95 protein-coding genes, 1 tRNA gene and 1 pseudogene (1 of these 97 running past the window's edge) are annotated in these 115343 nt (G+C 76.1%); 46 read left to right on the forward strand and 51 right to left on the reverse strand.

What is annotated here, in order from left to right; all coding sequences use genetic code 11:
* A partial coding sequence (locus JIG38_RS13205) for an FHA domain-containing protein (protein WP_233404981.1) occupies positions 1–548 on the forward strand: 548 nt, incomplete at its 5' end.
* Between the two features lie 334 nt (positions 549–882).
* On the opposite strand, the gene JIG38_RS13210 is transcribed toward JIG38_RS13205, so the two are convergent.
* A complete protein-coding gene (locus JIG38_RS13210) occupies positions 883–3177 on the reverse strand; it encodes a sodium-translocating pyrophosphatase (protein ID WP_199424290.1) in 2295 nt (764 codons plus the stop codon).
* A 269-nt stretch (positions 3178–3446) separates the two neighbouring features.
* On the opposite strand from JIG38_RS13210, the gene JIG38_RS13215 reads away from it, so the two are divergent.
* From JIG38_RS13215 to JIG38_RS13250, 8 genes are all read left to right on the forward strand, one after another.
* On the forward strand, positions 3447–3995 hold the full coding sequence (locus JIG38_RS13215) for a sigma-70 family RNA polymerase sigma factor (RefSeq protein ID WP_199424291.1): 549 nt from the start codon (positions 3447–3449) through the stop codon (positions 3993–3995).
* A complete protein-coding gene (locus tag JIG38_RS13220; RefSeq protein WP_199424292.1) occupies positions 3992–5290 on the forward strand; it encodes a hypothetical protein in 1299 nt (432 codons plus the stop codon). The genes JIG38_RS13215 and JIG38_RS13220 overlap by 4 nt, the downstream gene beginning before the upstream one ends.
* A gap of 82 nt (positions 5291–5372) precedes the next feature.
* Entirely contained in the window at positions 5373–6077 is a 705-nt protein-coding gene (locus tag JIG38_RS13225; protein WP_199424293.1) for an HAD family hydrolase, read from the forward strand.
* Positions 6078–6133: 56 nt separating this feature from the next.
* On the forward strand, positions 6134–7030 hold the full coding sequence (locus JIG38_RS13230; RefSeq protein ID WP_199424294.1) for an SDR family oxidoreductase: 897 nt from the start codon (positions 6134–6136) through the stop codon (positions 7028–7030).
* A 97-nt stretch (positions 7031–7127) separates the two neighbouring features.
* Positions 7128–7679, forward strand: a complete 552-nt coding sequence (locus JIG38_RS13235) for a sigma-70 family RNA polymerase sigma factor (protein ID WP_307844912.1) — start codon at positions 7128–7130, stop codon at positions 7677–7679.
* Positions 7676–9061, forward strand: a complete 1386-nt coding sequence (locus JIG38_RS13240; protein WP_199424295.1) for a hypothetical protein — start codon at positions 7676–7678, stop codon at positions 9059–9061. Before JIG38_RS13235 ends, JIG38_RS13240 begins: the two co-directional genes overlap by 4 nt.
* Before the next feature lie 120 nt (positions 9062–9181).
* Positions 9182–9709, forward strand: a complete 528-nt coding sequence (locus JIG38_RS13245) for a SigE family RNA polymerase sigma factor (protein WP_199424296.1) — start codon at positions 9182–9184, stop codon at positions 9707–9709.
* Positions 9706–10998, forward strand: coding sequence for a hypothetical protein (locus JIG38_RS13250; protein WP_199424297.1), 1293 nt, complete (start codon positions 9706–9708; stop codon positions 10996–10998). The genes JIG38_RS13245 and JIG38_RS13250 overlap by 4 nt, the downstream gene beginning before the upstream one ends.
* Before the next feature lie 146 nt (positions 10999–11144).
* On the opposite strand, the gene JIG38_RS13255 is transcribed toward JIG38_RS13250, so the two are convergent.
* Positions 11145–11480, reverse strand: a complete 336-nt coding sequence (locus JIG38_RS13255) for an STAS domain-containing protein (protein WP_199424388.1) — start codon at positions 11478–11480, stop codon at positions 11145–11147.
* Between the two features lie 237 nt (positions 11481–11717).
* Here JIG38_RS13255 and sftH point away from each other — a divergent pair, with 237 nt between their 5' ends.
* Positions 11718–14141 (forward strand): DEAD/DEAH box helicase, encoded by a 2424-nt coding sequence (sftH, locus tag JIG38_RS13260; RefSeq protein ID WP_307844914.1) that lies wholly within the window; start codon positions 11718–11720, stop codon positions 14139–14141.
* Positions 14142–14174: 33 nt separating this feature from the next.
* On the opposite strand, the pseudogene JIG38_RS13265 reads toward sftH, so the two are convergent.
* The 7 genes and pseudogenes from JIG38_RS13265 to JIG38_RS13295 all read right to left on the reverse strand — a co-directional run.
* A pseudogene (locus tag JIG38_RS13265) lies at positions 14175–14558 on the reverse strand (Rv3654c family TadE-like protein); the annotation flags it as partial.
* Positions 14543–14860 carry a TadE family type IV pilus minor pilin gene (locus tag JIG38_RS13270; RefSeq protein ID WP_199424299.1) on the reverse strand — a complete coding sequence of 106 codons (318 nt, stop codon included), beginning with the start codon at positions 14858–14860 and terminating at the stop codon, positions 14543–14545. The gene JIG38_RS13270 and the pseudogene JIG38_RS13265, both read right to left, overlap by 16 nt.
* Before the next feature lie 53 nt (positions 14861–14913).
* Positions 14914–15204: a DUF4244 domain-containing protein gene (locus JIG38_RS21065; protein WP_307844915.1), complete on the reverse strand. Its 291-nt coding sequence runs from the start codon at positions 15202–15204 to the stop codon at positions 14914–14916.
* Between the two features lie 321 nt (positions 15205–15525).
* A complete protein-coding gene (locus JIG38_RS13280; RefSeq protein WP_233404982.1) occupies positions 15526–15921 on the reverse strand; it encodes a type II secretion system F family protein in 396 nt (131 codons plus the stop codon).
* 125 nt (positions 15922–16046) lie between these two features.
* Complete coding sequence (locus JIG38_RS13285) at positions 16047–16529, reverse strand: type II secretion protein F (RefSeq protein ID WP_199424302.1); 483 nt, start codon at positions 16527–16529, stop codon at positions 16047–16049.
* Positions 16530–16824: 295 nt separating this feature from the next.
* Complete coding sequence (locus JIG38_RS13290) at positions 16825–18150, reverse strand: TadA family conjugal transfer-associated ATPase (protein ID WP_443592159.1); 1326 nt, start codon at positions 18148–18150, stop codon at positions 16825–16827.
* The gene (locus tag JIG38_RS13295) at positions 18137–18958 is read right to left on the reverse strand and encodes a P-loop NTPase (protein ID WP_199424303.1); all 822 of its coding nucleotides are present in this window, start codon (positions 18956–18958) and stop codon (positions 18137–18139) included. Before JIG38_RS13295 ends, JIG38_RS13290 begins: the two co-directional genes overlap by 14 nt.
* A 194-nt stretch (positions 18959–19152) precedes the next feature.
* Here JIG38_RS13295 and JIG38_RS13300 point away from each other — a divergent pair, with 194 nt between their 5' ends.
* Positions 19153–19941 (forward strand): HAD family hydrolase, encoded by a 789-nt coding sequence (locus JIG38_RS13300; RefSeq protein ID WP_199424304.1) that lies wholly within the window; start codon positions 19153–19155, stop codon positions 19939–19941.
* A 288-nt stretch (positions 19942–20229) separates the two neighbouring features.
* Here the strand turns inward: JIG38_RS13300 and JIG38_RS13305 are convergent, their stop codons facing one another.
* Positions 20230–21081 (reverse strand): Fic family protein, encoded by an 852-nt coding sequence (locus JIG38_RS13305; RefSeq protein ID WP_199424305.1) that lies wholly within the window; start codon positions 21079–21081, stop codon positions 20230–20232.
* Between the two features lie 50 nt (positions 21082–21131).
* On the opposite strand from JIG38_RS13305, the gene JIG38_RS13310 reads away from it, so the two are divergent.
* Positions 21132–22535, forward strand: coding sequence for an NAD-dependent malic enzyme (locus JIG38_RS13310; RefSeq protein WP_199424306.1), 1404 nt, complete (start codon positions 21132–21134; stop codon positions 22533–22535).
* A 23-nt stretch (positions 22536–22558) separates the two neighbouring features.
* Here JIG38_RS13310 and JIG38_RS13315 read toward each other — a convergent pair whose 3' ends face one another.
* Both JIG38_RS13315 and JIG38_RS13320 read right to left on the reverse strand, forming a co-directional pair.
* Positions 22559–23908: an NADH:flavin oxidoreductase/NADH oxidase gene (locus JIG38_RS13315; protein WP_233404983.1), complete on the reverse strand. Its 1350-nt coding sequence runs from the start codon at positions 23906–23908 to the stop codon at positions 22559–22561.
* Positions 23908–25305, reverse strand: a complete 1398-nt coding sequence (locus tag JIG38_RS13320) for an OFA family MFS transporter (protein WP_199424307.1) — start codon at positions 25303–25305, stop codon at positions 23908–23910. Before JIG38_RS13320 ends, JIG38_RS13315 begins: the two co-directional genes overlap by 1 nt.
* A gap of 261 nt (positions 25306–25566) precedes the next feature.
* Here JIG38_RS13320 and JIG38_RS13325 point away from each other — a divergent pair, with 261 nt between their 5' ends.
* The gene (locus JIG38_RS13325) at positions 25567–26898 is read left to right on the forward strand and encodes a hypothetical protein (RefSeq protein WP_199424308.1); all 1332 of its coding nucleotides are present in this window, start codon (positions 25567–25569) and stop codon (positions 26896–26898) included.
* A 147-nt stretch (positions 26899–27045) separates the two neighbouring features.
* Positions 27046–29055 carry an acetate--CoA ligase gene (gene acs, locus JIG38_RS13330; RefSeq protein ID WP_199424309.1) on the forward strand — a complete coding sequence of 670 codons (2010 nt, stop codon included), beginning with the start codon at positions 27046–27048 and terminating at the stop codon, positions 29053–29055.
* A 92-nt stretch (positions 29056–29147) separates the two neighbouring features.
* Here acs and JIG38_RS13335 read toward each other — a convergent pair whose 3' ends face one another.
* Positions 29148–29597, reverse strand: coding sequence for a GNAT family N-acetyltransferase (locus tag JIG38_RS13335; protein WP_199424310.1), 450 nt, complete (start codon positions 29595–29597; stop codon positions 29148–29150).
* 48 nt (positions 29598–29645) lie between these two features.
* Positions 29646–30824, reverse strand: coding sequence for an FG-GAP repeat domain-containing protein (locus tag JIG38_RS13340; protein WP_199424311.1), 1179 nt, complete (start codon positions 30822–30824; stop codon positions 29646–29648).
* 125 nt (positions 30825–30949) lie between these two features.
* Here JIG38_RS13340 and mshD point away from each other — a divergent pair, with 125 nt between their 5' ends.
* From mshD to JIG38_RS13355, 3 genes are all read left to right on the forward strand, one after another.
* Complete coding sequence (mshD, locus tag JIG38_RS13345; protein WP_199424312.1) at positions 30950–31873, forward strand: mycothiol synthase; 924 nt, start codon at positions 30950–30952, stop codon at positions 31871–31873.
* A gap of 99 nt (positions 31874–31972) precedes the next feature.
* On the forward strand, positions 31973–34528 hold the full coding sequence (locus JIG38_RS13350; RefSeq protein ID WP_233404984.1) for an RNA degradosome polyphosphate kinase: 2556 nt from the start codon (positions 31973–31975) through the stop codon (positions 34526–34528).
* A complete protein-coding gene (locus JIG38_RS13355) occupies positions 34525–35511 on the forward strand; it encodes an NUDIX hydrolase (RefSeq protein ID WP_307844917.1) in 987 nt (328 codons plus the stop codon). The genes JIG38_RS13350 and JIG38_RS13355 overlap by 4 nt, the downstream gene beginning before the upstream one ends.
* 62 nt (positions 35512–35573) lie before the next feature.
* Here JIG38_RS13355 and JIG38_RS13360 read toward each other — a convergent pair whose 3' ends face one another.
* From JIG38_RS13360 to msrB, 4 genes are all read right to left on the reverse strand, one after another.
* On the reverse strand, positions 35574–36575 hold the full coding sequence (locus tag JIG38_RS13360; RefSeq protein WP_199424313.1) for an inorganic phosphate transporter: 1002 nt from the start codon (positions 36573–36575) through the stop codon (positions 35574–35576).
* 6 nt (positions 36576–36581) lie between these two features.
* Complete coding sequence (locus JIG38_RS13365; protein WP_307844918.1) at positions 36582–37196, reverse strand: DUF47 domain-containing protein; 615 nt, start codon at positions 37194–37196, stop codon at positions 36582–36584.
* Positions 37197–37539: 343 nt separating this feature from the next.
* The gene (locus JIG38_RS13370; protein WP_199424393.1) at positions 37540–38139 is read right to left on the reverse strand and encodes a hypothetical protein; all 600 of its coding nucleotides are present in this window, start codon (positions 38137–38139) and stop codon (positions 37540–37542) included.
* 32 nt (positions 38140–38171) lie between these two features.
* Complete coding sequence (msrB, locus tag JIG38_RS13375; RefSeq protein ID WP_199424315.1) at positions 38172–38582, reverse strand: peptide-methionine (R)-S-oxide reductase MsrB; 411 nt, start codon at positions 38580–38582, stop codon at positions 38172–38174.
* Between the two features lie 196 nt (positions 38583–38778).
* Here msrB and JIG38_RS13380 point away from each other — a divergent pair, with 196 nt between their 5' ends.
* The 3 genes from JIG38_RS13380 to JIG38_RS13390 all read left to right on the forward strand — a co-directional run bounded on the left by JIG38_RS13380 (position 38779) and on the right by JIG38_RS13390 (position 41674).
* Positions 38779–40074, forward strand: a complete 1296-nt coding sequence (locus tag JIG38_RS13380; protein WP_199424316.1) for a hypothetical protein — start codon at positions 38779–38781, stop codon at positions 40072–40074.
* A gap of 218 nt (positions 40075–40292) precedes the next feature.
* Positions 40293–40871, forward strand: coding sequence for an ECF RNA polymerase sigma factor SigK (sigK, locus tag JIG38_RS13385; RefSeq protein ID WP_307844919.1), 579 nt, complete (start codon positions 40293–40295; stop codon positions 40869–40871).
* Entirely contained in the window at positions 40868–41674 is an 807-nt protein-coding gene (locus JIG38_RS13390) for an anti-sigma factor (protein ID WP_199424318.1), read from the forward strand. The genes sigK and JIG38_RS13390 overlap by 4 nt, the downstream gene beginning before the upstream one ends.
* Positions 41675–41687: 13 nt before the next feature.
* On the opposite strand, the gene JIG38_RS13395 is transcribed toward JIG38_RS13390, so the two are convergent.
* On the reverse strand, positions 41688–43517 hold the full coding sequence (locus tag JIG38_RS13395) for an HNH endonuclease (protein WP_307844932.1): 1830 nt from the start codon (positions 43515–43517) through the stop codon (positions 41688–41690).
* Between the two features lie 208 nt (positions 43518–43725).
* Here JIG38_RS13395 and JIG38_RS13400 point away from each other — a divergent pair, with 208 nt between their 5' ends.
* Positions 43726–43914, forward strand: a complete 189-nt coding sequence (locus tag JIG38_RS13400; protein ID WP_199424320.1) for a helix-hairpin-helix domain-containing protein — start codon at positions 43726–43728, stop codon at positions 43912–43914.
* 23 nt (positions 43915–43937) lie between these two features.
* Here JIG38_RS13400 and JIG38_RS13405 read toward each other — a convergent pair whose 3' ends face one another.
* Positions 43938–45248: an FAD-binding oxidoreductase gene (locus JIG38_RS13405; protein ID WP_199424321.1), complete on the reverse strand. Its 1311-nt coding sequence runs from the start codon at positions 45246–45248 to the stop codon at positions 43938–43940.
* A 195-nt stretch (positions 45249–45443) separates the two neighbouring features.
* Between JIG38_RS13405 and JIG38_RS13410 the strand changes: the two genes are divergently transcribed.
* Positions 45444–46661 carry an MFS transporter gene (locus JIG38_RS13410; protein ID WP_199424322.1) on the forward strand — a complete coding sequence of 406 codons (1218 nt, stop codon included), beginning with the start codon at positions 45444–45446 and terminating at the stop codon, positions 46659–46661.
* Between the two features lie 124 nt (positions 46662–46785).
* Here the strand turns inward: JIG38_RS13410 and JIG38_RS13415 are convergent, their stop codons facing one another.
* The gene (locus JIG38_RS13415) at positions 46786–47301 is read right to left on the reverse strand and encodes a 1-acyl-sn-glycerol-3-phosphate acyltransferase (protein WP_307844922.1); all 516 of its coding nucleotides are present in this window, start codon (positions 47299–47301) and stop codon (positions 46786–46788) included.
* A gap of 109 nt (positions 47302–47410) precedes the next feature.
* Positions 47411–48991 (reverse strand): DEAD/DEAH box helicase, encoded by a 1581-nt coding sequence (locus JIG38_RS13420; protein WP_372419896.1) that lies wholly within the window; start codon positions 48989–48991, stop codon positions 47411–47413.
* Between the two features lie 267 nt (positions 48992–49258).
* Between JIG38_RS13420 and JIG38_RS13425 the strand changes: the two genes are divergently transcribed.
* The 8 genes from JIG38_RS13425 to JIG38_RS13460 all read left to right on the forward strand — a co-directional run bounded on the left by JIG38_RS13425 (position 49259) and on the right by JIG38_RS13460 (position 62262).
* Positions 49259–52585, forward strand: a complete 3327-nt coding sequence (locus tag JIG38_RS13425) for an EAL domain-containing protein (protein ID WP_199424325.1) — start codon at positions 49259–49261, stop codon at positions 52583–52585.
* A gap of 56 nt (positions 52586–52641) precedes the next feature.
* Positions 52642–53616 carry an epimerase gene (locus JIG38_RS13430; protein WP_199424326.1) on the forward strand — a complete coding sequence of 325 codons (975 nt, stop codon included), beginning with the start codon at positions 52642–52644 and terminating at the stop codon, positions 53614–53616.
* Positions 53617–53728: 112 nt separating this feature from the next.
* Complete coding sequence (locus tag JIG38_RS13435; protein WP_199424327.1) at positions 53729–57088, forward strand: EAL domain-containing protein; 3360 nt, start codon at positions 53729–53731, stop codon at positions 57086–57088.
* A 226-nt stretch (positions 57089–57314) separates the two neighbouring features.
* Positions 57315–59321 (forward strand): putative bifunctional diguanylate cyclase/phosphodiesterase, encoded by a 2007-nt coding sequence (locus JIG38_RS13440; RefSeq protein ID WP_233404986.1) that lies wholly within the window; start codon positions 57315–57317, stop codon positions 59319–59321.
* Between the two features lie 49 nt (positions 59322–59370).
* Entirely contained in the window at positions 59371–60018 is a 648-nt protein-coding gene (locus JIG38_RS13445) for a M73 family metallopeptidase (protein ID WP_199424328.1), read from the forward strand.
* 13 nt (positions 60019–60031) lie between these two features.
* Positions 60032–60673, forward strand: a complete 642-nt coding sequence (locus tag JIG38_RS13450; RefSeq protein WP_199424329.1) for a signal peptidase I — start codon at positions 60032–60034, stop codon at positions 60671–60673.
* Positions 60654–61472: a LamG-like jellyroll fold domain-containing protein gene (locus JIG38_RS13455; protein WP_199424330.1), complete on the forward strand. Its 819-nt coding sequence runs from the start codon at positions 60654–60656 to the stop codon at positions 61470–61472. Before JIG38_RS13450 ends, JIG38_RS13455 begins: the two co-directional genes overlap by 20 nt.
* Before the next feature lie 64 nt (positions 61473–61536).
* A complete protein-coding gene (locus JIG38_RS13460) occupies positions 61537–62262 on the forward strand; it encodes a M50 family metallopeptidase (protein WP_199424331.1) in 726 nt (241 codons plus the stop codon).
* Here JIG38_RS13460 and JIG38_RS13465 read toward each other — a convergent pair.
* Positions 62251–62796, reverse strand: a complete 546-nt coding sequence (locus JIG38_RS13465; protein ID WP_199424332.1) for a DUF1697 domain-containing protein — start codon at positions 62794–62796, stop codon at positions 62251–62253. The two genes, JIG38_RS13460 and JIG38_RS13465, sit on opposite strands and share 12 nt — an antisense overlap.
* 106 nt (positions 62797–62902) lie before the next feature.
* On the opposite strand from JIG38_RS13465, the gene JIG38_RS13470 reads away from it, so the two are divergent.
* Entirely contained in the window at positions 62903–63427 is a 525-nt protein-coding gene (locus tag JIG38_RS13470) for a flavodoxin family protein (protein WP_199424333.1), read from the forward strand.
* Positions 63428–63517: 90 nt separating this feature from the next.
* Here JIG38_RS13470 and JIG38_RS13475 read toward each other — a convergent pair whose 3' ends face one another.
* The 3 genes from JIG38_RS13475 to JIG38_RS13485 form a co-directional block, all read right to left on the reverse strand.
* A complete protein-coding gene (locus JIG38_RS13475) occupies positions 63518–64468 on the reverse strand; it encodes a 5'-3' exonuclease (protein WP_199424334.1) in 951 nt (316 codons plus the stop codon).
* A 55-nt stretch (positions 64469–64523) separates the two neighbouring features.
* Positions 64524–64952, reverse strand: coding sequence for a PLD nuclease N-terminal domain-containing protein (locus JIG38_RS13480; RefSeq protein ID WP_199424335.1), 429 nt, complete (start codon positions 64950–64952; stop codon positions 64524–64526).
* A 137-nt stretch (positions 64953–65089) separates the two neighbouring features.
* Positions 65090–65944, reverse strand: coding sequence for an alpha/beta fold hydrolase (locus JIG38_RS13485; protein WP_199424336.1), 855 nt, complete (start codon positions 65942–65944; stop codon positions 65090–65092).
* A gap of 101 nt (positions 65945–66045) precedes the next feature.
* Between JIG38_RS13485 and JIG38_RS13490 the strand changes: the two genes are divergently transcribed.
* Positions 66046–66510, forward strand: coding sequence for a MarR family winged helix-turn-helix transcriptional regulator (locus JIG38_RS13490; RefSeq protein WP_199424337.1), 465 nt, complete (start codon positions 66046–66048; stop codon positions 66508–66510).
* 12 nt (positions 66511–66522) lie between these two features.
* Here JIG38_RS13490 and JIG38_RS13495 read toward each other — a convergent pair whose 3' ends face one another.
* Positions 66523–68028 carry an AAA family ATPase gene (locus JIG38_RS13495; RefSeq protein WP_199424338.1) on the reverse strand — a complete coding sequence of 502 codons (1506 nt, stop codon included), beginning with the start codon at positions 68026–68028 and terminating at the stop codon, positions 66523–66525.
* Between the two features lie 138 nt (positions 68029–68166).
* Here JIG38_RS13495 and JIG38_RS13500 point away from each other — a divergent pair, with 138 nt between their 5' ends.
* The gene (locus JIG38_RS13500; RefSeq protein ID WP_199424339.1) at positions 68167–68547 is read left to right on the forward strand and encodes a glyoxalase superfamily protein; all 381 of its coding nucleotides are present in this window, start codon (positions 68167–68169) and stop codon (positions 68545–68547) included.
* Positions 68548–68577: 30 nt separating this feature from the next.
* Here JIG38_RS13500 and JIG38_RS13505 read toward each other — a convergent pair whose 3' ends face one another.
* The gene (locus JIG38_RS13505) at positions 68578–69138 is read right to left on the reverse strand and encodes a nucleotidyltransferase family protein (RefSeq protein WP_199424340.1); all 561 of its coding nucleotides are present in this window, start codon (positions 69136–69138) and stop codon (positions 68578–68580) included.
* A gap of 58 nt (positions 69139–69196) precedes the next feature.
* Here JIG38_RS13505 and JIG38_RS13510 point away from each other — a divergent pair, with 58 nt between their 5' ends.
* Together JIG38_RS13510 and JIG38_RS13515 are read left to right on the forward strand one after the other, a co-directional pair.
* Positions 69197–69961: an endonuclease/exonuclease/phosphatase family protein gene (locus JIG38_RS13510; RefSeq protein ID WP_199424341.1), complete on the forward strand. Its 765-nt coding sequence runs from the start codon at positions 69197–69199 to the stop codon at positions 69959–69961.
* 133 nt (positions 69962–70094) lie between these two features.
* A complete protein-coding gene (locus JIG38_RS13515; RefSeq protein ID WP_199424342.1) occupies positions 70095–70493 on the forward strand; it encodes a DoxX family protein in 399 nt (132 codons plus the stop codon).
* Positions 70494–70973: 480 nt separating this feature from the next.
* On the opposite strand, the gene JIG38_RS21070 is transcribed toward JIG38_RS13515, so the two are convergent.
* Positions 70974–73136 carry an ATP-dependent metallopeptidase FtsH/Yme1/Tma family protein gene (locus JIG38_RS21070; RefSeq protein ID WP_199424343.1) on the reverse strand — a complete coding sequence of 721 codons (2163 nt, stop codon included), beginning with the start codon at positions 73134–73136 and terminating at the stop codon, positions 70974–70976.
* 182 nt (positions 73137–73318) lie between these two features.
* On the opposite strand from JIG38_RS21070, the gene JIG38_RS13525 reads away from it, so the two are divergent.
* The 3 genes from JIG38_RS13525 (at position 73319) to JIG38_RS13535 (ending at position 75130) form a co-directional block, all read left to right on the forward strand.
* Complete coding sequence (locus JIG38_RS13525) at positions 73319–73516, forward strand: hypothetical protein (protein ID WP_199424344.1); 198 nt, start codon at positions 73319–73321, stop codon at positions 73514–73516.
* 112 nt (positions 73517–73628) lie between these two features.
* The gene (locus JIG38_RS13530) at positions 73629–74396 is read left to right on the forward strand and encodes a phosphatase PAP2 family protein (RefSeq protein WP_307844925.1); all 768 of its coding nucleotides are present in this window, start codon (positions 73629–73631) and stop codon (positions 74394–74396) included.
* Positions 74393–75130, forward strand: coding sequence for a phosphatase PAP2 family protein (locus JIG38_RS13535; protein WP_199424345.1), 738 nt, complete (start codon positions 74393–74395; stop codon positions 75128–75130). Before JIG38_RS13530 ends, JIG38_RS13535 begins: the two co-directional genes overlap by 4 nt.
* Positions 75131–75139: 9 nt before the next feature.
* Here JIG38_RS13535 and JIG38_RS13540 read toward each other — a convergent pair whose 3' ends face one another.
* A complete protein-coding gene (locus JIG38_RS13540; RefSeq protein WP_199424346.1) occupies positions 75140–75904 on the reverse strand; it encodes a DUF1206 domain-containing protein in 765 nt (254 codons plus the stop codon).
* A 326-nt stretch (positions 75905–76230) separates the two neighbouring features.
* Between JIG38_RS13540 and JIG38_RS13545 the strand changes: the two genes are divergently transcribed.
* Complete coding sequence (locus JIG38_RS13545; RefSeq protein ID WP_199424347.1) at positions 76231–77076, forward strand: hypothetical protein; 846 nt, start codon at positions 76231–76233, stop codon at positions 77074–77076.
* Positions 77077–77131: 55 nt separating this feature from the next.
* Here the strand turns inward: JIG38_RS13545 and JIG38_RS21075 are convergent, their stop codons facing one another.
* Positions 77132–79060 carry a PAS domain S-box protein gene (locus JIG38_RS21075; RefSeq protein ID WP_199424348.1) on the reverse strand — a complete coding sequence of 643 codons (1929 nt, stop codon included), beginning with the start codon at positions 79058–79060 and terminating at the stop codon, positions 77132–77134.
* Positions 79061–79085: 25 nt separating this feature from the next.
* Positions 79086–79841: a response regulator gene (locus JIG38_RS13555; protein WP_307844927.1), complete on the reverse strand. Its 756-nt coding sequence runs from the start codon at positions 79839–79841 to the stop codon at positions 79086–79088.
* A gap of 113 nt (positions 79842–79954) precedes the next feature.
* On the opposite strand from JIG38_RS13555, the gene JIG38_RS13560 reads away from it, so the two are divergent.
* Positions 79955–80887 (forward strand): DUF6910 family protein, encoded by a 933-nt coding sequence (locus JIG38_RS13560; protein ID WP_199424349.1) that lies wholly within the window; start codon positions 79955–79957, stop codon positions 80885–80887.
* Positions 80888–80974: 87 nt separating this feature from the next.
* Here the strand turns inward: JIG38_RS13560 and JIG38_RS13565 are convergent, their stop codons facing one another.
* The 5 genes from JIG38_RS13565 to JIG38_RS13585 all read right to left on the reverse strand — a co-directional run bounded on the left by JIG38_RS13565 (position 80975) and on the right by JIG38_RS13585 (position 86396).
* Positions 80975–81910, reverse strand: a complete 936-nt coding sequence (locus tag JIG38_RS13565) for a glycoside hydrolase family protein (protein ID WP_199424350.1) — start codon at positions 81908–81910, stop codon at positions 80975–80977.
* A gap of 4 nt (positions 81911–81914) precedes the next feature.
* Positions 81915–82877 carry a carbohydrate ABC transporter permease gene (locus JIG38_RS13570; protein ID WP_372419893.1) on the reverse strand — a complete coding sequence of 321 codons (963 nt, stop codon included), beginning with the start codon at positions 82875–82877 and terminating at the stop codon, positions 81915–81917.
* A gap of 2 nt (positions 82878–82879) precedes the next feature.
* Positions 82880–83845, reverse strand: a complete 966-nt coding sequence (locus JIG38_RS13575; protein ID WP_233404987.1) for a carbohydrate ABC transporter permease — start codon at positions 83843–83845, stop codon at positions 82880–82882.
* A 108-nt stretch (positions 83846–83953) separates the two neighbouring features.
* Positions 83954–85249 carry a sugar ABC transporter substrate-binding protein gene (locus tag JIG38_RS13580; protein WP_199424351.1) on the reverse strand — a complete coding sequence of 432 codons (1296 nt, stop codon included), beginning with the start codon at positions 85247–85249 and terminating at the stop codon, positions 83954–83956.
* An 82-nt stretch (positions 85250–85331) separates the two neighbouring features.
* Entirely contained in the window at positions 85332–86396 is a 1065-nt protein-coding gene (locus tag JIG38_RS13585; RefSeq protein WP_307844928.1) for a LacI family DNA-binding transcriptional regulator, read from the reverse strand.
* Between the two features lie 274 nt (positions 86397–86670).
* Between JIG38_RS13585 and JIG38_RS13590 the strand changes: the two genes are divergently transcribed.
* Entirely contained in the window at positions 86671–87774 is a 1104-nt protein-coding gene (locus JIG38_RS13590; protein WP_199424352.1) for a DNA glycosylase AlkZ-like family protein, read from the forward strand.
* A 167-nt stretch (positions 87775–87941) separates the two neighbouring features.
* The gene (gene deoC, locus JIG38_RS13595) at positions 87942–88628 is read left to right on the forward strand and encodes a deoxyribose-phosphate aldolase (RefSeq protein WP_199424353.1); all 687 of its coding nucleotides are present in this window, start codon (positions 87942–87944) and stop codon (positions 88626–88628) included.
* On the opposite strand, the gene JIG38_RS13600 is transcribed toward deoC, so the two are convergent.
* Positions 88622–88885 (reverse strand): hypothetical protein, encoded by a 264-nt coding sequence (locus JIG38_RS13600; RefSeq protein WP_199424354.1) that lies wholly within the window; start codon positions 88883–88885, stop codon positions 88622–88624. The two genes, deoC and JIG38_RS13600, sit on opposite strands and share 7 nt — an antisense overlap.
* Positions 88882–90546, reverse strand: a complete 1665-nt coding sequence (locus tag JIG38_RS13605) for a glycosyltransferase family 2 protein (RefSeq protein WP_307844929.1) — start codon at positions 90544–90546, stop codon at positions 88882–88884. Before JIG38_RS13605 ends, JIG38_RS13600 begins: the two co-directional genes overlap by 4 nt.
* 292 nt (positions 90547–90838) lie before the next feature.
* On the opposite strand from JIG38_RS13605, the gene JIG38_RS13610 reads away from it, so the two are divergent.
* Complete coding sequence (locus JIG38_RS13610; protein WP_199424355.1) at positions 90839–92017, forward strand: FG-GAP-like repeat-containing protein; 1179 nt, start codon at positions 90839–90841, stop codon at positions 92015–92017.
* An 89-nt stretch (positions 92018–92106) separates the two neighbouring features.
* On the forward strand, positions 92107–93267 hold the full coding sequence (locus JIG38_RS13615; RefSeq protein ID WP_199424356.1) for a hypothetical protein: 1161 nt from the start codon (positions 92107–92109) through the stop codon (positions 93265–93267).
* An 18-nt stretch (positions 93268–93285) separates the two neighbouring features.
* Here the strand turns inward: JIG38_RS13615 and JIG38_RS13620 are convergent, their stop codons facing one another.
* From JIG38_RS13620 to JIG38_RS13635, 4 genes are read right to left on the reverse strand one after another with little or no spacing between them, the layout of a single operon-like run.
* Complete coding sequence (locus tag JIG38_RS13620) at positions 93286–93591, reverse strand: transcriptional regulator (protein ID WP_199424357.1); 306 nt, start codon at positions 93589–93591, stop codon at positions 93286–93288.
* Positions 93591–94211, reverse strand: coding sequence for a hypothetical protein (locus JIG38_RS13625; protein ID WP_199424358.1), 621 nt, complete (start codon positions 94209–94211; stop codon positions 93591–93593). Before JIG38_RS13625 ends, JIG38_RS13620 begins: the two co-directional genes overlap by 1 nt.
* A gap of 57 nt (positions 94212–94268) precedes the next feature.
* Positions 94269–95069 (reverse strand): SRPBCC family protein, encoded by an 801-nt coding sequence (locus JIG38_RS13630; protein ID WP_199424359.1) that lies wholly within the window; start codon positions 95067–95069, stop codon positions 94269–94271.
* Positions 95066–95644: an ArsR/SmtB family transcription factor gene (locus JIG38_RS13635; RefSeq protein ID WP_199424360.1), complete on the reverse strand. Its 579-nt coding sequence runs from the start codon at positions 95642–95644 to the stop codon at positions 95066–95068. Before JIG38_RS13635 ends, JIG38_RS13630 begins: the two co-directional genes overlap by 4 nt.
* A 422-nt stretch (positions 95645–96066) precedes the next feature.
* Here JIG38_RS13635 and JIG38_RS13640 point away from each other — a divergent pair, with 422 nt between their 5' ends.
* Positions 96067–97539, forward strand: coding sequence for a DUF726 domain-containing protein (locus JIG38_RS13640; RefSeq protein WP_199424361.1), 1473 nt, complete (start codon positions 96067–96069; stop codon positions 97537–97539).
* Between the two features lie 81 nt (positions 97540–97620).
* Here JIG38_RS13640 and JIG38_RS13645 read toward each other — a convergent pair whose 3' ends face one another.
* Together JIG38_RS13645 and JIG38_RS13650 are read right to left on the reverse strand one after the other, a co-directional pair.
* Positions 97621–98580 (reverse strand): DMT family transporter, encoded by a 960-nt coding sequence (locus tag JIG38_RS13645; RefSeq protein WP_199424362.1) that lies wholly within the window; start codon positions 98578–98580, stop codon positions 97621–97623.
* Positions 98581–98617: 37 nt separating this feature from the next.
* Positions 98618–98690 (reverse strand) — tRNA-Lys (locus JIG38_RS13650).
* Between the two features lie 295 nt (positions 98691–98985).
* On the opposite strand from JIG38_RS13650, the gene JIG38_RS13655 reads away from it, so the two are divergent.
* The gene (locus tag JIG38_RS13655) at positions 98986–99573 is read left to right on the forward strand and encodes a CGNR zinc finger domain-containing protein (protein ID WP_199424363.1); all 588 of its coding nucleotides are present in this window, start codon (positions 98986–98988) and stop codon (positions 99571–99573) included.
* Here JIG38_RS13655 and JIG38_RS13660 read toward each other — a convergent pair.
* From JIG38_RS13660 to JIG38_RS13685, 6 genes are all read right to left on the reverse strand, one after another.
* Positions 99570–100559 (reverse strand): ADP-ribosylglycohydrolase family protein, encoded by a 990-nt coding sequence (locus tag JIG38_RS13660; protein ID WP_199424364.1) that lies wholly within the window; start codon positions 100557–100559, stop codon positions 99570–99572. The genes JIG38_RS13655 and JIG38_RS13660 overlap by 4 nt on opposite strands.
* Before the next feature lie 295 nt (positions 100560–100854).
* Positions 100855–102591 (reverse strand): hypothetical protein, encoded by a 1737-nt coding sequence (locus JIG38_RS13665; RefSeq protein ID WP_199424365.1) that lies wholly within the window; start codon positions 102589–102591, stop codon positions 100855–100857.
* A 1-nt stretch (position 102592) separates the two neighbouring features.
* Positions 102593–106759, reverse strand: a complete 4167-nt coding sequence (locus tag JIG38_RS13670; RefSeq protein ID WP_199424366.1) for a hypothetical protein — start codon at positions 106757–106759, stop codon at positions 102593–102595.
* Positions 106756–109584: a hypothetical protein gene (locus JIG38_RS13675; protein ID WP_199424367.1), complete on the reverse strand. Its 2829-nt coding sequence runs from the start codon at positions 109582–109584 to the stop codon at positions 106756–106758. Before JIG38_RS13675 ends, JIG38_RS13670 begins: the two co-directional genes overlap by 4 nt.
* A complete protein-coding gene (locus tag JIG38_RS13680; protein ID WP_199424368.1) occupies positions 109581–113021 on the reverse strand; it encodes a DUF6603 domain-containing protein in 3441 nt (1146 codons plus the stop codon). The genes JIG38_RS13675 and JIG38_RS13680 overlap by 4 nt, the downstream gene beginning before the upstream one ends.
* On the reverse strand, positions 113018–115343 hold the 3' portion of the coding sequence (locus JIG38_RS13685; RefSeq protein WP_199424369.1) for a hypothetical protein. The gene runs 548 nt beyond the window's last position; 2326 of the gene's 2874 nt are visible here — the last part of the coding sequence; its start codon lies off the right edge, out of view — the gene reads right to left on this strand; the stop codon is at positions 113018–113020. Before JIG38_RS13685 ends, JIG38_RS13680 begins: the two co-directional genes overlap by 4 nt.

Below are 115343 nucleotides of genomic sequence, written 5' to 3' on the forward strand. Positions count from 1 at the left end.
GTGCGGCCGCGCCGGGTGCGGCGACCGCACCGGGCGCGGGAGCCGCGCCGACGGGCGACGGCGGGCCGGCCACGCCGGGCGCGGGCGGGCTCGACCTGGGCTCGGGGGTGGCGCCGATCGCCCCGCCCGTGCCCCTCGAGTGGGTCGCCGAGGTGTGGGTGGACCCCGACTGGTACGCCGCGCAGGACCAGGCCGACCAGCCGTGCCCGTCGCCCGGCCTGCCGACGACGGTGCCGCTCACGGTGCGCTCGCTGCTCGTCGGTCGGGTGTCGCGCAGCCGCAACATCCACCCGGAGATCGACTGCGGGACGGACTCGGCGGTGAGCCGGCGCCAGGCGCAGCTCACCACGGACGGCACGCGGTGGTTCGTCGAGGACCTGCAGTCCTCGAACGGCACCTACGTCGGTCCGGCGAGCGGGCCGCTGCCGACCGTGCCGCTCGTCGCGGGCCAGCGCCGCGAGCTCGCCGAGGACGATCGCGTCTACGTCGGTGCCTGGACCCGCCTCGTCGTCCGTCGCGCCACCGACGAGGAGCGCGCCGCCGGCTGACCACCGCGTGAAGGCTTCGGCTCGCCATGTGCGCCGAACCCTTCACGCGGGCGCCCGGCCCGCAGACGGTGGACTTCGTCACGCCTGGCGACACGAAGTCTCCCGGCCTCGAGCCCCTCACCCGCTCGGGCAGGGGCCGCCGCCCCGCGACGCGCCTCCGCCGATGCCGTGAAGGGTTCGGCACGCATGGCGAGCCGAACCCTTCACGTCGCCCGGGGCGGCGGCCCCCACCGCGCCCCGACGCGGGGGGGGCGTGCGACCTGTCGGGTCGCACGCTCTCGGCGCTGTGTGGGACATCCCGCGTCGGGCGGCGCTGCGCCCGACGCCACCCGCGTCAGACCAGGTGCGCCTCGTGCTCGAGCTTGCCCTCGCGGTCGACGGCGGCCGCCCGGAACCGCGACGCGATGACCGCGCCGAAGGCGATGAGCGCCGCGACCGTGGCGATGCCGAGCCGCAGGACGTGGTTGGCGTCCTCGCCGAGGCTGACCTGCACGACCGCCGGCGCGATGAGCAGCGCGACCAGGTTCATCACCTTGATCAGCGGGTTGATCGCCGGGCCGGCGGTGTCCTTGAACGGGTCGCCCACGGTGTCGCCGATGACGACGGCGGCGTGCGCGTCGGAGTTCTTGCCGCCGTACCGGCCGTCCTCGACGATCTTCTTCGCGTTGTCCCACGCGCCGCCCGAGTTCGCGAGGAACACGGCCATGAGGACGCCCGCGGCGATGGCCCCCGCGAGGAAGCCCGCGAGCGGGCCGACGCCCAGGCCGAAGCCGACGGCGATCGGCGCGAACGCGGCGAGCAGACCCGGCGTCGCGAGCTCGCGCAGCGAGTCCCGGGTGCAGATGTCGACGACCTTGCCGTACTCGGGCCGGACCTCGCCCGTCATGATGCCGGGCATCTCACGGAACTGGCGGCGCACCTCGAAGACGATCGCGCCGGCGGCACGCGTCACCGCGTCGATCGCGAGACCCGAGAAGAGGAACACGGTCGCCGCGCCGAGGATGACGCCGACCAGCGTGATCGGCGAGATGACCTCGTAGGAGATCATCGCGACCGCCGTGCCGGAGCGGTCGAGCGCGCTGCCGATCTCGGCGAGCGCCTGGCGCACCGCGTCGGTGTACGACCCGAACAGTGCCGTCGCCGCGAGCACGGCGGTCGCGATCGCGATGCCCTTGGTGATCGCCTTGGTGGTGTTGCCGACCGCGTCGAGGTCCGTGAGGATCTGCGCGCCCTCGGCGTTCACGTCGCCCGACATCTCGGCGATGCCCTGCGCGTTGTCGCTCACCGGGCCGAACGTGTCCATCGCGACGATGACGCCGACCGTCGTCAGCAGGCCGCAGCCCGCGAGCGCGATGAGGAACAGCGAGAGCGTGATCGAGCCGCCCGAGATGAGGAACACGCCGCAGATCGCGGCGGCGATGATGCCCGCGGTGTAGACGGCCGACTCGAACCCGACGCCGATGCCCGAGAGCACCACGGTCGCCGCGCCCGTGAGCGACGTGCGTGCCACGTGGAGCGTCGGCTTCGACGTCGTGCCCGTGAAGTAGCCCGTGAGCCACAGGATGACGCCCGCGAGCACGATGCCGATGGCGACCGCGAGGGTCGCGACGACGCGGGGGTCGCCGGTGTGCGTCGCGAGCTCCTCGCCCACGCCCGAGAGCTCGGCGAACGAGGACGGCAGGTACACGAACGCGGCGACGGCGGCGAGCACCGCGCCGATGAGCGCCGAGGTGTAGAAGCCGCGGTAGATCGCGGCCAGGCCGCTCTCGGAGCCGCGGACCTTGGTGATGTAGACGCCGAGCGCCGCCGTGAGGGCGCCGATCGCCGTGACGATGAGCGGGAAGACGAGGCCCTGCTCGCCGAACGCGACCTTGCCGAGGATGAGCGCCGCGACGAGGGTCACCGCGTAGGACTCGAACAGGTCGGCCGCCATGCCCGCGCAGTCGCCGACGTTGTCGCCGACGTTGTCGGCGATGGTCGCCGCGTTGCGCGGGTCGTCCTCGGGGATGTTCTGCTCGACCTTGCCGACGAGGTCCGCGCCGACGTCGGCCGCCTTGGTGAAGATGCCGCCGCCGACGCGCATGAACATCGCCAGCAGCGCGGCGCCGAAGCCGAAGCCCTCGAGCACCGCGGGCGCCTGCTCGCGGTAGATGAGGACGACCGACGCGGCGCCGAGCAGGCCCAGGCCGACGACGGACATGCCGACGACGCCGCCCGTGCGGAACGCGATCCGCGAGCCCTCGACGCGACCGTTCGGCTGGATCGCCGCCGCCGCGACGCGCAGGTTCGCGCGCGTCGCGAGCCACATGCCCAGGTAGCCGATGGCCGCGGAGAAGCCCGCGCCGAGCAGGAAGAAGATCGACCGGCCGACCTTGATGCCCGTGTCGCCGGGCAGCAGGAACAGCAGGGCGAAGACCAGCACCGCGAACAGCACCAGGGTGCGGAACATGCGGTTGAGGTACGCGGACGCGCCCTCCTGCACCGCGAGGGCGATCTCCTGCATCTTGACCGTGCCCTCGCCGGCCGCGAGCACCTGTCGGCGCAGGACCAGGGCGAAGACGAGCGAGACGACCGCGATGGCGGCGATCACGCCCACGATGGTGAGGCTCGAGGTTCCGAGCGAGGGCATCCGTCCTCCTGGTACGTCGGGGGCCGGACGGCGACGTTGCCGGCGGCCGCGCAGCCCCCCTGAGCCGCGACTGGCGCAGTCTACGGGTGGTCCGCCGACGCGCGAACCGCGGGAGCACGACCGCGCGGCGACCGTCCGCCGAACCCGGCGCGTCGCGCCCCCCAACGTTCACGCGCCGCCGCTCGTCATGATGGGCAGGAGGACCATCGCCGTCCGCCGACCGGCGGCAGCGGTCGGCGCACGGCCCGACGAGGGGAGGCGCGACCCGGATGGCCGCGTGGGAGCAGGCGCTCGACGAGCTGGTGCGCACGCGGGGCTCCGCGCTCGTCGGCTACGCCTACCTGTTGTGCGGCGACCGGCGCGAGGCCGAGGACCTCGTCCAGGACGCCCTGGTCAAGACGTTCTCGCGGGGCCGCGGCGGGCTCGAGACGCGCAGCCTCGAGGGGTACGTCCGGAGCGCCGTGCTCACGACCTACGTCGACGGCTTCCGCCGGCGGCGCCGCTGGGCCGCGGTGCGTCACCTGCTCGTGACGGACGACGTCGGCCCGTCCCCCGACGCGGGCGTCGCGGCGCGGGCGGACGTCGCCGCCGCCCTCGCCGCGCTGTCGCCGCGCGAGCGCGCGTGCGTCGTCCTGCGCTACTTCGAGGACATGACCGTCCCGGCGATCGCCGACGCCCTCGTCGTGAGCGAGGGCGCCGTCAAGCGCTACCTGTCCGACGCCGTGCGCCGCATGGAGGGCCTGCTCGGCCCCCTGCCCGCCGCGTCGCCCACCGAGGGCGAGCAGATCACCCTGACCACCCCGAGGAGGACCCGATGAGCATCGATCTCGAGCGGTCGCTGCACGACCTGGCGCGCTCCGTCCACGACGACGACCTGGCCACGCGCATGAGCGGGCAGGTGCACCACATGGTGGTGCGCATCCGTCGGCGGCGGGCCGCCCGGCACGCCGCGACCGGCGTGGTCGGCGTCGGCGCCGCGACGGCGGTGGTGGTCGGCGGGCTCCAGCTCGCCGGAGGGGGCCGGTCCGGGACCGCGCAGGTGGTCTGGTCGGCGGACGCCTGGGGCTGCGCGGAGGCTCCCGACGTGCCGGCGGTCGCCGACGGCGGGGTCCCGGCCGCGCTGCTGGTCGACCACCCCGTGGCGGCCGCCACCGGCTCGAGCCTCGACGTCCACGTCACGGTCGGCACCGAGCTGCCGGCGCCGGACGACCCGGCGGGCCAGGTGATCGGCCTGACGGAGGCCCCCGTCGCGCTCCTCGTGCGCGACGACGTCGTGGTCGCGCAGGGCCAGGTCGTCACGACCGCCGAGTCCTTCCCGCCCCAGCACACCGTGGCCCTGGCGCTCGACGGCTGCCTCGCGCCGCACGACGCGCTGCCCACCGGCAGCTACACCCTCGTCGTCCGCCAGGTCGCCGACCTGGGGGCGGGCCCCGTCACGCTCGAGAGCCGGACCGCGCTCGAGGTCACCGCGACCGAGGCCGAGGCCCGCGCCCTCCAGGCCGCCGTCCCGACGTCGGCGCCGACCGCCGCGCCCTCCCCCGCGCCGACCGAGCCGCAGAGCGGGGCCGGCGGCACCGGTACCGGGACCGGCCGGGTCGCGACGCAGGCCGACCTCGAGGCGCTCCTCGCGCAGGCCCCGCAGGGCACCTTCCCCGCGTGCGCCTCCGCGGTGACGAGCCAGGCCGAGCCGCCGCTGTCGCTCGACCTGGTGCTCGAGGACCGGCCGTACGCGCCGGGCGAGGCCGTCACCGGGACGGTCGGGCTGCGCGCGAACGGCGGTCGCACCGTGCTCGCCAACGCGCCCTCGCACGGCGCGCTGCTCGTGCTCACGCAGGCGGGCGCCGTCGTCGGGCGCGAGTACCGCGACACCGAGGACGTGACGCTCCTCGAGGCGACCGGCGAGCCGGTCCCCGTCGACCTCACCGGGTCGATGACCCTGTGCGGCGTCCCGGCGTCCGAGACGGGCGCGGGCGGGCTGCCGCCGGGCCGGTACGACGCCTACGCCGTCATGGAGGTCATGCTCAAGGAGATCCAGGGGCCGGGCGGCACCGCGGAGGCCACGAGCGAGTCGATGGTCGTCATGAGCGCGCCGGTGGCCGTGACGATCGAGTAGCCCCCGCGCGGCGGCGGCACGCGCAGCGGGCCCAGGGGGCGCTCGCCGCGCGCTGCCGCCGCCGCCGGGTTAGGACTGTCGGGTGACCACCGACCGTCCGACCCCGCCCGGCGCAGCGCTGCTCGACATCGACGGGACCCTCGTCGACTCGAACTACTTCCACGTCCACGCGTGGGTGCAGGCGTTCGCCGCGGTCGACCGGCCCGCCGACGCGTGGCGCGTCCACCGCTGCATCGGCATGGGCTCGGACCTGCTGGTCGCGGAGCTCCTCGGCGACGACGACGCCGACGCGCTGGGCGAGCGCGTGCGCGCGCTGCATGCGGAGCGCTACGCCGAGCTCACCCCGCTGCTGCGCCCGTTCGACGGCGCCCGGGAGCTGGTGCTCGCGCTCGCCGAGCGCGGCGCGGCGACCGTCCTGGCGACCTCGGCCTCCCCCGACGAGCTCGGGCACCTGCGCGCCACGCTCGAGCTCGACGACGTCGTCACGGGGATCACGTCCGCGCAGGACGTCGACGACGCGAAGCCCGAGCCCGACCTCGTCGAGGCCGCGCTGCGCACCGCCGGCGTCGGGCCCGAGCGCGCCGTCATGGTGGGCGACGCGGTCTGGGACGTGCAGGCGGCGTCGCGCGCGGGCGTCGTGTGCGTCGGCCTCCGGAGCGGCGGGACCTCGCGCGCCGAGCTGCGCTCCGCGGGAGCGGTGGCGGTGCACGACGACGCTGCGGACCTGCTCGCGCACCTCGACGAGAGCCCGCTCGCGCTCGCCTGGGGCGCACCGGCCCCGTCCTGACCGGACCGTCCTACGACCACCTGCCGCACGACCACGGACCGAACCGAGGAGGACCCATGGCCGACCAGCACACGCCCCAGGACCCGACCGACCAGTACCGCGACCCCGACGACCAGACGGCCCAGAAGATCGACCACCCGGGCGAGACGTCCGACATGGAGCAGCAGCCCGACCACGGCGAGGAGTCGTACGTCGGCTCGGGCAAGCTCGAGGGCAGGCGCGCCGTCATCACGGGCGGCGACTCGGGCATCGGCCGGGCGGTCGCGATCGCGTTCGCGCGCGAGGGCGCCGACGTCGTCCTGTCCTACCTGCCCGAGGAGCAGGAGGACGCCGAGGTGACGGCCGGCCACGTGCGCGACGCGGGCCGGACCGCGGTGCTCGTGCCCGGCGACATCCGCAGCGAGGAGCACTGCCAGGAGATCGTCGACCGCGCGGTCGCCGAGCTCGGCGGCATCGACGTGCTGGTCAACAACGCGGCGTACCAGATGGCGCAGGAGGACGGGATCTTCGGCATCACGACCGAGCAGCTCGACCGCGTCATGAAGACGAACATCTACGCGATGTTCTGGCTCACCAAGGCCGCGCTCGCGCACATGGGCGCCGGGTCGACGATCATCAACACGGCGTCGATCCAGGGCTACCAGCCCAGCCCGCAGCTGCTCGACTACGCGACGACCAAGGCCGGCATCCTCAACTTCACCAAGGGACTCGCGCAGCAGCTCGCCGAGAAGGGCATCCGGGTCAACGCGGTCGCGCCCGGTCCGATCTGGACGCCGCTCATCCCCGCGACGATGGACGCCGAGAAGGTCGAGCAGTTCGGCGCGGACACCCCGCTGGGCCGCGCGGGCCAGCCGGCCGAGCTCGCGCCCGCGTACGTCTTCCTCGCGAGCCAGGAGTCGAGCTACATCTCGGGCGAGCGCATCGGCGTCACGGGCGGCAAGCCCCTCCCCTGACCCCACCCGCACCCGCACCCCCGCGTGCAACGGTTCCGGCGGGGCCGGTCGTCCTAGGGGGTGAAGGCCCGCTCGGGGCCGGGTGGAGGCTGGGGACGTGGACGGACGGCGCAGGCGCGAGGCCGACGAGGCGATGGCGACGCTCGCCCGCGAGCGCGGCAAGGCCCTCGTCGGCTACGCGTACCTGCTGACGGGGCACCTCGGCGACGCCGAGGACCTCGTCCAGGACGCCCTGGTGCGCACCTTCGTCCGCGCGACGCACGTCGAGCCGCGCGCCGCCGAGTCCTACGTGCGGCGCGCGATCCTCACGACCTACATCGACGGCTACCGGCGACGGCGCCGGTGGGACGGCGTGCGGCACCTCCTTGCCGGCGCCGAGCGCGACGACGCGCTCGAGGACGTCTCCGGCGCGCGCCTGGACGTCCGGACGGCGCTCCTCGCGCTCCCGCCCCAGCAGCGCGCGTGCGTCGTCCTGCGGTTCTACGACGACCTCACGGTGCCCGAGATCGCGACCCGTCTGGGCCTCGGCGACGGGACCGTCAAGCGGTACCTCAGCCTCGCGGTCCACCGCATGGAGGGCCTCCTCGGACCGCTGTCCCCCGCACCTACCACCGAGACCTTGCTCGTCACGGACGGAGACCCCTCATGACCACCGACCTCGAGCGCGCCCTCGGCGGGCTCGCGAGCGCCGCGGAGTCGGCGGCCCGGCCCGTCCCCGTCGACCGCGTCCTCACGCGGCTGCACCGGCGCCGCGCGGCCCGGACCGCGGTGACGACGGCGGCGGGGGTGACGACCGCGGGCGCCGTCGCCCTGGGCGGGGCCACGCTCGCGCAGACCCAGCGCACCGCGCCGCCGGTCACGTCGCCGTCGCCGACGACGTCGCCCGAGGCACCCGCGTGGAGCGCGGTCGCGGCGTCCGGCGCCTTCGCGTGCGGCGCGCCGGTGCCCGCGGTCGACGATCCCGCCGGCGACGCCGACCTGCACCTGGAGACGACGGCGAGCGCGGCACCGACCGCTCCGGGCGCGGCGCCCGCCTGGGGCCCTCGCTCCCTGGACGGCGTCACGATCGCGCCCGGGGAGGCGCTGCTCCTCGACACCGTGCTCGTCAACGGCACGGGCACCGACGTCGGCGCGGCCGTGCCCCGCAAGCCCCGCGTCACGGCGTGGCTGGTGCAGGACGGCGTCGTCGTCGGGGAGCTGAGCGAGACGATCACGGCCGAGGACGGCCCGGCGTGGGTGCCGCTCGACGTGCCGGCCGGCGCCTCGGCGCCGGTGCCCAGCGGCCAGATGACGCCCTTCGCGTGCGACGGCGAGTCCGGCGCGGCGCTGCCGGCCGGCCCGTACGACCTCTACCTCGCGCTGCCGGTCGCCCCGCCGACGGCGGCCGACGACCCCGGTCAGGTCGAGTCGACCTCGACGGTGGTGGGCGGGCCCTACGCCGTGACGGTCGCCGGGCCCGCGGCGCCCGAGGCGCCCGAGACCGAGGAGCCCGCCCAGGGGCCGCCCGCGCTCGACGAGCTCGTCCTCACGCACGCGGGCCTCGGGCCGCTCGCGATCGGCAGCGAGGTGCCCTACGTCCCGTCGCCGACGGACCTCGTCCGGTTCGACGCCGCGGCCTGCGCGGGCACCGACCTGCCCGAGCGCTGGGTCGCCGCGTACCCCGACGGCATCATGGCGAACGGCGCGCCCTCCGCGCCCTTCACGGTCTCGCCCTTCGAGGGTCGCCTCACCCGGATCGACGTGCTGACGCCCGGCCCCCGGACCAGCGGCGGCATCGGCGTGGGCTCGGCGCTCGACGAGCTGCGGGCGGCGCACCCCGAGATGACCCTGCTGCGGGCAGCCGCCGAGACCGGCGAGGCCGTGGACGCATGGGGCGTCGAGGTCGACGGGCGCACGCTCGCGGTCGAGGTGGCGTCGAACGCCGGGACGGGCGGATGGGCGGCCGACCAGGCCGACCGCGTCGTCGCCCTGACGCTCGTGTCGGGCATCCCCTACGCGTCGCCCGCCTGGGGCGGCGACACCTGCGGCTGAGAAGGAGCAGGCTGGCGTACAACGTCCCGCCCCGGTCCGGCGTCATTCATCAGTACACCTGCGGTGGACCCGCCGGACCGACCAGGACCGGCGCGGGGTGCGACGGACGGGAGCAGGCCGATGGCAGGCCAGGACGACGTCGTCGGGACGCTGATCTCGACGCGAGGCAGGGCGCTCACCGGGTACGCGTACCTGCTGTGCGGCAACGTGGAGGACGCCGAGGACCTCGTCCAGGACGCCCTCGTCAAGACCTTCGCGCGGCGGCGCGCGGGGCTGCGGATCGAGTCGGCCGAGGGGTACGTCCGGCGCGCCATCCTCACGCTGTACCTCGACGGCTGGCGCCGCCGCGGCCGGTGGGCGGGGCGCCGGCACCTCGTGGTGGAGCCGCCCAGCGCGGCCGGGCCCGAGGACAGGACGGCCGCGCACGTCGACGTCGTCGCGGCCCTGCGCCGCCTGCCGCCCCAGCAGCGCGCGTGCGTGGTGCTGCGCTTCTACGAGGACCTCACCGTCGCGGAGATCGCCGAGCAGCTCGGGGTCTCCGACGGCTCCGTCAAGCGCTACCTCAGCATGGGCGTCCACCGCATGCAGGCCCTGCTCGGGCCCGTCGCGAACGCCGACGCCGACCTCGAGATCGTCCAGGAGGCATGACCATGATCGACCTGACGCAGGCGCTCGGCTCGGCGGCGCACGCCGCGACCGCGACGCGCCCCACGATGGCCGCGGGCCCGGTGCTCCAGCGCATCCACCGCCGACGGGCCGTCCGGATCGCCACCGAGAGCACGGTGGGCGTCGCGGCGGCAGGCGCCGTCGCGTTCGCGGGCGTCCAGCTCGCCGGACGTGACGAGCCGGTGCCGCCGGCCACGCCGACACCGTCGCAGACCCCCACGCCGAGCCCGACGGCGACGTCGGCGCCGCTCGTCACGACCGCGGACCCGCTCGGCTGCGGGCTGCCGGTGCCCGACCTCGAGGACCCGGCCGGCGACGGCGACGTGCACCTCGACCTCCAGCCGGGCACGTTCACGCTCGTCGACGGCTCGCCCGTCGACCTCGCGCTCAGCCTGGTCAACGGCTCGGCGGTCGACGCCGGGCCCACCGGCCCGGGCCCGCGCGTGCTGCTCGCGCGCGACGGCGTCGTCGTCGGCGGGCTGACCGCGGCGACGACCGTCGCGGCGGGGCAGCCCCTCGACGCCGGCGCCGTGGTCACCGCGAGCGGGTCGTGGACCGCCGCCGCGTGCGACGGGGGCGACCTCGGCGCCGCCGGGCTGGCACCCGGCGCCTACGACCTCTACGGCGCGTGGGCGCTGGGCGGCGACGCGGCGGCCGACGGCGGGGCCGTGGAGGGCATCGTGGTCGGGGGGCCCTGGGCCGTGACGGTCGAGGCCGCGGCCGACCCGCACCCGGCGCTCGCGGACCTCGTCGTCTCGACGTCGGGGCTGGGGCCGCTCACCATCGGGCTCCCGCCGGAGACCAACCCGGGCGCCGCGATGATCACCTGGGACCCGGACTACTGCGCCGAGATCGTCGAGCCGGGCGCCGAGGCCGGCCGGTGGGTCGAGACGGGCTACGAGGACGACCCGGACCGCGGCGAGATCGGCTCCCCGTTCAGCGTCGCCGTGGACGACGCCGGACGGATCGGCTGGATCGACGTGCGCTCCCCCGGGCCGCGTACCGTCGAGGGCGTGGGCGTCGGGACGACCCTGGACGCGCTGCAGGCGGCGTACCCCGCGCTCTCCGGGCCGTTCGACGGGCCGGTCAGCCGGGTGTGGTGGGTCGAGGACGCCGCGGGCATCCTCGTCTTCGAGACGCAGGGCGACGAGGACGGGCTCCAGCCCGCCGGGACGCCCGAGTCGGTGATCCTCCTGCGCGTCCTGCTCCCGGGGGCAGACCCCCAGTTCGCCACCGCCAACAGCGACTTCGTGGCCGGCGGCTGCATGTAACCCCGCCCCTACTCCTCGCCGAGATGACGACTTCGCCCGCGTGTCGACCGGACACGCGGGCGGAAGTCGTCATCTCGGGGAGGGGGCGGGGATGACGACGGGGACCGCCCCTCGGGCGGTCCCCGTCGTCGATCGAGCGTTTCGGGTCAGCCCTGGAGGGCCTCGTCGAGGGACGAGTGGATGGTGAAGACCTGGGTGAGCGCGGTGATGCGGAAGACCTTGAGGATCTTCTCCTGGTCGATGACGAGCTGGAGGTCGCCGCCGACGGTGCGCACCTTCTTGAGGGCGCCGACGAGGACGCCGAGACCCGTGGAGTCCATGAACCGCACGCCGGTGAGGTTCACCAGGATGTCGGTGTGCTCCGAGTCGATGAGGGACGCGAGCTCCTCGCGCAGCACCGGGGCCGTGTACACGTCGATCTCTCCCGTGACGTCGACCACGGTCCGGTCGCCGCTCGCGCGACTCGTGACGGACACGTCCACACCGGTCTCCTCATCGTTCGAGTGACTGCTCTGACTGACCGACCCATCCTGGTCCAGGCGGGCCCGGAGCGCCATTGAACCAAACACCCGCCTGGGCGGGGCGCCGGGCCGGGGCGACCTGCGGACATGATCGCACCCCTCGGGGTCCGGCGGGTGAGGCGCGGCCGGACGGTGCGGTCGCCGGGAGCGACGCGTCCGCCGGGGTGGCGCGTCGGTGGCGGGTGGCACGATCGCCGGGTGGACGGGTCGAGCGGTGGTGAGGCGCTGCTCGACGTGCTGCTCGCGGGTGGCCGCCGCGCGGACCGGGTGACCCACGTCGAGCGCCTCCCGGCGCGTTCCGGGGTCCGCGCGGACTGGCCCGCGTGGTCCGACGCCGACGTCGTGGGCGGCTACCGCGCGCTCGGTGTCGAGCGTCCGTGGACGCACCAGGTCACGGCCGCCGACGCCGCGTGGGCGGGCCGGCACACGGTGCTCGCGACGTCGACCGGCTCGGGCAAGTCCCTCGCGTTCTGGCTGCCCGCGCTGACCCGCGTGCGCGACCCCCGCCCCGCCCCGGGGGACGCCGCCCGCCAGGCCGCGGCGTTCCCGGGCGCCGGCCGACGGCGCGGGACGGTCCTCTACCTGTGCCCGACCAAGGCGCTCGCCGCGGACCAGCTCTCGGGCCTCGAGCGCCTGCTGCGTGCGGCCGGCTCGCCGGACCTGCGCGTCGCGACGTGCGACGGCGACACGGACGTCACCGCGCGGCGCTGGGTGCAGGACCACGCCGACGTCGTGCTCACGAACCCTGACTTCCTGCACTTCTCGCTGCTGCCCCGGCACGGCCGCTGGTCGCGCCTGCTGCGCGGGCTGCAGTACGTCGTCGTCGACGAGAGCCACGCGTTCCGCGGCGTGTTCGGGGCGCACGTGGCCGCCGTGCTGCGGCGCGTGCGAAGGCTCGCCGCCCACCACGGCGCGAGCCCGACGTTCGTCCTCGCGTCGGCGACGACGTCGGACCCGGCGCAGAGCGCGGCACGCCTGCTGGGCGTGGACCCGGACGACGTCGTCGCGGTGACCGACGACACCTCCCCGCGCGGCACCAAGACGATCGCGCTCTGGCAGCCGCCCGAGATGGCGGGCCTCGACCCGGCGCTCGGCGCACCCGAGGGCGAGGACGCGCCGCACCAGGACGCGCCGACCCAGCCCGCGCACCGCACCGCGACGGCCGAGATGGCCGACCTGCTCGCCGACCTCGTGGTCGCCGGGGCGCGCACGCTCGCGTTCACGCGGTCGCGCCGCGCGGCCGAGTCGGTCGCGACGTCGACGCAGCGCCACCTCGAGCTGGTCCGGCGGGGGCTCGGCGCCTCGGTCGCCGCCTACCGGGGCGGCTACCTGCCGGAGGAGCGCCGCGAGCTCGAGGAGGGCATCCGGACCGGCGCGCTGCGCGCGCTCGCGACGACGAACGCGCTCGAGCTCGGCGTCGACATCTCGGGGCTCGACGCGGTGCTCATCGCGGGCTGGCCGGGCACGCGCGTCTCGCTGTGGCAGCAGGCCGGCCGCGCGGGACGCGCGGGCGCCGACGGGCTCGTCGTGCTCATCGCGCGCGAGGACCCGCTCGACACCTACCTCGTGCACCACCCCGAGGCGATCTTCGACCGGCCCGTCGAGGCCACGGTCTTCGACCCGACCAACCCGTACGTGCTCGCGCCGCACCTGTGCGCGGCGGCCGCCGAGCTGCCGCTGCGGGCGGAGGACGTCGCGCTCTTCGGGCCCGGCACGGCCGAGCTGCTCGACGTGCTCGTCGAGCGGGGCGCCCTGCGCCGGCGCAGCTCGGGCTGGTACTGGACGCACCCCGAGTCCGCCGCGTGGCTCACCGACCTGCGCGGCTCGGGCGGCGAGCCCGTGCGCGTGGTCGAGGAGGCGACCGGGCGCCTCCTCGGCACGGTCGACGCCGGTTCGGCCGACGCGACGGTCCACCCGGGCGCGGTCTACGTGCACCAGGGGGTGACGTTCGTCGTCGAGGACCTCGACCTCGAGACGTCGGTCGCCGTCGTCCGGCCGAAGCAGGTCGACTACGGCACCTGGTCGCGGTGGCTCACGTCCATCGAGATCCGCGGCGTGCGCGAGGAACGCACCGCCGGGCCCGTGCGGTGGGGGTTCGGGCCCGTCGACGTGACGACGCAGGTGGTGAGCTACCAGAAGAAGCACCTGCCGGACCTCGTCCCGATCGGGGGCGACGTGCTCGACCTGCCCGCGCGCACGCTGACGACGACGGCGGTGTGGTGGACGGCGCCCGCGTCGCTGCTCGCCGAGGCGCAGCTCGACGACGGCGACGTGCCCGGGGCCCTGCACGCCGCCGAGCACGCCTCGATCGGCCTGCTGCCGCTCCTCGCGACGTGCGACCGGTGGGACCTGGGGGGCGTGTCGACCGCGCTGCACGTCGACACCGAGGTCGCGACCGTGTTCGTCTACGACGGGTACCCCGGCGGCGCGGGGTTCGCCGAGCGCGGCTACCACCTCGGCGCCGCGTGGCTCCGGGCCACGCGCGACGCGATCGTCGGGTGCGGCTGCACCACCGGGTGCCCCGCGTGCGTCCAGTCGCCCAAGTGCGGCAACGGCAACAACCCCCTCGAGAAGGCGGGCGCCATCCGCCTGCTCGACGCCGTCCTCGCGCACGAGGGCTAGGCCGCCGTCGCGCGCGTGCCGGGGCCCGGCCCGCGCGACCGCGGAGACCGGGCCGAGCGGGGCGGGCAGGGTGACCTCCACGTCGACGACGCCGTCCCCCACGGTGCAGCCGGCCAGCGCCGCACCGTGCCGCGCCGCCACCTCCGCGGCGCGGCCGCAGGCGTCCGTGCCCTCCGTCCGGTCGACGACGCCCGGCGGCAGGGACACCGCGGCGGCGGCCGCGAGCGCCGCGAGGTCGGCCGCGGTCTGCGCCGTCCAGCGCGCCCGCTGCGCCGACGCGGTGACGCCGAGCGCGCCGCAGAGGAGGACCACGACCGCGACGAGCCCGACGACGAGCACGCTGCCGGAGCCCGTGTCACCACCCGGGCGGGCCCCGCGCCGGTCCCACCGCACCGCCGGGCTCACGGCTCGGCCCACGCGGTCGCGCTCGCGGCGACGTCGATCCCGCCGCCGGTGAACCAGGCACCGGGCCCCGAGGCGGTGACGGTCACCTCGACCCAGGGGTCCGCCCGCGACACGGTGACGTCGACCGCGGCCCCGGCGACCCGACGGGCCACGTCGGCGACGGCCGCGTCGTCCTCCCCGATCGCCGCCAGGCGAGCGCCGGCCCGGGCCGCGTCGGCGCACCGCAGCTGGAGCGAGGCGGCGGACGCCGTCACGACGAGCACCGCGAGGACCAGCACGACCGCCGGGAGCGCGAGCGCCAGCTCGGCGGTCACGGCGCCGGCGTCGTCGCCCGCCCACCGGCGCGCCCGCGGCCCGGGCCGGGCGCTCACACCTGGAGGGCGCCGCGGACGATGCCGAGCAGCAGGCCCCGGACCTCGTCGCTGCGCAGGATGAGGAGCAGGAGCCCGGCGAACCCGGCGGCGGCGACGGTCGCGATCGCGTACTCGGCGGTCGCCATCCCCGCGTCCGCGCCGCCCGCCGCGAGCCGCGCCCGCAGGGCCGCCGCCCGACCGGCGGGCGCCCGCACCGCCCGGGGCCGGCGCGTCTCGCGCTGCGCGGACGCGGCCGCCCCGGGCCCGGACCGCGCCTCTGCGGCCGCGGGAGCGGCCGCCGACACGGGTCGCGGATCCTGCGTCAGTCGCGAACCTGGCGCCGGTCGCGGGTCCGGCACCGGTCGCCTGTCCGCCGCGGGCGCGACGTGCTCCGGGTGCGTCGACCGCGTCGGCGGGGGCACGAGCCGGAGACCGGCGACCGCGGTCGTCCTGAGTGGCAGGGGCATGGGAGTTCCTCTCGTCGGGCCCGCCAGCGGGCCGGGTGGGGCGTCGGGCGACGCCGTGCGCCGAGCCTCGGCGGGCTGCGGGCGGTCCGGTCGGAGCGACCCCGCGGACCGTGGACGGCGCGTGGCCACGCCGGGCTGTGGACGACGAGCCGGCGCGCCTCATCCGGAGAGCCCTCCGCCCGCCATCGACACGAGCACGGGCGCGACGCCGACGAGGACGAACGCCGGCAGGTGGCACAGCCCGAGCGGCACGACGAGCCGGACGCCGAGCCGCGACGCCGCCTCGAGCGCCCGCGCGTGCCGGTCCCGGCGGACGGCGTCGGCCGCCGCCCGGAGCGCGGGGCCGGGTGCCGAGCCGTCCTCCCACCCGGGTCGGAGCGCCCGCGCCACCGGGCCACCGTCGGGCCACGCCTCGTCCCACGTCGACCCGAGCCGGAGGGCCGTGCCCGCACGGGCGAGCGCCCGGCCCGACGACGGCGGGACGGCCGCGCCGACCGCGATCAGCGCCGCGGGCAGGCTCGCGCCGGCGGCGCACGCGGCGGACAGGAGGTCCATCACGGTCGCATCGACTGCCGGTGGCCCGCCCTGCGACCGGCCGTGCGGACGGGCACGCGAGCGCGCGCCCGCCGGCGCGGCGCCCGTCGGGGCGGCGTCACCCGCGAGACGCGCGAGCCGGCGCATCATCCGTCGACCTCGCCGCGCGCCTCGGTCACGCACCGCGCGGTCCAGCGGTGGCCCACGAGGAGCAGCAGGCCCCCGGCCACCAGCAGCGTGGACCCCGCGCCCCCGTCGAGCAGCACTGCCACCGGGTCCGCGCCCAGTGCGACGCCGAGGCCGAGCCCGAGGACCGGGAGCCCGCCGAGGAGGCGCGCCGTCGCCACGGGGCCGGCGAGCGCGGCACGTCGCTGGCCGGCGGCCTCGGCGTCGCGCGCCAGGCTGGTCGCGACCTGGTCGAGGACGGTCGCCGGGGCGACCCCGAGCGTCGTCGTGAGCTCCGCCGCCGCGAGCACGGTCGCGAGGGCGCCCGACTGGCCCGGCCACCGGGCGAGCAGCGCGCCGCGCTGCGGCACGCCCAGCGGTGCCCGCACGCCCGCGCGCCGCCACGCCTCCTCGGGGACGGCGCCGCCGCGCAGCGCCGCGGCGACGGCCGTGAGGGTCGCCACGAGGTCGGCCAGCTCGTCCGTCTCGCGCCGACGGCCGGCCGGACGCAGGCGGGTCGTCGTGATGCCCGGGCCGCGCGTACGCCGGGCCGTCGAACCGGCTCCGCTTTCCGACGCGGTCTGCGGCCCGGCCCGCATCGCGGACCGACGCCCCGCCCGCCGTCCGGTTCGAGGCGTGGTGTGCGGAGCGGCGAGCCGCGCGATCCGCGTCATGCCGGCCGCCCGGGCGCGCACGCCCGCAGAGCCCCCTCCGGCCGCTCGGGCGCGCACGCCCACCGCGCCCCGCCCCGCCGCCCGGTCATGCCGTCCACCGGTCCGCGCCGACGCCGGTCGGCGGCCCGCACAGCGCGGCGAGCCGGGACCAGCCGGTGCCGCGCGTGACCGCGCCGTCCGCGCCGACCCGGGCCGCCGTCACGACGCGCACCCCCGGGGCACCCCACGCGCCGTCGGCGACGCCACGCGCCGCCGTGGCCCGGCCCGGCTCGGCGACGTCCACGCTCGCGTCGCCCGCGACGAGGACCCCGATCTCCGCGACGCGCCGCACGCCCGCGTCGCGCCGCAGGTGCACCACCGCGTGGACCGCCCCGGCCGCCTGGACGGCGACGGCCTCCGGGCTCATGCCCGCGAGCGCGCCGAGGGCGGCGAGGCGCCCCGGGACGTCGTGCGGCGCGTTCGCGTGGAGGGTCGCCCACCCGCCCTCGTGGCCCGTGTTGAGGGCGGTGAGCACCTCGCGGACCTCCGCCCCGCGCGCCTCGCCGAGCACGATCCGGTCCGGTCGCATCCGCAGTGCGTGCCGCACGAGCGCCGGGAGGTCCACCTCGCCCGCACCCTCGACGTTGGGTCGCCGGGTGGCGAGCCGGACGACGTGCGGGTGGTCGGGGGCCAGCTCCCCCACCTCCTCGATGACGACGACGCGCTCGGTGGGCGGCACGAGCGCGAGGAGCGCGGCCAGGAGCGTCGTCTTGCCCGTGCCGGTCGCGCCCGTGACGAGGACGTTCGCTCGCCGCGCGACGAGGCCGCGCAGCACGGGCTCGATCCCTGCCGCCACCGCGCCTGTCGCGACGAGCCGGCGCAGCGGGAACGCCGTCGGGCGCAGCACCCGCAGGGACAGCAGCGGGCCGTCCGGGGCGACGGGCGGCAGGACGGCGTGCAGCCGCGTCCCGTCCGGCAGCCGGGCGTCGGCGACGGGCGCCGCGTCGTCCAGCCGCTGGCCGCCCGCTGCGGCGAGCCGGACGGCGAGCGCACGCACCTGGGCCCTTCCGCCGAGGTCGACGTCCGACCGCTCGAGGCCCCGGCCCCGGTCCACCCACACCGGCCCCGGGCCGTTGACGAGCACGTCGGTGACGCCGGGCTCCTCCAGGAGATGCTGGAGCGGGCCGGCCCCCTCGACCTCCGCCCGGACGGCGCGCGCGAGCAAGGCGAGGTCCTCGCGGCCGAGCACGCCGCCACGGTCGCGCACGACGGCGGCGACCGCGTCCGGGCCCGTCCCCGCGCCGCCGTCGGCCGCGCGGCGGCGCACCTCGTCGAGCACCGCGCGCGCCGGGTCGAGAGCGGCGTCGCCCGGGTCCCCGGCACCGGCCACCCGCCGGGCCCCGGCGCGCCGCCCGTCCTCAGACCCGCGCACCGTCCCACCCCCACGCCGCCTCGCCCCGGGCGCCGACCCCCGCGGACGCCGTACCTCCCGGGTGCACCCCCGCCGCGCGCGTCACGCGGGCGACCGCCCGCGCCAGCGCGGAGCGCCGGCCGACCACCGGGCCGAACCCGCGGTCGCACGCCTCCGCGACGCCCCGGTCGGTCGGCAGCACGCCGGCGAGCGGCAGGCCGAGCACGCCCGCGGCCTCGGCCGGCGCGACGCGCGGCGCTCGCCGGCCCCGGAGGACCAGGGCGGCCGACCGGCTGTCGTCCGGGTCGCCCGCGCCCGCCGCCCAGGCCGCGGGCGGGAGCACTGCGAGCGCAGCGAGCGCCGCGGCGACCCCGCGCACGTCCTGTCCCGTGACGACGAGGACGCTCGGGGCGCCCGCGAGCACGACCTCACCCACGTCGCCGTCGAGCGCGGTGACCGGGGCGTCCACCACCACGGTCGTGCAGCGCTCCCGCAGCGCGGGCCAGACGGCCTCCAGCGCATCGCCCGGCGGCCCACCGCCCCGGCGGTCCCCGCCCAGCACCTCGACGCCGCGCCACACGGGCAGCACCCCGTCGAGGTCCGCGGGTGCGATCGACCCGCGCAGCCCGTCGAGGTCGCGCCACCGCGCGCCCGGCCGGCCCTCCACGCCCAGGAGCACCTCGATCCCCGCCCCGTGAGCGGCGACGTCGACGAGCGCCGTGCCGGCGCCCGCGCGCGCCGCCTCGGCGGCGACCAGCGCGGCGAGCGTCGAGGTCCCGACCCCGCCGCACGCGCCCGCGACCACCACGACCCGCTGCTGCGCCCGCACGGCACCACCTCCGCGCCCGAGGCTCCCCGGTGCCCGCACCCGCGTCACGGAGGGACCGTCGGGCCTGGGGACGGAGCGCCGGCGGCCCGCGCCTGTGGACGGCCGGACGGCCCGCCGCACACCTCACGCCGCACGCGGCCGCGGCTCGCTACCCTCGCAGGGGCCGGACGCCGACGCGGGAGGAGCGAGCGAGCATGGGGGGCGCCGCGTTCTTCGACCTCGACAAGACGATCATCGCGACGTCCTCGGCGACCGCGTTCTCCCGGCCCTTCTACGCCGGCGGCCTCATCACGCGCCGCGACGTGCTCCGCACGGCCTACGCGCAGTTCCTCTTCCTCCTCGGGCGCGCCGACGCCGACCAGACGGAGCGGCTGCGCGCCCACCTGTCCGCCATGGTCGCGGGCTGGGACGTCGCCCAGGTGTCCTCGATCGTCTCCGAGACCCTCCACCTGCACATCGAGCCCACGGTGTACGCGGAGGCCGTCGCGCTCATCGACGAGCACCACGCCGCGGGACGCGACGTGGTCGTCGTGTCCGCGTCGGGCGCCGAGGTGGTCGAGCCGATCGCCGCCCTGCTCGGCGCGGACCGCGTCGTCGCGACCCGGATGGAGGTCGTGGACGGGCGCTACACGGGCGGCATCGCGTTCTACGCCTACGGCCCGAACAAGGCGGCTGCGGTGCGCCGCCTCGCCGAGGAGCACGGCTACGACCTCGCCGCGAGCTACGCCTACTCCGACTCGGTCACGGACGTGCCGATGCTCGAGGCCGTCGGCAACGCCGCCGTCGTCAACCCCGACCGGTCGCTGCGCCGCCTCGCCGTCGAGCGCGGCTGGGACGTGCTGACCTTCGCGCGCCCGGTCGCGCTGCGCCCCACCTTCCCGCCGCCGCGGCGCAGCGTCCCGGTCGCGCTCCTCGCCGCGCTCGCCACCGCCGTCGTCGTCCTCGCCGTCCGACGCGCGCGACGCCGACGCCGACGCCCATGATGCGAGACGGCCCGGGCCCGCCCCGCGGGGGCGACGGGACGATCCGGGACAAGTGACCCACGTCCCTTCCCCTTCCCGAGATCGGGGCGTACAAAGGAATCACAACAGCACAGCGGGACGTGAGAACCCACGCTCGACCTGTCCTCGAGTGGACCTGCTGACCGGGCTTGCCCCGTTGCGGCAGCGCTGCAAGCGCCTGATACCTCACGGCCCGCCGCTGTCGACGACGGCGTCCTCCACGTGGGGACGCCGTCGCTGTGCGTGCCGACGACGGCGCCGCACCCGCCCTCAGGGGGCAGGCGCGAGCCGCCCGGCGAGCACGGCGTCCGCCACGCGCGTGCCCTCCGCCGCACCGACCTGCACCGCGGCGGCGACGTGCCGCAGCCAGGCCCCCACTCCGGCGGGCCCGCCCGCGGCGTACCCCGCCGCCGTCGACAGGTGCACCGCGGGCCGCGCCGCCCATGCCGCCTCGGGCACGACCACCCCGACGGGGTCGACGCCGCCCGCCGTGAGCAGGTGCCGCAGCACGCCGCGCGCGACCGCGCCGTTCCCGGCCGCGAACGGCCGCAGCGTCATGAGCTCGCCGTGCACGACGGCGGCCAGCACGAGCCCGGGGACGACGGGCGGCAGCGGTCTGGCCACGAGGTCCCCGAGGAGCGCGAGCCGGTCCGCGAGCTCCGCGCCGACGGGGGCGTCGGCGAGACCGCGGAGATCCTGGGGCTGCCCGTCGCGCCGCGGCACCCCCGCAGCCGCGTCCGGACCGCCGCGCCCGACGGCGTGCAGCCGCGCGAGGAGCTGCCCGAGCGGTACCCGGTCGGCCCGCGTGGCACCCGGGGCGGCCATGAGCCGCTCGACCTCGGCCTGCACGCCGAGCGCGCCGCGGAGCGCGGCGCCGTCCGGCCCGGCGGGGGGCGCGGCGGCACCCCGGGCGACGTCGCGCACGACGTCGAGCGGCACGCGCAGCCCGTCCGCCCCGAGGCCCGCGTGCGCGCAGCGGACGCCCGCCTCGGTGCGCGCGACGGCCCACTGCCGCCGCAGCGCCCGGTGCCAGCGGAGCTCCTCGCACGCGGCGCGCGCCGCGGCGACCGCCTCCGGGACGCCGTCGAGAGCGGCGAGCGGTTCGAGGGGATGGTCCGGCACGCCGCCAGCGTAGGCGGGCCCGGGCCCCCGCCGGGTGCCACGATGGCCGGGTGACCTCAGCGCCGAGCGTGTCCTCCTCCATCACCGTCCGTCTGCAGGTCCAGGCACGGCCCACGGCCGTGAGCGAGCTCACGACGTCGATCGAGCACTCGGGCGGCATCGTCACCGCGCTCGACGTCACCGCCTCGGGCCACGAGCGGATCAGCGTCGACGTCACGTGCGCGACGCGCGGCGAGGACCACGCCGCCGACATCGTCGAGGCGCTGCGCGCGCTGCACGGCGTCGTCGTCGAGCGCGTCAGCGACCGGACCTTCCTCATGCACCTCGGCGGCAAGCTGTCGATCGAGTCGAAGGTGCCGATCCGCAACCGCGACGACCTGTCGATGGTCTACACGCCCGGCGTCGCGCGTGTGTGCGAGGCGATCGCCGCGCGCCCCGAGGACGCGCGCAACCTCACCATCAAGCGCAACACCATCGCCGTCGTCACCGACGGCACCGCGGTGCTCGGGCTGGGCGACATCGGCCCGCTCGCCGCCCTCCCGGTCATGGAGGGCAAGGCCGCGCTGTTCAAGCGGTTCGGCGACATCGACGCGTTCCCCATCGCGCTCGACACGACCGACGTCGACCAGATCGTCGAGACCGTGTGCGCGATCGCGCCCGTCTTCGCCGGGATCAACCTCGAGGACATCTCGGCACCCCGGTGCTTCGAGGTCGAGCGCCGCCTGCGCGAGCGCCTCGACATCCCCGTGTTCCACGACGACCAGCACGGCACCGCGATCGTCGCGCTCGCCGCGCTGACCAACGCGCTCCAGGTCGTCGGCAAGGACATCGGCACCGTGCGGATCGTGATGTCGGGCGCCGGGGCGGCCGGCACCGCCGTCCTCAAGCTGCTCCTCGCGGCCGGCGCGCGCGACGTCGTCGTGTGCGACATCGAGGGCGTCGTCCACACGGCCCGCCCGGCCCTGCACCCGTCGCTGCTCTGGACCGCGCAGCACACCAACCCGCGCGGCGCGACCGGCACGCTCCGCGAGGCGCTCGCGGGCGCGGACGTCTTCATCGGCCTCTCGGCGCCCGACATCCTCACGGGCGACGACATCGCGACGATGGCCCCCGGCTCGATCGTGTTCGCCATGGCCAACCCGCGCCCCGAGGTCGACCCCGACGACGCCGCGCAGCACGCCGCGATCGTCGGCACGGGTCGGTCGGACTTCGCGAACCAGATCAACAACGTGCTCGCGTTCCCCGGCGTGTTCCGCGGGCTGCTCGACGCGCAGTCCCACAAGGTCACCGACGCGCTGCTGCTCGCGGCCGCGCGCGCCCTGGCCTCGGTGGTGAGCGCGGACGAGCTCAACCCGACCTACATCATCCCGAGCGTCTTCAACCCGGAGGTGACCACGCGCGTCGCCGCGGCGGTGCAGGAGGCCGTCCGCGGCCCCCGCCCCGTGACCCCCTGACCCCTCGCGGACTGGAGCGAAGGTCAGCGCCAGGTCGCGCGGTCGAGCTGGGGCTGCCAGCGCGCGGGGGCGTCGGGGGCGGTCGAGGCCGGCACGCCCAGGCGGTGGGCGGCGCGCAGCGGCCACATCGGGTCGCGCAGCGCCTCGCGGCCGAGCATCACGGCGTCGGCCGCCCCGTCGACGACGAGCCCCTCGGCCTGCTCGGCCGACGTGAGGAGCCCGACGGCGGCGACCGGCACCTTCGCGACCTCGCGGACCAGGCGCGCGTGCGGCACCTGGTACCCGGGCCCGACGGGGATCTCGGCGGGCGCATTCCCGCCGGTCGACACGTCGACGAGGTCGACCCCGAGCTCGCGCAGCACGGTCGCGACCTGGGCCACGTCCGCCACGTCGAGGCCGCCCTCCACCCAGTCGGTCGCCGAGACCCGGACGAACAGCGGGCGGTCCTCGGGCCACACGGCGCGCACCGCCTCGACCACCTCGGTCAGCAGGCGCGCGCGGTTCTCGAGCGGGCCGCCGTACTCGTCCGTGCGCTCGTTCGACAGCGGCGAGAGGAACTGGTGCAGCAGGTAGCCGTGCGCGGCGTGCACCTCGACGACGTCGAACCCGGCCCGGAGCGCGCGCTCGGCCGCGGCGGCGAACGCGGCCGGGACCTCGGCGATCTCCTCGGCCGTGAGCGCGCGCGGGGCGTCGTAGCCGGGGAACGCCGACGCCGAGGGCCCGACCGTGCCCCAGCCGCCGTCGTCGGCGGGGACCGTGCCGCGGCGGCCCTGCGCGTCGAACGGGCTGTACGTCGACGCCTTGCGGCCCGCGTGCGCGAGCTGGACGCCCGCGCGGGCGCCGCGCTCCTGGACGAAGCGCACGATCCGGGCCCACGCGTCGGTCTGCGCGTCGTTCCACAGGCCCGTGTCCTGCGGCGTGATGCGCCCCTCGGGCACGACGGCGGTCGCCTCGGCGAGCACGAGGCCGAAGCCGCCCACGGCGCGTGTGCCCAGGTGGACCAGGTGCCAGTCGTCGGGGACGCCGTCCGTCGCGGAGTACTGGCACATGGGCGCCAGCCACACACGGTTGCGGAACGTGGTGCCGCGCAGGGTCAGGGGCTCGAAGAGTCGGCTCGTGGTGCTCACGGTGGGCGGCAACGACGGCGCGCCCCGTCGGCATTCCGACGGGGCGCGCACGGCCGCGGCCGGGGGGGGGGTGGGGGAGCCGCCGGGGGCCGGCGGCGGGGTCACGGTCATGACGATGCCGTAGGAGAGCAGGGACCCGACGACGCCCCACAGCCCGAGGGCCATGAGCCGCACGGGGGCAGGCTGCGTCGCGGGGACGGCGACGACAGCCGCGTCGGGGGCGGTGGGCGCCAGGGTGGTGGCCATCAGGACTCCTTCGCGCCCGCGCCGGCGAGGGCACGGGTCTGGTCGGCGGGTGCGGCGGTGGGGGCGGTGCCGGCGTCGGCCGGCTCGTGGTGCTTGGTGTCGACGGGGCGCACGAGCATGTTCGCGACGAACCCGAGCACGAGCAGGCACGCCATGACGACCATCGACGGGATGTAGAGCGTGGCGCCCTCGAGGCCCGCCTCGCGCCGGCCGTCGACGATCGAGTTGACGATGAGCGGCCCGGCGACGCCCGCCGCGGACCACGCGGTGAGCAGGCGGCCGTGGATGGCGCCGACCTCGAGCTTGCCGAACAGGTCCTTGAGGTAGGCGGGGACCGTCGCGAAGCCGCCGCCGTAGAACGAGACGATGACGAACGTCAGGGTCACGAAGAGCGCCGTCGCCGCGTCGCCCGCCAGGGCGAGCACCGCGTAGAGCGTCGCGCCGACGCCCAGGTACATGACGTAGGTGCGGCGGCGGCCGATCGCGTCGGACAGGCTGGACCAGCCGAGGCGCCCGGACATGTTCGCGAGGGCGAGGAGGCCGACGAAGCCGGTCGCGGTCGCCTCGGTGACCGTGTCGGGGAAGAAGTCCATGATCATGGGCTTGGCGTCCTCGAGGATGCCGATGCCGGCCGTGACGTTGACGAACAGGACCACCCACAGCAGGTAGAACTGCGGCGTCCGGACGGCGTTGCGCACGCGCACGTCGCCGTTGGTCCGCATGACGTCCGTGGTGGCCTTCGGCGTCCAGCCGGCGGGGGCCCAGCCCGGCGCGGGGAGCCGGATGACCGACGCGCCCGCGAGCATGAGCACCGCGTAGACCGCGGCGAGCGTGAGGAGCGTCGGCACCAGCGCGTCGACCGGCTCCACCGCGTACGCGTCGAGCAGGCGCTGCGTCAGGGGCGCCGCGACGAGCGCGCCGCCGCCGAAGCCCATGATGGCGAGACCGGTCGCGAGGCCCGGGCGGTCCGGGAACCACTTGATGAGCGTCGAGACGGGCGAGATGTAGCCGATGCCCAGGCCCATGCCGCCGATGACGCCGTAGCCCAGGTAGACGAGCCAGAGCTGGCCGAGCTGCACGCCGAGCGCGGCGACGAGGAAGCCCGTGACCCAGAACGTCGCGGCGAGGACCATGGCCTTGCGCGGGCCGTTGCGCTCCATCCACACCCCGCCGAACGCGGCGGAGAGGCCGAGCATGACGATCGCGATCGAGAAGATCACCGCGATCGGGGTGCCCACGCCCGTCTCCGGGAAGAAGCGCTCGATGAGCGGCTCCTTGATCACCGAGAAGGCGTAGACCTGGCCGATGGACAGGTGGACGGCCAGGGCGGCCGGGGGGACGAGCCACCGGTTGAACCTGGGCGGGGCGACGGTGCGCGAGCGGTCGAGCAGGTTCATCGGGGGAGCCTTCCCAGGACGGCCTCGGTGACGGTGGGAATCCATGGTCCCGACTGCGACCGGCCCGCGGAGGGGACCTAGGTCACCGGACCGAGGTCCCGCACGACCGCCCCGCAGGCGTGTGCACCGAGGTGCGCGCACGCGAGGCCACGAGCCCGCGCGGCACGCCGTGAGCACCCCGCGCGCCGCGCAGGGCCCGGCGCTACGTTGAGGCCAGATCCCACGGTCCGGGACAGACGCCAGCACCGACAGGAGCCGACCATGTCCTCGCCCCGCACCCCCGACGAGACGCCGGGTCGCGACGAGAGCCGGGCCGACACGCCCCGGGCCGACGAGGCCCGACCCACCGACGAGGCCCGACCCACCGACGAGGCCCCATCCGCCGACGAGGCCCGGCCCGCCGACACGGCCCGCCCCACGGACGCGGGCACGTCCCCGGACGCGCCTGCCGCGGACCAGCGGGCCGCCGGGACGACGTCGCCCGGCACGGGCACGACCGACCCGGACCGCACGCCCGACCCGGACCGCACGCCCGAGCAGGGCGACCTCAGCCTGTCCGGTCGTCCTATCGACGACGGCCCCGTCATCGGCACGATCAGGCCCGGCGGTCCACCGTCGACACCCCCCGCGACCGAGCCCCGCCCCGCCGGCCCGACCTCGGGCCCGCCGGCGGGCGCGCCCGACCGCGGCGCGGCCGACGTCGGGCCCGGCCAGCACGCCGCCGCCCGGCCCTACCCTCCGGTGGTCCCCGACCGCGGCGCCGACGCGCCGACGACGACGGCACCGACGACGACGGCGACGGGCACCGGCGTCACGCCGGCCCCGTCGAGCGCGGCCCCCGTCGCGCCCGACGTCACCGCCCCCGGCACGACGGCGACCACCGCGCCCGCCGCCACCGGACCCGCCACCCCGTCCGCGGCCCCGCCCGCCGCCGCGGCGGCCCCCGCCGCCCTCGCCGCGGGTGCCGCGGTGCCGAGCCGGCGCGAGCGCCGCGAGCGCGACGAGTCCACGGGCCGCGTCGCGCACGAGGACCTGCCCGAGCGGCCGCGCAAGCCCGGCGCCGGGCGCCACCTGCTGGGCGCGCTGCTCGGCCTCCTGCTCACGCCCGTCGCGCTGCTCCTCGTCGGCATCGGCACCTCGCGCCTCAGCGACGTCGCGGGCAGCGGCAACGCCGGCGGGGACGTGCTCGGCCTCACCCTGCTCGTCCTCGGCGCCGTCCTGCTCGCCGTCATCGCGCTGCTCGGCGCGTGGTCGCCGCTCGTCCCGATCACGGGCGGCGTGGTGTGGGGGCTCGCTCTCGGGACCGCCTACCTCGTGGTGCCGGACCTCATGCAGGACACGGTCGACGTCGTGCTCGGCGACCGCGTGCTGCCCGCCGTGGTCGAGCAGGTGACCGAGAGCGCGATGAGCGGCCTGCTCGTCGTCGTCGGGGCGCTGCTCGTCGCGGCCGGCGCCGCGGCCGGACGCGCCCGCCGCGCCGGACGCCGGTGGGCCGAGGGCGTCGCCCTGGCCGAGGCCGCGCGCGCCGAGGCGGTCCGGGCCGACGCGGCGCGCGCCGAGGCCCGCGCCACGGGCACCCGCCCGGCGGTCTGACCGACCCGGCACTCCCGGCGCGGTCCCTGCGCGCCCCGGCCCGCTCCGCGAGACCCCCCGGGCGGCCGCGACACGGGTGCGTCTACGATCCGAAACGGCACCGGCCTACCCGGTGGTCGCACCACTGCTGCTGCGTCCGGAGGAAATGTGACCCACGAGACCTCGACCCCGCTGGAGAACCTGCTGGCCGAGAGCCGCAGCTTCCCGCCGAGCCCCGAGTTCGCAGCGCAGGCCAACGCGCGCGCCGAGATGTACGCGTGGGCGGCGTCGGACCGCCTCGGTTTCTGGGCCGAGCAGGCGCGCAGCCTGCTGACGTGGGAGACCGACTTCAGCGAGGTCCTCGACTGGTCGGGTGCGCCCGTGGCGCGCTGGTTCGCCGACGGCCGTCTCAACGCCTGCTACAACGCCGTCGACCGTCACGTGGAGGCCGGGAACGGCGACCGCGTCGCGATCCACTTCGAGGGCGAGCCGGGCGACACCCGCACGCTGACCTACGCCGAGCTCCAGACCGAGGTCTCGCGGGCGGCGAACGCGCTCACCGCGCTGGGCGTCGGCACCGGCGACCGCGTCGCGATCTACCTGCCGATGGTCCCGGAGGCCGCGATCGCGATGCTCGCGTGCGCGCGGATCGGCGCGATCCACTCGGTCGTCTTCGGCGGGTTCTCGGCCGAGGCGCTGCGCTCACGCATCGCGGACGCCGAGGCCGTCCTCGTCATCACGGCCGACGGCGGCTTCCGCCGGGGCAACGCGACGGCGCTCAAGCCCGCCGTCGACGAGGCCGTCGGCCCGGCCGCGGACGGCTCGGCGTCGTCGATCCGGCACGTGCTCGTCGTCCGGCGCACCGGGCAGGACGTCGCCTGGACCGAGGGCCGCGACGTGTGGTGGCACGAGGCGCTCGAGGCGGCGAGCGACCAGCACACGGCCGTCGCCGTCGAGGCCGAGCACCCGCTGTTCATCCTCTACACGTCCGGCACCACCGGGAAGCCCAAGGGCATCTTCCACACGACGGGCGGCTACCTCACGCAGGTCGCGTACACGCACCTCAACGTCTTCGACCTCAAGCCCGAGTCCGACGTCTACTGGTGCACGGCCGACGTCGGCTGGGTGACCGGCCACAGCTACATCGTCTACGGGCCGATGATCAACGGCGCGACGCAGGTGATGTACGAGGGCACTCCCGACACCCCGCACCAGGGCCGGTGGTGGGAGATCGTCGCGAAGTACGGCGTGACCATCCTCTACACCGCGCCGACGGCGATCCGCACGTGCATGAAGTGGGGCGAGGACATCCCCACGAGGCACGACCTGTCGTCGCTGCGCCTGCTCGGCAGCGTGGGCGAGCCCATCAACCCCGAAGCCTGGATGTGGTATCGCCGCGTCATCGGCGGCGACCGCACCCCGGTGGTCGACACGTGGTGGCAGACCGAGACGGGCGGGATCATGATCTCCCCGCTCCCCGGCGTCACCGCGGCCAAGCCCGGCTCGGCCCAGACGCCGCTGCCGGGCATCAGCGCCGACGTCGTCGACGAGGAGGCGCACCCGGTGCCGAACGGGTCGGGCGGCTACCTCGTGCTCACGGAGCCGTGGCCCGCGATGCTGCGCGGCATCTGGGGCGACCCCCAGCGGTTCGCCGACACCTACTGGTCGCGCTTCGCGGGCATCTACTTCGCGGGCGACGGCGCCAAGAAGGACGACGACGGCGACATCTGGCTCCTCGGGCGCGTCGACGACGTCATGAACGTCTCGGGTCACCGCCTCAGCACGACGGAGATCGAGTCCGCGCTGGTCTCGCACCCCATGGTCGCCGAGGCAGCGGTGGTGGGCGCGAGCGACGAGACCACCGGCCAGGCGGTCGTCGCGTTCGTCATCCTGCGCGCCGAGCACCTGGCGAAGGTCGACGAGCCGGGCGAGGGCGCCGACGTCGCGCAGACGCTGCGCGCGCACGTGGCCAAGGAGATCGGGCCGATCGCGAAGCCGCGCACGATCCTCGTCGTCACCGAGCTGCCCAAGACGCGGTCCGGCAAGATCATGCGCCGCCTGCTGCGCGACGTCGCCGAGCACCGTCAGGTGGGCGACGTCACGACGCTCGCGGACTCGTCGGTGATGGACCTCATCAGCAAGGGCCTCGACAAGCCCGCCGCGAGCAGCGAGGACTGACCGCCAGGGAGCCGCCCGGTTCGTGAAGGGTTGGTCGCGCGTGCCGCGACCAACCCTTCACCACTCCCGCGCGGCCGCTCGGCTGCCGCCGGTCAGGCACCCGAGCGGCGCATCGGGACGTGCGGGATGCCGTCCTCGTCGAAGCCCGGGCCGTCGACCTCGAAGCCGAACCGGGCGTACCAGCCCGCCAGGTGCGCCTGCGCGTCGAGCACGACGGGCGCGGACGGGTCGAGCTCGGCGCAGCGGTCGAGCCCACGACGCATGAGCTCGGACGCGACGCCGCGGGAGCGCACCACCGGGGCGGTCGCGATGCGGCCCAGGCGGAGCGCGCCGTCGTCGTCGTGCAGGACGCGCAGCGTGGCGACGACGTCCCCGTCCTCCTGCGCCCACAGCAGCTCGGCGCCCGGCTCGACGTCGCGCCCGTCGAGGTCCGCGTACGCCGCCTCCTGCTCGACCACGAACACCTCGACGCGCAGGCGCAGGATCGCGTAGAGCGTCAGGGCGTCGAGGTCGCGGGCCGGGGCACGGTGGTACGTCAGCACCCGCCGACGGTAGCCGCCGCGTCCGCCGCGCCGCGGCCGCCGTCCGCGTCAGACGGGCTGCGCGTGCCCCACCGTCGCGCGGTTGACCCAGTGGTTCCACCCGCCGCCGCTGAGGACGCCGATGACGACCGGCGCCTCGGACGCGGCGCCCGTGGCGTCGGTGCGGTGCCACCACAGGAGGGACCCGCCGTCGGGCTGGGCGTGCTGGGTGACGAGGTCGTCGCGCCCGTCGCCGTCGACGTCGGCGGCGTACTGGCGCGAGAGGAAGTAGTCCCAGCCGCCCGCGTAGAGGCCGGTGAGCTTCTGGGCGGTGCCCGCGAACGCGCCGCCGACGGACGGCCGCACGAGCATCTCCAGGCCACCGCCCCGCTGGACGCGGCTGCTCACGAGGTCCTCGCGCCCGTCGCCGTCGACGTCGGCGAGCAGCTCGCGCCCGAAGGTGAAGGACCACCCCTCGGTGGGCGGTCCGCCCGCGACCGGGCCGGCAGCCGCGAACCCCGTGCCGGTGCTGAGGTGGACGACGTGCCGCACGCCGTCGTCGCCCGCGAACGTGAAGCCGCCGTCCGTGCTCACGAGGTCGGCCCGCGCGTCGCCGTCGACGTCGCCCAGGGCGTACCTGATCTGGAAGAACGGCTGGCGCCACGGCCGGGCCGGGTCCTGCAGCTGCGCCCACAGGACCGGGTCGGCGAACCCCGTGCCCGTGCTCCGGTGCACCCACACGTTCGCCTGGAGGTCGCCGGGCGCGAGCGGGTTGAGGTGGACGCTCACGACGTCGTCGAGGCCGTCGCCGTCGACGTCGCCGACGAGCTGGCGCGAGTGCTCCCACGACCAGCCGCCCGTGCGCAGGTCCTCCCACACGTGGGGCGTGGGGTCGGGCCCGCCGCCGACGACCCACAGGAGCAGTCCGCCGTCGGGCTGCCGGTGCGAGATCAGCCAGTCCGGGCTGCCGTCGTCGACGCCCGAGACGTCGCCGAAGTCGCCGGCCTCCGTGCGGGAGGAGCCCCAGTCCCACCCGCCGGCCACGAGCGACGTGACGAGCTGGGGCCGGCCGAACGCGGGGTCGCCCGACGCGAGCGGCACCTCCCACAGGTTCACCCCGCCGTACGGCAGCCAGTGGGTGATGTCGAGGGCGGGGGCGCCGTCGTCGTCGACGGCGGCTGCCGGGGAGCCCGTGAGTGCGGTGCCCGCGAGCACCGCGAGGACGACGAGACCGGTATGAGGTCGCATGGCACACCCCCGCGCCCGGGGGGCTGTCCCCCGTGACCGTTTCACCGTAGCCACCCCGCACGCCCTCCGGGGAGGGTTCGCGTCATGGTCATCCGTCCGGCCGCACGGGGTGGTGGGATGGGCCCATGACCCGCGAGCTGCCGCCCGTCCGGACCGTCGGGCCCGGGACCGACCTGACGCCGGACGAGGCCGCCGCCGTGCGCGCGCTGGCCGCCGCCGCGCACGAGCACGACGGCGTCGAGGCGCTCGGCGAGCAGACGCTGCTCGACCTGCGCGGTGGCGCCCCGGTGCGCCACCTGCTGCTCGCACCCCCGCCGCACGCGGCGCCGTCCCACGGACGCCCCGCGCCGCTGCTCGGCTACGCGGCCGTGCGTCACGCGGACGACGGTGCCGCCGAGAGCGCCGAGCTCGTCGTCGACCCCGCGCACCGGCGCCGCGGCGCCGGCACCGCGCTCCTGGCGGCCGTGCGGGCCGCGGGCGACCCGCCCGTGTGGGCGCACGGGAACCTGCCGGGCGCCCGGGCGCTCGCGGCGCGCGCCGGGAGGGCCGTCGTCCGTGAGCTGTGGCAGATGGCCGTCCCGCTCCCGGCGCCCGGGGCCGCGTCCGGGACCGCGCCCGAGGGCGTCGTCGTGCGGCCGTTCGTCGTCGGGCAGGACGAGGAGGCGTGGCTGCGCGTCAACGCGCGCGCCTTCGCCGAGCACCCGGAGCAGGGCCGGATGACGCTCGCGGACCTCCGGGCCCGCGAGGCGGAGCCGTGGTTCGACCCGGGAGACCTCCTGCTCGCCGAGCAGGACGGGCGGCTGGTGGCGTCGGTCTGGATGAAGGTCGAGCCGGGGTGCAGCGCGGGCGAGCTGTACGTGCTCGGCGTCGACCCGGACGCGCAGGGCCGCGGGATCGGGCGCCTGCTCACCGCGCGCGTGCTCGAGCACCTCGCGGACCGCGGCCTGCGCGAGGCGGTCCTCTACGTCTCCGCCGACGACGCCGTCGCCGTGCGCACGTACGAGCGCGCCGGCTTCACCGTCGCCCGGGCGGACGTGCAGTACCGCTGACGAGCAGTACCGGCGGACGTCCAGTCGCGCCGAGCCCACCACGATCACGGGCGTGGCCTCGTCTCCCGCAGTTCACCTGGTGGTGCGACGATGGCGGCCATGACGACCGATGCGCGCACGGACGCCGTGACGGACCTCGCCGAGCAGGACGACGCGACCACCCCCGAGCTCGACCACGCGGCGGAGACCGCGGAGCCCGAGGGCGGGCCCGACGTCGACGTCGACGACGAGTCGGGCGACGTCGACCTCGACGCGTCGGGCGACGTCGACGACGCTGCGGACGACGACGCACCCGAGGCCGAGCCGGCGCCCGCGCCGGAACCCGCCACCGTGCGCACGGAGCGCGCCGAGCGTGCCGCCGACCGCGCCGAGCGCGCGCGGGAGAAGGCCGTGGCGCGCCTGGACCGCGAGGCCGCGGCGCTCGTCGAGACGCCGATCGAGCCGCCGCCCACGATCGCGACGCCCGAGCTCGCCGAGCCGGCGTCGCCCGGCGCGGACGACCTCGCCGCCGACGGCGGCCCGGCCGCGGAGCCGCTGCCCGAGGACCGCTTCGGCGACCGCGAGCTCTCCTGGCTCGCGTTCAACCAGCGCGTCCTCGAGCTCGCCGAGGACGAGTCGCTGCCGCTGCTCGAGCGCGTGCGCTACCTCGCGATCTTCGCCTCGAACCTCGACGAGTTCTTCATGGTCCGGGTCGCCGGCCTCAAGCGCCGCATCGCGACGGGCATGGCCGTGACGGCGGCGTCGGGCCTGTCCCCGCGGCAGGTGCTCGAGGCCATCGACGCCCGCGCGCAGGAGCTCATGGAGCGGCACTCCGACGTCTTCGCGCGCCAGGTGCAGCCCGCGCTCGACGCCGAGGGCATCGCGCTCGTGCACTGGGACGAGCTGGCCGCGGACGAGCAGGAGCGGCTGCACAAGTTCTTCCGCAAGCAGATCTTCCCGGTCCTCACGCCGCTCGCCGTGGACCCCGCGCACCCGTTCCCGTACATCTCGGGGCTCTCGCTCAACCTCGCCGTCGTCGTGGTCAACCCGACGACCGGCAAGGAGCACTTCGCGCGCGTCAAGGTGCCCCCGCTGCTGCCGCGCTTCATCGCGGTCGACGCGCGCGGCCGGCCGAGCGCGCCGAGCACGCAGACGGCCGACCCCGAGAAGGGCCCGACGTCGTTCGTCCCGCTCGAGGACGTCATCGCCCAGCACCTCGACTCGCTCTTCCCGGGCATGGAGGTCGTCGAGCACCACACCTTCCGCGTCACGCGCAACGAGGACGTGGAGGTCGAGGAGGACGACGCCGAGAACATCCTCCAGGCCATGGAGAAGGAGCTGCTGCGGCGCCGGTTCGGCCCGCCGGTGCGGCTCGAGGTCGCCGAGGACATCGCACCGCGCGTGCGCCAGCTCCTCGTGCGCGAGCTCGGCGTCGACCCGTCGGAGGTCTACGAGCTGCCCGCACCGCTCGACCTCACGGGCCTCAACCTCATCGCCGACCTCGACCGCGCGGACCTGCACTTCCCGCGCTTCGTCGGCGGCACGCACCGCCACCTCGCCGAGGTCGAGAGCGCCAAGCCGACCGACATCTTCGCCGCGATCCGGGCGCGCGACATCCTGCTGCACCACCCGTACGACTCGTTCGCGACGTCGGTCCAGGCCTTCCTCGCCCAGGCGGCCGCGGACCCCAAGGTGCTCGCGATCAAGCAGACGCTCTACCGCACGTCCGGCGACTCCCCCATCGTCGACTCCCTCATCGACGCGGCCGAGGCGGGCAAGCAGGTGCTGGCCCTCGTCGAGATCAAGGCGCGCTTCGACGAGCAGGCCAACATCTCGTGGGCCCGCAAGCTCGAGCAGTCGGGCGTGCACGTCGTCTACGGGATCGTCGGCCTCAAGACCCACTGCAAGCTCTCGCTCGTCGTGCGCCAGGAGAGCGACGGCCTGCGTCGCTACTGCCACGTGGGCACGGGCAACTACAACCCCAAGACGGCGCGCCTCTACGAGGACCTCGGTGTGCTCACGGCGGACCCGGAGGTGGGGCAGGACCTCACGCGCCTGTTCAACCAGCTCTCGGGCTACGCGCCCAAGGCGAAGTTCCAGCGCCTGCTCGTCGCGCCGCGGTCCGTGCGGTCCGGCCTCGTCGAGCGGATCGAGCGCGAGCGCGAGGCCCACCTCGAGGGCCGCCCCGCGTGGATCCGGTTCAAGGTCAACTCGGTGGTCGACGAGGCCACGATCGATGCGCTCTACCGCGCGTCCCAGGCCGGTGTGCCGATCGACCTCGTCGTGCGCGGCATCTGCGCCGTGCGCCCCGGCGTGCCGGACCTGAGCGAGACGATCCGCGTCCGGTCGATCCTCGGCCGGTTCCTCGAGCACGCGCGCGTCTTCGCGTTCGCGAACGGCGGCGAGGAGCCCGAGGTCTTCATCGGCTCGGCCGACCTCATGCACCGCAACCTCGACCGGCGCGTCGAGACGCTGGTCCGCCTCGCCGACCCCGCGCACGTCGCGGAGCTGCTCGAGCTCCTCGACCTCTCCATGGCGCCGACGACGGCGTCCTGGCACCTGCGCCCGGACGGCACCTGGGACCGCCGGCACCTCGGCCCCGACGGCGAGCCGCTGCGCGACCTCCAGGAGCTCCTCATCACCCGCCAGCGCCGCCGGCCGGCGCGCGACCGGTGACCCTCGCGATCGACGGGCGCGCCGCCGCCCCCCTGGGGACGATCCACGCGGCCGGCGCCGTCGTGTGGCGCGAGCGCCAGGGCCGCATCGAGGTCGCGCTCGTCCACCGACCCCGCTACCGCGACTGGTCCTGGCCGAAGGGCAAGCTCGACGACGGCGAGGCGGTCCCCGCGGCCGCCGTGCGCGAGGTCGCGGAGGAGATCGGCGAGCACGTGGTCCTCGGCGTGCCGCTGCCGGCGCTGGACTACCGCACCGACGGGCGCCCCAAGCACGTCCGCTACTGGGCGGCGCGGGTCGCGACCGCTGAGGACGGCCCCGCGCTGGCCGCACGGCCGCACGTCCCGCCGGCCGACCTCGCCGAGATCGACGACGTCGTCTGGGTGAGCGCGCCGACGGCGGCCGACCTGCTCACGCGCGAGGCCGACCGCGGGCCCCTGCGCGCGGTCGTCGACCTCTGGCAGCGCGAGCGCCTGCACACGCACGCCCTCGCGGTCGTGCGTCACGCGCAGGCGGTCAAGCGCGGCGACTGGAAGGCCGAGGACGCCACGCGTCCGCTGACCACGACCGGGGTCGACCAGGCCGACGCGCTCGTCCCCGTGCTCGCCGCCTTCGGGGTCCGGCGGGTCGTCACGAGCCCGTGGGCCCGGTGCCTCGAGACCGTCGCGCCCTACGTCGACGCCGCCGGCCCCGCGCTCGAGCAGCACGACGGCCTGAGCCAGGGAGCGCACGACAAGGATCCCGGGCCGGCGCGTGAGCTGGCGCGGGCGGTCCTGCGCGCCCCGGACGCCACCGCCGTGTGCACGCACCGGCCGGTGCTGCCGACGGTGCTCGACGTGGTCGGCGGCGCCGCGCGCAAGTGGACCGTCGGCGAGCTGCCGCACCACGACCCGTGGCTGCGCCCGGGCGAGCTGCTCGTCGCGCACGTGACGCGCGGCCGGCACGTCGTCGCGATCGAGCGCCACCGGCCGCCGGTCGACGGCTGACCGCGTCGCGGCGGCGTCGTCCCAGAGGGCGCGCCGCCCGGCGGCGTCACCGCCCCGCGGCGTCAGCCGATGAGCGCGTTGAGCACGAAGAACATGAGGGCCGCGACCGCGGCGGCGGCCGGGATCGTGAGGACCCAGGCGACCGCGATGTTGCCCGCGACGCCCCAGCGCACCGCCGAGAGGCGCTTGGTGGCGCCGACGCCCATGATCGCGGACGTGATGGTCTGCGTCGTCGAGATGGGCGCCTGGAAGACGAACGCCGTCACGTAGAGGACGGAGGCGGCGACCGACTCCGCGACGAAGCCCCGCGCCGGGTCGAGCTCGATGACGCGCCGCCCGAGGGTGCGCATGATGCGCCAGCCACCCGCGTACGTGCCCGCGCTGATGGCGAGCGCCGCGGAGATCTTCACCCACAGCGGGATCTCGTGCGTGTCCTGGAACCCGCCCGCCACGAGCGCGAGCACGATGACGCCCATCGTCTTCTGCGCGTCCTGGAGCCCGTGCCCGAGCGCCATCGCCGCGGCGGAGGCCGTCTGGGCGATCCGGAACCGGCGCGTCACCTTGTGCGGGTTCGCGTTCTTGAAGACCCAGAGCAGCGCGAGCATGAGGAGGAACGCGAGGCTGAACCCGACGAGCGGGGACAGGATCATCGGGATGAGGACCTTGTCGAGGATGACCTCCCAGTGGACCGTGATCCCCGAGGCGAGGCCGACGCCCGTGAGCGCCCCGATGAGGGCGTGCGACGACGACGACGGCATGCCGAACCACCACGTGATGAGGTTCCACACGATCGCGCCGATGACGGCCGCGAGGACCATGATCAGGCCCGTGTGCGGCGGCCGCTCCCCCACGTCGATGATGCCGCTGCCGATGGTCGTCGCGATGCCCGTGCCGAGCAGGGCACCGACCATGTTGAAGATGGCCGCCATGATGAGCGCCGCGCGGGGCGTGAGCGCGCGCGTCGAGACCGAGGTCGCGATGGCGTTGGCGGCGTCGTGGAAGCCGTTGGTGTAGTCGAAGCCCAGGGCGAAGGCGACGACAACGACGACGAGCGCGATCTCCACGGAGACTCAGGACTCCTTGAGCGCGATGGTCTCGACGTGGTTCGCCACCTTCTCGAACGAGTCGGCGGCGGCCTCGAGGGCGTCCACGACCTCCTTGAGCTTCATGAGCTCGATGGCGTCGGTGCCGTCGTTGAACATCTCGGCGAGCAGCTTGCGGTAGGTCCGGTCGGCCTGGTTCTCGAGACGGTTGACCTCGACCCAGTACTCCGCCAGGTCCTTCATCGAGCGCAGGCGCGGCATCGCGTCGGCCGTGAGCTCGGCGCAGCGGCGCAGGACGTCGACCTGCTCGCTCACCAGCGGCGGGAGCGTGTCGAGCTTGTAGAGCACGATGAGGTCGCCGGCCTCCTCCATGTGGTCCATGCAGTCGTCCAGGCCGGACGCGAGACGGTAGATGTCGTCCCGGTCGAACGGCGTGACGAACGTCTGGTTGAGCAGCCGCATGATCGAGTGCGTCGACTCGTCGGCCGCGTGCTCGGCGTCGCGCAGCTGGGTGGCGACCACCTTCCGCTCGGGACGCTCGGCGCCGAGCAGCTGGCTCAGCAGGTCCGCACCGGTCACGAGGTGGCGCGCGGACTCCGCCAGCAGGTCGAAGAAGGTGGTGTTGCGCGGGGTCAGGCGCACGGGAGTCTCCGTCGGGAGAGGGGGGTCGGTCGCGCCCAGGCTAGGGCAGCCACGAGGTGAACACACAACCGCCAGCATGTCGCCCCGGACACATCCGGGTGACGTGGGTGAACGGCGGACCGACGCCAGGTGAACGCCAGGTGAACGCCGAGGAGCGCACCCGTCCGCGCCGGCACGGGGAGCCGGGACGGTGGTGGGGAGCGGGGAGGATGATGACGCCGGACCGCAGAGCGCCTGTCGGCGCGAAGGCCGCTCGAAGCGGCTCAAAGTGGAGCCCGGGGCTACCGCGGCCCGACGTCGTCGCTATTTTACCCACCGCGGGGCCGCGCGAGCCCCAGGGAGCTCAGTCGAGCACGCCCGTGCGCCACAGCGCGGCGGCGTGCTCGAGCTCCTCCGCCGTGCGGACCAGGCCCGACGCGCCCCGCGTCATGCGGTGTGCGAGGGCATGGTCGTGCTCGCCGACGTCGTCGGCGTCGAGCGCCGCGCCGGTCGCCAGGACGCGGCAGAACGCCGCGCCGCGCTCGAGCGCGACCGCCAGGTCGGCGGCGAACACCCCTGACAGGACGGCGTCCACGACCTGGGACACCTCGTCCGGCCCGGGCGGGCTCGCGACGCCCGCGACGACGTCGTGCACCTCGGCGCGCTGGACGCCCGTGCGGTACCGCTCGGACACGGTCCGCGGGTCCCGCCGCACCCACTCGCGCAGCACGTAGAGCCGCCACAGCGCACCCGGGAGCGTGTTGGGCGGGCTGTCGGCCCACATGCCCGCGACCGTGTCGAGACCCTCGGCCTCGACGAGGCTGACGAGCCGGCGCACGATCTCCGGGTCCTCCGCGGCCCGCCCCTGGTGGACGATCGCGTTGGCGGTGGTGTGGGCGACCTCCGACCGCAGCGCGGGGTCCATCTCGCCGGGCAGCTCGTCGGCGGCGCGCGGGTCGAGCATCGCGGGGCGGCGCGGCCGCGGCCGGTCCGACATCAGGCCCGGCCGTCCTGCGGCGCGAAGGTGAGCGAGACCGAGTTCATGCAGTACCGGTCCCCCGTCGGCGTCTGCGGCGCGTCGTCGAAGACGTGCCCCAGGTGGGACCCGCACCGCGCGCAGCGCACCTCGGTGCGCACCATGCCGAGGCTGCGGTCCTCGATCAGCTCGACGGCGTCGCCCTCCGTCGGCTGGTAGAAGCTCGGCCACCCGCAGTGCGAGTCGAACTTCGTCTCGGCCGTGAACAGCACCTGACCGCACGCGCGGCACGCGTAGGTGCCGACCCGCTTCTCGTCGAGCAGCTCACCCGTCCAGGGCCGCTCCGTGCCCGCCTGCCGCAGCACGGCGTACTCCTCGGGGGACAGCGCCTCGCGCCACTCCGCGTCGGACCTCGTGACCTCGTAACCCATGCTCTGGCCTCCTCCTCGGGCGGACGTCGTCGAGCGTACGTCCGCGTCACCGAGCCCAACACCGCGCCCGCCGCGTTTGGTCCCGGACGCCCGACGACGCCTCCCGGGAGATCCCGACCCATCCGCCCGGCCCGGCGCTCCGAACCACCCCCGACAGACGCACGACACGTTGCACGAGCACCGAGGAGCAGAACCCATGCGCACCCGACCCAAGACCACCGCCCGCACCACCGCCGTCGTCGCCGCCGTCGCCGCTTCCCTCGCCCTGACCGCCTGCTCGCCCGAGGCGCCCGTCGAGGAGGAGACGACGCAGATGCCCGCCGACACCGGCGAGGAGATGGAGATGGAGGACGCGACAGGGCTCATGCCGATGAGCACGGGCGACCCGTTCGCCGACGCCCGCACCGCGGCCCAGCACATGCCCGAGACGGCGCTCACGCTCGCGACCGGCCTCGCGACCGCGACCGGCACCGAGGGCGACGTCGCCTCCGAGGCCGCCGACCTGCGCGCGGGCCTCACGGCGCTGCTCCAGGAGCACGTCTACCTCGCGGGCATCGCGGTCGCGACCGCCTACACGGCCGGGCCGGACTCGGCGGAGTTCGAGGGCGCCGCGGCGACCCTGGACGCCAACTCCGTCGACCTCTCGACCGCGATCGGCAGCCTGGCCGGCCCCGAGAAGGAGGCCGCCTTCCTCGAGCTCTGGCGCTCGCACGTGACCAACTTCGTCAGCTACGCGGTGGCCGCGCAGGGTGGCGACCAGGCGGGCAAGGACCAGGCGCTGACCGACCTCCAGGCCTACACCGTCTCGGCCGGCCAGTTCTTCGAGGAGATCAGTGCGGGCGCCCTGCCCGCCGCCGCGATCACCGAGTCGCTCGGCATGCACATCACGACGCTCAGCGCGGCGATCGACGCCATGGCCGCGGGCGACCCGACGGCCTACGCCAAGCTCCAGGACGCCTCGGAGCACGTCGCCATGGCGGCGGGCACGATCGCGGGCGGCCTCGACACGGCGCTCGACCTCGAGGGCGACCCGGCGGACGCGGCGTCGTCGCTGCGCTCGGGCCTGACCCAGCTGCTCCAGGAGCACGTCTACCTGGCCGGGATCAGCGTCTTCACCGCGTACACGGCCGAGGGCGGCGTCGACTCGCCCGCCTTCGCGGCGGCGGCCGGCGAGCTCGACGGCAACTCCGTCGCGCTCTCGGAGGCGGTCGGCTCGCTCGCGGGCCCGGAGAAGGCCGAGGAGTTCCTCGTCACGTGGCGCGACCACATCGGCTTCTTCGTCGACTACGCGGTCGCCGCGGCCGGTGACGACGCCGAGGGCATGGCGGCGGCGCTCGAGGCGCTCGACGCCTACCGTCCGGCCGCCGGCGCGTTCTTCGACGAGGTGAGCGGCGGGGAGCTCCCGGCCGACGCCGTCGCCGAGGAGCTGGGCCACCACGTCGAGACGCTCGCGGGCGCGATCGACTCGCTCAAGTCGGCCCTCGTCGGCTGACGCACCAGGGCGGCAGGGTGGTGCCGGTCGGCGCGAGCCCGTCGGCACCACCCGCCGGACCCGGGCTGGCGGTGCCGGTCGGCGCGAGCCCGTCGGCACCACCCGCCGGACCCGGGCTGGCGGTGCCGGTCGGCGCGAGCCGGTCGGCACCACCCGCCCGGCCCGGGCTCGGCGGGCTCGACGCAGCGGTCCGCGCCACGCCTGGCAGACTCGGGCGCGTGGCGCACCCTTCCGGCACCGACGAGGCCACCGGTCTCGACGCCGAGGCGCTCATGGTCGCCGTCGCCCGGGGCGACCAGCAGGCCTTCGCCGCGCTGTACGACGTCGTCTCGCCCGGCGTCCACGGCGTGGCCCGCGCCGTCCTGCGGGACCCGGACCACGCGGCCGAGGTGACCCAGGAGGTCATGCTCGAGGTCTGGCGCACCGCGGCCCGCTACGACCGGTCCCTCGGGACCGTCCGCACCTGGGTCCTCACGCTCGCCCACCGCCGCGCCGTGGACCGCGTCCGGTCCGTCCAGGCCCAGCGCGACCGCGACCAGCGCGTGCTGGACGGCGAGCAGCACACACCGTTCGACGTCGTCTCGGAGGAGGTGGAGGACACCATGGAACGTCGCCGCGTGCGCGGGTGCCTCGGCACCCTCACCGAGACCCAGCGCGACGCCGTCGTGCTCGCGTACTACGGCGGCCGCACCTACCGCGAGGTCGCCGAGGAGCTCGGCGCCGCGCTCCCCACCGTCAAGAGCCGGATCCGGGACGGGCTCCTCCGCCTGCGCGACTGCCTGGGGGTGGCGGCATGAGCGACCGCGAGCAGCCGCACCCTGGGGGCCCTGTCGGCCCCGCCGGACCTTCCGCGCCCGACGACGGCTCGCGCGACGACGGTGTCCGCGACCTGCTCGGTGCGTACGCCCTCGACGCCGTCGACGACCTCGAGCGCCGCGCGGTCGAGCGCCTCGTCGCGCGGGACACCGACGCCGCCGCGGAGCTCGCCCAGCTCCGCGCGACCGTCGCGGAGCTCGCCGCGACCGACGCGGCCCCGCCGCCCGCGGGGCTGCGGGCCGCCGTCCTCGCCCAGGTCGCGGCGACGGTGCAGGACCGACCCACGGCCATCGACGCCGTCACGGCGCCGCGCCCGCGGCGCACCTCCTCCGGGCGCCCGTCCGGCCGCTGGCTCGTCGCCGCGGCCGCGGCCGCCGTCGTCGCCCTCGCGGTCCCGTCGTCGGTCGCGTGGCAGCAGCACCAGCGCGCCGTCGTCGCCGAGCAGCGGTCGGCCGACCTCGCCGAGCTGCTCGCCGCGCCCGGCACCGAGGTGCTGCGCGGCGACGTCGACGGCGGGGGCACCGCGGTGGCCGTGCTGGCCGCCGACGGCGCCGTGCTCGTCGCCGACGGCCTCCCCGCGCTCGACGCCGACCAGACCTACCAGCTCTGGGCGATGCGCGACGGGGTCCCGGTGCCCGCCGGGCTCTTCGAGCCGACGTCGGGCAGCGCGCAGGTCGCGGCCGAGGACTACCGCCCCGGCGACGGCCTCGCGGTGTCCGTCGAGCCCGCGGGCGGCTCCGCCCAGCCGACGACGACGCCGGTCGTGGTCCTGCTCCCCTCCTGACCTGCGCTGCAGGTCAGAACAACGCGGGCGTTGCGGCGGCGCGGCTCGCGGGCAGCCGAGTCGCAATGCGCGCGACCGGCGGATCCGAGACCTTCGGCGGCGGGCCGCTCGCTGGATCGGCACGGTGCGTCAGGGCAGGCGGGGACGCCGACGCGGCACGCCTCGGTGGTGAGGGTCCTCGGTCGGACGCCCGGGCATCGGGTGGGGGCCGTCCCGCGGGCTCCCTCGCTCGGGCGGGGTCGCTCGCTCGGGCGGGGTCGCTCGCTCGGGTGGGCTCGCTCGCTCGGACGGGGTCGCTCACTCGCGCGGTCTCGCTCGCTCGCGCGGTCTCGCTCGCTCGGGCGGTCTCGCTCGCTCGGGCGGGGTTGCTCACTCCCGTGGGCTCGCTCTCCGTGGTGCCGCTGGGCCGTCGCCCGCCGGCAGGGGCGAGGGGCGGGCTTCCGCGATCGGCCGGCGCGTGGTCTCCGGCCCCTCGCTCCTGCGGGCACACGACGCTGCCGTCGGGACGCGTGAAGACGAAGCCGTGGTCGATCCGCGAGATCCGCAGGTCGAGCCGGTGGACGATCTCGTGGTGGTACCAGCACAGGAGCACGCCGTTGTCGACGGACGTGGCCCCGCCGCGCGAGAACCAGCGGATGTGGTGCACCTCGCCGAGCACCGGTGGAGCGGTGCACGTCGGGTAGCGGCAGTGGCGGTCGCGCGCGATGACCGCGCGGCGCAGGTGCTTGGTGTAGGTGCGCTCGGCCTGTCCGACGTCGAGCACCTGCCCGGCCGGGCCGAAGACGACGCGCGTGATCTCGCTGTCGCACGCGACGCGCGCGAGCACGGACGCCGGCAAGGGCTCGCCAGCCTCGAGCTCGGCCGGGGCGAGGAGCGCGCGCGGCTCCGCATTGGCACCGGCACCGGCACCGGCACCGGCGTCGGTGCGAAGTCCCGGAACGTCGTCGGGGGAGGGCGCGCCGGACGGGGTGCGCGACGCTGCGTTCGCGGCCCGCTCAGCGAGCGCCTCCAGCGTCCCGTACGGCACGAGCACGCTCAGGTGCGGCCGGACCTGCGCCCCCTGCCCGGACAGCCCGCGGTCGAGGACGAGCCGCGACAGGTCCGTCAGGGCGGCCGCGCGCCGCTGGTCGGGTGTCCGTTCGTCGTCGCGGGCCGGGACGCCGGCGACCGACCGCAGCGCCGTCTCGAGGACCGCACCGTGCTCGTGCGTGAGGAACCCGGTGAGCGCGAGCCCGTCGCGCCGGCGCGCGAGCACCAACGACTCGCGCGACACCGCGTCCGTGTGCTCGCGCTCGGCGGCTGCGCCGTCGACGGCGACCGCCCAGCGCCGGGCCACCTTGCGGAACTCGTCCACCGGCAACCGGCGCGCCTGCTCCACGAGGAAGGCCTCGTTGCGGTCCGCCTCCGCGCCCGTCAGCGCCGAGCGCCGCTGGGGCGAGCTCATCCCGACCTCGGCGATCGCGTCCGCGTGCCCCGCCGTGATCTGCCCGCTGACGACCGCCTCGCGCGCCGCGGGCAGATCCGCCAGCGCGCGCCCCAGCGTGAGCTCGCGCCGCGCCGCGCCGAACGCGACCCCCTCCCGACGGGCCGCCCAGCCGACCACCGTGCGGTCCGCACCGCCCACCGCCCACCGCCCGTCCGCCTCGACCGCGGCGAGGAGCGTCGCCGACGCCACCTGCACCTGGTCCCCGACGAGCCGCAGGACCCGGCGCGCACCCGCCGCGGCGGGTCCGTCGAGCTCCCGCAGAGGGAGCGAGGCGAGCGACGCGGCGTCCGCGGCCAGACGCGCGAGCAGGTCATCGAGCCCGCTCGCCGCCTCGCCGACCGCCGTACCGGTCACCACGCTCAACCGCTTCCTCCTGGTTCGCCCCGCTTTCATACAAGTGTACGAACGCGGTCTGACACGGATCGGTTCTCCACAGGACGAGTTCTGGCGGGCCACCTCTCGGCCACGACGACCCGCCCGAAGGCCGACGACGTCCCGCCGGCGCGTCCGTCGCCGATCACGACGGCTCTTGCCGTACACCTCCGCAGGCCCACACCCTGGTGGCGTGACCGACGAGCCCGAGACCCTGCCGGCCGGACTGGGCCGACCGGCGACCAGGGCCCTCGAAGCAGCGGGCTACCGCTCGCCACGAGACCTGGACGGCGCGAGCGAGCGTGAGCTCCTCGCACTCCACGGCGTCGGTCCCCGGGCGATCACGGTCCTGCGCGAGCACGGCGTCGACCTCACGCCCTGAGCCACCGGCGGGGCTCTGCGCACTCAGCGCGCAGCCGCCCCCGCGTGCCGGCTGGGGCGGATGTTCTGGTTGAGGTGGAAGACGTTGTCGGGGTCGACGGCGTCCTTGAGCGCGGTGAGCCGCGCGAGCGAGGCCGCCGGGTACGCGCGGCCGACGCCGGCGTCGCCGTCGTCGCTGAGAGCGTTGACGTAGGCACCGCGCGCGAAGGGCGCGATGCCGCTCGCGCCCGCCCGGACCGTCGTCGTCCGGGTCGCGTCCTCGACGGGGTCCGTCCACCGGGCGGCGCCCACGTACTCGAACGCCGTGCCGCGGTGGCCGAACGCGGTCGCGTCGGCGGGGACGTCGGCGATCGCGCCGCCGTAGGTCTGCAGGCTCGCCGCCATGGACGGGTCCTGGGCGAGGAAGGCCTCGATCGCCGCGTCCGGCAGCGCGGGGAGGTAGTGGCCCTTCCAGTAGCGGCGCTGCGCGTGGCCCTGCGGGGTGTCGCCGCAGGTCTGGAGCGCGAGGTAGGAGCGCTCGATCTCGCGCTGCTCGACGGGTGCACCCAGCGCCTCGAGTCCGCGGGCGAGCCCGCGACCCTCGTCCGGGTCCCCGACCCACACGAAGCCGAGCGTGACGACGCCGCCGGTGACCGTGGCCTCGAACGTCGCGCGGCGCGGCGCGGCCAGGGCCAGGTCCCGCCAGAGCGCCATCGCGCCCGCGGCTGCGGATGCCGGGAAGTCGAGCTCCACCGTCAGCGTCTCGGTGCCGACGTCGTGCAGCCGGAACTCGAACTCCGTCACGACGCCGAAGTTCCCGCCGCCGCCGCGCAGCCCCCAGTAGAGCTCCGTGTTCTCCGTCGCCGAGGCGCGCACGACGTCGCCCGATGCCGTGACCACCTCGAACGACACCACGTTGTCGCAGGCCAGCCCGTGCGCACGGGCGAGCCAGCCCATCCCTCCTCCGAGGGTGAGGCCGCCGACGCCGGTGTGGGAGACGTTGCCGGCGGTCGTGGCGAGCCCGAAGGGCTGGGTGGCCGCGTCGAGCGCCCCGAGCAACGCGCCGCCCTGCACCCAGGCGCGCCGCCCCTCGGGGTCGACCCGCACGCCGCCCATCGGGGTCAGGTCGATCATCAGGCCGCCGTCCGGCACCGCGTGGCCGGCCACGCTGTGACCGCCGCACCGGACGCCGACCTCGAGCCCGTCGCGCCGCGCGAGGGCCAACGCGCCGACGACGTCGGCCGCCCCGCGGCAGCGGACGATCGCCGCCGGGCGCCGGTCGATCATCGCGTTCCAGACCCGACGGGCCTCGTCGTAGCCCGGCTCGTCCGGTCGCAGGATCTCGGGACCTCCCATGGGACACACGCCTCTCGTCGCAACGGACCGATGCGGGACGGACCCTCCGCCGTTGCAGAACTCATCGGCCGAAGGCCCGGCATCCGACCCGGCCTCCCGCTCACCGCCCGCCGGCAGCCGGCTGCCCCGTGCCTGCCGGCACCCCGCCGGTAGGGTCGCGCCAGGCGTCGTCGGCAGCGCCCGAGGAGGGCAGCGATGGTCGAGGCCACGGGACGCCTGCCTCCGCCGTTCGGCCGGTACTGGGCGGCCGCCGCGACCAGCGCGTTCGGGACCGCGGTGACCGCAGTCGCGCTGCCGGTGCTCGTCGTCCAGGAGCTGGGCGCGACGCCGCTCGAGGTGGGGCTGGTCAGCGCCGCGCAGCTGGTCCCGTACGCCGTCGTCGGCCTCCTCGCCGGCGCGTACATCGACCGGTGGCGGCGCAAGCCCGTGCTCGTCGCGGCAAGCGTGGCGCGGGCGCTCGCGCTGGCCGCGATCCCCGTGCTGTGGCTGCTCGACGCCCTGCCCATCGGGGTGCTGGTCGTCGCGCTGCTGGTGTTCGGCGGGGCGTCGGTGTTCGGGTTCGCGGCGACGCAGTCCCTGCTCCCGCGGCTGGTGCCACGCACCCGGCTCGTGGAGGCCAACGCGCGGCTCGACCAGACCGACGCCACCGCCCAGACGCTCGGGCCGGCGGTCGGCGGTGCCCTGGTCGGGCTGCTCGGCGCCCCGGTCGCGATCATCGTGGACGCGATCAGCTACCTCGTCGACGCGGCGCTCGTGGCGAGCCTGCGGGTCGAGGAGCCACGGCCGCGACCCCGGCGCAGCACGCTGCGGGCAGAGATCCGCGACGGCCTGCGGTGGACCTACGGACACCCCACCCTGGGCCCGCTCGCCCTCTCGACGCACGTCTGGTTCCTCGGCAACGGCGCCGCGACGGCCGCCCTGTCGTTGCTCGCTCTGCGGTCCCTGGGGTTCTCCGCCGCGGCGTTCGGGCTGCTGCTGGGCGCGTCCGGCGTCGCCAGCCTCGTCGGAGCGTCGCTCGCACCTCGGCTCGGCGACCGTCTGGGGCCCGGGCGGGTCGTCGTGCTGGCCCGGGCCGCCTACCCGGTCGCCTGGCTCCTCGTGGCCCTCGCCCCGGCGAGCGACGTCGGCGGCCCGCTGCTCTTCGTCGCCCTGGTCGTCCAGGGGCTCGCCGCCGGCGCGGAGAACGCGAACGAGATGGCGCTGTGGCAGTCGCTCACGCCGGACGAGCTCCTCGGACGCGTCAACGCGACCCGGCGGTCCGTCAACCGGACGGTCGCGGCAGTCGGCGCCGTCGGGGCCGGCGTCGCGGTGGGCTCGCTCGGCGACCGACCGACCCTGGCGGCCGTGGCCGTCCTGTTCGCCGTCGCGGCCGTCCTCGTCGCGCTCTCCCCCGTCCGGGCCGCGCGCGGCTAGCGACCGCGGGCCGCAAGCGCCGTGCCGAGGGCACCACGTCGACCTGACCGCGCCGGACGACCCCACAGAGCGGAGCGTCGTGCCCGACACGCCAGCGTGTCGGACCCACGACGCTCCGCTCGTGTCAGGGGGTGGGGGCGGGGCGGGGGCCCTCCTCGCGGAGGTACGGGGTCGAGCCGCGGCCCGGGCGGACGCCCCGCTTGTCGGCGTAGAACGCGCGGATGACGTCCATGTCCGCGCGCACGTCGCCCGTGAGGCGGATCGTCGGGCCGACGCCGGTGGTGCGCGTCGGGCCGTCGATGAAGCCGAGCGTCACGGCGAGGCCGGTCGCGGTCGCGATCCGGTAGAAGCCCGACTTCCAGTGGTCGGTCGGGCGGCGCGTGCCGTCCGGCGCGATGACCACGGCGAACGCGCGGTCGGCCTGGGCGTCGGCGGTGAGCCGCTCGACGAGGCCGCCCGCGCCCCGGTCGGTCTCGAGTGCGCCGAGCGCGCGGAGCAGCGGGCCGAGCGGCCACCAGAACAGCTCGCGCTTGACCAGCACGCGGGGCGAGACGCCCGCGTTCCAGAGCACGAGCACGGTGAGGACGAAGTCCCAGTTGGACGTGTGCGGGGCGCCGATGAACACCCCGGTGCGCGGCACGACGCCGACCGCACGCCACCCCGCGAGCCGGAGGACCAGCGCAGCCAGACGACGCCGCACCCCGGCGGGCCGGGGGCCCGCCGGGGTGGCGTCCTGCTCAGGATGGGGCTCAGCGCCCACGGCGCCGGCCACCGCCCATCGACATCTCGACGGCGCCGCTGCGGCCCGAGCCGCCGGACGAGCCGGAGCCCGACGGTGCGACCCGGAACTGCGAGCCGGGCGCACGGCCCTGCGAGGACGCGGCGCGGCCGGAGCCGCCCGCACGGCCCGAGCGCGCGCCGCCGGCGCTGCGCGCGGGACGCGACCCGCCCGCACCGGCCTGCGCCGCGGGCGCCGAGCCGACGTGCGTCTCGGCCGCACCACGCTCGCCGCCACCGCCGCCACGACGGCGACCGCGCGTCGAGCCGGACCCAGCCGGAGCCGACGTCGTGCCGGCACTGCCGCCCGAGCGGGCCGAGCGGCCGCTGCCGCCCCGGCGCGGGGCACCGGTACGGGCCTGCTCGAGGACCGGCGGCGCGGGCGTCACGAGCGGCGCGACCTCGCCGACCAGCGCCTCGAGCGCGGGCGCGCCCGGGCGCACGGGCTGGGGACGCGCGTCGATCTTCGCGAGGCGCGTGAGCGTCCGGACGTCACCGGTCTCCTCCGGCAGGACGAGCGTGACGACGTCGCCGCCCGACCCGGCCCGGGCCGTGCGGCCCGAGCGGTGGAGGTACGCCTTGTGCTCGGCCGGCGGGTCGACGTGGACCACGAGCTCGACCTCGTCGACATGGATGCCGCGCGCCGCGATGTCGGTCGCGACGAGCACGCGCACGCCGCCCGTCGAGAACGCCTCGAGGTTGCGCTCGCGCGCGTTCTGGCTGAGGTTGCCGTGCAGGTCGACGGCGGGGATGCCCGCGGCCGTGAGCTGCTTGGCGAGCTTCTTCGCCTGGTGCTTGGTCCGCGTGAAGAGCAGGCGCCGGCCCATGCCGGACGCCAGGTGCTGGACGACGGCACGCTTGGTCTCGGCGTCGCCCACCGTGAAGAGGTGGTGCGTCATCGCCGCGACGGGCGACTGCGCGCTGTCCACCGAGTGCGACGTCGGGCGGTCCAGGAACCGCTTGACGAGCTGGTCGACGCCGTTGTCCAGCGTCGCCGAGAACAGCAGGCGCTGACCGTTCGAGGGCGTCGCCGTGAGGATGCGCTTGACGCCGGGCAGGAAGCCCAGGTCGGCCATGTGGTCGGCCTCGTCGAGCACGGTGATCTCGACGGCGTCGAGCGTGAGCACCTTCTGGCCCATGAGGTCCTCGAGGCGGCCGGGGCACGCGACGACGATGTCGACGCCGGCCGCGAGCGCGACCTCCTGACGGTGCTGGCTCACGCCGCCGAAGATCGTGGTGACGCGCAGGCCGGCCGCGTCGGCGAGCGGCTCGAGGGTCGCGGCGATCTGCGTCGCGAGCTCGCGCGTCGGCGCGAGGACCAGGCCGCGCGGACGGCGCGCCACGCGGCGTCCGCCGGTGAGCCGGGCGACCATCGGGAGGCTGAACGCGAGCGTCTTGCCGGAGCCGGTGCGGCCGCGTCCGAGGACGTCCTTGCCGGCCAGGGTGTCGGGCAGGGTCGCGACCTGGATGGGGAACGGGTCGGTGATGCCGCGCTCGGCGAGCGAGCGGGACAGGGCCTCGGGCACGCCGAGGGAGGTGAAGCTGGGCACGATGAGGTCGCCTTTCCGGCGGTGGTGGTCGGGGCTCGCGGCGGCTGTGCTGGGCTCCTGCAGAGGGCAGGTCCCACCGGTGCTCCACGACGGAGGTGCGCACGGTGCGCACGTCTCGACATCAAGTGTCTCACGGATCGACCCGGCACCGCCCGACGGGCGGGCGGCGCCCGCGCCGGCCTGGACCGCTCAAGACCGGCGCGGCCCTGCCGATGGGGTCGTCGTACCGGGCGTCCTGCCCGGTCCCCCGGCCCGGAAGGCGACGTCGCCGTGACCCACCTGCCCACGCTGCTGGTGCTGTCCCCGAGCACCGGTGGCTACTACTTCGGCTCCCTGCTCAGCGGCATCGCGCGCGAGCTCGCGGCCGCGGGCGGGCGGGCCGTCGTGGTGCAGACGCTCGAGCCGGGCATGCGCAGCGACGAGATCGGCGAGGCGCCCGAGTTCACCACCCGCGTCGCGTGGGACGAGGTCGACGGCGCCGTCTCGATCACGTCGGCGGCGCGCAGCGACTACCTCACGGCGCTCCAGGGCACCGGCCGGCCCGTGGTCATGGCGAGCAACGTCCACGACGACCTCGTCGCGCCCGCGGCGCTCCCCGACAACCGCGGGGGCACGGCGGCCGCCGTCGAGCACCTCGTCGCGCACGGGCACACGCGCATCGGGTTCGTCGGCAACCTGGCGCAGCGCGACATCCGCGACCGGTACGACGCCTACCTCGCGACCCTCGAGGCGCACGGCCTGCGCGCCGTCACCGCCGACCTCTTCGACGCGCCGGACAACGGCGAGTCGGGCGGCCACGCCGCCGCCGGCGAGCTCCTGCGCGCGGAGTCCCGACCGACCGCGCTCATGGTCGCGACGGACCGCAACGCCACGGGCGTGCTCGACGTGCTGCGCAGCGCGGGCGTCGACGTGCCCGGCGACATCGCCGTCGTGGGCTTCGACAACATCGAGAACGCGAGCTTCACGAGCCCGGCGCTGACCACCGTGGACCAACCGTTCGACGAGGTCGGCGCGCTCGCCGCGCGGCTCGTGCTCGCGCGCGTCGCGGGCAAGGACGTCCCCGCGACGCCGCACGCCGCGCCCGCGACGCTCGTCGTCCGGTCGTCGTGCGGGTGCGGCACGGCGGGCGACGCGCCCGTGGCGGCCCGGCGCCGGTCCACCGTCCGTGCCATCGCGGAGAACCGCGTGCACCGCGCCCTCGCCCGGGGCGGGGCGCACGACGCCGACCTCGCGGTGACGGTCGAGGAGATCGTCACCCTCGTCGACGACCTCGTCGCGGCCGGGACCGCCGCGAGCCCGGCCGACGTCGAGCAGCTCGCGACGCGCCTGCGCCGCCAGGCGCCGCGCGCCGACGTCCTGCGGACCGTGACCCGAGCGCTCGACGAGCACGTCCGCGCGACGTCGTCGGCGGAGCGGTCGGCCCTGCTCCTCGCGGGCCTGCGCGACGTGCAGGCCGCGGCCTTCCTGCGCCAGTCGGCCGCCGTCGAGCTCATGCTCGACGAGCAGTTCGGGGTCGACGTCGGCCTCCTGGACACGGTCGCCGGCGACCCCCGGTCGCTGCGCTGGCTCGCGGGCACGCACGTGCGCAGCGCGCTCCTCGCGACCCGCACGCCCGACGGCGGCCTCACCGTCGCGGGCGTGTACGACCCGGACGAGCGGCTCGCCGCGCGGGTCGGCGACGCCACGCGCGTCGAGGAGTTCCCGCCCCGCGACCTCGTCCTCAGCGCGCTGCCCGAGGCGCGCCAGCTCTGCTTCGTCCTGCCCGTGCGCACGCGCGAGCGCGACTGGGGCCTGCTCGCGCTCGTCGCCGAGATCGAGATGACGTCGGCGCGCGAGACCTACCACCACTGGGCCTCCCTGCTCGCGGCCGCGCTCGAGCAGCAGGCGCTCCAGGCCGCGGTCCACGCGAGCGAGGAGCGCTACGCGCTCGTCGCCGAGGCGGCGCACGACGGCCTGTGGGACGTCGACCTGCGCACGGGCCGCGAGTACCTGTCCGACCGGTGCCGCGACCTGCTGTGCCTCGCCGAGGACGACCGCCCGGACCTGCGGACCTGGAGGACCCTCGTGCACGACGACGACCTCGAGCGGGTCGTCGCGGCGATGGTCGAGGCGCGCCGGACGACCGGGGTCGCGGTCGAGGTCGAGTTCCGCGTGCGCGCGTGCTCGGAGGGCACCCGCTGGCTGCTCAGCCGGTGCCTCGCGGTCGCGGGCCCGGACGGCGAGGCCGTGCGCCTGGTCGGCTCGCTCTCCGACATCAGCCAGCGCCGGGCGCTCGAGGAGCGCTTGCGCCACGGCGCGCTCTACGACGAGGTCACGGGCCTGCCCAACCGCCGGCTCTTCCTCGACCGGCTGACGCACGCGGTCCAGCAGCGCGAGCGCCGCCGCGAGGCGCGGTTCGCCGTGGTGTTCCTCGACCTCGACGGCTTCAAGCTCGTCAACGACTCGCTCGGCCACCTCGTCGGCGACGAGCTGCTCGTCGTCGTCGCCGACCGGCTGCGCGGCGTGCTGCGCTCGGTCGACATCGCCGCGCGCTTCGGCGGCGACGAGTTCGCCGTGCTGCTCTCCGACCCCGTCCCGGACGAGGTGCTCGTCATCGCGCGCCGCATCCAGGAGCGCATCGCCCAGCCGGTGGTGCTCGCGGGGCACGAGGTGAGCGTCACGGCGAGCGTCGGCATCGCGACGTCCGAGACGGGCTACGCCGACCCCGAGGACGTCCTGCGCGACGCCGACATCGCGATGTACGACGCCAAGGCGGCCGAGCGCGGCAGCGCGTCGGTCTTCGACCCCGAGATGCACGCGCGCGCGTCGGGCCGGCTGCGGGCGCGCGCCGAGCTGCGCAGCGCGCTCGCGGACGGGCAGTTCGTCGTGCACTACCAGCCGATCGTCGCGCTCGACGGCGCCGGCCTGGCGCACTTCGAGGCGCTCGTGCGCTGGCAGCACCCCACGCGGGGCCTGCTGCTGCCCGGCGCGTTCCTGCCCGCGATGGAGGACAACGCGTCGGTGGTCGCGCTCGGGCAGTGGGTGCTCGACGAGGTCTGCCGGCAGGTCGCGGCGTGGGAGGACGAGCACCGGACGCCCGCGACCGTCTCGGTGAACCTGTCGCACCAGGAGTTCTGGTCGCGGGGGCTCGTGCACTCCGTCCGGTCGGCGCTCGCGCGGCACGGTGTCGCGCCCGAGCGCCTGGTCCTGGAGATCACGGAGTCCGTGATCATGGACGACCCGGACGTCGCCCGCGGCCTCATGACCGAGCTGCACGCGCTCGGCGTCCGGCTGCACATCGACGACTTCGGCACGGGCCAGTCCTCGCTCCACGCGCTGCGCAGCTTCCCGGTCGACGCGCTGAAGATCGACGGGTCCTTCATCCGCGAGCTCGGCGACGTGCGCCAGACGACCGAGCTGGTCAGGATCATCGTGGAGATCGGCGCGGTGCTCGGCATGGACGTCGTCGCCGAGTGCGTCGAGACGTCGGACCAGGCGCAGCGGCTGCGCGAGATGGGCTGCGCCAACGCGCAGGGCTGGCTCTACGCCAAGGCGCTGCCGGGCGACGAGGCGGGCGCCCTGCTCGGCCGGGCCCTCGTCGGGGCGCTCACGCCCTGACCCGACCGCGGCTGCCGCGCGCCTCGCCCCGCCGGACGGGCGCCTACGCTCGCGGGATGAAGATCGTCGTCCCGGGCGGGACCGGCCAGGTCGGAGGCCTGCTGCGGCGCGCGCTCGTCGCCGACGGCCACGAGGTCACGGTGCTGAGCCGCCGGCCCGAGCGCCTCGAGGACGGCGTGCGCCACGCGGTCTGGGACGGCCGGACGCTCGGCGCGTGGGCCGACGAGGTCGACGGGGCGGACGCCGTGGTCAACCTCGCCGGGCGCTCGGTGAGCTGCCGCTACACCGACGCGAACCTGCGCCAGATGATGTCGTCGCGCGTCGACTCGACGCGCGTCGTCGGGCAGGCGATCGAGCGCGCGGACGCGCCCCCGCGGGTCTGGCTCCAGATGAGCACCGCCACGATCTACGCGGACGCGCGCAGCCGCGGGGACGGCCTGCCGCACGACGAGGCGACCGGCGTGCTCGGCGGCGACGAGCCGGACGTGCCGCTGTACTGGGAGTACAGCGTGCGGATCGCGCGGCGCTGGGAGGAGGCGCAGGCGGAGGCCGACGTCCCGGGGACGCGCCGGGTCGCGCTCCGCACGGCCATGGTCATGACGCCGGACCGCGGCGGCGTCTTCGACTACCTCTCGTGGATGGCGCGCCTCGGCCTCGGCGGTCCGGTCGACGGCGGGCGCCAGCACGTGTCCTGGATCCACGGCGAGGACTTCGCGCGCGCCGTCGCGCTGCTGCTCGAGCGCGAGGACCTCGACGGCCCGGTGATCCTCGCGGCGCCCGAGCCGGTCGAGCAGCGCGAGCTCATGCGCTCGCTCCGCACGGCGTGGGGCGGCCGCCCCGGCCTGCCGGCCACCCGCCTCATGGCGGAGGTGGGTGCCCTCGTGCTGCGCACCGACACCGAGCTGCTGCTCAAGAGCAGGCGCGTCGTGCCACGGCGCCTCCTCGACGCCGGGTTCGCGTTCCGCCACCCCACGTGGCACGACGCGGCCGCCGACCTCGCCGCGCAGCGGCGCCGCGTCGCGCGCGTCTGACGAAGGTCTTCCGCGCCCGCCCTCGCGCTCCGGGCGAGACGTGCCGATAGGAGTCCAGGGCCGCGCACCACCGTGCGCGCCGAACCGCGACCGGGAGCGTCCAGAGGACCACATGTTCCACATCGGTGTGCTGTCCCCCGTCACGGGCGGGTTCTACTTCGGCGAGGTGCTCGCCGGCGTGGTCCGCGAGGTCGCCGCGGCGGGTGGCCGGGTCGCCCTCGTCCAGACCCTTGACGCCGGCCACTCGGGCGACGAGCTCGTGCCCGCCCCGGACGTCGCCGCCCCCGTGGGCTGGGAGCACCTCGACGGTCTCGTCACCGTCGCGCAGGCCACCGACGCCGGCTACCTCCAGCGCGTGCGCGCGACCGGCACGCCCGTCGTCGTCGTGAGCAACGACCTCGACGTCGACGCCGCGCACGTCGTCGCCGACAACGTCACGGGCGTGCGGACCGCGGTGACGCACCTCGTCGAGCACGGCCACCGGCACGTGGCGTTCGTCGGCAACCTCGCGCAGACGGACATGCTCGAGCGCTTCGAGGCCTACCGGGCCGGGCTCGCCGCGCACGGGCTGCCCGCGGGCGACGACCTCTTCCTGCCCGCCGCCGACCACGTCGAGACGGGCGGCCTCGCCGCCGCCGAGGCGCTCGCCGCACGCGTCGGCGGCCCGGACGGCGTGACCGCGGTCGTCGTGTCGACCGACCGCACGGCGCTCGGCCTCATCGAGGGCCTCCAGGCCCGCGGCCTCCGCGTGCCCGAGGACGTCGCCGTCGTGGGCTTCGACGACGTCGAGGCCGGCTGGCACTCCTCCCCCGCGCTCGCGACCGTCAACCAGCAGATCGCCGAGCTCGGGGCGCGCGCCGCGCGGCTGCTCCTGGCCGAGCTCGCGGGCGAGCCCGTCGAGCACGTGCACCACCGCGTGCCGTCGACGTTCCTCGCGCGCCGCTCGTGCGGCTGCGGCGCCAACGTCGTCGGTGGCTCGGACCGCGGCACGCTCGCGGGCGCCACGGTCGCGGACGCGATCGCCGACCTGCTCGGCCGGCGCACGGGTGGCGGGAGCGGGTGCCTCGACGAGCTCGACGCGCTCGTCGTCGGGCTCGTGCGGTCGCTCTTCCCGACCGCCCCCTCGCCCGAGACGATCGAGGCCTTCACCGAGAGCGTCGTCGGCCGGCTCGACGCGATCACCCGCGGCCTCGCGCCCGACGACGCCGGGGGCCGCGACCTCGTGAGCCGCGCGGTCGTGCGGGTGAGCGTCGCGCTCCTGCGCCTGCAGGCCGTCTCGGGCCAGGAGAAGTCGTCCAAGCTCGCCCACTCGCTCGCCGAGCAGTACGACGTCGGCATGGGGCTCCTCGGCCACATCGGCGCGGACCCGAGCGACCTCGCGTGGCTGCGCCAGGTCTCCGTGCGCCTGGGGTACCTCGCGCTGTGGGACGGACCGCCGTCCGCAGGCCGGCTGCGGACGGCGGGCGTCTACGACCCGCACGGGCTCCTGCCCGCCGCGCTGCCCGCGCACCTGCCGGTCGAGCAGCTCCCGCCGCGCGAGGTCATGGCGCAGGCCGACGCCCACGCGGACGAAGTGACCTTCGTCGTCCCGGTCCGCGGCACGAGCGGCGACCACGGCTTCCTGTGCGTCGTCGGCGAGGTGGACACCACGGCGGGCACGGGACGCGCGACCTACAACCACTGGGCGGCGCTGCTCGGCGTGGCGCTCCAGCAGGAGGCGCTCGTCGAGACCGTGCGCCGCAGCGAGGAGCGGTACTCGCTCGCGGCCGCCGCGACGCACGACGGCCTGTGGGACTGGGACGTCGCGGGCGGCGAGTGCTTCTACTCCGAGCGCTGCCAGGACATGCTCGGCACCACCCAGGGTCGCGCGACGGACCTGCGCCCGCGCCGCGAGCGCCGCGGCGACGCGCCCGAGCTGCTCCCGTGGCTCGGCGCCGTGCACCACGACGACCTCGCGGCCGTGCGCAGCGAGCTGCGGCGCGCCGCCGTCGACGGGCAGGCGATCGAGGTCGAGCACCGGGTCGTCCTGCGCGACGGGACGCACCGCTGGCTGCTGTGCCGGGCCGTGCCCGAGGGCGAGCCCGGCACGCCCGCGCGCCGCGTCGTCGGCTCGCTCGCCGACATCCACCCGCGCAAGGAGCTCGAGGACCAGCTGCGCCAGGCGGCGATGTTCGACACGGTCACCGGCCTGCCCAACCGCCGCCTGTTCCTCGACCGGCTCTCGTGGGCCGTCGAGCAGTCGCAGCGGGGACGGGGCGCGCGCTTCGCCGTCGTGTTCCTCGACCTGGACGGCTTCAAGCTCGTCAACGACTCCCTCGGCCACCTCGTCGGGGACGAGCTCCTCGCGACCATCGGTCAGCGCCTGCGCGACGACCTGCGCTCGGTCGACACCGCCGCGCGGTTCGGCGGCGACGAGTTCGCGGTCCTCCTCTACGACCTCAGGCACGAGGCGGTGCTCTCGATCGTCGAGCGCATCCAGGGGCGCATCGCGGCGCCCGTCGTGCTCGCCGGGCACGAGGTCGCGGTCACCGCGAGCGTCGGCATCGCGACGTCGGACACGGGCTACCACGACGCCGAGGACGTGCTGCGCGACGCCGACATCGCGATGTACCACGCCAAGGAGGCCGAACGCGGCACCGCGAGCGTCTTCGACCCCGAGATGCACTCGCGCGCGACGGGCCGGCTGCTCGCCCAGACCGAGCTGCGCACGGCCCTGCTCGAGCACCAGTTCGTCGTGCACTACCAGCCGGTGGTCGCGCTCGACGGGTCCTCGCTCACGCAGTTCGAGGCGCTGGTCCGCTGGGAGCACCCGACGCGCGGCATCATGCTGCCCGGCGACTTCCTGCCCGTCATGGCCGAGAGCGGCACGATCGTCACGCTCGGCCAGTGGATCGTCGACGAGGTCGCGGCGCAGGTCGCGGCGTGGCGGCGCACCTACGACGGCCCGGTCTCCGTCTCGGTCAACCTGTCCCACCGGGAGTTCTGGTCCGAGCAGCTGCTCGCGACCGTGACGCAGGCGCTCACGCGGCACCGCGTCCCGCCGTCGTGCCTCGTGCTCGAGATCACCGAGTCGGTCATCATGTCCGACCCCGAGGCGGCCCGGCAGATCATGGCCGACCTCCACGCGGCCGGCGTCCGGCTGCACATCGACGACTTCGGGACCGGGCACTCCTCGCTCAACGCGCTGCGCGCGTTCCCGGTGGACGCGCTGAAGATCGACCAGTCGTTCGTCGCGCAGCTCGCGACCGACCACCAGACGAGCGAGCTCGTGCGGATCATCGTCGCGATGGGACGGACGCTCGGCATGGAGGTCGTCGCCGAGGGGGTCGAGACGCCCGAGCAGGAGGAGCGCCTGCGCACCATGGGCTGCGTCCAGGCGCAGGGCTGGCTCTACGCACGCGCGCTGCCGGGCGACGAGGCGGGCGCGATGCTCGGGAGCCGGGTCCACGGCCAGGCCGTCGGGGTCGGCTGACGCCGCCCCTCCCGCACCGAAACGGACATACCGGGGCCTTCCGACCTGCGGAAATGCGACACCGCGGCGCATCAGGGTGAATCTGCCCGGTGCCCCCCGAACGGACCTAGGTCCCTGGTCCGGGGGCGGCCTAGCGTCGGGCCACCCCCTTCCCCCGAGGGGACCGCAGACGGCGGCCGCCGGCTTCCCCCGAGCCGGCGGCACGCCCCGACGTCCTCGGTGACCCATGACCAGACGACTCGCGCACCGGCCGGCAGGGCCGACCCGGCTGTCGCTCACGCGCCGGTTCGGCCTCACGAGCCTGCTCGGCATGGCGCTGGTCGGGGCCGCGCTCGTCGCGACGACGTCGCACGTCCTGCACCAGCAGGCGGTCCGGGAGGGCGTGGCCACCGCCGAGGCCGTCACGCGCCTCGCCACCTCCGAGCTCCCGGGCGGCGCGCTCGCGGGCGGCGTCCTCACCGCGGGCCAGACGGCCACGCTCGACGCGCGCCTCGTGGGGCTCGACGAGCGTCTCGTCGGGCTGCGCCTGTGGACCCCCGACGGCTCGGTGGTCTACGACTCGGCGGTGGTCGAGGGCGCACCCGCGGCCTTCCCGGACGTCGAGCGGCTCGACGCCGCCACGCTGCGGGGCGAGGCGGCGCCGCGGGTGCGGACCCACGTCGACGGCCTGCCGGGCGGGACCGGCACCCTGGGCGCCCGTCTGGAGGTGCTCGACGTCTACGTCCCGGTCGTGGTCGCCGGCCGCGTCGTCGGGGCTGCCGAGGTGATGCTCGACCAGGCGACGACGGCGGCCGACCGGGACCGCGCCACGACGACCCTCACGGCCGTCGCCGCGCTCGGCCTGCTCCTGCTCTGGCTCGTGCTCTTCCGCTCGGTGCACAGCGCGTCCGAGCGGCTCCAGCGCAGCGCCATGGACAACGCCCGCCTCGCGCTGCTGGACGCGCTCACCGGCCTGCCCAACCGGCGCATGCTCCTCGACCGCCTCGACCGCGCCGTCGCCGGTGCGGCCCGCTCGCCCCACGGCGGCACGGGCATCGGGATCCTGCTGCTCGACGTCGACCGCTTCAAGGACATCAACGACTCGCTCGGCCACGACCGCGGCGACGAGCTGCTGGTCCAGGTCGCCACGCGCCTCATGGAGGCCTTCCGCGGCCGCGACCTCGTCGCACGGCTCGGCGGCGACGAGTTCGCGGTGCTGCTCCCCGGCGTCACCTCGGTCGCCGATGCCGAGGCGCTGGCGCACCGCGCCCGCGCGGTGTTCACCGACCCGTTCGTGCTGGGCGGCATGAGCGTGCACGTCGCCACGTCGATCGGCGTCGCCGTCCTGCCGGACCACGCCGACGACGCGGGGAGCCTCATGCGACGCGCGGACGTCGCGATGTACACCGCCAAGCAGCACCGGCTCGGCGTCGCGGTCTACGACGCGGCCGACGACGACTCGAGCCCCGCCCGCCTCGTGCTCCAGGCCGAGCTGCACCGCGCGCTCACGCGCACGGACGAGCTGACCATGCACTACCAGCCGAAGATCGACCTCGAGCACGGCCGGACCGTGGGGCTCGAGGCGCTCATGCGCTGGCGCCACCCCACGCGCGGCGAGGTGGAGCCGTCGGTGTTCATCCCGCTCGCGGAGCAGTCCGGCCTCATCGACGAGCTCACGTGGTTCGCGCTGCGCACGGTCGTCGCGCAGATCGCGCGGTGGTCGCCCGAGCAGCGTCTGCCCGTGGCCGTGAACCTCTCCGCGCACACCGTCGCGCAGGCCGACGTGGTCGACACGATCACGCGCCTGCTCGACGAGCACGGCGTCGAGACGCGCTGGCTCGAGGCCGAGATCACCGAGACCGCCGTGGTCGCCGACCCGGCGCGGGTCGTGCCCGTGCTGCGGCGGCTGTCCGCGGCGGGCGTGCGCGTCGCCATCGACGACTTCGGCATCGGCAGCACGTCGTTCGCGCAGCTGCGCGACCTCCCGGTCGACGTCCTCAAGATCGACCGGCTCTTCATCGAGGACCTGCGCGACGAGTCCACCGCGGCGCGCAGCCGGACCGTCATCAAGGCGATGGTCGACCTCGCCCACTCCTTCGGCATGCAGGTGGTCGCGGAGGGCGTCGAGGACCCCGAGACCGCCGCGTGCCTCCGCTCGCTCGACGTCGACCAGGCCCAGGGCTTCTGGTTCTCGCCGGCCGTCCCCCCGGGCGACCTCGCAGGGCGGCGCGTGCGCGTGCCCGCCCTGCCCTGACCCACCCGCACCCCATCCGCAGCGAGTCCCTCACCCCCGGAGGACCACCATGGACGACCTCATCCGCGAGATGATCACACCGCCGCGCGACCGCGTGGACGCCGCGCGCCGCCGGCGCCTCGCCGCGACCGCCGTCACCGTCGCCCTCGCGGCGGCCGGCGTCACGTCGCTGACGACCGGCGCCCTCTTCACCGACACCGAGACGCTCGGGGCTGCCGAGCTGACGACCGGGACCGTCCAGATCGCCCCGACGATGTCGCCCACGGTGACGCTCGGCGCCGCGGGCATGGCGCCGGGCGACACGACGTACGGCCTCGTGACGGTCCAGAACGCCGGCAGCCTGGCCCAGCGCTACGCGGTCTCCCTCCAGGCCACCAACGACGACGTCGCCGTCGACCTCGCGGGCGAGCTCGAGCTCGCGGTCTACGCGACGAGCACGTGCACCGCACCCGCGGTCGCGGCCCTCACGCCGGTCGTCGCGGTCACGGGCCTGCCGACCGCGCTGACGCCGCTCGTCGGCGACCCGGCCACGGGCCAGCAGCCCACACGCGGCGGCGACCGGTTCCTCCCGACCGGTGCGGCCGAGGACCTCTGCGTCACCGTCCACGTGCCGCTCGCGACCGACAACACGTTCCAGGGCGCGGGCGCCGCGCTCGTGCTCCGCTTCGACGCCGAGCAGACCGTCAACAACCCCTGATGCGGAGCCCACGATGACCGCCGTCGCGGCGACGGCGTCACGCACCCTCGCGTGGACCGTCGTCGTCGCGTGCGTGGGCGCGTTCGCCGTGAGCACGCTCGCGCCGCTCTGGTTCCAGCTGCGCGACCAGCGCCTGCTGCTCGTCACGTCCGGCTCGATGGCGCCCGCGTTCCAGGCGGGCGACGCCGTCGTCATCCAGGCGATCGAGGACCCGAGCGAGCTGCGCGTCGGCCAGGTGGCGACGTTCTGGCCGCCCGGCGGGGACCGCCTCGTCACGCACCGCATCGTCGACCTGCGCAGCCTGCCCGTCCTCGTCCCCGACCCCGCGACCGGCGAGATGGTCCCGCGCCTCGACGAGGCGACGGGCGCGCCGCTCGAACGGCCGTACATCGTGACCCAGGGCGACGCGAACGAGACGCCGGACCCGGACGCGACGCCCCTGTCGCGCGTGCGGGGCGTCGTGCTCGAGGTGCACCCGGGCTGGGGCGAGGTGCTCGGGTGGGCGCACTCGCCCACGGGCCGGTGGACGCTCCTCGTCCCGCCGCTCCTCGCGCTCGCCGCGCTCGAGCTCGTCGCGACCGTCGCCGAGCGGCGCCACCGCCCGGCGCCCCGACCCGGCCGGGAGGAGGTGCTCGATGCGTACCTCCTCGAGTGACGCGGACCTGGCGGACCGCGCCGGCGCCCGGGCCCTCCCCCCGGCCGCACCTCGGCGCGCGCGTGGCGCGCTCGTGCTCGTCGCGGCCGCGGCGATCGGCGCGACGTCGGGCGGCGCCCTGCCCTCCCCCGGCACGACGGCCGCGCTGCTCACCGCGGCGCACGACGTCGCCGCGAGCGTGGCCGTCGCGCCGTGCGACCCGGCGAGGTGGGAGGACGCGGCCGCGGCCGCGGCCCCGGTGCTGCGGTGGCGGCTCGACCCGGCCGACCTGCGGCCGTACGACACCGCCGCCGCCTCGCTCCTCGGCTGCGGCGCCGGGGGTGCGCGCGACCTCGCCCCGGCCGACGCCGGGCTCACCGCGGACCCGCTGCCGCTCGCATCGCCGGCGGACCTCACCGTCACGGTGTGGACCGGCCGCACCGACGCGGCGTCGGCCGAGGGGTCGCTGCTCGAGCTCGCGGGCGCTGGGCGGGACGTGCGCGTCGTCGTCGTGCCGGGCGGCGGGCTCGAGGTGCGGTACGCCGCCGCGGGCGGGCCGCACGTGCTCGTCGCGCCGTCGCTCGGCGAGGGTGCCCACCTCCTGGCCCTCGTGGTCGGCGCGGGCGGCGTCCGGCTCGCGGTCGACGGCGTCGACGTCGCGAGCGGCCCGGCCGAGGCCGATCCCACCGCGCCCGTCGCGCTCACCCTCGGCGCGGCGGCGGGCACCGCGGCCGACGTCGTCGTCGACGACCTGCTGGTGCTCGACGACGCCCTCGCGGGCCCCGCGCTGGCCGGGCTGGCCGCCGCCGCGCGCTGGTGAGCGCGCGCGCCGTGCGCGGGGCCGGCCGTCTGGGGCGTCGTCCGCCGGCTGGCACGATGGCGCGGTGATCGCCGAGCTCTGGTCCCGCGTCGTGGCCGCGCAGCCGCTGCCCACCGCACCCGTCGTCCTCGCCACCGCCGCGATCGCGCTCGTGCTCGTGCTCGTGCCGTGGCTGTGGCGCGTCACGCGGCACCTCGTCACGGTCGCGCACGAGGGCGGGCACGCGGTCGCCGCGGTGCTGAGCGGACGGCGGCTCACGGGAATCCGGCTGCACTCGGACACGTCCGGGCTCACCGTCTCGCGCGGGCGCCCCCGCGGGCCGGGCATGGTCGTCACGCTCCTCGCGGGCTACACGGGCCCGGCGCTCGTCGGGCTGGGTGCGGCGGCGCTGCTCTCGACCGGGCGCGCGGTGGCGCTGCTCTGGGGCGTCCTGCTGCTGCTCGCGCTGCTCCTGCTGCAGATCCGCAACCTCTTCGGGCTGTGGGTCGTGCTCGTGTGCGGCGCGGGCGTGTTCGCCGTCTCCTGGTGGCTCGCGCCCGAGCAGCAGTTCGCCGTCGCCCTCACCCTGACGTTCTTCCTGCTGCTCGGTGCGCCGCGCGCGGTGCTGGAGCTCCTCGCGACCCGCCGCGCGGGCGTCCGGACGTCCGACCCCGACCAGCTCGCGCGGCTCACGCGCGTCCCCGCTGGCGCCTGGGTCGCCGTCCTCGTCCTCGTCACCGTGGGCGCGGCCGCCGCCGGAGCCGGCCTGCTGCTCCCCGACCTGGCCGCGCGCGTCACGTCACTCGTCTAGCGCCTCGAGCGCCGCGCGGATCTTGAGCATCGTGCGCAGGTTGCGGTCGGTGATCCACGGCTTGTAGCGGGCCTTCGAGCCGAGCTTGCTCTGCGCGTCGTCGAGCGTGCGACCCACCGGCGCCTGCCACGCCGCCGCCTCGGGACCGAGGCGCGTTCGCGGGGCGTCGGGGGCGGCCTCGGCGATCGACACGTCGAGCTCGTCGAGCCGCGCCGGGTCCGACGTGACGGTGACGTAGGTGTGCAGCGTCTCCGAGTCCGGCGGGTAGGGACACGCGTCGATCAGCTCGGCCAGCCGCTCGGCCGTGAGGACGACCACCCAGGCGTCGTAGCCGAACCGCTCACGCAGCGCGCCCTCGACGAGCACCTTGAGCGCGCCCGCGTCGCCGTCGTACCGGCACACGACGTTGCCGGACGCGAGCAAGGTCCGGGCGTCCGTGACCGGGAGCTCGGCCAGCAGGGCCCGGAGGTCGGCCGAGCGCACGGTGACGCCGCCGACGTTGACGCCTCGCAGGAGCACCGCGTACCGGGTCATGCGCCCACCGTAGGGCGGCCCTCCGACAGCGGGCACCGGACGGCCTGGGCGGGGCAGGGACCAAGGCCCCTGGCGGCCGTCGTGACGTCGGGGCGACCGTGGTCGCATGAGCGCGCTGGTGGTCTACGAGTCGATGTTCGGCAGCACCCGGGACGTGGCCGAGGCGGTCGCCGAGGGCCTCGGGGAGAGCGTCCCGGTCCGGTGCGTGGAGGTGTCGGCCTGGGCCGCGGAGCACCCCGGGTGGGTCCCGGAGGACGTGACGCTCCTCGTCGTCGGCGCCCCGACGCACGCGTTCGGCCTGAGCCGCGCGAGCACGCGCGCCGACGCCGCGACCAAGACGGGCAACCCGGTCATCTCGTCGGGCCTCGGCGTCCGCGAGTGGCTCGAGACCCTCACGCTGCCGACCCACGGCCTGGACGTCGCGACCTTCGACACCAAGGTGTCGAAGCCGAACCTCCCCGGCTCGGCGTCGGGCGCGGCGGAGAAGCGGCTCAAGCGCCTCGGCGGCCACCCGGTCACGCACCACCGCTCCTTCTGGGTGCAGGGCATGACGGAGGGCCTCCAGCCCGGCGAGCTCGACGCGGCCCGCGACTGGGGCCGCACGCTCGCCCCCGCGCCCGCGCACCGCTGAGGCACCGAGGCACGGGCACCCCTAACACGGGCACTGCTGAGCACGGGCACCGCCGGGCTGGACGACGTCGTCCGGCCCGGCGGGCGCCCGTCAGGCGTCGCTCAGCGCGTCCACGAGGCGCGCCACGCTCGACGTGAGCCCCCACCGCTCGGCGAGCGCGACGAGGCGGTCGGGGTCGGCGGGCGTGCGCGGCAGCGCGTCGTCGTGCTCCGCGACGGGCGCGTCCCGCGCGACGTTGACGACGCCCGGCGCGACGGCGAGGTAGTCCAGTCCCTCGGTGAGGCGCCGGCGCTGGGCCTGCGTGAGACCGGCGTCGTGCGCGTCGAGCGCCGCGAGGATGCCGTCGAGCGTCCCGTACCGGCGCAGCAGCGCGGCGGCCGTCTTCTCGCCGATGCCCGCGACGCCGGGCAGCCCGTCGCTGCTGTCGCCGCGGAGCACGGCCATCTCGGCGTAGGCGCGGCCGTCGGGCACGTCGTACTTGTCGGCCAGCCGCGCCTGGTCGACGACGTCCAGGTCCCCGATGCCCCGCGAGGTGTACAGGACCCGCACGCCGAGCGCGTCGTCGACGAGCTGGAAGAGGTCGCGGTCCCCCGTGACCACCTCGACCGGGTGCCGCTCCCCCGCCGGCCGCGCGGTCTCACGCGCCGTGAGCGTGCCGATGACGTCGTCGGCCTCGTAGCCCGGCGCCCCGACGCGCGCGATGCCGAACGCCTCGAGCACCTCGACGATGACCGGGATCTGGGCCGTGAGGAGGTCGGGCACCTCCTCCTCGTCGCCCTGCGCACTCGTCGGGGCGACCCGGTGCGCCTTGTAGCTGGGGATGGCCTCGACCCGGAAGGCGGGCCGCCAGTCGTCGTCCCAGCACGCGACGAGGCGCCCGGGCCGGCGGGCGGTCACGAGGCGCGCGGTCATGTCGAGCAGGCCGCGGACGGCGTTCACGGGCGTGCCGTCCGGCGCCTTGACGGAGTCCGGCACCCCGAAGAACGCCCGGAAGTACAGCGACGCGGTGTCGAGCAGCAGCAGCGGGCGGCGGTCCGTCATGGCGCCACGCTAGGGGATGCCGCCGGCGCGGCCGAGGGGCGCTCCGCCCCGGTCCTCACGAGGTCGCGGGGCGCTTCTCCTCGCCGTCGTCCTCGGCGCCCGTGGGGCGCAGGCGCTGCTCGCGCTCGCGGAGCTGCGCCTCCCAGTCCCGCAGCAGACGCTCGTGCTCGGCCCGCTCCCGGCGCTCGACGCCGGCGAGGAACTCGGGGTCGTCGTCGGGCCCCTTCGGCGGCGCAGGGCGCTCGTACTCGGGGAAGCCGGCGGTCTTCGTCGACGGCCACGGCACCGAGCGGTTGGCCTGCTGCTTGGCGGGGCGCCCCGCGACGAGCCACGCGACCGGGCCCGCGATGGGGATGAGGATGATGACGAAGATCCACGCGGTCTTGCCGAGGTTCCGCTCCGAGCCCGACGGCGTCTGGATGCAGTCGATGAGGCAGAAGACGAGGAGCGCGAGCTCCACGATGTACGGCAGGAAGCGCAGCACGGTCCCCCCTAGGCCCGACGACGAGCGACGTCGCGGACGGCGGACGTCGGCCACACGGTAGGGCAGCCGGGCGGGCGCGCGGGAGGGGCGTGGCGCACGTTCACCCGTGCGCCGCGCCCCTCCCGTCCGCCGTGCCGTCAGGCCTGGACGAACTCCAGCAGCGCCGCCGTGACCTCGTCGGCGTGCGTCCAGAGCAGGCCGTGCGGCGCGCCCTCGATCTCGACGTACGTCGCCTCGGGCAGCCGCTCGCGCAGCGGCCGCGCCGTGGCGTCGATCGGCAGGATGCGGTCGCCCGTCCCGTGCAGGATCAGCAGCGGGATGCCCGCCTCCCCGACCTTCGTGACGTCCTCGCGGAAGTCCGTGATCCAGGACGGGACGACGCCGGCCGCGGCGGCGGGCGCCGAGCCGATCGCCGTCGTCCAGCTCGCGCGGACGGCCTGCTCGCTGATCCGGCTGCCGAGGTTCTCGTCGAGGTTGTAGAAGTCCTGGTAGAAGGCGTCGAACCACGCGAAGCGGTCGGCCGTCGCGGTCGCGGCGATGCCGTCGAAGACGTCCTGCGGGACGCCCGTCGGGTTGTCGTCCGTCTTCAGGAGGAACGGGCCGAGGACGCCGAGGAGCGCGGCCTTGGCGACGCGGTCGGCGCCGTAGCGGCCGAGGTAGCGCGTGACCTCGCCCGAGCCCATGGAGAACCCGGCGAGGACGACGTCGCGCAGGTCGAGCGTCGTGAGGACGGCGTCGAGGTCCGCCGCGAACGTGTCGTAGTCGTAGCCGACCGTGGTCTTGGTCGAGCGGCCGAAGCCGCGGCGGTCGTAGGTGACGACGCGGTAGCCGGCGTCGAGCAGGGCCGCGGTCTGCTTCTCCCACGACGAGCCGTCGAGCGGGTAGCCGTGGATGAGCACGACGGGCTGCCCGGTGCCGTGGTCCTCGTAGTACAGCTCGACGGTGGCGTCAGCGGCGTCCTGCCCGGCGGTGGTGGTGGTGATGAACGGCATGTCCCTCGTCCTTCCGGTCCGGCGAGGCGATCGCCTCGCTCACAAGTGCATCGTGCACGATGCAATTGCAGACGTCAACACCGTGGCCTAGGATTCATTCCATGGCCACCGACGAGGGACTCCCCCTTCCCCTGGAGGACATGCTCTGCTTCGACCTCTACGCGGCGTCCCGCCTCGTGACGTCGGTGTACCGCCACGTCCTCGACCCGCTCGACCTCACGTACCCGCAGTACCTCGTGCTCGTCGCGCTCTGGGAGCACGAGGAGCTCACGGTGCGCGAGGTGATCGACCTGCTGGACCTCGACTACGGGACGGTCTCGCCGCTGCTCAAGCGCCTCGAGGCGCGCGGCCTCGTCGTCCGCCGCCGTCGCCCGGAGGACGAGCGGTCGGTCACCGTGACGCTCACGGACGAGGGCCGCGCGATGCAGGAGCGCGCCCGTGGGGTGTCGCCCGCCATCGGCGCGGCGTTCGGCCTGCCCGACGACGACGCCGAGCGCCTGCGTGGCCTGCTCGAGCGCGTGCGGACGTCGGCCGGCGAGCAGGCCGCGCGGCTCGCGGGGGCCTGAGGCGTCAGGACGTCAGGCGGCGGGGACCGTGCGCCCGGCCGCCCACGCGCGCAGCGCCGCGACCTGCTCCGCCATGACGACGCTCAGGGGTCGCGTCGCGCGCAGCTCGGCGGCGACGTGGCGCGCCTCGACCGCCGGCGCCGCGCCGCCGGCCTCGGCGTGCGCGGCGTAGGCGGCGGAGACGACGGCCTGCTCGATCTCCGCGCCGGAGAACCCCGGGCACAGCGCGGCGAGCGCGACGGCGTCCTCGTCGGTGAGCGCGACGCCGCGCCGGTTCGCGTGCAGGCGCACGATCTGGGCGCGCGTGGCGGCGTCGGGCAGGTCGACGAAGAAGATCTCGTCGAAGCGACCCTTGCGCATCAGCTCGGGCGGCAGGCGCGAGACGTCGTTCGCGGTCGCGACGAGGAAGACGCGTGACCGGTGCTCCGCCAGCCACGTGAGGAACGTGCCGAGCACGCGCTGCGACGTGCCCGTGTCGCCGTCGGACGTCGCGAGGCCCTTCTCGATCTCGTCGACCCACACGACGCACGGCGCCATGACGTCGGCGGTCGCGAGGCTCTCGCGCAGGCGCCGCTCGGACTCGCCCTGGTACTTGTCGTTGATGGCCCCGAGGTCCAGGCGCAGCAGGGGGACGCCGAACATCCCCGCCGCGACCTTGGCCGCGAGGCTCTTGCCGCAGCCCTGGACGCCGAGCAGCAGCACGCCGCGCGGCGGGTCGAGCGCGGCCGCCGACCCGTCGAAGGCCGGACGCCGGCGCGCGAGCCACGCCGTGAGCCGACCCAGGCCCGCGAGGTCGGTCGGCGCCGCGGTCTCGTACTCGAAGGTCATCACGCCGCCGCGCGAGAGCAGCTCGTACTTGGCCTGCATCACGGCGGGCACGTCGCTCGCGGTGATCGCGCCGTCGTCGTGCACCGCGGCACGCGCGAGCCGGCGCGTGTCGGCCACCGAGAGCCCGGCGAGGTTCTCCACGAGCAGGCCGATCGACGTCTCGTCCGCGCGCACCCACGCCCCGTTCGCGGCCGCCCACTCGCGCGCGACGTCGTCGACGATCGCGCGCCGCTCCTCGCGGGTGGGGAACGCGAGCCGCAGCCGCGCCGCGTGGTGCTCGAGCTCGGGCGGCAGCGCGACCTCGTGGCTGATGAGGACGACCGTGCGCGGCGCCTCGTCGACGGCCTGGCAGATGTCCTTGAGCAGGCGGACGGTCAGGGGCTCGCTGAGGTACGGGTGGAAGTCGAGCAGCACGTAGAGCCCGCGCATGCCCTCGCGCACGAACTGCAGGACGCCGTCGGGTCCCTGGTGGAAGCGCTGGGCACCGCCCAGGTCGACGTCGGTGCGGCGCAGGCCCTCGGTGACCGCCCACTCGAACACCGGCAGCGGCGGGTTGCACGCACGCGCCTGGTCGAGGACGGCGGCCCGCGCCCGGTCCTCGTCGCGCGTCTCGATGACGACCAGCGGGATCCGGCTCCGCAGCAGCGCTCCCAGGTCGCGGCGCTGCCCGGCGGCGTCGACCAGGGGCATGGGCGCAGGCTAGCGGGCGCGGCCACCGGGAACCGGCACCGAGGTCCTCGCGGGGTGGTGGTGGCGTGTCGGTGGTGCGCGCCACCATGGGTCACCGCCGCCGACGTCGGGTCGGCGGCACGTCCGGTGGGGGTTCCGGTGGACTTCAGGCTCGAGCTCGTGATCGTCCCGGTCAGCGACGTCGACCGGGCCAAGGCCTTCTACGTCGACCAGGTCGGCTTCGTCACGGACCAGGACAACCGGGTCGGCGACGACCTGCGCTTCGTCCAGCTCACGCCACGCGGGTCGGCGTGCTCGATCGCGATCGGGACGGGGCTGACCGACGCCGCGCCCGGCTCGGTGCGCGGGCTCCAGGTCGTCGTCGACGACGCGGACGCCGCGCGCGAGCACCTCGTCGCGCAGGGCGTCGACGCGCCGCCGGTCGAGGACCTCCCGTGGGGCCGGTTCACGGGCTTCGCGGACCCCGACGGCAACCGGTGGGCCGTGCAGCAGCTGCCCGACCGGTCGGGTCAGGGCTGACGGCCGGCGTCGGAGCGGCGACGCCGGGCCTCAGGGGCGCTCGATGATCTCGAGGTCGGCCAGGAGGTGGAGGAAGTTCGACGCGAAGGGGTTGTCCGTGCACTCGCGGCGCACGAGGTCCCAGTCGACCTGCTCGCGCAGCGCGCGGGCCACCGGCAGCAGACGCGCGTAGTCGCAGTAGTGCTCGTGCAGCACGCGCAGCTTCGTGGACATGAGGTCGGTCGCGCTGAGCACGGGCATCCGCACGGCGAGCACCTCGAGCACGTCGCACCGCTCGAACACGTCCATCGGGACGGGCTCGCCGACCATGCGGAAGAGGACGTCGACGAGCTGGCCGTCGTTGTACGCCTTGAAGAGCCAGTCCTCGGCGGGGTCGCGCAGCTCGAGGCCCGCCTCCTCCAGGGCCTTGCGCGCGACGTCGACGTCCTCCTCGCGGATCACGAAGTCGGCGTCGTGCAGGGGCTCGGGGGCGCCGCGCGCCCAGGCGGCGTAGGTGCCGCACAGGGCGTAGGGGATCTCCGCCTTGCCCAGCGCCACCGCGGTCTTGCGCAGCCCGTCCTGGAGCGCCTCTCGTCCGGCGTGTTCGACCATGCCACGGGTGTACACGACCGGGTGCGCAGGCGCAGCCCGAGCGGCAGGATCGAGGTCGATGCGCCTCGCGACCTTCAACATCCTGCACGGGCACGCGCCGGTCGACGACGTCGTCGACCTCGACCGGTTCGCGCGCGCCGTCGCCGACCTCGACGCGGACGTGCTCGCGCTCCAGGAGGTCGACCGCGACCAGCCGCGGTCGCACGGCGCCGACCTCACCGCCGTCGCGGCCGAGGCGATGGGCGCGCCCGAGCACCGGTTCGTCGCGACCCTCGCCGGGACGCCCGAGCTGTGGTCCGCGGCCACCGGCGAGCTGCAGCCGAGCGTCGCCGGCTACGGCATCGCCCTCCTGAGCCGCCACCCCGTGGTGACGTGGCGCGCGATGGCGCTCCCGGCGCTCAGGGCCCCCGTGCCGGTCGTCTTCCCGGGCGCGCGCCGGCCGGTCATGGTGCGCGACGAGCCGCGCGCCGCCGTCGGCGCGGTCATCGAGGCTCCTGGCGGGCGGGTCACCGTCGTCGCGACCCACCTCACCTTCATCCCCGGGTGGAACGCACACCAGCTGCGCCGGCTCGTGCACCTGCTGCGCGAGGTGCCCCGGCCGGTCGTCGTCATGGGCGACCTCAACCTCCACGGCGACCGGCCGGAGCGCATCTCCGGGTGGCGGCCGCTCGCGACCGCGCCGACGTTCCCCCTGCACGAGCCCACCGAGCAGCTCGACCACATCCTCGTCGACGGCCCGCTGCACGCCGCGGGGCCGGGGCGGTCGGTCGACACGGGGCTGTCGGACCACCGCGCACTGGTCGTCGACGTGGTCCGCCGGTGAGCCGGACCCGGGGCGTCATGCTGTGCGCCGGCTCGCCGGCCATGGCACGTCGCGCGACCTCGTCGCACGAGACGGCGTCGCGCGGTGAGGCCGCGTCGACATGACGGCGGCGAGCGGCGAGACGATGGCGGCGATGACGACGTCCCGCCGTGAGACGGCGTCGGTGGCCGGGCTCGTGGGCCTGCTCGCGGCCGCGGGCGTGACGCACCTCGTCCGGCCCGCGCTCTACGACGGGCTCATCCCCCGGGCACTCGGCGCGCCCCGGCCGTGGGTCCTCGGCAGCGGCGTCGCGGAGCTCGCGTGCGCGGCGGCCGTGACGGTGCCGGCCACGCGACGGCTCGGCGCGCTGGCGACGGCCGCCCTGTTCGCCGTCGTGCTCCCGGGGAACGTCACGATGGCGGTCCGGATGCAGCGCTCGCGCAGGCCGCGGACGGCGCGGCGCCGGGTGGCGCTCGCGGTGGCGTGGCTGCGGCTCCCGCTCCAGGTTCCGCTGGTCCTCTGGGCCCTCCGCGTCGCCCGCCGCGCCGCCTGAGGCCGGCGACAGCGGTTCTGGAACGCGGACGACACTCAGGGGTCGCCTCCGTTCCAGAACCGACGCGCCGTCCGAGCGGGTCGCTGCGGGCAGCGGCCGGTCGCCGTCGGCGGCACGCGGTTCTGGATCCCGGGCGACGGTCGGAGGGCCGGATCCCTGCCAGAACCACGCTGGCAGGCCCGGCGCTGCGCGGTCCGACCGGACGCGCGCCTCGCACGCCGCCCTCCGCCCCCCTCGTCGGCCTCCCGGACGAGATGTGCGGCGCACGGTGCTGGTGGGGCTGCTGGGAGCGGACGAGCCGCGCCGCGCACCACTCCTGGACCGTCCGCCCCGTGCGCCGCACGACCCGTCGGCGCGGTGGCGTCGGGGCGTGGCGGCGACCCGTCGTGGCGCAGCGGCGTCGGGGCGTGGCGGCGACCGTCGCGGCGCGGCGGCGTCGCGGTCGCACCATGCTTGCCGGCGCCGCGCGGGACGCCTCGGTCAGGGCTCCGGGACGGCCTCGAACTCGGCGATGATCTCGCGGACGCGCCGCGCGGTGAGGGTCTCCTCGACGAGCAGCGCGGCCGCCACGGCCTCGAGCAGGGGCGCGTGCGCCGTCAGCAGCTCGGTGGCCTGGACGTGCGCGTCGCGCAGCAGGCGGTCGACCGCCGCGTGCGCCTGCGCCGCGACCTGGCCGCCGACGCGCATCGTCTCGGCGTCGACCTGCGCGTAGCCGAAGTCGGTCATGCCGTACTGCGTGACCATCTTCGTCGCGAGGTCGGTCGCACCGCGCAGGTCGCCGGACGCGCCCTGCGTGTACTCGCCGTCGAGCAGCCGCTCCTCGGCCGCCCGACCGGCGAGCGCGACGACGAGCTGGGCGAGCGCCTTGCGCCGCGGGAGGAAGACGTCGTCGTTGCCGCTCATCCACGTGATGCCGCCCGCCGGTCCGCGCGGGACGATGGTCACCGACACCGGGTCGTCGGCGTCGGGCAGCAGGGCCGCGGCGAGCGTGTGCCCGGCCTCGTGCCACGCGGTGATCATGCGGTCGTACTCGGTGACCAGCGCCGACGTGCGCGCGCGGCCCATCGCGACGGTCGCGACGGCGGCCTGGAAGCACGCGGCGTCCACCACGTCCTGGCCCTGCCGCGCGGCCTCCATGCACGCCTCGTTGACGACCTGCGCGAGGTCGGCGCCGGACATGCCGGGCGTCTGCCGCGCGATCTGCACGAGGTCGACGTCGTCGGCCACGGGCCGCGAGCGCGCGTGGACCTGGAGGATCAGGGTCCGGCCGCGCCGATCGGGGTTGGGCACCTGCACCTGGCGGTCGAGGCGGCCCGGGCGGGTCAGCGCCGGGTCGAGCGTGTCGGCGCGGTTGGTCGCGGCGAGCACGATGATGTGCGAGCCGACGAAGCCGTCCATCTCGTTGAGCAGCGAGATGAGCGTGTTCTCGCGCTCGCCGTCGCCGCCGTTCCCGGACGCACCCCCGCGCGCCCGCCCGACGGCGTCGATCTCGTCGATGAAGATGATCGCGCGCTCGGCCTTGCGCGCCTCGGCGAAGAGGTCCCGGACGCGCCGCGCGCCCACGCCGACGAACGACTCGACGAAGTCCGAGCCCGCCAGCGCGAAGAACGGCACCTGCGCCTCGCCGGCGACGGCGCGCGCGAGGAGGGTCTTGCCCGTCCCGGGCGGGCCGACGAGCAGCGCGCCGCGCGGCCGGGTCGCGCCGACGGCCTCGAACCGCTCCGGCTCACGCAGGAACTGCACCATCTCGCTGAGCTGGTCGACCGCCTCGTCCGCGCCGGCGACGTCGGCGAAGGTCACCGCCGGGATCTCGCCCGAGGCGAGCGCCTTGCGGGGGCGGCCGCCCAGCGCGCCCTGCGGGTTGAGCCCGCGAAGCACCAGGAGCAGGACGCCCACGATGATCAGCACGGGCAGCAGGCGCGACGCGAGGTCGGCCGCGGCGCCGCGCTCGCCCGCCTCGGCGTCGAGCGGGACGCCCGCGTCGACGAGGGTCTGGGTCAGCTCGTCGGCGTAGTCGGCCGGGAAGTCGGCGGCGAGGAGGGCGTCGTCGGACGTCACGAGGACCACCTCGGCCGCGCGGTCGTCGACCGTGGCCGCGGTGACGTCCCCCTCGGCCACGAGCGCGAGCGCCTCCGTGAGGGCGATCCGCTCGGGCGCGGGCTCCGCGGTCGCGGAGAGCACGCCCCACGCGCCGGACGCGAGCAGGACGACGACGGCGACCGCGGCGAGCACCCGGCGGCGGCGCCACCAGGGGGTGGCGGGGTCGGCGTCGGTGAGGAGTGCGGCGACGCGGGCGCCCAGCGCGCGGAGGGCGGGCGCGGGCGAGCGACGCGGGGGCCGCGGGGCGTCACCGGGCTCGTCGGGGCGCCGCTCCGGGGCGGGCTCGGGTGCGGGCACGCCGTCGTGGTCGCGCGCGGGGCGGCCGGGCGCCGGCTGCGGAGCCCCGGCGCCCTCGGTGCCGGCGCCGGTGCCGCCGCCGGTGCCGGTGCCCACCGTGGCACCGGGGCGCAGCCGCGGGCTCGCCTCGCCGGCCGGACGCCGCCGCGCGCTCGTCTGCGGCGCCGGCACGAGCGGCGCCGTCGACGGGGGCGCCGGCGGTGCGGCGACGGCGGGGACCGAGGTCGAGGTGCTCTGCGCTGTCACAGGTCCCTTATCGGATCCGAGCGCCGCGCACGTGAGGCGACCGGGTGGTTTTCGTCCGGCGGGGAGGCTCCGCCCGGCGTGTCCCCCGGCGTGTCGGCTCTCCGGGCGCGCTCGCGGGCGGATGTCGCTCGCGTCGGCATGTCGCGCGCCGTCGTGTCGGAGGGTGTGCCTACCGTCGTGGCATGAGCACCGGCACCCACGTCTGCGTGTACTTCGACGACGGCGAGCTCGACCACCTCTGCGCGTGCGGCTCGCGCGCGCTGCTCGTCGTCGGTGAGGACGGGCTGGAGGCCCTCGTCGTCCTGGCGGCCGAGGAGGCCACCGTCACGACGCTGACCACCGGCCGCCTCGCGCCGCAGGAGCTGCTGGTCTCCGCCTGACCCGCCCGCCGGCACGCTCGTCGGGCACGCTCGCCGGGCACGTCCGGCCACGCCCGTCGCGCACGGGGTCCCTCCTGAGGCGCCCGGGCCGCCACGGCCCTAGCCTGCCCCCGTGACGGCCGCTCCCCCTCCCGCCGGCGCCGGGCGCCAGGCGACCCCCACCAGAGGGGTTGCGCGCCGCCTGCCGCCGCACCTCCTGCGGGCGGGTGCGACCGCCGTCGCGCTCACCGTCCCGGTCGCGCTGCTCGCGTGGGCGGTCCGCGCCGAGGCGTCCGCCGTCGTCGAGGTCGACGAGGCCACGATCCGTGCGGCGACCGACCTCACGCGCTCCGAGCCCGCGCTGCGCACGGCGCTGCTCGCCTGGCAGGAGGCGTTCCAGGCGCGGTGGGTCAACCTCGCCGGGGTGCTGCTCGCCGTCTGGGTGTGGCGCCGCCACGGCCTGCGCGCGCGCACGGCCTGGGCCGTCGCGACCGTGCTGCTCGCCTGGGGGCTGAGCAACGTCGTCAAGCTCGCGGTGCAGCGCTCGCGTCCGCTCGTGGACGACGCCGTCGCCCACGCGCCGGGCTACAGCTTCCCGTCCGGGCACGCGATGAACACGACGGCGGCGGCCGTCGCGCTCACGGCGCTCGTGTGGCCGCTCCTCGGGCGGCGCGGGCGCGCGGTCGCCGTGACGGTGGCGACGCTCGCCGTCGTGCTCACGGGGGTCGACCGCGTGATGCTCGGCGTGCACTACCCGTCCGACGTCGTGGCCGGCGCGTTCCTCGGCGGCGCGGTCGCGGTGGGTTCGTGGATCGGCTGGTCGGGCCACGTCGGTGGTCGCGACGGCGCACGGGTGACGGGCGCGGACCTCCCGCGGCCGACGGACGGAGGCGCACGATGACGTTCACGGGCCGCTACAGCGAGGACGTCTCCGCCCCCACGCGGGGCGACGCGTGGCGCGACCTCGGCCGACGCACCCTGCTGCCCGCCGCGGGCGTGTGGGCGGCCATCGTCGGCGCTGGGCTGGTCATCACGGGTCCGCTCGACGACCTCCCCGCCGAGGACGCGGTGAACGAGGCCCTCGTCGAGACGCGCACGCCCCTCCTCGACACGGCGACGCAGGTGTGGTCCAACATCGGCGGGACGCACTTCCTCATCATCGCGGGCATCGTCGCCATGGCGCTGATCTGGTGGCGGACCCGGCGCTGGTGGTTCGCGGTCGTGCCCGGCATCGCGCTGTCCGTGCAGTCGGCGGTCTTCGTCACGTCGTCGGCGCTGGTCGGCCGCTCGCGGCCCGACGTCGACCAGCTCGACCACGCGCCGCCGACGTCGAGCTTCCCGTCCGGCCACACGGGCGCGTCGACCGCCTTCTACCTCACGCTCGCGCTGCTCGCGCAGCGGATCACGAACCCCGCGCTGCGCTGGGGCGCGACGACGCTCTGCTTCCTCGTCCCCGCCCTCGTGGCCTACTCGCGGCTGTACCGGGGGATGCACCAGCTGTCCGACGTCCTCGTCGGCGTGCTCAACGGGATCGTCTGCTGCTGGCTCGCGTGGCGCTACCTGCGCCGCGACGACGCCCGCCCGGACGAGGGCGACGAGCGCGCGGCCGCGCCCCGCCCGGCCGACGTCGTCTGACGCCGGCCCTCAGAGCCGCGCGTGGCGTGCGCGGGCGAACGAGTAGATGCCGTAGGCGGCGAAGCCCAGGCCCACGAGCGTGAGGAGCACGGGCCCGGCGGGGAGCGCGAGCAGCGTGCGCAGCGCCGGGTCGAGCCCGGGCGTCGCCTGGCTCGCCGCACCCGCGGCGGCCGCGACGACGAGGCCCCCGACGAGCAGGAGCGCGACTCCCTTGGCGATGTAGCCGACGCGCCCCGCGCGCTCGGTCCACGTCCCCGGGTGCTGCCGCAGGTCCCGGAGGAACGTCCGGCGCCAGCCCTTGACGACGTGGTGGACCCCCACGCCGACGACGACGAGCCCCACCGCACCCACGAGCAGGCGGCCCCCGGTCGACGTCATGAGGCCTGCCGTGGTGCTCGCCCCCCCGCCGCCGCCGGAGCCGCGCAGGACCCCGACGGTCGTCAGGGCGAGCGCCGCGTAGACGACGGCGCGCCCGATGCTCTTCACGCGCTCGGAGGTCTCGCGTCCCGCGACGGCCTCGGTGACCTGCCAGATCGCGAGCAGCCCGAACCCCACGACGCACAGCCAGAGCAGGACCGCGCCGATCGCGGAGCCCGCGAGGAGCCCGAGCGCGCCGCCCTGGTCGGCCGAGCCGCCGTAGCCCGACCACGCGAGCTGGACCGCGACCCAGGCGAGCAGCAGGTGCAGGACGCCGCTGGCCGCGTACCCGAGGCGCGCGCCCTGCTCGACGACCCGGCTGTTGCCGGCCGCGACGGCACCGCTGCGCGCGGTCATCGCCCGACCGTCCCGGCCCGGGCGGCCGCCCGTCCCGTGCCCTCGACCGTGCTGCGCCTGCCGTCCATCGTCTCCACCCGTCCGTCGCGCCGCCCTCTGGGCGAACTGTGGCAGCGAGCGGACCGTTCCGCACGCGCTGCGCCGCACCGGACCCGCGGTTCTGGAAGCGATCCAGCGCGCCGAACGACGATCCGCTTCCAGAAGGCGCCGCGGGACGCCGACGGCGGGGGCCGGGTGGGGTGGCGGAGGGGGCCGGGGTCGCGTAGGACGGACGTGACGGGTCGCCGGCACGACGGCGGCGCACGACCGATCCCCCAGGAGCGACCATGGGTTTCCTCGACCGACTGCTCGGCCGCGAGCCGGACCCCGCGGACCGCCAGGACGCGTACGGCCGCACCCCCTCGACGCCGTACGGACAGCCGCCTGCCGACGGCGGCTACGGCACGCCGTCGTACGGCGCGTCCCCGTACGGCGCGCCGCCGCAGGACGGCCCCGCGGGCACGGGTCCGCGCACCCCCGACCAGCGCGCCGTCGAGCGCTACCGCTACCTGCTCGCGACGGCGCCGCCCGAGGGCATCGAGCAGGCGCACGCCGAGGCGTTCGCGCAGCTCACCCCGGACCAGCGTCGCCAGGTGCTGCAGCAGCTCGCGCAGCACGTCCCGCCGTCCGAGCGCCTCGGGGACGACCCCGCGGGCCTCGCCCGCATGGCGACGCGCACCGAGGTGCGTCAGCCGGGCACGCTCGAGCGGACCTTCGGCGGCGCGCCCGCGGGCGGCGGGTACGGCGGGGGGCCCGCGGGTCAGGGCTACGGCGGCCCCGGCCTCGGCACGATGATCGGCGGCAGCCTGCTCGGGACGGTCGCGGGCGTCGTCGTCGGCTCGGCGATCGCGAACGCCATGTTCGGGCCCGCGTTCGGCGACCTCGGCAGCGACGCGTTCGCGGCCGACGCCGGCGGCGCGGAGGGCGACGCCGGCGCGGACGCCGGGGGCGACGCCGGCGCCGACGGCGGTGACGCGGGCGGCGGGGACGCCGGCGGGGACGTCGGCGGTGGGGGCTTCGACGGCGGCGGCTTCGACGGCGGCGGCTTCGACGGCGGTGGCTTCGGCGGCGGTGGCTTCGGCGGCGGGGACTTCGGGGGCGACTTCGGGGGCGACTTCGGCGGCGACTTCTGACCGGACGCCTGCTGACCGGACGCCTGCAGAGGGCGCTGAGGGGACGCCCGGCTCCTCAGCGCCCGAGCGGCAGCGTGACGCCGAACCGGGTGAGCCCGTCGTCGCGCTCGTACCAGGCCTCGCCGCCCAGGGCGTGCGCGAGCCGCTGGACGATGTAGAGCCCGAGGCCCGTCCCCCGCCGGCTGCCGCCGCGCAGGAACATCTCGTCGAACAGGTGCCCGACGACTCCGTCGGGCACGCCCGGGCCGCGGTCCTCGACGAGCACCTGGAGCCGGCCCTCCTCGACGCCGGCGCGCACCACGACGGGCGCCGCGCCGTACCGGGCGGCGTTGGTGAGGTAGTTCGTGGCGACCTGGCAGAGCTGCTCGGCGTCGGTCAGGAGCTCGAGGTCGTCGGCGCAGTCCACCTCGACGTCCCCGGCGCCCGGCTCGGCCGCGCGGCTGCGCGCGACGGCGTCCTCGAGCACGGGCCGGACGCGCACGACGTCGCGCGCCGACCGCACCGCGCCCGCGTCGAGCCGTGCCGCGAGGAGCAGCTCGTGGAGCATGCGACGCATCTGCTCCGCGCTGCTCGCCACGGACGCGAGCAGGTCGGCGCGCTTGGCGTCCTCGAGCTGGGCCCAGTGCCGCGCCAGGGTGCTCGCCGCGCCACCGACCACCGCGATGGGGCTGCGCAGCTCGTGCGCCGTGATGGCGAGGACGTGGGCGCGCTCCTCCGCCGCCGCGCCCAGCCGCACGTTCGCCGCGGACAGGTCCGAGTTCGCGTCCGCGAGCTCGCTCGCGGACCGCTCGAGGTCGAGCGACGCGCGCCGCTGCGCCGTGACGTCGCGCGTCACCTTGGCGAAGCCGACGAGGTCGCCCCGCGCGTCCCGCAGCGCGGTGAGGACGACGTTCGCCCAGAACAGGGTGCCGTCCTTGCGGACGCGCCAGCCCTCCTCCTGGTAGCGGCCGTCGCGCGTCGCGGCCGCGAGCTCGGACTCCGGGTGCCGCGAGGCGCGCGCGGCGTCGGTGTAGAAGGTGCGGAAGTGCTGCCCGAGGATCTCGTCCGCGGTGTAGCCCTTGAGCCGCTCGGCTCCGCGGTTCCAGCTCGCGATCCGCCCCTCCGGGTCGAGCATGAAGATCGCGTAGTCCGTGACGCTCTCGACGAGCAGCCGGAACCGTTCCTCGCTCTCGACGAGCGCACGCTCGGTGGTCCGCTGCGCGGTGACGTCCTGGCTCTGGAGCAGGAGGTAGAGCGGCCGCTGCTGCGAGTCGCGCACCGCGGCGATCGTCGAGGTGACCAGGCGCTCGGTGCCCGCCAGCCGGTGCTCGACGCGCGCGACGCTCTCCTGGACCGCCGTCGCGAGGGCGAACGTCACGGCGTCGCGGTCGGCCGCGGGGACGGCGTCGAGCAGCGCGAGCCCGACGGCGCTCTCGGCGGTCGCGTCGAGCAGGCGCACGAGCGCCGCGTTGGCGCGCACGATCTGCCCGGTCAGCGTGAGCGTCCCCATGCCGATGGCGGCCTGGTCGAAGACCGCGCGGAAGCGCTCGACGTGCTCGCCGAGGATCTGCTCCTCGCCGCGCGGCGCGTCCGGCCCGGGCGCGCGCGCGTCCCCGCCCGACGGCGGCTCGGGCGCCTCGCCCGTGAGCGCCGTGAGCGCGTCGACGACCTCGTCCACCCGGTCGGACTTCTGCACGAACGCGGCCGCGCCGAGCTCGAGCGCGCGGCTCTCCAGACCCTCCTCGGAGAACCCGGAGTAGAGGACGACGCGCGTCGCGGGCGAGGCCTCGCGCACCTGCTCGATGGCGTCGAGCCCGCCGAGCCCCGGCATGGAGGCGTCCAGGAGCATGAGGTCCGGGCGGTGCTCGGCGGCGATCGCGACGGCGTCGTACCCCGTGCCGCCCTCCGCGACGACCGTGAGGACGCCCGTGAGCCGCAGGCGCGTGCGCAGCAGCGCGCGCACCTCGGGGGCGTCGTCGACGACGGCGATGGTGTGCGGGCTCACGGCGCCTCCGGTGCGTCCTGCGGTCTCAGCGCGCGGCGGGCGGGCCGGCGACGGTGCCCGGGGTGAGCCGGGCCCAGACGACCTTGCCGGTCGTGCCGGGAGCCGGCAGCACGCCCCAGCCCTGCGCGATGAGCGCGACGTACGCGAGCCCGCTCCAGCCCCGGGCGAGGGGCCCCGGCTCGGGCGTGCCCGGGGCGTCGTCGGCCACCTCGATGCGCAGGCCGTCGCTCGTGAGCGTGAGCCGCAGCACCGGCGGCGACGACGCGCGCGCGAGCGCGTTGACCACGAGCTCGCGCAGCACGAGCTCGGCCTCGTAGAGGTCGCCGCCCCATCCCCACCGCGACGCGTGGAAGCGGAGGAAGTCGCGGGCGCGCGCGACGGCGTCCGCGCCCGCGAGCTCGAGCACCGCGGCGCGCTCCTCGTCGCGGCTGAGGTCGACGAGCAGGTCCACGAGCGCCGCGACGTCGGCGTCCTTGGGCACGTACCCCTCGACGCGGCCGCGCAGCGCCTCGCCGTCGGCGTCCGTGAGGCCCGTGAAGACGGCGACCTTCGCGTGCGGGGCGACGTCGCGCACGAGCGTGAGCACCTCGCCGCCGTGCAGCCGCGGCAGGCCGAGGTCGAGCACCACGAGGTCGGGCTGCAGGTCGCGCGCGAGGGCGACCGCGGTGTCGCCGTCGCCCGCCTCGCCCACGACCTCGAAGCCGCCCCGCAGCCGGAGCTCGATCGTGACGAGGCGGCGCAGGTCGGGGACGTCGTCCACGAGGAGCACGCGAGCGGTCACGCCTCGGGATCGTAGACCTCGCCGCGTGCGGCGGCCCCCGCTCCGGCGGGCGGGCGGCGGGCGGCGCCCCTACCGTGGTCAGCGCGGCCGTGACGGCGGCCCCGGGAGGACGCGTGCAGATCGAGGTCGAGGGTGTCGTGCCGCTGCGTTTCGCGGACGGCGCGCCCGTCCGGGCCGCGTCCGCCGTGGTGCCGTTCGACGCGGGCTGGCTCGTCGTGCAGGACGACGCGACCCACGCCGCCTGGGTGTCCCACCCCGACGGCCGGGCGCCCGTGCGGCGGGTGCGCGTGCTGCCCGCCGTCGAGGGGCACGACACGTTCGAGGAGTCGGCCGGGACCAAGCGCCTCAAGCCCGACCTCGAGGCGGCCTTCAGCGTCCCCGGCACGGCCGACGTCGTGCTGCTGGGCTCGGGCTCGTCGCCCGCGCGGATGCGCGCGTGCCGCCTCGGCAGGGCGTCCTGCGGGGACGCGCCCGACGTCGCCGTCGCGGACCTCGCGCCGCTGTACGCCGCGGTGGCGCACGCGCTCGGCGAGCCGGAGGACCGGGTCAACCTCGAGGGCGCGTGCGTCCTCGGCGGCACGGTGCGCTGGTTCCAGCGCGGCTCCCCGGCGGCGGGCGTCCCGACGGCGGCCGTGGACGTCCGCCTCGACACGCTGCTGCGCGTGCTCGCGGGCGACGTCGACCCGGGCGCGGTCCGGTTCGAGGCGGTCCACCGGTACGACCTGGGCGAGGCGCGCGGGGTCGGCCTCGCGGTCACCGACGCGGTCACGCTCGCCGACGGCCGGGTTCTCGTCAGCGCGGCCGCCGAGGACACGCCCGACCCGCGCGAGGACGGTCCGGTCGTGGGCTCGGTGCTCGCGGTGCTCGACGACCTCGCGGTCGAGCACACCGCGCCGCTCCCCCACGTCGAGGGCGGCGTCCCGAAGGTCGAGGGCCTCGCGATCGTCTCCCAGGACGCGCCCGGCGACGTCCGCCTGCTCGCGACCCTCGACGCCGACGACGCCACGGCCCCCTCGCTCGCGGTCACGCTGCGCGCGCGTTGGTGACCGCGCCGCGCCGGGCGGGCGGTTCTGGAAGCGGACCCGGGGCCCGCGCGCCGGATCGCTTCCAGAACGCCCGCCGGCTGCCCGGCGTCAGGCGAGCCGCAGGGTGTCGCCGTCCCGCACGACCGGCAGCGGGTCCGTGATCTCCCCGACGAACTCCCCGTCCTCGGTGTCCCGGAAGCCGATCAGCGCCCAGCCGCCGCCGACGTCGCGCACGAGGCGCGCCGCGTAGAGGCTCGGGTGGCCGAACGACCGGGCGCGGGACAGGTCCCACGGGCCGAGCGGGCCCTCGCCGGGCGCGACCCACATGCCGCCCGTGGTCCCCTCGCGGCGGTCGGGCGCCATCTGCGCCGGCCAGCAGCAGAAGAGGAGGAAGTGCCCGCCGTCGACCTCGACGACCTGCGGGACCTCGAGCTGGCCGAAGCCGGCGGGCTCGGACAGCGGCGGCTGCACGGTCCACGTCTCGAGGTCCGGGCTCGTCGCGTGGCCGATGACGCTGCGGCCCGCGGGGTCGCCCTCGCGCGCCCGGGCGGTGACCAGCATGTGCCAGCCGTCGCCGCCCGGGTCGGGCAGCACCCACGGGTCGCGCCACGCCTCGTCGAACCACGCGACGCCGTCGTACTTCTCGTACCAGCGCGGGTCGGCCTCGCACACCGGCCCGGGGAGGCGGTGCCACGTGACCAGGTCGTCCGAGCGGGCGACGCCGACGCGCTGCACGAGGCCGCGGTCCTCACGGCTCACGCCCGTGTAGAACAGCCGCCACGAGCCGTCGGGCGCCTGCACGACCGAGCCGGTCCACGTCGCGAGGTCGTCCCAGGCCGGGGCGTCGTCGGTGACGAGCGCGTCCGGCAGGAGCTCCCAGGTGCGCAGGTCGGTGGACCGCGCGTGCCCGATCGACGCCCGGCGGTGCCGCCGGTCGGGGTCGAGCAGCGCGCGCGACGCCCGCAGGAAGAACAGGTGGTGGTGCTCGCCGTCGAACGCGGGCCAGCTGTCCCACACCCAGTGGTCCGGGAGTCTCAGGGTCATGTCGTCATCCCTTCACGCCGCTGGAGGCGATGCTGCTGACGAACGCGCGCTGGAACGCCAGGAACATCACCAGCACGGGGACCGTGATGATCGACGTGTAGGCCATCACCTCGCCCCAGGCGGGGTTGATCTGGAAGAAGTACTGCACGCCGACCATGACCGGGCGGAGCTCCTCCTGCTGGACCACCATGAGCGGCCACAGGTACTGGTTCCACGCGGGCAGGAAGGTGAGGATCGCGACGGTCGCGAACGCGGGTCCGGACAGGGGGACGATGATCCGCCGGTAGATCGTGAACCAGCCGGCGCCGTCGATCCGCGCCGCCTCGTCGAGCGACGGCGGGATGGTCGAGAAGTACTGCGTGAACAGGAAGATCGAGAACGCGTTCGCGATGAACGGGACGATCTGCACGTGGTACGAGTTGAGCCAGCCGAAGTCGTACATCGGCAGGCCGTTCTCGAAGACGATCGTCGGCAGCTTCGAGACCCAGTAGACGAGCGGGATCGCGATGGTCTCGAACGGGACGATGAGCGTCGCGATGATGAGCGTGAGGACGAGCTTGCGCCCGCTCCACTCGAGCCGGGACAGGGCGAACCCCGCCATGCTGTTGACGACCAGCCCGAACCCCACGATGAGCACGGTCACGAGGACCGAGTTGAGCAGGAACCGCGCGACCGGCACGCGGTCGAACACGCCCGCGTAGTTGTCGAGGCCGATGTCGCCCACGGGCAGGAAGGCCTGGACGGAGTCGACGTCGGACAGGATCTGCGCGTCCGGCTTGAGGCTCGAGACGAGCATGAACACGAGCGGGAAGAGGAAGAACAGGGCGAGCAGGATCATCGGCACGTAGCCGAGGGCCCGCCAGCCGGGACCGCGTCCGCTCGCCTCGCGCGCCGCACGGCGTGCGGCCGCGCGCTCGGCGGCGGGTGCCTGGACCGGCGTCGAGGCCGGGGTGCTGTCGGTGGTCATGGTCAGTCCTTCTCCCGGGTGAGCCACCGCTGGATGAGGGCGATGACGAGCACGATGACGAAGAAGATCAGCGAGATGGCGGAGCCGTAGCCGGTCTCCTGGCGGCGGTAGCCCTGCTGCACCGCGTGGTAGACGAGGGTCGTGGTCGAGTTGAGCGGCCCGCCCTGCGTCATGACGTCGATCTGCGCGAAGAGGCCGAGCGCCTGGATCGTGATCGTCACGAGGATGAACACCATGGTCGAGCGCAGCCCCGGCCACGTGACGCTGACGAACTGCTGCCAGGCGCCGGCGCCGTCCATCCGGGCCGCCTCGTAGAGCTCCTCGGGGATGGTCTGCAGCCCCGAGAGCCAGATGATCATGTGGAAGCCGACGGCCTGCCAGATCGACAGCGCGATGATCGCGGCGAGCGCCGTGCGGGTGTCGCCCAGCCAGTCGGCGCCCTGCACGGCGCCGCCGCTGACCGTCTGCAGGATCGAGTTGACGAGCCCGTCACGCTGGTACATGAACTCCCAGAGCACGGACACGACGACGATCGACGTGACCACGGGGATGAAGTAGATGATCCGGAAGAGGGTCGTGCCGCGGACCTTGCGGTTGACGAGGATCGCCATGACGAGCGCGAGCGCGGACTGCAGCGGCACGACGACGACCGCGAACACGAACGTGTTGACCAGCGACCGCACGAAGGTGGGGTCGCTCGTGAAGGCGCGGACGAAGTTGTCCAGCCCGACGAACCGCGGCGGGTTCGGCGAGATGAGGCGCGCGTTGGTGAAGCTGAGCCCGAAGGCCAGCAGCACCGGGATGACGAGGAAGAGCAGGAGCAGGAACGTGGCGGGGGCGACCATGCCGTAGGCGGCGCGGTGGCCCTGCCGGGCCGCTCGGGCGCGCCGACGCTGGCGCGCCGTCGTCGGGGTGAGCTCGCGTTCGGGGAGCGCGTGCGGGGTGACCTGCTGGGCGGGGACGGTCATGGTGGCATCCGTTCCGGCGGCCCGGCGGGGCGGCGCGACGTCCGGTCCCGGGGTCGCCCGGGGACCGGTCGGGGCGCGCCGCCCCGACCGCCGTTCAGGACGGTCGGCTCAGAAGCCGTAGCCGTCGTTGGACTCGATGTTGGTGTCGATCTCCTGGACGGCCTGGTCGAGGGTGGCCTTCACCTCGGCGCCGTTCATGATGTCCTTGCCGGCCCGCTCGAAGACGCTCGAGATGATCGGGTAGGCGGGTGTCGGCGGACGCTCGAGCGCGAAGCGCTGCGACAGCTCGACGAAGGGCTGCAGCGGGTCGCCCTCGCCGAACATCTCGGAGAGCTCCTCGGCCTCGGCGGTCGCCGGGATGACGACCTGACCGTCGGCGAAGGCGGCGATGTACTCGGGCTTGAAGCTGAACTCGAGGTACTGGCGTGCGCCGTCGGCGGCCTCGCAGTCGGCCGCGATGCCCCACTGCCAGGACGCGCCGCCGATCTTCGGGCCCTCGCCCAGGTCCGGCGGCGGGAGGATGAGCAGGTCGTCGCCCACGGCGTCGAGCGAGTCCATCGCGTTCCACACGCCGGTGTAGCTGAGCGCGACCTCGTCGTTGTTGAACTCCTCGTTGCCGATCGTGCCGGCGTTGCTCGTCAGGCCCCGCTCGAAGAGGCCCTGGAACCACTCGAAGAACTCGACGGCCTCGGGGCCGTTGAGGGCGCCCTCGGCGGTGAGCATCGAGTCGCGGTCGATGAGGTCGCCGCCCGCGCTCTGGAGCATCGGCGAGTAGGCGTACGGCCACCACTCGCCCGCGTCCTCGGCCCCGATGTCGAGCGGCGTCGCGTAGCCGGCGCCCTGGAGCGTCGTGAGCGCGGCGTCGAACTCGTCCTTGGTCCACGGCTCGTCGACCGTCGGGATGCGGATGCCGTTGGCGTCGAGCACCGACTGGCGCGCGAAGATCGACAGCGCGGCGTCCCAGTACCCGGCCGAGTAGATCTCGTCCTGGTACCGGCCGACCGCGGTCGGCAGCAGCGCGTCGGTGATCGCCGGGTCCAGCTCGAGCGGCTGGATGTACCCGGCCCACGCCCAGTTGGGGACGATCGGGCCGTCCATGTCGAGCAGGCACGGGAGGTCCCCGGCTGCGGCGCCCGCGACGACGGCGTCGTTGTAGGCGCCCTGCGGGAACGACTCCACCACGACCTCGTACTCGTCCTGGGACTCGTTGAAGTCGGTGATGATGCGCTCGTAGATCTCGAGCTCGGCGGGGTTGCCTGCCGAGTGCGTCCACATCGTCAGCTCGGTCGTGCCGCCGCCGGCGTCGCCGCCGCCGTCCGACTGACCGGCCTGCCCGCAGCCGGCCAGGACGGTGGCCGATGCGGCGGTGATGGCTAGCATCCCCGTGAAGGACTTGCGACTCATCGTGATTCCCTTCGTTGGGGGTCTCGACGGGCAAGGTCGAGATCCCCGCTCGGTGGTCGCCGGCGGCGACCGTCGGGTTGTGTCACCCCCGCCGCCGGCCCGGTCCCCGGGTCGGCGGCGGGCCCACGGAGTCCCGCCGGACGAGCGGGCACGGCATCAGGACGACGCCGCCCTCCGCCCCGTCCGGGTCGGGACGCTCTCGCACGCCGAGCAGCACCTCCACCGCCCAGCGCCCCATCTCGTGGTGCGGCAGGGCGACGGTGGTCAGCGGGGGGTCCAGCTCGGCGGCGATCAGCTGCTGGTCGTCGTAGCCGACGACCGACAGGTCTGCGGGGATGGCCAGGCCGTGGTGGCGCGCCGCGGCGTACGCACCCATGGCGAGGCGGTCGTTGAAGCAGAAGAGCGCGGTCGGGCGCTGGTCGGCCGGCAGCTCGAGCACGCGGCTCGCCGCATCCCGTCCGCCCGCGACGTCGGACGTGCCGCGCACGTGGAGCGCGGGGTCCGGCGTGATCCCCGCGGCCTCGAGCACCTCGAGGTAGCCCGCGAGGCGCAGGCCGGACGCGAGCGGCAGCGGGTCCTCGTCGATGTCGAGGTAGGCGATCCGCCTGTGGCCCGCGTCGACGAGCGCCTGCACGGCGGCGACCGCGCCACCGCGGTCGTCCGGCACCACGCTCGCGAAGCCGCCGTCGACCGGGCGCGCGTCGAGCAGGACCGAGCCGGCCGGCAGGCCCGCGGGCGGCTCTACCGCGCGGTGCCACATGCACGCGTAGACGATGCCGTCGACCTGGTGGGCCTGGAGCGCCGCGACCGCGTCGCGCTCGAGCGCCGGGTCGCCGTCGGTGTTGACGAGGAACAGCAGGTGGCCGTTCTCGCGCGCGGCGTCCTGGGCGGCCTCGATCATGCGCACGGCGTACGGCGTCGTCGCGATGCGGTCGGAGACGAAACCGATGGTCTGGGTGCGCCGCGTGCGCAGCCCGCGGGCCAGCGTGTTGGGCGCGTAGCCGATGTCCTGCGCGACGCGGCGCACGCGCTCCTGGGTCACGTCGGGGATGCGGCTCGTGGCGCGCTCGTTGAGGACCAGCGAGACGGTGGCGGCGGAGACGCCCGCCTCGCGTGCGACGTCCTTGATGCCGATGCGTCGCGTCACGGTGCTCCACCTCCTCCTCGAGGGCCGTCCGGTGCGGCTGGCACCGCTCGCTGCGTCGGACGCTGCAGCCGATCCGGTCTGGTAAACCGATTAAGCAGCGTGGGTCGAGTGTGAGCCGGGCCACTCCCCGCTGTCAACCCCCGAGTTCTGGAACGGATCCGGCGCTCCGGACGCGGGATCCGTTCCAGAACGCGTCGTCCGGGCCGGGCCGGCGGCGCGTGGGGTGGGCGCGGGGGGGTCGTCGCGTCGGAGGGGCGTCGTACGCTGCGGCGCCATGACGGTCCACCACCTGTCCCGCCGCGACGCGCGGCGGGTCGCGGTGCGCGCGCAGCTGCTCACGGCCGAGCGTCCGTCGGGCGTTCTCGACGTCGTGCGCGGCCTGACCTTCCTCCAGCACGACCCGACGGCGGCCGTCGCGCCCAGCGCGCACCTCGTCCTGTGGAGCAGGCTCGGCCCGGCCTACGAGCCTCGCGAGCTCGAGGACGCCGTCGACGCGGGGCGGGTCGTCGACCTGCACGGCCTGCTGCGGCCGGCCGAGGACGTCGCGCTCTTCACCGCGGAGATGGCGGCGTGGCCCGGCCCGCCGCCCGTGCCGCAGTGGCGCGAGGCCAACCGCGCGTGGGCGGAGGCGAACCGCGCGTGCCGTGACGACATCCTGGCGATGCTGCGCGGCGACGGCCCGCTGCCCGCGAGCGAGCTGCCGGACACGTGCGTCCTGCAGTGGCGCTCGTCGGGCTGGAACGACGACAAGAACGTCCTCATGCTGCTCGGGATCATGGTCGCCCGCGGCGAGGTCGCGGTCGCCGGCCGGGACGCGCGCGGCCGCCTGTGGGACCTCGCCGAGCGCGTCTACCCCGACGACCCGCCCGTCCCGGTCGAGGAGGCGCGCCGGCGGCGCGACGAGCGCCGGCTCCGCGCGCTGGGCATCGCGCGCGCGAAGGCCGCGCAGACCCCGAACGAGCCGAACCACGTGGGCGCCGCGGGCGAGCAGGCCGTCGTCGAGGGGGTCCGCGGCACGTGGCGCGTCGACCCGGCGCTCCTCGACGTGCCGTTCGAGGGCCGCACCGCACTGCTCTCGCCGCTCGACCGGCTCGTGTTCGACCGCAAGCGCATGGACGAGCTGTTCGACTTCGACTACGCGCTCGAGATGTACAAGCCGGCGGCGACGCGGCGCTGGGGCTACTGGGCGCTCCCGGTGCTCCACGGCGACCGTCTCGTCGGCAAGCTCGACGCCGCGGCCGACGTCGCCTCGGGGGTCCTGCGCGTGCACGCGGTCCACGAGGACGAGGCGTGGGACACCGCGACGCGCGCCGCCGTCGACGCCGAGATCGCGGACCTCGCGCGGTGGCTCGAGCTCGACCTCGTGCGCGCGGGCTGACCGGCGACCGTCGCGGGCTGACCGGCGACCGTGCCGCCCCGCCCGCGCGCCCACCCGGGACGTGAGGTCCGTCACGATCAGGACTCCCGGCCCTCGTGCGCGGCACGCGCGCCCGTACCGTGGGAGGTGCCGGCACCGCGTCGGCCCTCCTCACGAACGGACCCCCGATGACCGCCCCCACGCTCGACCGGACCGCCACCACCCTCGCCGGCCTCGTCGACCACACGCTCCTCGCGCCCGACGCGACGCCGGCCGACGTGGCCGCGCACGTCGAGGCGGCCCGCCGCATGGGCGTCCTGGCGGTCTGCGTCTCCCCCTCGATGCTGCCCCTGGCCGACGCCGAGGGCGTCGTCGTCGCGACGGTCGTGGGCTTCCCCTCGGGCAAGCACCACAGCGCGGTCAAGGCGGCCGAGGCCGCGCTCGCCGCGTCGCACGGCGCGGACGAGATCGACATGGTCATCGACCTCGGCGCCGCCAAGGCCGGACGCTTCGACCTCGTCGAGGCCGACGTCGCCGCGGTGCGCGCGGCCGCGCCGGGCGTGCTGCTCAAGGTCATCATCGAGTCGGCCGCGCTGACGGACGAGCAGGTCGTCGGCGCGTGCCGCGCCGCGGAGTCCGCGGGCGCCGACTACGTGAAGACGTCGACGGGCTTCCACCCCGCGGGCGGCGCGACCGAGCACGCCGTGCGCCTCATGGCCGAGACCGTCGGCGGCCGCCTCGGCGTCAAGGCGTCCGGCGGGATCCGGACGCGCGAGCAGGCCGAGCGCATGGTCGCCGCGGGCGCGACGCGGCTGGGTCTGTCCGGCACCGCCGCGGTCCTCGCGGGCGAGGCGTCGGAGGCCGGCGGCTACTGAGCCGCGCGCACGCGTGCGGCCGCCGCCGCGGCGGCACGATCGGCGTCGTCGGGGTGGATGGAGCGGTTCTGCGCGCGCCGGTTGCGCCCGCCGAACCAGGTCGTCGGGTAGACCTTCGGGAGCACCTTGGCGACCGCGAGCGCGGCGTACATCACGGTGTTGACCGCGACGAACGCCGCGAGGACCGCCACCGGCCCGGACTGGAGCACCTCGACCGGGAGCAGCACGCCGGCGCCCACCCCCGCCGGGGCGCTCACGACGTCACCGTCACGACGTGGCCGGGGCCGACGTGGACGTGCTTCCAGCCGGCCTCCCGGCCGAGCGAGATGTCGACGATGCCCTTGACGTAGACGACGTCGAGGAAGGCCGCGAACACCAGCTCCGGGAGGAGCGCCGCGGCGAGCAGCCGCGCCCGCCAGCCTCCGCGCCACACCGTGACGACGCGCTCGACCATGAAGAGCCCGCCGAGCCCCATCCAGAACGGGAACCACACCCACGTGTCGACCGAGAGCACGGTGAGCAGGATGAGCCCGAGGTACGACATGAGCGCGATGACGCCGTAGCCGATGCCCAGCTGCTGCGCCCAGTACGGGAACGTCTTCGGCGTCACGCCGTAGGCGCCGAGGTTCTCGAGCGCGCCGCGCTGCCACCGCAGGCGCTGCGCCCACAGCGCGCGCCACGAGGGCATCACCTCGGTCACGACGGTGCACTGCTCGGGCGAGATCATGAGGCCCCCGAGCGACTTGAGCGCGATCGTCAGCTCGTTGTCCTCGGTGAGCGCGGCCGTGTCGTAGACGTCGCCGTGGGTCCCCGGGATCGCGTGCCCCCGGCTCCCGGCGACCGTGCGCAGCGCGACCGGACGGAACAGGGAGGCGGTGCCCGTGAGCACGAACACGCGGCCGCGGCGCCGCCGCATCTCGCGCGCGTAGCGGAGGTACTCGTTGCGCTGGAACTGACCCAGCACGCCCGATCCCTCCTCCCCGTAGAAGAGCCCGCCGATGGCCATGAGCGCGCGGTCCGCGGACAGGCGCGCGACGGCGGCCTCGAGGAAGCCGTCGTCGAGGCGGGTGTCCGCGTCCATGACCATGACGACGTCGTTGTCGCCCTGTCCCGGCAGCAGCCAGCGCAGGGCCTGGTTGAGCGCGCCCGCCTTCTTGCGCGTGTTGTCCACGGACTCGAAGACCTCGACGCCCGCCGCGCGCGCGACGTCGACGGTCCCGTCGGTGCAGTTGTCGGCGACGACGACGACGCGCTCGGGCCGGTGCGACTGGCCCAGGAGCGAGGCGAGCGTCCCGGGCAGGGACTGCTCCTCGTCGTGCGCCGGGATGAGCACGGTGACGGTCACCGGGCCGGCGAAGACGCCGCGGGTGCGCGCCATGACGACCTTGGGCGCCAGCGGGTGGGTGCGCACGTCCGCGGAGCGCCGGGAGCTATTGGTGATCCGGCGCTCGAGGAGCGCGGTGCCCGCCGCCGCGAGCAGCGCAAACGCGACGGCGGTCGCCGCGACGTGCGTCGGCGGCGCCTCGGTCGCGTAGAGCACGGACCACAGCCCGAGCACGAGGCCCTCCGTGGGCTGCTCGCCGACGCCGTCCGAGGACGCCGCGGCCGCCCACCACAGCAGGCCGGCGGCGGTGCCCGCGAGCCCGAGGATGAGGACGCCGATGAGGCGCCGGAACCAGTCGGCCGGGAGGGTGTGGCCGGCCGGGACGTCGTCGGTCGGCGGACCGCCGAGCACCTCGACGCCCGGCGCGGGGCGCTGCGTCGGCAGGTCGTCGACGGCGCGCGGGCCCGGGTGCGTCAGGGTGGCGGCGGGGGCAGGCGCGGCGCCGTCCGCGGGCACGGCGAGGGGACGCGCCGCGTGGGCCGCGTCGCTCGCGGCGTCGTCGGACGCGCTGCGCTCCCCGGTCTCCTGGCTCACCCGCCCCCGTCCCTCGTCGCTCCACCGCACGGGCGTGGCCCGTGAGAGGAAGATCGTCGGGATCCGCCCCGCACTGAGCGCCGTCACCCGGATGCCGCGGGTGAAACGGGTCAGGCCGCCCGTTACCGGGCGCGCTCGGCCGCCGCCGCCGCGCGCGACCGCCGGAGGGACGACGGCCCGCGCTCACCCGAACGGGTGACGCCCGACGGCGTGCCACCGCGGCGTCGGTGCCCGCCGCTACGGTCTCGGGGACCGGGAGGGTGGCTCCCGGCGCTCCAGGAACAGGTGTGCGATGCGTCGTCGTCCCGGGCTCGTCCTCCTCGCCGCGATCGCGGCGCTCGCGCTCGGCGCGTCCCCCGCCACGGCGGCAGCCGACGACGGCGAGCCGGCGCTCGGCATCGCGCACCTGCTCCCGAACGGGATGAACCTCTGGGAGGTCCCCCTCGCCGTCGAGGACCCCGGCCTCGGGACGCCTCAGCTCGTCACGTCCCTGACGACGGGCGGCTTCTCGTACGCGTACTCGCGCACCGAGACGGGCGACTTCGGCGACGTCACGGGCACCGACGACGGCAGCCCGGACTGGCTCGTCTCGCACCGCCAGCCCAACGGCGGCGTGCTCCTCTGGGTCGTCGGCGGCGGGCCGGACACCACCCCGCGCCTGTGGGCCGACCTGCGCGGCGGCGGCTGGAGCTGGGACGCGTCACGCCAGCTCGTGGGCGACGTCAACGGCGACGGGCTGGACGACGTCGTGAGCGTCCACCGCAACCCGCTGTCCGCCCGGGACGTCCGGGCGAACGTCTGGGTGCACCTCAACACGGGCACCGGCTTCGCGGCGCCGGCCCTCTGGGCCCAGCTCTCGACCGTGAGCATGGTCCGCCTGTCGCTCGAGCCGTTCTCCCAGGTGCGCTACATGCTCGGCGACGTCGACGGCGACGGGCGCGACGACCTCGTGACGACGGACGGGGACACGGCCGTCGGCTGGCCGTTCGCGCTGCGCCACTTCGTGCACCACAACACGGGCGCCGGCTTCGCCGTGAACGACTCGTTCGCGGGCGGCCTCGCGCGCGAGGGCTGGTCGTTCGCCGCGAGCCGCGAGCTCATGGCCGACGTCACGGGCGACGGCATGGAGGACCTGGTCACCGTGCACGCCCAGGGCGGGGGCGGGATCCTCCTGTGGGTCCGTCCGGGCAGCGGCAGCTTCGTCGCCGACACCCCCGTCCTCATGGCGGACCTGCGCACCGGCGGCTGGAGCTACGCGTCCTCGCGGCAGGTCGCCGCCGACGTCGACGGCGACGGCCGCGACGACGTCGTCAGCGCCCACGACCAGCCGGGCGGCGGCATGCTGCTCTGGGCCCACCGCAGCCACGAGAACCGGGTCTTCGAGGAGCCGGTCGTGCTCGGCGACCTGCGCGGCGGCGGCTGGGACTACTGGTCGAGCCGCGCGAGCGTGGGGCACCGCACGGCGGTCTGACGTCGCGGGCGGGACCTCGGACCTCCGCGCGGGCTCGCGGCGCGGGGTTCGATGGTCGCGCACGGGCCGACCGACGAAGGGGCGCGCCGATGCGACCAGCACGTCGCGGGGCCGCCTCCGCCCCGTTCGCCGCGGCGGGTGCCCGGCCGCGCCCCGGGCCGGTCGTGCCGGTCACGCTGCGCCTCGACCCGCTCGCCGCGATGCTCAACGCCGAGCTCGCCGACCACCCGGTGTACGACGGCCTCGAGCTCCAGTGGTTCGACGACGACCAGCACGGCACCGGCATGCTCGCCTTCCTCTCGCGCCGCGCCGACGCGACCGTCGACTACTACGTGCAGCCCGGCCTGCGCCTGGACCGGCGGGGCTACGAGATCGGGGGCGGGCAGCGCTCCTGGACGGTGACCGAGTTCGCCGTCGCCCGCCTCGTCGTCACCGACGACGGCGTCGACGCGGAGGTGCGGTTCACCGACGTCGACGGGCGGGTGGTCGAGGTCCGGGTCGACGACCGCGACGGGCGGCCCCGACGCCGCGCGCGCCTCCTCGCCCCGGTGAGCGCGGGCGTCCTGCGACCGACCTCCCTGCTGCTCGTGTGGATGCCGGCCTTCGACCTGGTCCGCGTGACGTCGACGCCGCCCCACGTGCGGATCGACGGGCGCGCGGCTTCGACCGGCAGCCTGCCGGGCACGCGGCTGCACCGCCGCCACCTCGTCAAGTACGCGGCGGACCTCGTCGCGGTCGAGCTCAACCGCGACGAGGACGACGGCTGTGACGCGGCCGACCCGCCCGCAGGTCGCCCCGGCACGGTGTGCGGGACGACGGCCGGACCCGACGGCGGCGTCGCGGCGATCACCGCGGCCCGCGGACGGCACCTGGCGGAGGTCCGCTTCAGCCCGGCCATGCCCGACGCCGCCGGTCTCCCCGACGGCGCTCGCGCGTCCGGGCGATGGACGCTCACCGTGGACGGCGCGGAGCTCACGTCCGGCGACTGGTCGCTGGCGCGTGCGTGCGAGCGGGTCGAGGCGGGCCTCGACGGCCTCGCGCCGTGGCGGCCCCGCGGGCTCCCGTGGCTCATGCGGCTGGTGACGACGGTCGTCCCCGTCTTCCGCGCGTGGCCGACGACCTACGCCTGGCGCGGTGAGGTGGCGCTGTCCGACCGGCCGAGGGTGACCGGCGCGTGGCGCCGCACCGGCGGCCACGACGGTCAGGGGTACCGGCGCGCCACCGGCTCGTCGACACGCTCCACGCGCTGAGCGGGGCGCGGAGGCCGCTCAGCCGACGCCGTCGATGAGGCGGCGCAGGGCGGCGACGTGGTCACGCAGGGCGCGCCGGCCCTCGTCGGTCAGCGCGACCCACGTGGTCCGCCGCCCGGCGTGCACACCCTTGCGGACGCGCACGTAGCCGACGTCGGCCAGGGCCGAGAGGTGCTTGGACAGCGCCGAGTCGCTCACGTCGAGCACGCCCCGCACGGTCGCGAACTCGGCCTCCGAGACCGCGGCGAGCGTCGTCACGAGCTGCAGACGCGTCGGCGCGTGGATGTGCGGGTCGAGGTGGCGCTTCTCCTCCGGGCCGGCCATCAGCCGAGCGCCACCAGCGCCGCGACACCGAGGCACGCGACCACGGCGAGTCCCGCGAGCACGCGCGGCGACGCACCGCGCGCATGGGCCGCCGGGTCGTGTCGGTAGGTGCTCCACCAGTGGCGGGCGCCGAGCGCGCAGCCGACGCCCGCAAGCACGGCCGCGACGGCGACGAGCCACCACAGCGAGCCGAAGGCCGCCCACGTGGCGGCCACGAAGGCGCCGAGGTAGGCGAGTGAGGTCGACGCCCCCGAGGCGAGGAGGACCTGGCTGACGAGGCCGTCGACCCAGACGCCGTTCTCGCGCCGGAAGCGGTGCAGCACGAGGGCCGCGACGCCGAGGAAGACGGCGAGCCCGGCCAGCACGACGGCGAGGCCGGTCGTGGTCTGGGCGGCGATCCCCCAGGCCGCGGTCGCGACCTGGACCGCGATCGCGGCCCCGAGCATCGGGAGGGTGCCCGCGGGCAGGCGCAGGCCCGTCGCGAGGCGACGACCCGCCTCGTCGGCGAGTGCGAGCGCACGACGGACGTCGTCGGGGCTCTGGCGCCGCCCGGACCCGGGTGGCTCGGGTCGCTCGGGTCGCTCGGGTCCGGACGCGGCGTCGGTCTCGTTACTTTCCATAGAGGAAAGTCTATGGTCTTACTTTCCGATCTGGCAAGTATGTCGGGCGCAGCCGGGTCAGGCCGGGACGGGCAGCGCCTCCAGCCACGCACGCCACGCGGGCTCCTCGCGCCGGACGACGTCGTCCGCGTCCGGGGAGAACAGGTAGGCACGAACAGCCGCCAGTGCGGTGCCGCCCTCCTCCGGGAACGTGAAGGCCGTGAGCATGCCCGGCACCGGCGCGGTCAGCCGCACGAGCGCCTGCCGCTGCCCGATCTTCTCGACGACGCCGCGCGCGCCGTTGACGTCGACCCCCGTGCCCACGTCGCCCACACCGAGCGCACCGCGCAGGGCGGACCAGAGCGCGTCGGCGTCGCCGGGGTGCGAGGTGGAGACCTCGAGCTGGCGCGCCTCCTGGCCCGGGAAGTGCGCGAGGTAGAGGCGCAGATTGTCGAAGTACGGCATCCAGCCGGGGCCCATGTCGTCCCAGAACTCCTGCTCCCAGTCGGCACCCCGGCCGAACCCGCTGCTCGTCACGCGCACGACGCACGTGCCGCCGGACGTGGCCTCGACGAGGAACTCGGACGTCAGCGGGCTGACGGCGTCCGGGTCCTTGCCCATGAGGCCGGCCCAGTCCTCCTCGTAGACGAGGTGGCGCGGCGGGTCCCACCGGACGACGTGACCGTCCGAGCCCATCTCGGAGCCCATCTCGAAGCGGAGGGTCCCGCCCTCGCGCTCCTCCAGCCGCGTGGGCAGGAACCACGCGGACATGCCGCGCGCGGTGGCGATGGCCTGCCACACCTGCTCGGGCGTGCCGGGGACCTCGACGCTGAACTCCAGGCGGTACGGGACGTCAGGCGTGCTGGTGCTCGTGCTCATGGGTGCTCCTCGGGCAGCGGGTGGGCGGCGACGACGAGCCGGTGCGGGCGCCCGTCGTCGTGGTGGTAGCGGGCCGTGAGGTCCAGGACCGCGGCGGTCAGGTCGTCGGCGAAGGCCGCGCGGTCGGCGGCCGAGCGGAAGCCGATCGTGGTGTCGATGGTCAGGGTCGGCAGGCGCCCGCCGGACGCGCCGGCCCGGCGTGCGAGCGCCGCGACCTCCCGGACCAGGCGTCCGGCGAGCGCGACGAGGTACCCGGCCGAGAGGTGGTCGTCCGAGGCGTCCGGGTCGGCGGCGGACGCGCTCACCGCCGCGGGCGACACGACGTACGACGCCGCCGACGCGCGCAGCACGCGCTCGGTGATCCCGCCGTGCCGGCGCTCCTCCGCGAGCTCGACGAGGCCGTGCGCCTCGAGCGTCTTGAGGTGGTAGTTGACCTTCTGGCGCGCGATGCCGACCCGCGCGGCGAGGCCGGCGGCCGAGGCGGGCTCGGCGAGCTCGCGGAGCAGCCGGGCCCGGACAGGGTCCAGCGCGACGGCGGCCGCGTCCGCGTCCTCGATGACCTCGACGTCCTGCATGCCGCCAGCCTGGGCTTGACAACATTGTTTGTCAAGAGCCTGAGAGATCGGATCTGCGGCCGCCGATCACCGCGGATGCTGCCATCAGCACGGCGTCTGGCCACCGGCCGGACCCACTCCCGACGCTGCCACCGCTGCCGCCGAACGGGCGACTTTCGCCCGGCCCGTAGTCTCCCCGCCTATCGTGACCGCGACACCGTGACCTGGCGTCAGTCCTTGTGCGACGAGGCTCGCTTTCCCCCAGCGCCCGTCGCCCGATCGAGATCGAGACCCCGATGGCGACAGTCGAGTACAAGCCGCGGGACCGGGGCTTCGAGGTGACCCTCGTCGCGGGCGGTCTCGAGCTGGTTGCTCGGGGCACCGATCTCGAGACCCCACCCGACGTCACCGGCAGCCCCGTGCTCCTGTCCAACGTCGCGCTCGTGGCGCTCGTGCTCGGCCATGCAGCGAATGAGCTCGCGTACCGCCGTTCCCGCTCGCCCGAGAAGCGTGCGAATCACCGCAAGGCGGCCGACGTCGAGCGCAAGGACGCCATCGCCCTCGCTGACCTCGTCGTGCGGCCCGGCGACCGCGTGGTCACGGAGTGGTGCTCCGGGTGCTTCGCGAAGACGAAACACCGACACGTGCGTGGAGCCGACCGGCCACGACGCACCTACCTGTGCCAGGAGTGCGGCACCCCGACGGTCGACTGCGCGGTCCTGGGCTGCTCGCACCATGCGGTGATCCGGCGGCGGACTCCGGTCACCCTGTCGTACTGCGCCGAGCACCGACACGAGATCCCGGGATTCGCGAAGCTCGATGCGACGATCCCGACCCTCGGTGACTACGCCGGATTCCTGGAGCACGACGCCCGCAATGCCGTCCGCATCACCAAGGTCGCCGGTGGGATGATCGCCGCTGCGGCAGTCGTCGCGCCCGTGGCTCTGCTCGCTGCACCGGCCCTGGGGGCAGCACTCGGGAGCTCGGTCGTGGGCGGCTCCCTCACCGGTGCGGCCGCAACCAGTCACGGCCTGGCGATGCTCGGTGGTGGCGCCGTCGCGTCCGGCGGACTCGGCATGGCTGGCGGCGTGACGGTCGTGACCGCCACAGGCACGGCGCTCGGAGGCGCACTCGGGGCGGTCACGGCATCTGCCTACACGGCCGCCGACCGCTCCTTCGCGATCGAGCGCGTGCGCGACGGAGCGGGGACGCCCGTGGTGTTCGCCTCGGGCTTCCTCACCGAGGGCCTCGCCCGGTGGGACGACTGGCGTCGGCTGGTCGACTCCCGATACCCGGACGCACCGGTCTACCAGGTGCACTGGGGCGCGAAAGAGCTGCGGGACCTCGCGCTCCTTGCCGGGTCCGCCGCGGGCAAGGTGGCGGTCCACTCGCTCCTCGCCCAGGGCGCCCGCCGGGGAAGCAAGGCCTTCGGTTTCCCCGGGCTCGGGTGGGTGCTGGCCGCGCAGGAGCTCGCCGCGAATCCCTGGACCGTCGCCAAGGTGAGGGCGGGCATGACCGGCGCGGCGCTCGCCGAGCTGATCGCTCGGACCACTGAGGGCCCGTTCGTCCTCATGGGTCACAGCCTCGGAGCCCGCGTCATGGTCACGGCAGCGCAGACGCTCGGCACGCGGCAAGGGTCGCCCCGCGTCGAGTCGATGCATCTGCTCGGTGCTGCCGTCGACCGAGTCGGCGACTGGCGCAGCCTCGAGACGGCGGTGTCCGGCACCGTGTGGAACTACTGGTCGGCGGAGGACTCCGTGCTCCGTTGGGTCTACAAGACCGCCGAGGCAGGGAAGAGCGCGGTTGGCCACCAGGGCTTCGGGTCGAAGCTCCCACGGATCAAGGACCGCAACGTGAGCCGCACGGTCAGCGGACACACCAGGTACGTCTCCGGGGTAGCGCGGCTGGCTGAGTGACACCGACGCCGCCGCGGTGAAGACGACACCCGACCCACAGCTCGCGTCGCCTGGTCCCCGTCAGCGCGCGTCGGCCACTGGCTAGCGTCGTCGCCGGCCGACGGCGGCGACGGTGGCCAGCGCGATCATCGCGGCGGCCACGAGCGTGGCCGGGTGGACGCCGACGCCCGTCGCGACGTCGATCCCCACGGCGGTCACCATCTGGCCGCCCACGATCGCGAGGGTGAGCGCGAACGTGCCGAGGTGACGCACCGCCCAGGCGGCACCCACGGTGATCGCGGCCCCGAGCGGGCCGCCGAGGTACAGGTACCAGTGCTCGACCGCCGACGGCAGGACGACGTCCGCGAGCCCGCCCGTGAGCGCGACCGCCCCGAGGAGCGCGGAGATCGCCGCGGTGCCGCCGATCGCGGTGGTCAGCCCGGCCACGACGGGGTCGCCCGCGAGCTGCGTCACCCGGCCGTTGCCCGCCTGCTGGCCGGCGAGCGTGACCCCGCCGGCGAACAGCAGCAGCCCCATCACGATCACGGTCCCCGGGTCGGCGGACCGCCCGCCCGAGCCCGCGAGCACGGCGGTCGCGAGGCCGCCGATCGCCACGACGCCGGCGAGCGCGCGACGGCCGGACAGCGGCAGGCGCGCCGGGACGCCCACGCCGCGCGCGTCGAGCGCGAGCCCGGACACCGTCTGGCCGGCGACGGACGCGACCGAGGCGATCGCCACGCCGACCACGGGGATCCCCGCGGTCATGGCCAGCACGATCGGGATGCCGCACAGGCCGACGGCGTACCACCACCAGCGGCCGTCACGCCGCAGCGTGCGCACCGTTCGCGGCGCCGATCCGCCCGCGACCACCACGACGACGACGGTCACGAGCGTGCCGACGTAGGAGAGCCAGCTCGCCGTCAGGGCGCCCGCGCCGGCCGTCGACAGCTGGCCGTTGAGCTGTCCCTGCGCCGCGACGAGCCCTCCGCAGACCGCCGCGACCAGCACCGCGGGCAGCACCCGCACCACGACGGGCGGTGGGGTCACCGAGGGTGTGGGCACGTGCGGACCCTATCGACCGGACCGCGATCAGCCTGCGTGGGCCCCGTGGGGCTCGAACCCACAACCTACGGATTAAAAGTCCGCAGCTCTGCCAATTGAGCTAGAGGCCCGGGGCTGCGGGACGCGACGGCGCCCGTCTGCCACGCGCACAGCCTAGGTCCGGCCGGCCGCGTCGGGGGCGAGCCGCGCACTCAGCGCATCCAGGGCGGCACGAGCGCCCAGACGCCCTGGAGGCGCTCCTCGAGCCAGCGGGCGATGCGGTCGAGCAGTCCAGGCGTGCGGTCCATGACGAGCCTCCCTGTTCTCACACCGGCAAACGGGTTTGACCGGTGTTGCCACCCTCCGCCGATGCGCAACACCTGTCAATGGGTTACGGTGGTGTCAATCTCACGAGGAGGGTCCGCCATGGCAGACGTCGAGCCGGCGGTACCGCGCGCCGTCGGGCTGGTCCGCGACTTCGTCAACACCTACGAGCCGCAGGTCGACGCGGAGTCCGTCGGGGACCCCGCCGTGCTGGGTCGGTGGCTCGTCGAGCGCGGCCTCGCCGCACCGGGCACCGCGCTCCACGCCGCCGACGTCGTCCGGGCCCACGTCGTCCGCGAGGGCTTGCGGTCGGTGCTGCTCGACCACGCGGGTCACGAGCCGGACCCGGCCGCGCTCGCGGCCCTCAACGCGACGCTCGCCGCGTCACCCGTCACGCTGGCCTTCGCGCCCGGCGGCCACCGCATCGTCGCGCTCGACGGCGACGGCCTCGCGCCGGCGCTCGCCGGGCTGCTCGACGCCGTGCGCGAGGCGGCCGAGGACCAGACCTGGGGGCGGCTCAAGGTGTGCGCGCGCGACACCTGCCGATGGGCGTTCTACGACGCCTCCCGGAACCAGGCCCGGCGCTGGTGCTCGATGGCCGGGTGCGGCAACACGGTGAAGATGCGGCGCGCGTACGCCGCCCGGACGGGCCGCGGCCGCCCCGACGCGACCGACGGGTCGGTCGCCTAGGCCCGCGCCTCCCCGCGCGCCAGCGCGAGGCCGCGCTCGCCGAGCTCCGCCACCCGCAGGCCGGGCCAGCCGTGGACGACGTCGAGCCAGGCGGCCGGCGCCGCCGACGCGCCCCACCGGGCACCGATCAGGGCGCCCGCGATCGCCGCGACCGTGTCCGCGTCGCGTCCGCCGCGCACCGCCGCCTCGAGTCCGGTGACCAGGGGCGTGGTGGGCGCCGCGTCCGGGCCCGCTGCGCGCGCGGCGACCGTGATCGCCGACCACGCCGCCTGCAGCGCCTCGACCACCCAGCCGTTCTGCGTGAAGTCGGCCGGCTCGCGGGCTTCCGCCTCATCGAGCCGCCGCGCCCACAGGTCGCGGCGACCCGCGCCGAGGAGGTCCAGCCCGCTGCGGACGTCGAGGACGCCGTCGAGCACCGCGCGCCGGAGCGCCGCGCACCACAGCACGCACGCGTCGCCCGCGTCGGGGTCGACGTGCGTGAGCTCGCTCACCTCCCGCGCCGCCGTCACCATCGCCGCCTCGTCGTGGAGGTGCGCGAGCGCGACCGGCGCCGTGCGCATGAGCGACCCGTTGCCACCGGACCGGCCCGTCCGCTCGTGCAGGTCGCGCGCCGCCGCGCGCAGGCCGTCGGCGGTCACGGTCCCGTCGCGAGCGACCGCCTCGATGATCCGGCTCGTCTGGATGCCGACGTCCCGGGCGGTGGCGCTCCACGCGACCCAGCCGCGCGCCACGTCGTCCAGCACGTCCGTGAGCGCGACGCCCCGGCGCACCGCGGTCTCCGCCGCCTCGAGCACCACGACGGACATCTGCGTGTCGTCGGTCCACTCGCCCGGCGCCCAGCCGAGGTCGCCGCCGCCGACCATGCCGACCGGGGCCTCGGGCGCGAGCGGCGGCCCGAACTCGTACGGGGCGCCGAGCGCGTCACCGCACGCGAGCCCCACGAGGACGCCCGCCGCCCGGTCGGCCTGCGGGGCGTCGAGGATCACGCGCGCTATTCCACCAGGAAGTCGTACCGGACGCCGCGCGGTCACCAACCACCACGGCGTCGTCGGGGTCACCGCCCAGCAGCACCCTCACCGCAGGGGACTCGACGGCTCCACACCGTGGGCGTCGAGTGACTGCCGAGCGACGAGCCAGTCGACAAGGCGTTGCTCGCCGGAGACGAACGTGCACTCCATGTCCACATCAGTGGTGACACACCATGCAAGGTCCTCGGGCCACAGCAGGCTCGGCGACTGCGTCAGTGCGGCGATGCACCGCACCTGCCCGCTCGGCGTCCCACTACTCCACCAGGAAGTCGTAGCGGACGCCGCTCGGCGGCAGCCCGCTGCTCACGCGCGTCCGGTGCGCCGCCCACACGTGCAGCGACCCGTCGACCCACCGCGCCGCCTGGTAGGACCGCTGCACCACGAGGCCGCCCGTCGGCACCTCCTCCTCCGGGATCAGCAGGGCGCCGTCAGGGTCGCCGCCCAGCAGCCGGGTCACGCTGCGGACCACCCGCCGGCCGCCGTCGAGCTCGAGCACCGCGCCGCGCGCGAGCGCCGTCTGGGCGCCGTCCACGCGCACCGGCAGCAGCGGGATCCAGTGCGGCGGCGGCGCCTGGGCCAGGTGGTAGTCCGGCGCGACGTCGGGGTCGCCGGGCGGCTCGGGCGGTCGGGTCGTGCCGAGCTCGACCCCGGTCTGCAGCGGCGTCTCGACGACCTGCTCGACCGCCCAGCCGAGGTTCGCGAGCTCGTCGCGCGCCAGCACCACCCGCTCGACCACGGGCCCGACGACGGGCTGCGCGAGGCGCGGCGTGAGGTAGAGCAGGTTGGTGATCGGCACGCCCTCGGGCTCGTCGTCGTCGACCGGCATCGCGTGCTGGAACAGCCCCCACCGCTCGGACGGCCCGAGGCGGTGGTCGCCGTGCGGCCGCAGCAGCGTGCGCGTGCCGAACGTGTCCGTGACCACGAGCGACGTCGCGTGGACCAGGTGCCCCACGGGCAGGTCGACGCCGACGACGAACCAGTCGTTGCCCCAGCCCGAGAGCGTCTCGATGAGCAGCAGCTGGCCGAGGTCGGTCTCGGCGGGCCGCAGCGCGGCGAGGTTGAGCCGGCCGTCCTCGAGCTCCCAGAACCGCCGCGCGGGCAGCCCGGGCGCCGTCACGGGCGCGGGTATGACCGTGCGCGTGACGGCGCGCCCGGCCTCGGCCGGCGTCGTGCCCAGGTTGACCTCGCCGTTGACGTCGAGCTCGTACCAGTCGAGCGTGTCGCTGTCGTAGCGGTGCGCGGTGAGCGTCGTCTCGCCCGCGGGGTCGGCGGTGCGCCGTGCGGCGATCGACGCGGTGTGCTCGAACCGGGCGGGCTGCCAGCTCGTGGCCGCGGGATCGGCGTCGGCGAACAGCCCTGCGACCAGCCGGAGCCACTCGGCACCCGCCGCGCGCAGCTCGGCGCGGTCCCCGGGGTCGACGTCGACGCCCAGCCGCAGGAGGTCGTGCGCCTCGAGCTCGCCGCGCAGGCGCCGGCCGTCGAGGCTGCGGCCCGCGTGCAGGCGCGCGTAGCCCGCCGTCGCGGGGTCGAGCGCCGCGAGCACCTCCGGCGCGGGCTCGGGCACCGCGTACGCGCGCACGACGTCGGCTGCGTAGTCGCGCGACGTCGTCTGGCGCGCGAGCACCCGCAGGAAGAGCCGGCCCGTGTCGACCGCGAGCCGCACACCCTCGGCCGTCGCCGCCGACGACGGGAGGGGTGCGCCCGCGCGCTCGACGAGCGTCTCGAACGGCGCCGCGGTCGCGTCGAACCGGTCGGCCTGGAGCGCCGTGTCGGCCGGCACGGGCCCGGCGACGAAGCGCGTCGGCAGGGTCGCGACGCCGCGCCAGCGCGCGACCACGGGCGTGCCGCCGTCGTGCCCCGCGAACTCCCCGACCTGCCACTGCCGGGCGAGCAGCCACAGCGGGTCCGCGACGGGCGCGGCCGCGCCGTCGGCGACGTCCGGCCGCATCGGGTCCGGCTCGAGCCGCGCGAAGGTGGTGATCGAGGCCACGTCAGTCCCCCTGCGGCGTGAGCGCGTTCGGGTTCGTCGAGACGGCGTCCCGGTCCGCGTTGTAGGCGAGCACGGTCGCCGGGAGGTACTGCCGCACCGCGCCGAGCGCCGACGGCGGGACGGCCCGCAGGTGCGCCTGCTCGAGCGTCTCCACGAGCACCTGGTCGAGCGTCCCGACCGTCCACGGCTCGCCCGCGACGGGCGGCACCGCGAGCAGCACGGCCTGGGGCGCCATGAGCTCGGGCGGGTCGTACCGGAACGCGACGCCGGTCGTCTCGTGCGCGGACGGGACGACCTCGGCCCACTCGTCGACGAGCAGCCCGCACACGGCGCGGCCCGGCGCCACGACGTCGGCCCCCACGAGCAGCAGCGAGGCGGCGCCGTCCACGTAGTGCTCGGCCGGCAGGGCGTTCCAGGTCGCGCCCGGCACGTGCGGGACCTGCGCCGCGGCGAGCGCGAGGGGCGGTCCGCCGAGGGCCTCCGCCTCACGCAGCGCGATGCCCAGCCGCGCGAGCGGCTCGCGCACGCGCTCCATGCGCGTGAGCCACACCTCGGGCGCGAGCGCGTCGCCGCCCAGCAGACCCGGGTCGTCGCGCGAGGCGCAGACGTCGGACGCGGTTCCCGGGACGGCGCGGGGCAGGACGACGAGCCCCGGGCCGAGGAGCGCGCGCAGCCGCTCGGACGCGGCCGCGACCGCCGCCTCGGGCGTGCGGCCGTCGGCGACCGCGTCGGCCTCGGCGAGGCGCGCGGCGAGCCGGGACCGGACGCGCCCCGCCGCCGCGGTCCAGGCGTCGGGCGCGCTCTCGGCCGGCACGCCCGCGTCCCCGACCCCGAGCGCCCAGGTCGCGGCGACGGCCGCGCGCACCGCCGCGACGTCCGGCGCGGTCGAGGCGGTGAGCACCGCGTCGAGGCCGGCAGCCGCGCCCGCGACCGCGGAGCGCGCCGCGGCCGCGCGCGCCTCGAGCTCGGCGACGTCGACGTCCGGCTGCGGGTCCGCGTGCGGCGGCCGGAACGCGGACCCGTCGAGCGGTCGCACCGGGCCGAGCAGCGCGGCGAGCGCTCGGCCGACCTCGAGCAGGTCGCCCAGGTCACGGTCGACGTCGACCACCGGCCGCCGCAGGTCCGCGCCCGACGCGAGCGCCGCGCGGGCCGCGACCTCGGCGAGGCCCGCGTCCCCGGCCCCGGCCACGCGCACGACGTCGCTCGCGGAGAGCCCGAGCGCGGGCAGGGCGACGGTCGCCACGGCGCCGCCCGCGGCGTCGCGGACCGTCACGGTCCGGCCGGTCGCCGCCCCGAGCAGCCGACCGAGCCACGCGTCGAGCGCGGGCGAGGCGGCCGCGCGCGGCGAGGCGGCCGGCCCCGCCCAGCCCTCGGCCGCCGGGGCGTCGGGGTCCAGCACGACGGCGACGCGGTGCGTCACACCGACGCCCGTCCGCGGCGTCGCGAGGACGTCGAGCTCGGGCGGCGGGACGAGGCCGCGGTCGACGTCGGCGACCGTGCTCACCGCGCGGTCGAGGTCCCCCAGCGCGAGCTGGTGCACGTGCTCGGCCTGGAGCGCGTCGGCTGCGGCGTCGACCGCGCCGCCGAGCCGCCGGAGCACGGCCGCGGCGGCCGCGCGACGGGCCGCGCTCGGGTCGCCGCCCACGAGGTGGTCGAGCGCGTGGTCCTCGCTCTGCGCCCACAGCGCGTGCAGGCCCAGCCCGTCGAGCCGGCGGGCGGCCGGCGGCAGGTGGTCCTCGCCGGGCAGCGGCGCGACCTCGCGCGCGTTGTCGACGGCCGCGTCGAGGTCGTGCTCGTGCAGGTCGCGCTCGACGAGGTAGCCGAGCACCGCACCCACGGACCGGCCGGCGCGCACGCCGTCGAAGATCCAGCGGGCGAGGCGCACGCGCGAGGACGTGAGGCTGATGGCGAAGGGCCCGTCGCCGCCGCCCTGGGCGAGGTGGGCGTTGCGCAGGAGGGCCGCGACCTGCGCCTGGTGCAGGGACGGCGCGTGCAGGAAGCCCGGGTCGTCGGCGGCGGCGAGCAGCGGGGCCTCCTCGCCCGGGGGGAGCTCGGCCAGGGGCGCAGCCGTGGCCGGCGCGAGCTGCTCGGCCCAGCCGTACCCGCCCACGACGACGCCCGCGGGCTCGGCCGCGCGCAGCTCGGCCAGCCGCCGGGTCGCGAGCGACGTCACCCACGCGTCGACCCGGTGCGAGGCGGCGTCCAGGGTGCCGAGCAGGTGCCGCTCGAGGGTCGCGACCTCCGTCGCGGCGAGCGTCTCGACCGCCGCGCGGAACGCCCGCAGGTCGGCGGTCGCGGGATCCGTCCCCGCCGCGACCCGCTGCGCGACCGTGTCACCCCCGGGCAGCGTCGTCGCGCGCCGCGCGGCCCAGCCGACCGTCGGCTCGCCGACGCCGTAGAACTCGGCGTCCGTGACGTCCGGCGCCTCCGGACCGAGCAGGCGGGCCGCCGCGGTGGCGTGCTCGCGCAGCAGCCCGTGCCGCACGAGCGCGACGAGCAGCGACGCCGGGACGTCGTCCCCGCCCGCGGCGAGCGCGTCGACGTCGGCCGCGAGCAGCGCGCGCAGGCGGTCCCCCTCGCCCTCGGCCGCGACCAGGGGCACCGTGACGGGCGCCGTCCCCGGCTCGTGCACGGTCAGCGCGCCCGCGCGCAGCCCCACGCCCGCGGCGACCGCGACGGGCAGGGCGCGGTCGCGCGCGACGTCCCAGAAGCCGGCGTCGGTCAGGCGGCGGCCGAGGAAGCGCTGGACGTGCTCGGCGAACCGTGCGCCGAAGGCGCGGCGCACGTGCACGCGGTCCGAGCGGTCGCCCAGGCGCAGGACGTCGACCAGGTCGGCCGCGACGTCGCCGCGCCCGACGCGCGGCGCCTGGGCGAGCACCGGCCGCCAGGCGTCGTCGACGAGTCCGGCGAGGGCCCGGCGCAGGCGCGCGGTGCGCTCGTCGCCCGCGAACCGCCCGAGCGACGTCACGGGCAGCAGGCCGTAGGGCTGCCGCCCGACCCGCAGCGTCGGCAGCGGCCCGCCGGGCCGCACGGAGGACCGCGCGTGCTCCCGCGCCCACGCGACGTCGGCGTCCGCGACCCCGAGGAGCTGCGGCAGGACGTAGCCCCAGGTCGCAGGCCAGAGCGCCGTGGCCATGGCCGCCGCGACGGCGTCGTCGTCCGGCGCGCCGCCCGGGACGCCCGCGAGGACGTCCGCCGGCACCCCGAGCGCCGCCGCCGCGCGCGCCGCGGGCGTCCCGGGCGACGGCGCCGCGGGGTGCGGTGACCACGTCCCGCGCGCCGCGCTCGACCAGCCCGACGGCGCGTCCTCGGCGTTGTTCGTCGGGGTCCCGGGGGCCAGGAGCGCGAGGCCCTCGGAGAAGCGCTGCGCCTCGAGCAGGCGCGCGAGGCCGTCGGCACCCTTACCGGGGGCACCCTCGCGGACGCCCGTGACGAGCAGCAGGTCGACGGGCCCGGCGACCGGAAGGCGCAGCGCCATGCCGATCTCCTCGGCCGTCGCGAAGTCGACGAGCCAGCTCATCGCCTCGTCCACGGCCGCGACCTCGTCGTCGCCCTCGCCGCCGTCCTCGGCGTGCACGAGCGGCGCGGCGAGGTCGGGCCCGACCGCCGGGTCCGCCGTGATCGGGCGCCCCGTCGCGACGGCGACCACGGCGCCCTGGGCGTAGGCGGTCGCGGTCCACCGCGTGGGCAGCAGGCGCGCGACGGGCGTGCGGGGCACCTCGGACGCCACCAGGGCGGGGAACACCGGCTCGGTCGCGAGCGGCGTGCCGTCGGGGACCGCGGCGTCCGGCCGGGCGGCGGCGTTCGTCGGCGTCGTGGCCCGGGCGACCCACGCCGCGCGCCCCGGGCCCCACCGGTCGGCGAGCGCCGCCCAGGCGCGCTGCGTGCGCTCGCGGTCCGTGCCCGTGCGCCACGCGGCGCGCCAGAAGTCCTCGCCGGACGCGATCTCCCCAGCGGACAGCGCCGGGTCGTGCGCGTCGACGTGGACCTGGTCGGGGTAGACCCGCACGAGGAGCGACGTCCCGTCGCCGTCGGTCCGGAACCGCGTCTCGAGCCGGACGGGCAGCAGCACGAGGGGGTGCGCCGGGCCGGCGACCTGCGCGGCGAGCCGGTCGTCGGCGGCGAGGGCGTCGGCCGTGAGCGGACCGAGCGCGAGCGGCTCGCTCATGCCGGCCTCAGCAGGACGGCCACGGGGATGGTGAGGCGCGCGGGCAGCTGGCGCAGCCGTGCGGCCTGCCGCGCCGACGTCGCCTCGGTCGCGGGCGCGTGGGTGACGCCGGCGGGCGCCTCGCCGACCTCGAACCCGAAGCGCGGCGCCCCCGGCTGCTCCGCGATGACGATCGACCATGCCTCCGCCTCGGCGAGCGGCACGGTGAACCCGAAGAACGTGACGTCCGGCTCCATCGACCCGCGGAACACGGGCAGGAGGTGCTCGGCCGGCGGCCCCGGGCGGGTGGCCGAGACCAGGACGTCCGGGAAGCGCCGGACGAGCTCGCTGCGCAGCAGCAGGACGAACCGGTCCTCGGACACCGTCGGGGCACCCAGGCCGCGGTCCCCCCACGCGTCGAGCGGCGCGACGTCGGGCGGCGCGTCGGGGTCGACCGCGGCGTCCCAGAAGCGGTCGAAGAACGTCGCCGTGAGCGGCGTCGGGTACTCGCGCCAGAGCAGCTCGCGGCCGAGCTCGTGGTTGAGCCCGACCATGAAGGCCTCGACGAACGCGCCGTTCGTGCGCAGGCCGAGGGCGGTGTTCGCGGGCACGCCGTCGAGGCCCGGCAGCAGCCAGTGCTGGCCGAGCTCGACGAGCGCGCGCGACATCGGGGTGTCGAACCGCGGCGCGAACCGCAGCGCGGGCACGACGCCGCCCGACCCCGGCACCGCCGGCACGGTCGGCACCGCCGGACCCGGATCCTCGAGCAGCCCCGCCACGCTGGCCCCGAACGTGCGCGTCGGCGCCGTGAGCGCCACGGCCTCGGCGAACACGTCGCCGCTGCGGAGCACGCCCAGCGGCGGGCGGTCGGGCGGCGGGGGCGGCAGGAACGCCGCGAGCTGTCGCGCCGCGGCGGCGCGGAAGGCGACCGCGTCCGCGCTGTCCCGGCGCGGGGGCCGCGGGTCGACCGGGTCCGGGTCCACCGGGTCCGGGTCCACCGGGTCGACCGGCCCGGGCTCCGTCGGGTCGCCCGGGTCGCCCGGGCGCCGCCGCGCGAGCGGGACCGCGCGGCCACCGAGGACCGGGCCGACGACGCCCGGGTCGAGGACCCCTCCCCCGAGGACCGGAGGCAGCGGACGGGGACCGGGCGTCGGCACCGGCGCGGGCGCGAGCGCGAAGCCGGGCCGCGGCGGCGCGTGCGTCACCGCGGCCGCGCTCACCTGGGCCCACGACGCCTCGACGGGCGTCGGCGACGACGCCCCGCCCACCTCGAAGGTCAGCGGCCCGGCGACCGGCGTGAGCTCGCGCCCGACCCGGACGGCGGGCGCCATCCGGCCGAGCACGTCGAGCCGGGCCGACGGCGCTCCGCGCCGCAGCCGGCGCACGGCCGGGCCCCGCGGCCGGGTGGCGCGCCGCACGGCCGGGCTCAGCGCGCGGTCCGGGAGACGGGCCTCGGCCCACCGCTGCGCGAAGCTCGCGCCGTCGCCCGTCCCCGTCGCCGGGGCACCCAGCAGCCGCGCCCGCAGCGGCGCGAGCACGAACAGGCCCGCCTCGGGCGGGAGCGGCGCGACGTGCCGCCGGTGCAGGCTGTCCGCGAGCGCGAGCCCGAGCGTCGCGAGCCCCAGCACGCGGCCCGCGGCCCGGAGGTCCGCGGCCTGGTCCCACGCCGCGGCCACGAGCGTCTCCTGCTGGTGCTGGACGACGAGCGTCCCGAGCGCCGCCGCGACGCGGTGCGCCGGGTCGCGGTTGAGCTGCTCGTACCAGCGACCCGGGCGCGCGGGGTCGAGCCGGGGGGCGAGGACGTACGGCGAGCCGTAGCGCGGCGGGGCGAGCAGCGGGGTCCCCGCCGGTGCGTCGTCGGGCGCGTTCACGACCTCGGTCAGCGAGTCCGCGAACCGGGCCGCCATCGCCGGGTCGGACCACGGCTCGGCGCGGGGTCCGAGCGTCAGCAGCGCGCCCGCGAGCCGGAGCTGCACGTCGTCGGCGCCCGGGACGCCCAGGCCCGACGTCGACAGGTCGACGGCGCGCGTGCCGAAGCCCTCGGCGACCGGGCGCCCGCGGATCGCGAGCGCGAGGGACTGGAAGTCGCCCGCCGGGCCGGTCGCGAACCGCCAGTGGTGCAGCACGGGCAGGTCGACGGGCGCCATGTCCGGCGCGCGCCGCCACGCCGGACCCTCGGCGTCGCCGGGGTCGTCGCCCAGCCCCGCGCGCCTGCCCGCCTCGAACGTCGGGACCACGCACGCGAGGTACGCCGTCTGCTCGGCCAGCAGGCGCGGGCTCACCAGGCGCGCGAGGCTGCGCCCCGGGTCGCCCGCGAGCGCGCCCGCGAGGGCGGCGTCGCCCGGGACGACGTCGCTCGCGAGCTGCGCGTGCGCCCAGGCCCAGCTCTCGTCGAGGTCGGGCAGCTCGTCCTCGGGGCGAGCGGCGCCGCCGATCCGCAGCACCGGCAGGACGCCGCGCCCGGGCGGGAGCAGCTGGACGCCGGGCTGCTCGCGCACGACGACGAGGCACAGCCACGGCCGCAGCCGCCCGGCCGACGCCGACGCCGGCGTGAAGAGCCAGGGCAGCGCCGGCTCGTCCAGCTCGACCTGCGCCAGGTAGTTGGACTCGAAGGTGCGCGCGCCCGGAGCGGGGTCGGTCCGGATGACCTGCTGCGGGGCGAGGCCGGTGACGTCACCGGGACCGAGGAGGCGGAACGCGACGGTCGCGGGTCCGGCACCGTTGACCCGCACCTCGGCGGTCGACGCCACGCTGCTCGCCGGGTGGCCGTCGCGCGGGTCCGGCGGCAGGTCCAGGGGTCCGCCGCGGCGCACCCACGGCAGCAGGACGAGGTTCGGCTCGCTCATCGCACGCCCACCGGCGCGGCGAGGCGCGGCGCGTCCGGCCGCTCGACGCCGCCGTAGCGCTCGGCGACCGCGGTGCGCGTCGCGGCGCGGGCCGCCGCGGCGAGCCGCAGGCCCGCGCGCAGCTCGCGCGGGTCGACGGGCCGCGGGTCCGGCCGGACGACGGGCACGCCGTCCGGCCCGACGACCACCTCGGTGTACCGGAACGGCTCGGCGACCGCCGCGGCGGCGTCGGAGACGTAGCGGTCCGAGCCGAGGCTCACGCCCGCCTCGCGGCGCACCACGCCGGGCGCGGCGAGCCGCTCGGCGTCGCTCATCTCGAAGTACTGCCCGTCGGGGAACTCGTCCTTCACGGGCACGACGTCGGCCGTGGCCCCGCCGATCCGCGGGTCGGTGAGCGCGAACCGCCGCGCGTCGCGCGGCACCGCCGCGCCCACGCGGTCGATGTCCCGGTCGGTGCGCAGCGGCACGACCGCCTGCTGCACGACGAGCCGCCCGAGCGGGTGCAGCAGGAGCACCTCGCTGCGCGGCTCGCTGCGCACGCCGGCCACCTGCCCCGCGCTCGCGGGCAGCTCGGCGCGCCAGCTGCGCGCGTCGCCGAGCCGCGCGAGCACCTCGGCGACGACGTCGATGCTCTCGGTGACGACCGAACCGCCGCCCCCGACGAGCGTCCTGTCGAACGAGACCGTGTAGTCCCACCAGAGGATGCCGAAGGTCGCCCGGCCCGCGACGCGGAGCGGGATCGGCCCCTCGAGCGTGCCCCGCACGTCGACCTTGAACAGGTTCCGCGAGCCGCGCTTGAGCTGCACGCCCGCCGCGAAGTCGGCGACGAAGTGCGGCGGCCAGAAGCTCACGAGCACGTCGAACCCGATGTACCCCTCGATGCTGAAGCCGTACGCCGCGGCGTAGAGCGACGCCTTCGCGCCGAGCTGGAGGGTGTTCGTCGTCACCGCGAGGTACGCCTCGAGGACCAGCCGCGGGTTGTCGCCCGTCGTGAGCGCCACGGTGACCCGCGGCAGCGCGGGGAACCCGGCGGGCGGCGTGAACCGCGGGTTGAAGCCGCCGACGGCGAGCGCGAAGCCCTGGCCGCGCTCGCGGCGGAAGGCCGCCGCGCCCGTGAGGACGAACCGGCCGCAGAGCTTCGACTCGTAGAGCACGGCGTCGAGCGCCGCCGCGCCGGTCTCGAGGTCGAGCACGCCCACGACGTCCAGGTTCAGCGTCACGAGCGCGTCGTCCTCCTGCGGGAGCACCGACGACAGCCGGCCGAGCACGAGCAGGCGGCTCGAGTCCGTGTGGGAGTCGCGCTCGAGCAGGAGCGCGAGGTCGGCGCGGAGCAGCGGGTGCGCGCTGCCGAAGGTGAGCTTCACGAGGAAGCCGTAGATGCTCGTGCCCTGCTTCGGCGGGAAGAAGGTGCGCAGCGCGGAGACCAGCTCGGGCAGGTGCTTGACCGGGTCCGCGGGGAACAGGACGTGCTTGAGCTGCCCGGAGGGCAGCGCCGCGCGCACGGCCGCGACGTCCATCGTGCGGTCCGAGGCGTAGAGCAGGCCGAAACCGTCGAAGGTCACCACGCCCGCGTCGAGGCCGAGGTGCTCCACCGTCCCGATGAGGATCAGCGACGAGTGCTCGGCACCCTCGCGGTCCCGGGTCGAGGCGAGCCCCACGCAGGTGAGGGTGAGGCGCTTCTTCACGCGCAGGACGAGCGCACCCGCGTAGTCGCCGGTCGAGGGGTCGTACTGGATGGTCCCGCCCCCGCTCACCGGGCCGGTGCGCAGGTCGAGCGCGATGCCCGTGGGCCGGGTCGCGTCGACGTGGGCGTCGACCACGCGCAGGTTGCGCTCGTCCGAGGGCGTCATGGTGTCGACCTCGGCGAGCAGGCCGAGCCGGTCGACACGGACGTACAGCGGTCCCAGCTGCGTGCTGAAGGACACGAGCGCCCCGACGGCGACCGCCCACCCGGTCGCCGGGTCCTCGGCGCGCTCGTACGCGGCGCGCAGCACGACCTCGTGCACGTTGATGCCGAGCGTCCCCCCGCCGCCGAGCGGCAGCGTGAGCTCGAGGTCGGACGGCCCCGCGGGACCGGCGGAGTCGAACGGCGGCTCGGGGCCCGTCGCGTCGACCGCGCTCGGCACGTGCACCTCGTGGATGAAGCCGAGCGCCGCGTCGTAGCCGAGGCCGAGCGAGAACGCCTTGCGGTAGGGCCGCCCGCCGAGGAGCGTGCGGACGAAGGAGTCCTTGTCGGCCGAGTCCACGACGAGCGTGCAGTGGTCGAGCCGCAGGAGGACGCGCGCGCCCGTCGCGGAGATCGTGAGGACGACCGCGATCTCGCCGAGCTCGACGCGGGTCCCCGTCGCGCGCGGCAGGGCGTAGCTCACGCCGGTCTCGTCGGGGACCGCGTGGTAGCCCACCGACACGGCCGCGCCGGCCGCCGCGGCGTTCGCCTCGACCCCGCCGCCGCCGATGAGCAGGGCCGCGTCGGCGTCGCTGCGGACGTGGACGCGGAACCGCCACGTCGGGTCGTCCCCCGAGGAGAGCACCTCGTCGAGCGTGAGGCTGCCGCCGAGCGCGAGGAACAGCTGGTGCGGTCGTGCCGGCGTCCCGATCCGGCGCGGCAGGTACATCCACGTGAGGCGCAGCTGCTCCGCGTCGGCGCCCTCGCCGTCGCGGCGCAGCGCGATCGACGTCATGCGCGCCGCGAGCACGTCGGCCGCGGTAGGGCGCGCCGGCGAGTCCACGTCCAGCGCGGCCGCGTCCCAGCCCACGACGACGTCGCCGAGCGCGTTGCGGTTCTCGCCGTCCTTCGTCTGGTCGACGACGGCGATCGCGGCGACGATGCCCCGCACGAGGCCGTCGACGACGAGGAACGACGTGTCGCGCGCGGTGTTCAGGGTGCTGCCCTCAGCGTCGGGCAGCGTGTCGTCGAGGTCGTCGAGCGTGCGCCCGGGGTTCCACACGAACGAGAAGATCGTCGCGAAGGCGCTGAGGAACCGCGAGTGCGCCCGGTCGCCCGGGGCGAGCGAGCCGGTGAGCTCCGCGGTGACCGAGACCGCCTGCATCACCAGGAAGAGCTTCGGCCAGCGGCGCCGCACGTAGGTGCTCCCCAGCAGGTCGAGCAGGCTCGTGACGAACGTGTCGCCACGACCCGCCCAGTCGGCGCCCTCCCAGGCCTCCACCTGGTCGATGACGGCGCCGAGCAGCAGCGCGAGGTTGCCCGCGGCCTCGACGTCCGCCTGGAGGTCGCCGTCCACCTGCTCCCGGTAGGCGCGGACGGCGGCGAGCGGCGCCTCGGGCAGCACGAGCGGGCCGGACGCCCCGCCCGGCGCCGCCCCGAGGTCCCGCAGCACGGCCTCGCGCGCCTCCGGCCGCCCGAGCAGGTCGGCCGTGAAGACGACGAGGTCGAGCACCTCGCCCGCCAGGCTGCGCAGCACCGAGCCCGCGCTCATGGCGGCGGCGCCGGGATCGGGGCGCGGGCCAGCACGGCCTCGCGCAGCTGCTCGGGCGGCGCCTCGTCGACGGGTCCGAGGGACGCGCGGTGGACCATGTACGGGCCGAGCACCGGCAGCTGCGTCTCCGGGTCGACGGCGGAGGTGTACACCTCGCCGACCACGGTCACCACGCCGTCGTCGTCGGTCTCGAACCGGCAGATGCCGACGTTCGAGCGGAACATCATCTGGCGCGTGTTCCGCATCCGGTCGAGCGAGCCCTGGTGCCGGCGCGCGACGGCCTGCATCGCGGCGAACGCGGTCGCCGGGTCGGCGAGCTGCGCCTCGACCGCCGCGTCGTCGAGCGGGACCGCGCGGATCGGCGGCGGGCGGTCGGCGTCGGACCGCTCGTCGAGCAGCGGCGTGATGCGCCACCGCCACTCGGGCGGGCGCGCGGGGTTGAGCCGCGAGGTCAGCCCCGGGTCGGGGGCCGCGCCCTCCTCGTTCTCGTCGGGCCAGCCGTGCGTCGTCAGGAGCACGGGGCTGCGCAGCAGCCGCGCGCGCGTCGTCGCGACGAGGTCGGCCTCGGTCAGGCCGCGGGGCAGCAGCACGAGGTCGGCGTCGGGCCGCGTCCAGCCCAGGCGCTCGACGCCGAGCTTCGCGCGCAGCAGCTCCTGGAGCAGCATGGCGCTGCGGTCGAGCGCGCGCAGGTAGACGGGCATGACGTTCTTGAACCCGCTCGAGGTGAGCTGGGCGATGCGTGCGGGCCGGGGCGCGTCGCCGCGCCAGTAGCTCATGACGTTGGACGCCGCGTTGTGCACGTCGCCCGAGAGCACGACGACGCGGCCGTGCTCGGCGAGCCGGGCGAGCAGGTGCTCGTACGTCACCGCGTCGAACGCCCACGTCTCGAGCGCGTCGGGGTTGGTGCCCGGCATCCGCCGGGTGCCCGCGAGCGACGTCGGGTCGGTGAGGTCGCCGGCCTCGACGAGGTCGAACACCCGGTAGATCGCCCGCGCGACGACCTCGTCGATCACCGGCGGGCCGAGGACCTGGAGCGGGGCGAGCACCACGAGCACCTCGCGCCCCGCGGGCAGCGGCGGCCTGGGCACCTGGTCGACGAGCGCCTCGGTGGACACGTTGCCCGGCGGGCCGATCTCCGCGGCGTAGCTGCGCCGCGTCCGGTTGTCGAGCGCGACGACGACGTGCTTCGGGCCGTCGACGGTGAAGTGCCACGTCATCGCGGCGTCGACCGGGCCGAAGCGGCCGTCCGGGAGCACGGGGTTGTCGAGATGGTGCCCGAACATCCGGCCGATCGCCGTGAACAGGTCCCGGTCCGGCCCGGCGGCCGCGCCGGCCGGGAAGAGCTCGGTCGCGCGGTCCAGCAGGTCGCCGGGGAGCTGCCCGCCGAGCTCCGGGTGCTCGGCGGTCGTGACCGGGTCGTAGCGCCGCGGGTCGTTGCCCCAGTCCTGGAACAGGGCGTAGGCGAGCATCCCGTTCGTGAGGACCGTCTGCCCGAGCGCGGTGCCGAGCACGCGGCGGCGCCACATCGGGCTGAGGAAGAGGTCGTCGGTGACGTCGTGGTCGTCGAGCACCATGTAGGTCGGCGCGTTGGCCAGCACGCGCTGCACCTTCGCGAGCCCGAGCAGGAACTCGCGGTGGACGCGGTGGCTCCGGCGCCGGGACCGTGCGCGCTCGGCGTCGCTCACCGTCGCGGCCTCCGCGGCCCGCGCCGCGATCGCGGCGGCGGACGCGAACAGGTGCTCCGGGACGCGCTCGGGGTGTACGGGGCGCGGCATCGCGACGTCGTCGTCCTCGCCCAGGACGTCGAGCCAGCGCAGGGGTGGGCCGATCGTCCCGCCGACCGGGACGCGCGAGGCCCCGGGCACGACGTCGCCCCAGCACGCGGGCGACCACGCGAGCACGTAGGCGGCCGCGAACTCGCCGAGCGAGACGAGGTGGTTGACGCCGTCGGTGCTCGTCAGCTGGGCGGCGAGGTTCGTGAGCCGCAGGCGGCCGCCGATCGGGACGTCCTGCGGGCCGGCGGGCAGGTCGCCGACGGGGAAGGCGGGCGGGCCCGCGGGCAGCGCACCCGCGTCCGCCGTCTGCGCGGGGGTCTCGGGCGCGTAGGCGGCGGCCGGGTCCGCCGGGTCCACCGCGCTCCCGGCCGGGCGCCGCAGCACCTGGTCGACCGGCACGCGCTCGACCGGCACCCCGCCCGACGTGCCGACGAGCTCGACGCCCAGCTCGGCGGTGCGCAGCATCATGATCGAGTCGACGTCGTCGGCGTAGATCTGGTCCCCGCCCAGGAAGAGCTGGTGGATCCTCGCGCGCGGGTCGTCCATC

The organism is Actinotalea solisilvae (assembly GCF_016464425.1).
GTDB classification, from domain to species: Bacteria; Actinomycetota; Actinomycetes; order Actinomycetales; family Cellulomonadaceae; genus Actinotalea; species Actinotalea solisilvae.

What these genes read in the sequence shown, in the direction of transcription:
- JIG38_RS13250 (WP_199424297.1), top strand. Translation starts at nt 9,706, where the DNA reads ATGACCATGATCGACCTGACGCAGGCGCTCGGCTCGGCGGCGCACGCC.
- JIG38_RS13300 (WP_199424304.1), top strand. Translation starts at nt 19,153, where the DNA reads ATGGGGGGCGCCGCGTTCTTCGACCTCGACAAGACGATCATCGCGACG.
- JIG38_RS13615 (WP_199424356.1), top strand. Translation starts at nt 92,107, where the DNA reads ATGCGACCAGCACGTCGCGGGGCCGCCTCCGCCCCGTTCGCCGCGGCG.
- JIG38_RS13570 (WP_372419893.1), bottom strand. Translation starts at nt 82,877, where the DNA reads ATGACCACCGACAGCACCCCGGCCTCGACGCCGGTCCAGGCACCCGCC.
- JIG38_RS13350 (WP_233404984.1), top strand. Translation starts at nt 31,973, where the DNA reads ATGACGACCGATGCGCGCACGGACGCCGTGACGGACCTCGCCGAGCAG.
- JIG38_RS13590 (WP_199424352.1), top strand. Translation starts at nt 86,671, where the DNA reads ATGACGGTCCACCACCTGTCCCGCCGCGACGCGCGGCGGGTCGCGGTG.
- msrB (WP_199424315.1), bottom strand. Translation starts at nt 38,582, where the DNA reads ATGGGTTACGAGGTCACGAGGTCCGACGCGGAGTGGCGCGAGGCGCTG.
- JIG38_RS13245 (WP_199424296.1), top strand. Translation starts at nt 9,182, where the DNA reads ATGGCAGGCCAGGACGACGTCGTCGGGACGCTGATCTCGACGCGAGGC.
- JIG38_RS13625 (WP_199424358.1), bottom strand. Translation starts at nt 94,211, where the DNA reads ATGGAAAGTAACGAGACCGACGCCGCGTCCGGACCCGAGCGACCCGAG.
- JIG38_RS13610 (WP_199424355.1), top strand. Translation starts at nt 90,839, where the DNA reads ATGCGTCGTCGTCCCGGGCTCGTCCTCCTCGCCGCGATCGCGGCGCTC.
- JIG38_RS13280 (WP_233404982.1), bottom strand. Translation starts at nt 15,921, where the DNA reads ATGGACCTCCTGTCCGCCGCGTGCGCCGCCGGCGCGAGCCTGCCCGCG.
- JIG38_RS13315 (WP_233404983.1), bottom strand. Translation starts at nt 23,908, where the DNA reads ATGGCCACCACCCTGGCGCCCACCGCCCCCGACGCGGCTGTCGTCGCC.
- JIG38_RS13535 (WP_199424345.1), top strand. Translation starts at nt 74,393, where the DNA reads ATGACGTTCACGGGCCGCTACAGCGAGGACGTCTCCGCCCCCACGCGG.
- JIG38_RS13465 (WP_199424332.1), bottom strand. Translation starts at nt 62,796, where the DNA reads ATGACCCGGTACGCGGTGCTCCTGCGAGGCGTCAACGTCGGCGGCGTC.
- JIG38_RS13565 (WP_199424350.1), bottom strand. Translation starts at nt 81,910, where the DNA reads ATGACCCTGAGACTCCCGGACCACTGGGTGTGGGACAGCTGGCCCGCG.
- JIG38_RS13495 (WP_199424338.1), bottom strand. Translation starts at nt 68,028, where the DNA reads ATGCCCCTGGTCGACGCCGCCGGGCAGCGCCGCGACCTGGGAGCGCTG.
- JIG38_RS13655 (WP_199424363.1), top strand. Translation starts at nt 98,986, where the DNA reads ATGGCAGACGTCGAGCCGGCGGTACCGCGCGCCGTCGGGCTGGTCCGC.
- JIG38_RS13240 (WP_199424295.1), top strand. Translation starts at nt 7,676, where the DNA reads ATGACCACCGACCTCGAGCGCGCCCTCGGCGGGCTCGCGAGCGCCGCG.
- JIG38_RS13630 (WP_199424359.1), bottom strand. Translation starts at nt 95,069, where the DNA reads ATGAGCACGAGCACCAGCACGCCTGACGTCCCGTACCGCCTGGAGTTC.
- JIG38_RS13380 (WP_199424316.1), top strand. Translation starts at nt 38,779, where the DNA reads ATGCGCACCCGACCCAAGACCACCGCCCGCACCACCGCCGTCGTCGCC.
- JIG38_RS13340 (WP_199424311.1), bottom strand. Translation starts at nt 30,824, where the DNA reads ATGCGACCTCATACCGGTCTCGTCGTCCTCGCGGTGCTCGCGGGCACC.
- JIG38_RS13440 (WP_233404986.1), top strand. Translation starts at nt 57,315, where the DNA reads ATGACCAGACGACTCGCGCACCGGCCGGCAGGGCCGACCCGGCTGTCG.
- JIG38_RS13505 (WP_199424340.1), bottom strand. Translation starts at nt 69,138, where the DNA reads ATGGTCGAACACGCCGGACGAGAGGCGCTCCAGGACGGGCTGCGCAAG.
- JIG38_RS13675 (WP_199424367.1), bottom strand. Translation starts at nt 109,584, where the DNA reads ATGAGCGAGCCGAACCTCGTCCTGCTGCCGTGGGTGCGCCGCGGCGGA.
- JIG38_RS13515 (WP_199424342.1), top strand. Translation starts at nt 70,095, where the DNA reads ATGACGACGTCCCGCCGTGAGACGGCGTCGGTGGCCGGGCTCGTGGGC.
- JIG38_RS13670 (WP_199424366.1), bottom strand. Translation starts at nt 106,759, where the DNA reads ATGAGCGAGCCGCTCGCGCTCGGTCCGCTCACGGCCGACGCCCTCGCC.
- JIG38_RS13510 (WP_199424341.1), top strand. Translation starts at nt 69,197, where the DNA reads ATGCGCCTCGCGACCTTCAACATCCTGCACGGGCACGCGCCGGTCGAC.
- JIG38_RS13450 (WP_199424329.1), top strand. Translation starts at nt 60,032, where the DNA reads ATGACCGCCGTCGCGGCGACGGCGTCACGCACCCTCGCGTGGACCGTC.
- JIG38_RS13215 (WP_199424291.1), top strand. Translation starts at nt 3,447, where the DNA reads ATGGCCGCGTGGGAGCAGGCGCTCGACGAGCTGGTGCGCACGCGGGGC.
- mshD (WP_199424312.1), top strand. Translation starts at nt 30,950, where the DNA reads ATGACCCGCGAGCTGCCGCCCGTCCGGACCGTCGGGCCCGGGACCGAC.
- JIG38_RS13210 (WP_199424290.1), bottom strand. Translation starts at nt 3,177, where the DNA reads ATGCCCTCGCTCGGAACCTCGAGCCTCACCATCGTGGGCGTGATCGCC.
- JIG38_RS13475 (WP_199424334.1), bottom strand. Translation starts at nt 64,468, where the DNA reads ATGACGGACCGCCGCCCGCTGCTGCTGCTCGACACCGCGTCGCTGTAC.
- JIG38_RS13370 (WP_199424393.1), bottom strand. Translation starts at nt 38,139, where the DNA reads ATGCTCGACCCGCGCGCCGCCGACGAGCTGCCCGGCGAGATGGACCCC.
- JIG38_RS13410 (WP_199424322.1), top strand. Translation starts at nt 45,444, where the DNA reads ATGGTCGAGGCCACGGGACGCCTGCCTCCGCCGTTCGGCCGGTACTGG.
- JIG38_RS13430 (WP_199424326.1), top strand. Translation starts at nt 52,642, where the DNA reads ATGAAGATCGTCGTCCCGGGCGGGACCGGCCAGGTCGGAGGCCTGCTG.
- deoC (WP_199424353.1), top strand. Translation starts at nt 87,942, where the DNA reads ATGACCGCCCCCACGCTCGACCGGACCGCCACCACCCTCGCCGGCCTC.
- JIG38_RS13635 (WP_199424360.1), bottom strand. Translation starts at nt 95,644, where the DNA reads ATGCAGGACGTCGAGGTCATCGAGGACGCGGACGCGGCCGCCGTCGCG.
- JIG38_RS13435 (WP_199424327.1), top strand. Translation starts at nt 53,729, where the DNA reads ATGTTCCACATCGGTGTGCTGTCCCCCGTCACGGGCGGGTTCTACTTC.
- JIG38_RS13230 (WP_199424294.1), top strand. Translation starts at nt 6,134, where the DNA reads ATGGCCGACCAGCACACGCCCCAGGACCCGACCGACCAGTACCGCGAC.
- JIG38_RS13455 (WP_199424330.1), top strand. Translation starts at nt 60,654, where the DNA reads ATGCGTACCTCCTCGAGTGACGCGGACCTGGCGGACCGCGCCGGCGCC.
- JIG38_RS13470 (WP_199424333.1), top strand. Translation starts at nt 62,903, where the DNA reads ATGAGCGCGCTGGTGGTCTACGAGTCGATGTTCGGCAGCACCCGGGAC.
- JIG38_RS13390 (WP_199424318.1), top strand. Translation starts at nt 40,868, where the DNA reads ATGAGCGACCGCGAGCAGCCGCACCCTGGGGGCCCTGTCGGCCCCGCC.
- JIG38_RS13525 (WP_199424344.1), top strand. Translation starts at nt 73,319, where the DNA reads ATGAGCACCGGCACCCACGTCTGCGTGTACTTCGACGACGGCGAGCTC.
- JIG38_RS13220 (WP_199424292.1), top strand. Translation starts at nt 3,992, where the DNA reads ATGAGCATCGATCTCGAGCGGTCGCTGCACGACCTGGCGCGCTCCGTC.
- JIG38_RS13490 (WP_199424337.1), top strand. Translation starts at nt 66,046, where the DNA reads ATGGCCACCGACGAGGGACTCCCCCTTCCCCTGGAGGACATGCTCTGC.
- JIG38_RS13485 (WP_199424336.1), bottom strand. Translation starts at nt 65,944, where the DNA reads ATGCCGTTCATCACCACCACCACCGCCGGGCAGGACGCCGCTGACGCC.
- JIG38_RS13540 (WP_199424346.1), bottom strand. Translation starts at nt 75,904, where the DNA reads ATGACCGCGCGCAGCGGTGCCGTCGCGGCCGGCAACAGCCGGGTCGTC.
- JIG38_RS13580 (WP_199424351.1), bottom strand. Translation starts at nt 85,249, where the DNA reads ATGAGTCGCAAGTCCTTCACGGGGATGCTAGCCATCACCGCCGCATCG.
- JIG38_RS13325 (WP_199424308.1), top strand. Translation starts at nt 25,567, where the DNA reads ATGTCCTCGCCCCGCACCCCCGACGAGACGCCGGGTCGCGACGAGAGC.
- JIG38_RS13405 (WP_199424321.1), bottom strand. Translation starts at nt 45,248, where the DNA reads ATGGGAGGTCCCGAGATCCTGCGACCGGACGAGCCGGGCTACGACGAG.
- JIG38_RS13445 (WP_199424328.1), top strand. Translation starts at nt 59,371, where the DNA reads ATGGACGACCTCATCCGCGAGATGATCACACCGCCGCGCGACCGCGTG.
- JIG38_RS13620 (WP_199424357.1), bottom strand. Translation starts at nt 93,591, where the DNA reads ATGGCCGGCCCGGAGGAGAAGCGCCACCTCGACCCGCACATCCACGCG.
- JIG38_RS13320 (WP_199424307.1), bottom strand. Translation starts at nt 25,305, where the DNA reads ATGAACCTGCTCGACCGCTCGCGCACCGTCGCCCCGCCCAGGTTCAAC.
- JIG38_RS13575 (WP_233404987.1), bottom strand. Translation starts at nt 83,845, where the DNA reads ATGACCGTCCCCGCCCAGCAGGTCACCCCGCACGCGCTCCCCGAACGC.
- JIG38_RS13545 (WP_199424347.1), top strand. Translation starts at nt 76,231, where the DNA reads ATGGGTTTCCTCGACCGACTGCTCGGCCGCGAGCCGGACCCCGCGGAC.
- JIG38_RS13680 (WP_199424368.1), bottom strand. Translation starts at nt 113,021, where the DNA reads ATGAGCGCGGGCTCGGTGCTGCGCAGCCTGGCGGGCGAGGTGCTCGAC.